The sequence below is a fragment of the Thalassobaculum fulvum genome (assembly GCF_014652915.1).
GTDB classification, from domain to species: Bacteria; Pseudomonadota; Alphaproteobacteria; order Thalassobaculales; family Thalassobaculaceae; genus Thalassobaculum_A; species Thalassobaculum_A fulvum.
In genome coordinates this window covers 54,278-166,555 of sequence record NZ_BMZS01000011.1, presented here as the reverse complement: position 1 = coordinate 166,555, position 112,278 = coordinate 54,278, and the positions used below count along the sequence as shown (strand labels likewise).

The 112,278-nt window shown below is 71.6% G+C and carries 107 protein-coding genes and 1 tRNA gene (2 of these 108 only partly in view); 59 read left to right on the top strand and 49 right to left on the bottom strand.

The genetic code is table 11. From position 1 onward, the window contains the following. The 3 genes in view from IE246_RS22215 to IE246_RS22205 are tightly spaced (at most 3 nt apart) and all read right to left on the bottom strand, a layout consistent with a single transcriptional unit that may run on beyond the window. Nucleotides 1–379: the 5' portion of a demethoxyubiquinone hydroxylase family protein gene (locus IE246_RS22215; RefSeq protein WP_189993788.1), read on the bottom strand. It extends 203 nt beyond the left edge of the window; only the first 379 of its 582 coding nucleotides appear in the window; the start codon lies at nt 377–379; its stop codon lies beyond the left edge, outside the window. Further along, complete coding sequence (locus IE246_RS22210) at nt 376–879, bottom strand: disulfide bond formation protein B (RefSeq protein WP_189993786.1); 504 nt, start codon at nt 877–879, stop codon at nt 376–378. Before IE246_RS22210 ends, IE246_RS22215 begins: the two co-directional genes overlap by 4 nt. 3 nt (nt 880–882) lie before the next feature. Next, nucleotides 883–1,464 (bottom strand): YqaA family protein, encoded by a 582-nt coding sequence (locus IE246_RS22205; protein WP_189993784.1) that lies wholly within the window; start codon nt 1,462–1,464, stop codon nt 883–885. Between the two features lie 117 nt (nt 1,465–1,581). Between IE246_RS22205 and IE246_RS22200 the strand changes: the two genes are divergently transcribed. The 3 genes from IE246_RS22200 (at nt 1,582) to IE246_RS22190 (ending at nt 5,530) form a co-directional block, all read left to right on the top strand. Beyond that, nucleotides 1,582–2,598 (top strand): 2OG-Fe(II) oxygenase, encoded by a 1,017-nt coding sequence (locus IE246_RS22200; protein ID WP_189993782.1) that lies wholly within the window; start codon nt 1,582–1,584, stop codon nt 2,596–2,598. 82 nt (nt 2,599–2,680) lie between these two features. Beyond that, nucleotides 2,681–2,767 (top strand) — tRNA-Leu (locus tag IE246_RS22195). Nucleotides 2,768–3,148: 381 nt separating this feature from the next. Next, nucleotides 3,149–5,530 carry a methyl-accepting chemotaxis protein gene (locus IE246_RS22190; protein ID WP_189993780.1) on the top strand — a complete coding sequence of 794 codons (2,382 nt, stop codon included), beginning with the start codon at nt 3,149–3,151 and terminating at the stop codon, nt 5,528–5,530. Between the two features lie 35 nt (nt 5,531–5,565). Here the strand turns inward: IE246_RS22190 and IE246_RS22185 are convergent, their stop codons facing one another. Beyond that, nucleotides 5,566–6,267, bottom strand: a complete 702-nt coding sequence (locus IE246_RS22185) for an RraA family protein (protein WP_189993778.1) — start codon at nt 6,265–6,267, stop codon at nt 5,566–5,568. Between the two features lie 156 nt (nt 6,268–6,423). Between IE246_RS22185 and IE246_RS22180 the strand changes: the two genes are divergently transcribed. Further along, complete coding sequence (locus IE246_RS22180; protein WP_189993776.1) at nt 6,424–6,714, top strand: hypothetical protein; 291 nt, start codon at nt 6,424–6,426, stop codon at nt 6,712–6,714. 6 nt (nt 6,715–6,720) lie between these two features. On the opposite strand, the gene IE246_RS22175 is transcribed toward IE246_RS22180, so the two are convergent. From IE246_RS22175 to IE246_RS22165, 3 genes are all read right to left on the bottom strand, one after another. Next, nucleotides 6,721–8,094 (bottom strand): multicopper oxidase family protein, encoded by a 1,374-nt coding sequence (locus tag IE246_RS22175; RefSeq protein ID WP_229837438.1) that lies wholly within the window; start codon nt 8,092–8,094, stop codon nt 6,721–6,723. Nucleotides 8,095–8,269: 175 nt separating this feature from the next. After that, nucleotides 8,270–8,581: a hypothetical protein gene (locus tag IE246_RS22170; RefSeq protein WP_189993774.1), complete on the bottom strand. Its 312-nt coding sequence runs from the start codon at nt 8,579–8,581 to the stop codon at nt 8,270–8,272. A 15-nt stretch (nt 8,582–8,596) separates the two neighbouring features. Then, nucleotides 8,597–9,700, bottom strand: coding sequence for a histone deacetylase-like amidohydrolase (locus IE246_RS22165; protein WP_189993773.1), 1,104 nt, complete (start codon nt 9,698–9,700; stop codon nt 8,597–8,599). A gap of 125 nt (nt 9,701–9,825) precedes the next feature. Here IE246_RS22165 and IE246_RS22160 point away from each other — a divergent pair, with 125 nt between their 5' ends. The 6 genes from IE246_RS22160 to IE246_RS22135 all read left to right on the top strand — a co-directional run bounded on the left by IE246_RS22160 (nt 9,826) and on the right by IE246_RS22135 (nt 16,359). After that, nucleotides 9,826–10,863, top strand: a complete 1,038-nt coding sequence (locus IE246_RS22160) for a GlxA family transcriptional regulator (RefSeq protein WP_189993772.1) — start codon at nt 9,826–9,828, stop codon at nt 10,861–10,863. Between the two features lie 188 nt (nt 10,864–11,051). Beyond that, a complete protein-coding gene (locus tag IE246_RS22155; protein ID WP_189993771.1) occupies nt 11,052–12,065 on the top strand; it encodes a methyltransferase in 1,014 nt (337 codons plus the stop codon). A gap of 125 nt (nt 12,066–12,190) precedes the next feature. After that, the gene (locus tag IE246_RS22150) at nt 12,191–12,760 is read left to right on the top strand and encodes a hypothetical protein (protein WP_189993770.1); all 570 of its coding nucleotides are present in this window, start codon (nt 12,191–12,193) and stop codon (nt 12,758–12,760) included. Between the two features lie 270 nt (nt 12,761–13,030). Then, the gene (locus IE246_RS22145; RefSeq protein WP_189993769.1) at nt 13,031–14,086 is read left to right on the top strand and encodes a serine hydrolase domain-containing protein; all 1,056 of its coding nucleotides are present in this window, start codon (nt 13,031–13,033) and stop codon (nt 14,084–14,086) included. 109 nt (nt 14,087–14,195) lie between these two features. After that, complete coding sequence (gene gloA, locus IE246_RS22140; protein WP_189994059.1) at nt 14,196–14,639, top strand: lactoylglutathione lyase; 444 nt, start codon at nt 14,196–14,198, stop codon at nt 14,637–14,639. 121 nt (nt 14,640–14,760) lie between these two features. Next, a complete protein-coding gene (locus IE246_RS22135; protein WP_189993768.1) occupies nt 14,761–16,359 on the top strand; it encodes an OpgD/OpgG family glucan biosynthesis protein in 1,599 nt (532 codons plus the stop codon). A 13-nt stretch (nt 16,360–16,372) separates the two neighbouring features. On the opposite strand, the gene IE246_RS22130 is transcribed toward IE246_RS22135, so the two are convergent. After that, nucleotides 16,373–16,999 (bottom strand): HD-GYP domain-containing protein, encoded by a 627-nt coding sequence (locus IE246_RS22130; RefSeq protein WP_189993767.1) that lies wholly within the window; start codon nt 16,997–16,999, stop codon nt 16,373–16,375. 135 nt (nt 17,000–17,134) lie between these two features. After that, nucleotides 17,135–17,965, bottom strand: a complete 831-nt coding sequence (cysE, locus tag IE246_RS22125) for a serine O-acetyltransferase (protein WP_189993765.1) — start codon at nt 17,963–17,965, stop codon at nt 17,135–17,137. A gap of 236 nt (nt 17,966–18,201) precedes the next feature. Between cysE and IE246_RS22120 the strand changes: the two genes are divergently transcribed. From IE246_RS22120 to IE246_RS22105, 4 genes are all read left to right on the top strand, one after another. After that, nucleotides 18,202–19,692: a sensor histidine kinase gene (locus IE246_RS22120; protein ID WP_189993763.1), complete on the top strand. Its 1,491-nt coding sequence runs from the start codon at nt 18,202–18,204 to the stop codon at nt 19,690–19,692. A 77-nt stretch (nt 19,693–19,769) separates the two neighbouring features. Continuing rightward, on the top strand, nt 19,770–20,255 hold the full coding sequence (locus IE246_RS22115; RefSeq protein ID WP_189993761.1) for a MarR family winged helix-turn-helix transcriptional regulator: 486 nt from the start codon (nt 19,770–19,772) through the stop codon (nt 20,253–20,255). Beyond that, the gene (locus IE246_RS22110; RefSeq protein WP_189993759.1) at nt 20,248–21,396 is read left to right on the top strand and encodes an HlyD family secretion protein; all 1,149 of its coding nucleotides are present in this window, start codon (nt 20,248–20,250) and stop codon (nt 21,394–21,396) included. Before IE246_RS22115 ends, IE246_RS22110 begins: the two co-directional genes overlap by 8 nt. Nucleotides 21,397–21,447: 51 nt before the next feature. Beyond that, nucleotides 21,448–21,894, top strand: coding sequence for a MarR family winged helix-turn-helix transcriptional regulator (locus IE246_RS22105; RefSeq protein WP_189993757.1), 447 nt, complete (start codon nt 21,448–21,450; stop codon nt 21,892–21,894). A 2-nt stretch (nt 21,895–21,896) separates the two neighbouring features. Here IE246_RS22105 and IE246_RS22100 read toward each other — a convergent pair whose 3' ends face one another. Continuing rightward, on the bottom strand, nt 21,897–23,120 hold the full coding sequence (locus IE246_RS22100) for a CaiB/BaiF CoA transferase family protein (protein WP_189993755.1): 1,224 nt from the start codon (nt 23,118–23,120) through the stop codon (nt 21,897–21,899). A 99-nt stretch (nt 23,121–23,219) separates the two neighbouring features. Between IE246_RS22100 and IE246_RS22095 the strand changes: the two genes are divergently transcribed. From IE246_RS22095 to IE246_RS22065, 7 genes are all read left to right on the top strand, one after another. Next, nucleotides 23,220–24,284 (top strand): hypothetical protein, encoded by a 1,065-nt coding sequence (locus tag IE246_RS22095; protein WP_189993754.1) that lies wholly within the window; start codon nt 23,220–23,222, stop codon nt 24,282–24,284. Nucleotides 24,285–24,370: 86 nt separating this feature from the next. Beyond that, nucleotides 24,371–25,840 carry a cobyric acid synthase gene (locus IE246_RS22090; protein ID WP_229837437.1) on the top strand — a complete coding sequence of 490 codons (1,470 nt, stop codon included), beginning with the start codon at nt 24,371–24,373 and terminating at the stop codon, nt 25,838–25,840. Beyond that, a complete protein-coding gene (locus tag IE246_RS22085) occupies nt 25,837–27,039 on the top strand; it encodes a GGDEF domain-containing protein (protein WP_189993752.1) in 1,203 nt (400 codons plus the stop codon). The genes IE246_RS22090 and IE246_RS22085 overlap by 4 nt, the downstream gene beginning before the upstream one ends. A 186-nt stretch (nt 27,040–27,225) precedes the next feature. Continuing rightward, a complete protein-coding gene (locus tag IE246_RS22080) occupies nt 27,226–28,050 on the top strand; it encodes a transporter substrate-binding domain-containing protein (protein ID WP_189993751.1) in 825 nt (274 codons plus the stop codon). A gap of 103 nt (nt 28,051–28,153) precedes the next feature. Beyond that, on the top strand, nt 28,154–28,879 hold the full coding sequence (locus IE246_RS22075; RefSeq protein WP_189994057.1) for an amino acid ABC transporter ATP-binding protein: 726 nt from the start codon (nt 28,154–28,156) through the stop codon (nt 28,877–28,879). A 10-nt stretch (nt 28,880–28,889) separates the two neighbouring features. Next, complete coding sequence (locus IE246_RS22070) at nt 28,890–29,564, top strand: amino acid ABC transporter permease (protein WP_189993750.1); 675 nt, start codon at nt 28,890–28,892, stop codon at nt 29,562–29,564. 13 nt (nt 29,565–29,577) lie between these two features. Further along, the gene (locus IE246_RS22065) at nt 29,578–30,243 is read left to right on the top strand and encodes an amino acid ABC transporter permease (protein ID WP_189993749.1); all 666 of its coding nucleotides are present in this window, start codon (nt 29,578–29,580) and stop codon (nt 30,241–30,243) included. A gap of 161 nt (nt 30,244–30,404) precedes the next feature. Here IE246_RS22065 and IE246_RS22060 read toward each other — a convergent pair whose 3' ends face one another. After that, nucleotides 30,405–32,012 (bottom strand): flavin-containing monooxygenase, encoded by a 1,608-nt coding sequence (locus IE246_RS22060; protein WP_189993748.1) that lies wholly within the window; start codon nt 32,010–32,012, stop codon nt 30,405–30,407. Nucleotides 32,013–32,173: 161 nt separating this feature from the next. On the opposite strand from IE246_RS22060, the gene IE246_RS22055 reads away from it, so the two are divergent. Then, on the top strand, nt 32,174–33,061 hold the full coding sequence (locus tag IE246_RS22055) for a TauD/TfdA dioxygenase family protein (RefSeq protein WP_189993747.1): 888 nt from the start codon (nt 32,174–32,176) through the stop codon (nt 33,059–33,061). 226 nt (nt 33,062–33,287) lie between these two features. Here the strand turns inward: IE246_RS22055 and IE246_RS22050 are convergent, their stop codons facing one another. Genes IE246_RS22050 through IE246_RS22040 form a run of 3 tightly spaced genes read right to left on the bottom strand, consistent with a single transcriptional unit; the run spans nt 33,288 to nt 35,575 of the window. Beyond that, complete coding sequence (locus tag IE246_RS22050; protein WP_189993745.1) at nt 33,288–33,983, bottom strand: DUF1194 domain-containing protein; 696 nt, start codon at nt 33,981–33,983, stop codon at nt 33,288–33,290. Between the two features lie 18 nt (nt 33,984–34,001). Further along, the gene (locus IE246_RS22045) at nt 34,002–34,802 is read right to left on the bottom strand and encodes a DUF1194 domain-containing protein (protein ID WP_189993743.1); all 801 of its coding nucleotides are present in this window, start codon (nt 34,800–34,802) and stop codon (nt 34,002–34,004) included. Then, nucleotides 34,799–35,575, bottom strand: a complete 777-nt coding sequence (locus IE246_RS22040) for a DUF1194 domain-containing protein (protein ID WP_189993741.1) — start codon at nt 35,573–35,575, stop codon at nt 34,799–34,801. Before IE246_RS22040 ends, IE246_RS22045 begins: the two co-directional genes overlap by 4 nt. Before the next feature lie 154 nt (nt 35,576–35,729). Between IE246_RS22040 and IE246_RS22035 the strand changes: the two genes are divergently transcribed. From IE246_RS22035 to IE246_RS22020, 4 genes are all read left to right on the top strand, one after another. Next, on the top strand, nt 35,730–36,581 hold the full coding sequence (locus IE246_RS22035; RefSeq protein WP_189993739.1) for an FAD binding domain-containing protein: 852 nt from the start codon (nt 35,730–35,732) through the stop codon (nt 36,579–36,581). Continuing rightward, a complete protein-coding gene (locus IE246_RS22030) occupies nt 36,578–39,346 on the top strand; it encodes a molybdopterin-dependent oxidoreductase (RefSeq protein ID WP_189993737.1) in 2,769 nt (922 codons plus the stop codon). The genes IE246_RS22035 and IE246_RS22030 overlap by 4 nt, the downstream gene beginning before the upstream one ends. Then, complete coding sequence (locus IE246_RS22025) at nt 39,343–40,821, top strand: 6-hydroxynicotinate reductase (RefSeq protein ID WP_189993735.1); 1,479 nt, start codon at nt 39,343–39,345, stop codon at nt 40,819–40,821. Before IE246_RS22030 ends, IE246_RS22025 begins: the two co-directional genes overlap by 4 nt. 156 nt (nt 40,822–40,977) lie before the next feature. Further along, on the top strand, nt 40,978–41,871 hold the full coding sequence (locus tag IE246_RS22020; protein WP_189993733.1) for a UPF0280 family protein: 894 nt from the start codon (nt 40,978–40,980) through the stop codon (nt 41,869–41,871). On the opposite strand, the gene IE246_RS22015 is transcribed toward IE246_RS22020, so the two are convergent. Next, complete coding sequence (locus IE246_RS22015) at nt 41,825–42,190, bottom strand: group I truncated hemoglobin (RefSeq protein WP_229837436.1); 366 nt, start codon at nt 42,188–42,190, stop codon at nt 41,825–41,827. The genes IE246_RS22020 and IE246_RS22015 overlap by 47 nt on opposite strands. A gap of 149 nt (nt 42,191–42,339) precedes the next feature. On the opposite strand from IE246_RS22015, the gene gpmI reads away from it, so the two are divergent. The 6 genes from gpmI (at nt 42,340) to IE246_RS21985 (ending at nt 49,898) form a co-directional block, all read left to right on the top strand. Beyond that, nucleotides 42,340–43,917: a 2,3-bisphosphoglycerate-independent phosphoglycerate mutase gene (gene gpmI / locus IE246_RS22010; RefSeq protein ID WP_189993729.1), complete on the top strand. Its 1,578-nt coding sequence runs from the start codon at nt 42,340–42,342 to the stop codon at nt 43,915–43,917. Continuing rightward, nucleotides 43,883–45,355, top strand: a complete 1,473-nt coding sequence (locus IE246_RS22005) for a murein hydrolase activator EnvC family protein (protein WP_189993727.1) — start codon at nt 43,883–43,885, stop codon at nt 45,353–45,355. Before gpmI ends, IE246_RS22005 begins: the two co-directional genes overlap by 35 nt. After that, a complete protein-coding gene (locus tag IE246_RS22000) occupies nt 45,352–46,728 on the top strand; it encodes a S41 family peptidase (RefSeq protein ID WP_189993724.1) in 1,377 nt (458 codons plus the stop codon). The genes IE246_RS22005 and IE246_RS22000 overlap by 4 nt, the downstream gene beginning before the upstream one ends. 16 nt (nt 46,729–46,744) lie before the next feature. Continuing rightward, complete coding sequence (locus IE246_RS21995) at nt 46,745–48,055, top strand: divergent polysaccharide deacetylase family protein (RefSeq protein WP_189993722.1); 1,311 nt, start codon at nt 46,745–46,747, stop codon at nt 48,053–48,055. Between the two features lie 9 nt (nt 48,056–48,064). Then, nucleotides 48,065–48,571 carry an RNA pyrophosphohydrolase gene (locus tag IE246_RS21990; RefSeq protein ID WP_189993721.1) on the top strand — a complete coding sequence of 169 codons (507 nt, stop codon included), beginning with the start codon at nt 48,065–48,067 and terminating at the stop codon, nt 48,569–48,571. Nucleotides 48,572–48,635: 64 nt separating this feature from the next. Beyond that, nucleotides 48,636–49,898, top strand: a complete 1,263-nt coding sequence (locus IE246_RS21985; RefSeq protein ID WP_189993720.1) for a hypothetical protein — start codon at nt 48,636–48,638, stop codon at nt 49,896–49,898. Nucleotides 49,899–49,917: 19 nt separating this feature from the next. Here IE246_RS21985 and IE246_RS21980 read toward each other — a convergent pair whose 3' ends face one another. The 9 genes from IE246_RS21980 to IE246_RS21940 all read right to left on the bottom strand — a co-directional run bounded on the left by IE246_RS21980 (nt 49,918) and on the right by IE246_RS21940 (nt 61,239). Further along, the gene (locus IE246_RS21980; protein ID WP_229837435.1) at nt 49,918–50,283 is read right to left on the bottom strand and encodes a YdbL family probable chaperone protein; all 366 of its coding nucleotides are present in this window, start codon (nt 50,281–50,283) and stop codon (nt 49,918–49,920) included. A gap of 10 nt (nt 50,284–50,293) precedes the next feature. Beyond that, nucleotides 50,294–50,491: a YnbE family lipoprotein gene (locus IE246_RS21975; RefSeq protein WP_189993718.1), complete on the bottom strand. Its 198-nt coding sequence runs from the start codon at nt 50,489–50,491 to the stop codon at nt 50,294–50,296. Next, nucleotides 50,481–53,690: an intermembrane phospholipid transport protein YdbH family protein gene (locus IE246_RS21970; protein ID WP_189993716.1), complete on the bottom strand. Its 3,210-nt coding sequence runs from the start codon at nt 53,688–53,690 to the stop codon at nt 50,481–50,483. Before IE246_RS21970 ends, IE246_RS21975 begins: the two co-directional genes overlap by 11 nt. A gap of 121 nt (nt 53,691–53,811) precedes the next feature. After that, nucleotides 53,812–54,222 (bottom strand): F0F1 ATP synthase subunit epsilon, encoded by a 411-nt coding sequence (locus IE246_RS21965; RefSeq protein ID WP_189993715.1) that lies wholly within the window; start codon nt 54,220–54,222, stop codon nt 53,812–53,814. A 45-nt stretch (nt 54,223–54,267) separates the two neighbouring features. Beyond that, nucleotides 54,268–55,692: a F0F1 ATP synthase subunit beta gene (gene atpD / locus IE246_RS21960; protein ID WP_189993713.1), complete on the bottom strand. Its 1,425-nt coding sequence runs from the start codon at nt 55,690–55,692 to the stop codon at nt 54,268–54,270. Nucleotides 55,693–55,736: 44 nt separating this feature from the next. Next, nucleotides 55,737–56,618 (bottom strand): F0F1 ATP synthase subunit gamma, encoded by an 882-nt coding sequence (locus tag IE246_RS21955; RefSeq protein WP_189993711.1) that lies wholly within the window; start codon nt 56,616–56,618, stop codon nt 55,737–55,739. Between the two features lie 83 nt (nt 56,619–56,701). Continuing rightward, complete coding sequence (atpA, locus tag IE246_RS21950; RefSeq protein WP_189993709.1) at nt 56,702–58,237, bottom strand: F0F1 ATP synthase subunit alpha; 1,536 nt, start codon at nt 58,235–58,237, stop codon at nt 56,702–56,704. After that, a complete protein-coding gene (locus IE246_RS21945; RefSeq protein ID WP_189993707.1) occupies nt 58,237–58,788 on the bottom strand; it encodes a F0F1 ATP synthase subunit delta in 552 nt (183 codons plus the stop codon). Before IE246_RS21945 ends, atpA begins: the two co-directional genes overlap by 1 nt. 249 nt (nt 58,789–59,037) lie before the next feature. After that, on the bottom strand, nt 59,038–61,239 hold the full coding sequence (locus tag IE246_RS21940) for a primosomal protein N' (RefSeq protein WP_229837434.1): 2,202 nt from the start codon (nt 61,237–61,239) through the stop codon (nt 59,038–59,040). Nucleotides 61,240–61,467: 228 nt separating this feature from the next. Between IE246_RS21940 and fsa the strand changes: the two genes are divergently transcribed. The 3 genes from fsa to IE246_RS21925 are packed head-to-tail and all read left to right on the top strand — an operon-like array spanning nt 61,468 to nt 63,871. Next, nucleotides 61,468–62,157, top strand: coding sequence for a fructose-6-phosphate aldolase (fsa, locus tag IE246_RS21935; protein ID WP_189993703.1), 690 nt, complete (start codon nt 61,468–61,470; stop codon nt 62,155–62,157). Beyond that, a complete protein-coding gene (locus IE246_RS21930) occupies nt 62,154–62,891 on the top strand; it encodes a DUF484 family protein (RefSeq protein WP_189993700.1) in 738 nt (245 codons plus the stop codon). Before fsa ends, IE246_RS21930 begins: the two co-directional genes overlap by 4 nt. After that, nucleotides 62,870–63,871: a tyrosine recombinase XerC gene (locus IE246_RS21925; protein WP_229837433.1), complete on the top strand. Its 1,002-nt coding sequence runs from the start codon at nt 62,870–62,872 to the stop codon at nt 63,869–63,871. The genes IE246_RS21930 and IE246_RS21925 overlap by 22 nt, the downstream gene beginning before the upstream one ends. Nucleotides 63,872–63,902: 31 nt before the next feature. Here the strand turns inward: IE246_RS21925 and IE246_RS21920 are convergent, their stop codons facing one another. The 9 genes from IE246_RS21920 to IE246_RS21880 all read right to left on the bottom strand — a co-directional run bounded on the left by IE246_RS21920 (nt 63,903) and on the right by IE246_RS21880 (nt 76,133). Beyond that, on the bottom strand, nt 63,903–64,274 hold the full coding sequence (locus IE246_RS21920; protein ID WP_189993698.1) for a hypothetical protein: 372 nt from the start codon (nt 64,272–64,274) through the stop codon (nt 63,903–63,905). 124 nt (nt 64,275–64,398) lie between these two features. Beyond that, nucleotides 64,399–65,808, bottom strand: a complete 1,410-nt coding sequence (gene lpdA / locus IE246_RS21915; RefSeq protein WP_189993696.1) for a dihydrolipoyl dehydrogenase — start codon at nt 65,806–65,808, stop codon at nt 64,399–64,401. 36 nt (nt 65,809–65,844) lie between these two features. Then, entirely contained in the window at nt 65,845–67,140 is a 1,296-nt protein-coding gene (gene odhB, locus IE246_RS21910; protein WP_189993695.1) for a 2-oxoglutarate dehydrogenase complex dihydrolipoyllysine-residue succinyltransferase, read from the bottom strand. Between the two features lie 77 nt (nt 67,141–67,217). After that, nucleotides 67,218–70,124, bottom strand: coding sequence for a 2-oxoglutarate dehydrogenase E1 component (locus IE246_RS21905; RefSeq protein WP_189993693.1), 2,907 nt, complete (start codon nt 70,122–70,124; stop codon nt 67,218–67,220). A gap of 187 nt (nt 70,125–70,311) precedes the next feature. After that, entirely contained in the window at nt 70,312–71,187 is an 876-nt protein-coding gene (sucD, locus tag IE246_RS21900; RefSeq protein ID WP_189993691.1) for a succinate--CoA ligase subunit alpha, read from the bottom strand. Beyond that, nucleotides 71,187–72,356 carry an ADP-forming succinate--CoA ligase subunit beta gene (gene sucC / locus IE246_RS21895; protein WP_189993689.1) on the bottom strand — a complete coding sequence of 390 codons (1,170 nt, stop codon included), beginning with the start codon at nt 72,354–72,356 and terminating at the stop codon, nt 71,187–71,189. The genes sucD and sucC overlap by 1 nt, the downstream gene beginning before the upstream one ends. A 212-nt stretch (nt 72,357–72,568) precedes the next feature. Continuing rightward, nucleotides 72,569–73,522, bottom strand: coding sequence for a malate dehydrogenase (gene mdh, locus IE246_RS21890; RefSeq protein WP_189993686.1), 954 nt, complete (start codon nt 73,520–73,522; stop codon nt 72,569–72,571). Nucleotides 73,523–73,895: 373 nt separating this feature from the next. Continuing rightward, nucleotides 73,896–74,966 carry a hypothetical protein gene (locus tag IE246_RS21885; RefSeq protein WP_189993684.1) on the bottom strand — a complete coding sequence of 357 codons (1,071 nt, stop codon included), beginning with the start codon at nt 74,964–74,966 and terminating at the stop codon, nt 73,896–73,898. Between the two features lie 87 nt (nt 74,967–75,053). Then, nucleotides 75,054–76,133, bottom strand: a complete 1,080-nt coding sequence (locus tag IE246_RS21880) for a hypothetical protein (RefSeq protein ID WP_189993682.1) — start codon at nt 76,131–76,133, stop codon at nt 75,054–75,056. Between the two features lie 207 nt (nt 76,134–76,340). Between IE246_RS21880 and IE246_RS21875 the strand changes: the two genes are divergently transcribed. The 11 genes from IE246_RS21875 to IE246_RS21825 all read left to right on the top strand — a co-directional run bounded on the left by IE246_RS21875 (nt 76,341) and on the right by IE246_RS21825 (nt 85,694). Next, nucleotides 76,341–77,717 carry an MFS transporter gene (locus tag IE246_RS21875; RefSeq protein WP_189993680.1) on the top strand — a complete coding sequence of 459 codons (1,377 nt, stop codon included), beginning with the start codon at nt 76,341–76,343 and terminating at the stop codon, nt 77,715–77,717. Nucleotides 77,718–77,875: 158 nt separating this feature from the next. Beyond that, a complete protein-coding gene (locus IE246_RS21870; protein WP_189993678.1) occupies nt 77,876–78,448 on the top strand; it encodes a DJ-1/PfpI family protein in 573 nt (190 codons plus the stop codon). Nucleotides 78,449–78,585: 137 nt separating this feature from the next. Next, nucleotides 78,586–78,897 (top strand): DUF1289 domain-containing protein, encoded by a 312-nt coding sequence (locus IE246_RS21865; protein ID WP_189993676.1) that lies wholly within the window; start codon nt 78,586–78,588, stop codon nt 78,895–78,897. Between the two features lie 16 nt (nt 78,898–78,913). Beyond that, nucleotides 78,914–79,948, top strand: coding sequence for a betaine--homocysteine S-methyltransferase (gene bmt / locus IE246_RS21860; protein WP_189993675.1), 1,035 nt, complete (start codon nt 78,914–78,916; stop codon nt 79,946–79,948). A 38-nt stretch (nt 79,949–79,986) separates the two neighbouring features. Beyond that, a complete protein-coding gene (locus IE246_RS21855) occupies nt 79,987–80,382 on the top strand; it encodes a RidA family protein (RefSeq protein WP_189993673.1) in 396 nt (131 codons plus the stop codon). A gap of 117 nt (nt 80,383–80,499) precedes the next feature. Continuing rightward, the gene (locus IE246_RS21850; protein WP_189993671.1) at nt 80,500–81,153 is read left to right on the top strand and encodes a peroxiredoxin-like family protein; all 654 of its coding nucleotides are present in this window, start codon (nt 80,500–80,502) and stop codon (nt 81,151–81,153) included. Between the two features lie 101 nt (nt 81,154–81,254). Next, nucleotides 81,255–81,908, top strand: a complete 654-nt coding sequence (locus IE246_RS21845; protein ID WP_189993669.1) for a PAS domain-containing protein — start codon at nt 81,255–81,257, stop codon at nt 81,906–81,908. 84 nt (nt 81,909–81,992) lie between these two features. Beyond that, nucleotides 81,993–82,670, top strand: coding sequence for a PAS domain-containing protein (locus tag IE246_RS21840; RefSeq protein WP_189993667.1), 678 nt, complete (start codon nt 81,993–81,995; stop codon nt 82,668–82,670). 60 nt (nt 82,671–82,730) lie between these two features. After that, nucleotides 82,731–83,732, top strand: coding sequence for an efflux RND transporter periplasmic adaptor subunit (locus tag IE246_RS21835; protein ID WP_189993665.1), 1,002 nt, complete (start codon nt 82,731–82,733; stop codon nt 83,730–83,732). Nucleotides 83,733–83,739: 7 nt separating this feature from the next. Next, nucleotides 83,740–84,981: an ABC transporter permease gene (locus tag IE246_RS21830; RefSeq protein WP_189993663.1), complete on the top strand. Its 1,242-nt coding sequence runs from the start codon at nt 83,740–83,742 to the stop codon at nt 84,979–84,981. Then, on the top strand, nt 84,978–85,694 hold the full coding sequence (locus IE246_RS21825) for an ABC transporter ATP-binding protein (protein ID WP_189993661.1): 717 nt from the start codon (nt 84,978–84,980) through the stop codon (nt 85,692–85,694). Before IE246_RS21830 ends, IE246_RS21825 begins: the two co-directional genes overlap by 4 nt. A 12-nt stretch (nt 85,695–85,706) precedes the next feature. On the opposite strand, the gene IE246_RS21820 is transcribed toward IE246_RS21825, so the two are convergent. Continuing rightward, on the bottom strand, nt 85,707–86,843 hold the full coding sequence (locus tag IE246_RS21820) for an extracellular catalytic domain type 2 short-chain-length polyhydroxyalkanoate depolymerase (RefSeq protein WP_189993659.1): 1,137 nt from the start codon (nt 86,841–86,843) through the stop codon (nt 85,707–85,709). A 220-nt stretch (nt 86,844–87,063) separates the two neighbouring features. Here IE246_RS21820 and IE246_RS21815 point away from each other — a divergent pair, with 220 nt between their 5' ends. Continuing rightward, nucleotides 87,064–88,617: a sensor histidine kinase gene (locus IE246_RS21815; RefSeq protein ID WP_189993657.1), complete on the top strand. Its 1,554-nt coding sequence runs from the start codon at nt 87,064–87,066 to the stop codon at nt 88,615–88,617. A gap of 10 nt (nt 88,618–88,627) precedes the next feature. Here the strand turns inward: IE246_RS21815 and IE246_RS21810 are convergent, their stop codons facing one another. Next, nucleotides 88,628–89,320 carry a glutathione S-transferase family protein gene (locus IE246_RS21810; RefSeq protein WP_189993655.1) on the bottom strand — a complete coding sequence of 231 codons (693 nt, stop codon included), beginning with the start codon at nt 89,318–89,320 and terminating at the stop codon, nt 88,628–88,630. A 150-nt stretch (nt 89,321–89,470) separates the two neighbouring features. Then, nucleotides 89,471–89,977, bottom strand: coding sequence for a cupin domain-containing protein (locus IE246_RS21805; RefSeq protein WP_189993653.1), 507 nt, complete (start codon nt 89,975–89,977; stop codon nt 89,471–89,473). A 227-nt stretch (nt 89,978–90,204) separates the two neighbouring features. Here IE246_RS21805 and serA point away from each other — a divergent pair, with 227 nt between their 5' ends. Next, nucleotides 90,205–91,449 (top strand): phosphoglycerate dehydrogenase, encoded by a 1,245-nt coding sequence (gene serA / locus IE246_RS21800; protein WP_189993651.1) that lies wholly within the window; start codon nt 90,205–90,207, stop codon nt 91,447–91,449. 28 nt (nt 91,450–91,477) lie between these two features. On the opposite strand, the gene IE246_RS21795 is transcribed toward serA, so the two are convergent. The 4 genes from IE246_RS21795 to IE246_RS21780 form a co-directional block, all read right to left on the bottom strand. Next, nucleotides 91,478–91,831 (bottom strand): Crp/Fnr family transcriptional regulator, encoded by a 354-nt coding sequence (locus IE246_RS21795; RefSeq protein ID WP_189993649.1) that lies wholly within the window; start codon nt 91,829–91,831, stop codon nt 91,478–91,480. A gap of 21 nt (nt 91,832–91,852) precedes the next feature. Beyond that, on the bottom strand, nt 91,853–92,473 hold the full coding sequence (locus IE246_RS21790; RefSeq protein ID WP_189993647.1) for a LysE family translocator: 621 nt from the start codon (nt 92,471–92,473) through the stop codon (nt 91,853–91,855). Nucleotides 92,474–92,612: 139 nt separating this feature from the next. Beyond that, complete coding sequence (locus IE246_RS21785) at nt 92,613–92,912, bottom strand: hypothetical protein (protein ID WP_189993645.1); 300 nt, start codon at nt 92,910–92,912, stop codon at nt 92,613–92,615. 126 nt (nt 92,913–93,038) lie between these two features. Continuing rightward, on the bottom strand, nt 93,039–93,812 hold the full coding sequence (locus tag IE246_RS21780) for a class I SAM-dependent methyltransferase (protein ID WP_189993643.1): 774 nt from the start codon (nt 93,810–93,812) through the stop codon (nt 93,039–93,041). A gap of 599 nt (nt 93,813–94,411) precedes the next feature. Between IE246_RS21780 and speD the strand changes: the two genes are divergently transcribed. Both speD and speE read left to right on the top strand, forming a co-directional pair. Continuing rightward, entirely contained in the window at nt 94,412–94,948 is a 537-nt protein-coding gene (gene speD, locus IE246_RS21775) for an adenosylmethionine decarboxylase (protein WP_189993641.1), read from the top strand. Then, nucleotides 94,945–95,793, top strand: a complete 849-nt coding sequence (gene speE / locus IE246_RS21770) for a polyamine aminopropyltransferase (RefSeq protein ID WP_189993640.1) — start codon at nt 94,945–94,947, stop codon at nt 95,791–95,793. The genes speD and speE overlap by 4 nt, the downstream gene beginning before the upstream one ends. Nucleotides 95,794–95,839: 46 nt before the next feature. On the opposite strand, the gene IE246_RS21765 is transcribed toward speE, so the two are convergent. Next, a complete protein-coding gene (locus IE246_RS21765) occupies nt 95,840–96,982 on the bottom strand; it encodes a succinylglutamate desuccinylase/aspartoacylase family protein (protein ID WP_189993639.1) in 1,143 nt (380 codons plus the stop codon). Between the two features lie 319 nt (nt 96,983–97,301). On the opposite strand from IE246_RS21765, the gene IE246_RS21760 reads away from it, so the two are divergent. Beyond that, complete coding sequence (locus IE246_RS21760; protein ID WP_189993638.1) at nt 97,302–99,230, top strand: glycosyltransferase; 1,929 nt, start codon at nt 97,302–97,304, stop codon at nt 99,228–99,230. A 49-nt stretch (nt 99,231–99,279) separates the two neighbouring features. On the opposite strand, the gene IE246_RS21755 is transcribed toward IE246_RS21760, so the two are convergent. Further along, nucleotides 99,280–100,233 carry a glycosyltransferase family 2 protein gene (locus IE246_RS21755; RefSeq protein WP_229837432.1) on the bottom strand — a complete coding sequence of 318 codons (954 nt, stop codon included), beginning with the start codon at nt 100,231–100,233 and terminating at the stop codon, nt 99,280–99,282. Nucleotides 100,234–100,547: 314 nt separating this feature from the next. Here IE246_RS21755 and rfbC point away from each other — a divergent pair, with 314 nt between their 5' ends. From rfbC to IE246_RS21720, 7 genes are all read left to right on the top strand, one after another. Continuing rightward, nucleotides 100,548–101,105, top strand: coding sequence for a dTDP-4-dehydrorhamnose 3,5-epimerase (rfbC, locus tag IE246_RS21750; RefSeq protein ID WP_189993637.1), 558 nt, complete (start codon nt 100,548–100,550; stop codon nt 101,103–101,105). A gap of 10 nt (nt 101,106–101,115) precedes the next feature. Further along, nucleotides 101,116–102,195, top strand: a complete 1,080-nt coding sequence (gene rfbB, locus IE246_RS21745; protein WP_189993636.1) for a dTDP-glucose 4,6-dehydratase — start codon at nt 101,116–101,118, stop codon at nt 102,193–102,195. A 3-nt stretch (nt 102,196–102,198) separates the two neighbouring features. Further along, nucleotides 102,199–103,101, top strand: coding sequence for a dTDP-4-dehydrorhamnose reductase (gene rfbD / locus IE246_RS21740; RefSeq protein WP_189993635.1), 903 nt, complete (start codon nt 102,199–102,201; stop codon nt 103,099–103,101). Beyond that, nucleotides 103,101–103,964, top strand: a complete 864-nt coding sequence (gene rfbA, locus IE246_RS21735; protein ID WP_189993634.1) for a glucose-1-phosphate thymidylyltransferase RfbA — start codon at nt 103,101–103,103, stop codon at nt 103,962–103,964. The genes rfbD and rfbA overlap by 1 nt, the downstream gene beginning before the upstream one ends. Before the next feature lie 4 nt (nt 103,965–103,968). Continuing rightward, nucleotides 103,969–105,177 (top strand): M23 family metallopeptidase, encoded by a 1,209-nt coding sequence (locus tag IE246_RS21730; RefSeq protein ID WP_189993633.1) that lies wholly within the window; start codon nt 103,969–103,971, stop codon nt 105,175–105,177. A 125-nt stretch (nt 105,178–105,302) separates the two neighbouring features. Next, nucleotides 105,303–107,075, top strand: coding sequence for an aspartate--tRNA ligase (gene aspS, locus IE246_RS21725; protein WP_189993632.1), 1,773 nt, complete (start codon nt 105,303–105,305; stop codon nt 107,073–107,075). Nucleotides 107,076–107,095: 20 nt separating this feature from the next. After that, entirely contained in the window at nt 107,096–107,515 is a 420-nt protein-coding gene (locus IE246_RS21720; protein WP_189993631.1) for a MarR family winged helix-turn-helix transcriptional regulator, read from the top strand. Between the two features lie 13 nt (nt 107,516–107,528). Here the strand turns inward: IE246_RS21720 and IE246_RS21715 are convergent, their stop codons facing one another. Both IE246_RS21715 and IE246_RS21710 read right to left on the bottom strand, forming a co-directional pair. After that, entirely contained in the window at nt 107,529–107,750 is a 222-nt protein-coding gene (locus tag IE246_RS21715; RefSeq protein ID WP_189993630.1) for a hypothetical protein, read from the bottom strand. A gap of 244 nt (nt 107,751–107,994) precedes the next feature. After that, nucleotides 107,995–108,324 carry an NIPSNAP family protein gene (locus IE246_RS21710; protein WP_189993629.1) on the bottom strand — a complete coding sequence of 110 codons (330 nt, stop codon included), beginning with the start codon at nt 108,322–108,324 and terminating at the stop codon, nt 107,995–107,997. Between the two features lie 97 nt (nt 108,325–108,421). Here IE246_RS21710 and IE246_RS21705 point away from each other — a divergent pair, with 97 nt between their 5' ends. Further along, the gene (locus IE246_RS21705) at nt 108,422–109,318 is read left to right on the top strand and encodes a LysR substrate-binding domain-containing protein (RefSeq protein WP_189993628.1); all 897 of its coding nucleotides are present in this window, start codon (nt 108,422–108,424) and stop codon (nt 109,316–109,318) included. Between the two features lie 155 nt (nt 109,319–109,473). Here IE246_RS21705 and IE246_RS21700 read toward each other — a convergent pair whose 3' ends face one another. The 5 genes from IE246_RS21700 to IE246_RS21680 form a co-directional block, all read right to left on the bottom strand. Then, complete coding sequence (locus tag IE246_RS21700) at nt 109,474–110,226, bottom strand: SDR family oxidoreductase (protein ID WP_189993627.1); 753 nt, start codon at nt 110,224–110,226, stop codon at nt 109,474–109,476. 105 nt (nt 110,227–110,331) lie between these two features. After that, nucleotides 110,332–110,790, bottom strand: coding sequence for a 23S rRNA (pseudouridine(1915)-N(3))-methyltransferase RlmH (gene rlmH, locus IE246_RS21695; protein ID WP_189993626.1), 459 nt, complete (start codon nt 110,788–110,790; stop codon nt 110,332–110,334). 7 nt (nt 110,791–110,797) lie between these two features. Then, nucleotides 110,798–111,160 carry a ribosome silencing factor gene (gene rsfS / locus IE246_RS21690; protein ID WP_189993625.1) on the bottom strand — a complete coding sequence of 121 codons (363 nt, stop codon included), beginning with the start codon at nt 111,158–111,160 and terminating at the stop codon, nt 110,798–110,800. Nucleotides 111,161–111,283: 123 nt separating this feature from the next. Beyond that, nucleotides 111,284–111,856, bottom strand: a complete 573-nt coding sequence (locus IE246_RS21685; RefSeq protein WP_268245290.1) for a nicotinate-nucleotide adenylyltransferase — start codon at nt 111,854–111,856, stop codon at nt 111,284–111,286. Between the two features lie 137 nt (nt 111,857–111,993). Next, nucleotides 111,994–112,278, bottom strand: partial view of a glutamate-5-semialdehyde dehydrogenase gene (locus IE246_RS21680; protein ID WP_189993621.1) — the 3' end only. The gene runs 1,011 nt beyond the window's last position; the window shows 285 of its 1,296 coding nt (coding positions 1,012–1,296); its start codon lies off the right edge, out of view; the stop codon is at nt 111,994–111,996.

Here is a 112,278-nt window from a genome sequence, read left to right as displayed (position 1 = left end):
CGTCGATCACCTCCTCGACGGCGATCGTGCAGGCCATCGCCGCCTTCTCGCCCATCAGCGCGGTGCCGGCGCCGAGCGCGAAGCCGGCGACGTGCCAGATCGGGTGCAGGATGGTCGGGCGCACCCGGCGCTGGCGGATCAGCGCCTCGAAGGCCGCCAGGTGGCGGTCCTCCTGCTCCTTCATGTGGCGGATGGTCTTGGCACTCGGCCGCTTGCCGAGCACCGCCAGCTGGCCCTCGTAGATGCGCTGGGCGCCGAACTCGCCGGCATGGTCGACCCGCACGATCCGGTCGATCAGCTGCGCGTGGGTCAGCTCGCCCGGCAGGCGGCGCCGGCCGCCGCCGGTGCCGGTCTTTGCGGTATCGCTCGTGTCGGTCATGCCGCGTCCTCCCTTGCCGGCCGGCGGTCCTCGAGCACGGCGCCGACGCCGAGCCCGGCCAGCCCGGCCGCCAGCAGCGCGTTCCATCCTGCCATGGAGATCCCGAACACCGCGAACGCCACCTCGTCGCAGCGCACGATCGGCTGGCTCAGAATCTGCGCCTTCAGCGCCGCCAGGTCGTTCGGCAGGGCGCCGGAGCCGCACTCCGCGGTGCCCTGCCACCAGCCCTGCTCGACCCCGACATGGAACACCGCGATGCCGCCGGTCGTCAGCTCGGCCGCCACCGCCAGCAGCAGCGCCGCGGTGGCCGCCGCCGGCCGGCCGCGCAGCACCCAGGCGGCCAGCCCGAGCACGATTGCGGCACCGTGCGGCCAGCGCTGCCAGACGCACAGCACGCAGGGCTGCAGGTCGAAGCCGTACTGGCCGACGAAGGCGAGCGCCAAGGCGGCGGCGGAGGCGGCGGCCAGGGCCAGCCCGGCGAAAGGTACGGTGCGCGTCATCGGTCAGACCGCATATTTGAGGGCGACGAAGCCGCCGATCAACAGCACGAAGAACACGACCGTCACCGGCCCCAGGTAGCGGTCCAGGAACCGGCGGATCGGCGGCCCGAACCACCACAGCAGGCCGGCGACCGCGTAGAACCGGATGCCGCGCGCCAGGACCGAGGCGACCACGAACACCAGGAGGTCGAGCCGGGTCACGCCGCTGGCGATGGTGATCACCTTGTACGGGAACGGCGTCAGCCCGGCCCCGAACACGATCCACGCGCCCCACTCGTTGTAGCGCCCGGCGAACGCCGCGAACTTGTCGGCATAGCCGTACAGGTCGAGGATCGGCTGGCCGAGCGCCTCGAAGAACAGGCTGCCGATGGCATAGCCGAACAGCCCGCCGATCACCGAGGCGATGGTGGCGACCGTCGCCACCCGCCACGCCCGGCGGCGGTCGGCCAGCACCATCGGGACGATCATCACGTCCGGCGGGATCGGGAACACCGAGCTCTCGACGAAAGCCACCAGCGCCAGCCAGCGATCGGCGCGCTTGTCGCCGGCGACCCGCAGGGTCCAGTCGTAGAACGGCCGCAGCATATGGGTACTCGGGTCCCGGCGGGTGGCTGACCGATCCCGGATAGCAGCGCCCGCCGCCCCCCGCAAGCCGATGCCGGCCGGTTGCCGTGCACCGCCGGCATCGGCCAAGATGCCGCCATGCAGAAGCCACCCCTCCACCCGTGGTTCGACATCGGCGACGTCGCCCCGGCCGTCGAGTTGCGCAACGGCGACGGCAAGACCAGGCCGATCACCCGCATGGCCGGACGCACCGCGGTCCTGCACGTCGCCGCCGGGTCGCAGGACCCGTTGCCCGTCGCATTGGCCCTGTCGTCCCGCGCCGCCGACTTCCGGGAAGCCGGCGCCGACCTCTACCTGGTGCGCCGCGGCGGACCGCAGACCGTGGCCGGGGACGCCGTCGACGGGGTCACGGCGCTGGCCGACCCGGCCGGGGCGCTGGCCCACAACTTCCACCTCGAACACCCGTCCACCATGGTGTTCGACCGCGCCTCGCGACTGGCCGCGGTGCTGCCGCTGGAGGGCGACCCGGACGCCCACGCCGGCGCCTGCCTGGGGCTGGTCCGCGACCGCCTGCCGCCGGACCGGTTCCGCGAGGGACCGTCGATCCAGGCGCCGGTCATGGTGATCCCGAACGTGCTGTCACCGCAGTGGTGCCGCTGGCTGATGCACGTGCACGACACCCAGGGCAACGAATCGTCGGGGTTCCTCGAGAAGGTCGGAAGCGAACTGGTCCTGCGGTCCGACGCCGAGGTCAAGGTGCGGCGCGACCACGTGGTGGCGGCCGGGTCGCCGCTGGAGGCCGAGATCCGCCACATCTTCCAGCGCCGGGTGATCCCGGAGATCGCCCGCGCCACCCACTCGCCGATCCAGCGCCACGAGCTGTTCAAGATCGTGCGCTACGACGGCGAAGAGCGCGGCCACTTCCGCCCGCACCGCGACAACGCCTCCGAGGCCGGCCGCACCCGCCGGTTCGCGGTGACCCTGAACCTGAACACCGGCGAGTACGACGGCGGCCACCTGGTGTTTCCGGAATACGGCGAGTTCGGCTATCGCCCGGCCGCCGGCGAGGCGGTGGCGTTCTCGTGCAACCTGCTGCACGAGGCCCGCCCGGTGACCCGCGGAAGCCGCTACGTGCTGCTCGCCTTCCTGCACTGAGCCCGGCGTCGCGTCGAGCCCGGCCGGCGCGCGAAATTTCTGGTCGAACCCGGAGCCCTGCCGTAGTAGGAATTCCGACGCTGCGGGCGTGGCGGAATTGGTAGACGCGCCGGACTCAAAATCCGGTTCTGGTGACAGAGTGTCGGTTCGAGTCCGACCGCCCGCACCATCCCCGAGCCCTGCTCCCGTTTCCCCCGGCTTCGACGCTCGCGCCCGGCACGCGTGGCGGGTCGCGCCGTGCCGAACCGCGTCCCGGACCGGCCGAGCGGTCGCGGTCGTCCCCGGCCGTGGCCCCGTCTGCCGGTTTCGGAATATACGGATGCCGTTCGCAAGCATCCCCATGGTAAAGTCCCTTCATCGACAGTACGGCACCCAGACGAGATCGCCCGAGCTCTTGAGGCGCTTCCCGTTTGGGAAGACAAGACCGTGCTGGCCCGGACTATTCGAGCATCCCCAGGACCGACGGCCGGCCGCGAGGCCGGCTGACGATGACGATTGAATCCCAGTCCACAGCATCGCCGCGGACGGATTCTGCACGAGGAGACGTTCCATGCGCGACAACGGCCCGATCACGGACCGGCAGGTTGATTTTGCCGAGAACGACGTACTGGTTTCCCGGACCGGTACCGGCGGCAAGATCGAGTTCGCCAACGAGGCCTTCGTGCGGATCAGCGGTTTCACCGAGCAGGAGTTGCTCGGCGAGCCGCACAACATCGTCCGGCACCCGCACATGCCGAAACAGGCATTCCGCGACCTGTGGGAGACGATCAAGGCGGGAAGCTGCTGGGAAGGCTTCGTCAAGAACCGCACCAAGACCGGCGACCACTACTGGGTCCGGGCCAACGTCACGCCGGTGATCGACGACGGCAAGGTCACCGGCTTCATCTCGATCCGCACGCGGCCGACCCGGGAAGAGACCGGCCACTACGACGCGCTGTACCGCCAGGTTCGCGAAGGCACGGCGAAGAACCTCGCGATCGTGGGCGGCGACGTCGTCTCGACGACCGCCGGCGCCCGCCTGTCGCGGTTCGCGTCCAGCCTGAAGGGACAGATCGTCATCGCCTTCTCGCTGGTGCTGTTGCTGATGGCCATCCTCTCGGGGGTCGGCCTCGTCGTTAGGTCTTCGGCATTCGACGCCTTCGAGACGCTCCGCAACGAGCCGCTGGCCGAGATGGCGGCCATGAAGACGGTGTCGGACGCCTACGCCGTCCAGATCGTCGACGCGTCGCACAAGCTCCGCGCCGGCACGTTCTCGTGGGACGAGGCGAAGGCCTCGGTCCAGGACGCCATCCGGACGGTCGAGCCGCTGTGGAAGGACCTGTCCACCGCCGAGCACCCGGCCGAAGAGAAGCGCATCATGGATGGCGCCAAGGCGGTCAAGGTTCGTACCGACCAGGCGGTCTCCCGCCTGCTGGCCATCATCGATGCCCGTTCCAAGGACGACCTGATCGTCTTCATCGAGCAGGAACTGTACCCGGCCGTCGATCCTTTCACCGACGCACTGTCGCAGTTCGTGGAGAAGCTGCAGTTGGCAGCGCTCGACATCTCCGGCAACGCCGAGAGCTTCCTCGACAGGGCCTTGGTCGGGATGGTCGGCGCCACCGCCCTGGCGATCGTTCTGGCCTTGCTGGCCGGCTATCGGATGCTGCACGCCCTGCGCAGCGCCCTGACGACCCTGGAGACCTCGTTCGTCGACATCGCCAGGGATCCGAAGACGGCGCGTGTCCGTCTGCCGAAGATGGCCGAGTTCCGGGCCGTCACCGTCCAGCTCCGGGCCCTGCAGGCGCGCATCGCCTACGCCGAGTTCGAGCGGGCCGCCAGCCAGGCGAAGGCCGACGAGATCCGGCGCAAGGCGATCCGCGAGATGGCCGACACCGTCGAGGCGGAGGCCCGCCGGGCGGTCGACGACGTCTCGAACCTGACACAGAGCATGGCCGGCGACGCCCGCTCGATGGCCGCTTCCGCCGAGCGGGTCTCCGAGAACTCCGGATCGGTGGCGGCGGCGGCCAACCAGAGCATGGCCAATGCCCAGGCGGTGGCCGCGGCGACCGAGGAACTGACCAGCTCGATCCGCGAGATCGCCAGCCAGGTGACCCGTGCGAGCGAAGTCACCGGCTCGGCGGTCGCGATCGGCAACCGAACGCAGGCCACCATCCAGTCGCTCGCCAACTCCGTCCAGCGCATCGGCGAGGTCTCGAACCTGATCCGCGGAATCGCCGAGCAGACCAACCTGCTGGCCCTGAACGCCACCATCGAGGCCGCCCGGGCCGGCGAGGCCGGCAAGGGTTTCGCCGTGGTCGCCTCGGAAGTGAAGGCGCTGGCCAACCAGACGGCGCAGGCGACCGAGGAAATCGGCCGGCAGATCAGCGAGGTCCAGACCGTCACGGGACAGGCGGTCCACGAGGTCTCGGAGATGAGCGAGGCGATCTCCGACATCGAGTCGATCTCGACCACGGTCGCGGCGGCGATGGAGGAGCAGGCATCGGCGACCGCGGAGATCAGCCGCAGCGTCTCGGACACCACCGAGGCGACCAACGAGGTCTCCCAGCGGATCTCCGACGTCTCGCAGGAAGCCACCGCGACCCTGGACATCACCAAGAGCGTGCAGAACGCCGCCATCGATGTCGAAGGCGCCATCCAGGAGCTGCGCTCCGTCATCGTCCGGGTGGTCCGAAGCGCGACCGACGACGCCGACCGGCGCACCAAGGGCCGGCCGGTGCTCGACCTGCCCGCCGAACTGCAGGTCGGCGACCGCTCGCTGCGCTGCGTGCTGCACAACCGGACCGACGGCATCGCCTTCCTGAGGGACCTCGATCCTTCGGGGTTCGAGGAAGGCAGCCGGGTCCGGCTGACCGTCCGTGGCGAGGCACCGGTCAGCGGTGTCGTCCTGAGCACCGCGCCGACCGGCATCCGCGTCCGGCTCGCCGCCTAGGACAATGCGGCCCCGCTGCTGGCGCGCCGGTTGCGTCAGGAGTGCGCCGGCCGGACGTGGTCGAAGCGCGGGTTGCGCTTGAACACCTCGGCCCGGCTGCCGCCGGCGCGCAGTCCCTCGCCGATGCGCGCCTCGATGCGGGCCAGCTCCTCGGCGTCCTCGACGATCGTGCGGGCCGCCGTCGCCGGCACCACCACGACCCCGTCGCCGTCGGCCAGGATGTAGTCGCCGGGCGCGATCGCGAGCGGCCGGCCCTCCTGCCCGGGCAGGGTGACCGGCACGCCGACCTCGATCCACCGCCAGCGCCGCGAGCCGTTGACCGGGGTGACGCCCCCGCAGACCACCGGCAGGCCGAGGCCGCGGATCTCGTCGGCGTCGCGCACCGGCCCGTCGGTGACGATCGCGACGCAGCCCTGGCGCTGCAGGCTGTAGGCGACGAATCCGCCGAGCAGGGCGCCGCGCGCGAAGCCGCCGCTGTCGATCACCAGCACGCCGCCCGGCCGCATCGCCGCCTCGAGCGCCGAGCCCGGCATCGCCGGCCGGGCATGCCGGCCCTCGACCGCCGTCTCGCCGCGGGCGCACACCGCCACCCCGGCGAAGCGCTGCCCGGCAGCCAGCGGCACCAGGGCCGAGGACAGCGCGTGGCCCGGCAACCCGGCCTCGTCGAGCACGTCGCTGACCTGCCCCGTCTCCAGCTTCGCCAGCCGCGCCAGCAGGTCATCCGCAGTTCCGGTCATTCCGCGTTCCCCTCTCCGATCGGGATCGTGTCGTTCGGCGCCGGGCCGGCGCCCGGCGTTGCCGCCGTCAGCTTGACCGGTGTCCGGCTCGGACCATAGTGTTTACTCGACGACAGCATCCCGGTCGCCGGTTCGCTCTCGAGAGGGAGAGGCGCGATGTTGCTTGTTTCGGCGCATATTCCGGGGCGGCGGGCCCCGCGATTCCCACGGATCAGCCGCGTTGCCGGGCTGCTGGCGGTGCTGCTGGCGGTCACCGCGACGCCGGCGACGGCGCAGCAGTCGAGCCAGGGTACCGTCCAGGCCCCTTCGACCGGCCCGGCCGCCGGCACGGCGCCCGGGTCCGGGGCAACCCCCGCGCCCGGCCCGCAGGGACGGTCCGGCGGCGGCCCGGGCATCGAGACGCCGGGCCGCGAGGGGCACTGCTCCAGCAAAGTCCCGATCAGCTGACGCCGGTCAGGTCCGGGTCGCGTCCGCCGCCACCCGGATGACGCCCGTCATCCCGGCCTCCTGGTGCTCCAGGATGTGGCAATGGAACATCCAGTCGCCCGGGTTGTCGGCGACGAAGGCGATTTCCGCCCGCTCGCGCGGCGCCAGCAGGACCGTGTCCTGCCATTCCCGGCGGCGGGTCGGCACGCCGTTCCGGGAGATCACCCGGAACGAATGCCCGTGCAGATGGATCGGGTGGTAGAACCCGGTGTCGTTGGCGAGCGCCAGCACGTGGGTGCGGTCCCGGGCCAGGGTCAGCATCGGCGCCGGGGTATGGCCGGTCTCGGCGCGGCCGTTGATCGTCCAGATGCCGCCGCCGTGCATGCCCGGCCCCATCATCCGGCCCATCATCCCGCGCCCGTTCATCCCGCCCATCATTCCCCCCATCATGCCGCCGCCGCCGAACGTCACGACGTGACGCTGCGCGCTGGCGAGGTCAGGCTCCGGAATCGGGTTCGCGGGCAGGCGCACCTCCGCCTCCGGCGGGCGGTCGCGCAGCACCTCGGCGGCGTAGGCGAGGTCCAGCAGCCGGTAGGCGGCACGCGGATAGAAATCGTCGACCACCCGGAAGCGCGCACCGGGCGCGCCGGTCATGTCCAGGATCACGTCGACCCGCATCGCCGGGCCCAGAACGACGCGCCCGTCGGCCGGAACGTGCGGGTCGACCGGCTGGCCGTCGAGCGCGACGACCACCGGCTCGTGCCCCTCGAACCGCAGCCCGAACACCCGGGCGTTGGCGGCGTTGACCAGCCGCAGGCGCAGCCGCTCGCCGGCGCGGACTGCGAAGCTGTCGCGGACCGCGCCGTTCACGGTGACCGAATTGCCGATCCGTCCGGCCATGGCGGCGTCGTGCAGGTTGCCGAAATCGGCGCTGATCGAGGCGTCGCCCAGCAGGCGCCAGTCGTCGAGCATCCAGGTCAGGTCGCGGTCGACCGCCGGCGGCTCGGCCTCCTCGATCACCAGCGGCCCCGAGAGCCCGCGGTCGACCTGCTCGGAGCTGCGCTGGTGAGGGTGGTACCAGAAGGTCCCGGCATCGACCGCGTCGAACTCGTAGACGAAGGTCTCGCCCGGCCCGATCGGCCGCTGGGTGAGGTGCGGCACCCCGTCCATGGCGTTCGGCAGGCGGATGCCGTGGCAGTGCACGGTGGTCGCTTCGGCCAGCCCGTTGTCGACCACGATCCGCAGCCGTTCGCCCTGGCGCACCCGGATCTCCGGCCCCGGCACGCTGCCGTTGTAGGCCCACACCGCGGTGTCCGGATGCGGCGCCGGCACCAGCCGCGCGGCCGCCGGCCCAGGCCGCAGCCGGAACTCGCGCGGCGCCGCCCGGGCGAGCCCGGGCATCCCGGTCGCGGCCAGGAGGGCGCCGGAACCCGCCAGGAAGGCACGGCGGGGGATCGAACGAGGTCTGCCGGTCGGCATCGCAGCACCACCATGACGGCTTAGCCGGGGGACAGCCGACAGTTTCGCACGGACGACGGCCGCGCGACACTCACGATCCGGTGCCCGCCGCCGGTCGCTACAGCACCCGGTGCACCGTCCAGCGCGGGGTACCCGAGACGATGTGCGGCTCCAGCTCCGCCGCCCAGGCGTCCTGACCCTCGGCGGCGGCCAGCCGGGCCCAGGCGGCGCCGAGGGCGGCGAGATCGGCGACCTCGACCTCGACGTCGATCGCCGACTCGCGCTCGCCGACCGCCCCGGTCAGGATCCGCACCTGCTCCGGCCGCCAGCCGATCTGCGGCGCGATCTCGCGCCACCACCGGCGCATCAGGTCGATGGCTGCCTGCTTGTGCCCGAACCGGGCCTGCACCTGCCAGCGCGCGATCATCATGGCCCGCCTCCCGGTTCAGGCCGCCGCGTCCAGCGGCAGGCCCCGGCGAGCCGCCGCGGCCTCCTGCAGGAACCCCTCCTGGTGCGGCTGCAGCGCCTGGCCGCCGAGCGCGCTGTACCAGCCGAGCATCGGGTCCTCGACCCCGCTACGCTGGCCCGACAGTTCCTCGAGCACGGCCATGCCGCAATACGGGACGTAGGTCGCCGAGTAGCCGCCCTCGTGGCACAGCACCAGCCGGCCGCCGCAGAGCTCGGCGGCGGCCCGCTTCACCAGCCGGGTCATCTCTCGAAACGTGCCGCTGTGGCACAGCATGCGGCCGAGCGGATCGCTGGCCGCCGCGTCGAAGCCGCAGGCCACCACGATCAGCTCCGGCCGGAACGCGCGGACCGCCGGCAGCACGTTGCGCTCCATCGCCGCCACATAGGCGCCGTGACCGGAGCCGGGCGGCAGCGGCAGGTTGAGGTTGTAGCCGCGCCCGTTCCCGATCCCGACCTCGTCGAGGCCGCCGCTGTCCACCGGATAGCAGCGGTCCTGGTGCAGCGACACCGTCAGTACCGTCGAGTCGGCGTAGAACGCGTCCTGGGTGCCGTTACCGTGGTGGACGTCCCAGTCGATGACCGCGATCCGCCGGACGCCTCGGTCGGCCTGGGCGTGGTGCACGGCGACCGCGACGTTGCCGAACACGCAGAAGCCGCGCCCGCGACCGGCCTCGGCATGGTGACCGCAGGGTCGGACCAGGGCGTAGGCGTTGTCGACCCAGCCGTCGAGCACCGCGTCGACCGCCGCGATGCAGCCGCCGGCGGCGAGGCTGGCGACCTCGAAGCCGCCCGGGCCGAAGCGGGCGCTTTCCCCCGCATCGCCGCCGTCGCCGGCGCTCAACTCCCTGATCCGCGCGATGTAGTCGACGGTGTGGAACCGCCGCAGTTCGGCCTCGGTCGCCGGGCGCGGCCGGATCGGCCGCAGCCGGTCCAGCATGCCGGAGGCGGCGAGCAGGCCGTAAAGCCGCCGCTTGGTCTCCGGCCGGTCGTGCGCCGGATACGGCTCGGCGAGCGGGTTCTGCGAAGCACGCCCGGCATCGTGCCAGGCGAAGGTCTCGTGCCAGACGAATCCGGTGGCCATCACAGTCCTCCTGGGTCGGCGCGGCACGGGCGTCGTGCCGCGATCGGCCGCACAATGCTGCGGGCCGGGCCGGAGCGTGAGACCCGGAACTGTCACTACCGGTCCGTTTGTGCCATAGCAGCGTCATGAGCACGCCGACCCGTCCGCTCCGCGTCTGCCTGGTGGCGATCCCCGATGCGGTGATCTCGACCCTCAGCGGGATCTACGACGCACTCGGCTGCTTCGCGATGCTCTCCGGGACCGACGACGACCTGCCGGAGCACCCGCCCTTCGTGGTCGAGATCGTCGCCGAGACCGCCGCGCCGGTCGCCTCGGCCAGCGGCCTGCCGGTGCAGCCGCACCGCGCCGTCGCGGAGATCGACGACGCCGACATCGTGATCGTGCCGTCGCTGGTGGTCGGCCCCGGCGGCTGGCGCCGCGGCCGCTACCCCGGGCTGGTCGCCTGGACGGCCCGGATGCATGCGCGCGGCGCCATCCTGTGCTCGGCCTGCTCCGGCATTTTCGTGCTGGCCGAGACCGGGCTGTTCGACAAGCGGGACGCTACCGTCCATTGGGGATACGCCGACCACCTGCGGCTGGCCTTTCCGGCAGTCCGCGCGGCTCCGGAACAGGTCCTGGTGGTGGCCGGCGAACGCTCCGAGCTGGTTTCGTCGGGCGCGTCGACGTCCTGGCACGACCTCGTGCTGTACCTGATCGATCGCCATGCCGGTCCCACCGCGGCGCAGGCCGTGGCCCGGTTCTTCGCCATGCAATGGCACCGCGAAGGCCTGGCGCCCTACATGGTGTTCCGGCCGCCGACCGGCCACGGCGACGCCGCGGTCGCCGAGGTTCAGGCGTGGCTTGCCGCGCACCACGCGGTGGCGGCGCCGGTCGAGGAGATGGTCCGGCGCTCCGGCCTCCCCGCCCGCAGCTTCAAGCGGCGGTTCGCCCGTGCCACCGGGCTGACGCCGATCGCCTACGTGCAGCGCCTGCGGATCGAGGAGGCGAAGCGGCGGCTGGAACGGACGGACGATCCGGTCGACGAGGTCGCCTGGCAGGTCGGCTACGAGGAGCCGGCGTTCTTCCGCCGGCTGTTCAAGCGCCTCGCCGGCATATCGCCCGGCGCCTACCGGCGGGGTTTCCGGGTGCCCGTCTACGACCACGGATCGACCGGACCGCGATAGCCGGCCGGCGCCGATACCGGCGCTGCGGAGCCTGGTGCACCGCAACATTCCGACCCGCCCCGGCGCCCCGCCATCGGCGGCGCGATCCGCAGCAAGTCCGGGTCCCGCCGGCCGGAATCCCTCCGATTTGGCAAATCACGTCGAAATCCGATAAGTTATGTCGTACATGAGACAAAGAGGGTAGACGAATGACGTTGCTGACGAAGGCCGAAGAGATTTCCGACGTCGCGTTCGGATTCATGGGCTCCAAGGCGCTCTTCGCGGCACTGCATCATGGGCTGTTCACGAGCCTGGCCGACGGGCCGATGACCGCCGAGGAGGCCGCCGAGGCCACCGGCCTTCACCCGGAGCGCGCGCGCACCCTGCTGACCGCGCTGGCGGCACTCGGGGTGGTCGCCGTCGAGGACGGCAGGTTCGCCAACTCGCCGGCCGCCGAGGCCTTCCTCGTGAAGGGCGCCAAGTACGATTTCGGCGACTACCTGCGCCTGCAGGTCGACCGCCAGATGTACAGCCTGCTCGACCAGATCGAGGACGCGATCGCCAACCGGCTGCCGGACGACGCCACCGGCTCCTACGCCGACTGGTTCTCCGACCCGGAAGAGGCCCGGCTGTACTCGCGCAGCCAGCACGCCGGCTCGCTCGGGCCGGCCCGCGGCCTGGCGCGCCGGGTCGACCTGTCGGGCGGCAAGCGCCTGCTCGACGTCGGCGGCGGCACCGGCGCCTTCGCCATTACCCTGTGCCAGGCCTTCCCGGACCTGCACGCCACCGTCGTCGACTTCCCGAACGTCGCGACCCTGGGCGAGGCCTACGTGGCCAAGGCCGGTCTCAAGGACCGGATCACCTACGTCCCGGGCGATGCCCTGCGGACCGAGTGGCCGAAGGAGCAGGACGCGATCCTGATGTCCTATCTGTTCTCCGGCGTGCCGGGCGACGAGCACGAGGGCCTGCTGACCCGGGCCTACGACCACCTGGTCCCGGGCGGCCGGCTGCTGATCCACGACTTCATCGTGTCGTCCGACCGCACCGGGCCGAAGCTGGCCGCGCTCTGGCAGCTCCAGCATACCGCGTTCACGCCCGAGGCCCGGTCGCTCGACGACGCCTGGCTGGCCGAGCAGCTGTCCGCCACCGGCTTCGAGGACGTGTCGGTCGAGCCGATGATCCCGGGCATGACCATGCTGGCCGAGGGCGTCAAGCCGGGCTGATTTCCGCCGGCCGGCCTTCCGTCTGGAGCACCCGGACCCGGTCTGCTACCATGTGGCGTATCGGGCCGGGTGGCCGGTGCCGGCCCGGAGGGATCACGATGGCTGCCTCGCGACAACAGCAGTGGATGACGGACCTCCTCGAGAGTCTGCCGTCGGTCGCCTTCCTGGCGCTGTGGCACGGCGAGGTGGTTCGGCTCGAGACCGCCGGCTGGATCGGCTGCGGCCTCGCGGCCGCCGTGCTGCTGGTGCTCCGGCTGCAGCGGGTGCCGTACAACCCGATCCTGCTCGGCATGAACCTGCATCTGCTCGTCGTCACGCCGCTGATCGTCGGGCTGTTCCGGCTCGGCCAGGCGGACCTGGCCGGACTGCTGGTCGACACCGCGCAGACCGGCGTGCTGGTCGCGATCCTGGCGGTCGGCATCGCCCTCACCCTGTTCGGGCCGCGCGGCTTCATCGGCATCGACGGCCTGCCGCCGGCCACCCGCCGTCGCTATTCGCTGCTGCTGCTGGCGTTGACGGCGGCGGCAGTGCCGTGGTCGCTGGCCCACGCCGACAGCACGCTGGTGTCGATCGGCGTGCCGCTGACCGTGCTGTTCGGGTGCCGGCGGTATCTGAGCGCCCGCTGGCACGACAAGGCCGATGGCGGCGGTGGCGGCGAGGCCCTGGCGATGATGGCGGCGCCGGCCGGCGACTGACCGGCCGAACGCGGGCCGGGACAGGCGGCGCGACCCTGGTCCGGCCCGCCCGCTCTATGCGACGATCGCGGTCATGAAACGATCCTCTGCACCACCCCCTGGCCGGCCCCGCCGGCCGGCCAATCAGGATGTCCGGCGGGGCCCGCGACCGGTCTCCCCTGACCGTCAGGATGGACGATGGCTCACTTCGATCGACGCGCGCTGCTTCTGCTGGCCGCCGGCGGTATCGCCGCGAGCGCCGGCCTCCGTCCGGACCGGGGGGAGGCGGCCATGACCGCGGCACGCCAAGCCGGCGAATGGCCGGTCGCCACACCGGCCGAGGCCGGCTTCGCCCCGGATCTGGAGGCGCGGATCGACGCCCTGGCCGCCGATCCGCGGTTCGGCAACCTGCATTCGGCCCTGGTCGTGCGCGACGGCGCCCTGGTCGCCGAGCGCTACTACGAAGGGCCCGACGAGGCCTGGGGACGTCCGCTCGGAACACGCAGGTTCGGCCCGGACGACCTGCACGACCTGCGGTCGGTCAGCAAGAGCGTGGTCGGCCTGCTGTACGGCATCGCGCTCGCCGAGGGCATCGTGGCGCCGCCCGACGCGCCACTGCTCGCGCAGTTCCCGGAGTATCCCGACCTGGCGGACGATCCGGTTCGCCGCCGGATGACGGTCGGGCATGCCCTGACCATGACGCTGGGAACCGCATGGGACGAAGGATTGTCCTATGCCGACCCGCGCAACAGCGAGCACGCCATGGAGCTCGCCGACGACCGCTACCGCTACGCCCTCGACCGCCCGTCGGTCGACGAGCCCGGCCGGAAATGGACGTACAACGGCGGCGCCACCGCCCTGATCGGCCGATTGATCGTCAAGGGAAGCGGGCAATCCCTGCACGAGTACGCCGAGAGCCGGCTGTTCGGCCCGCTCGGCATCCGGGCGTCGGAGTGGATCCGCGGCCGGGACGGCGACTGCATCGCCGCCTCCGGCCTACGCCTGCGGCCGCGCGACCTCGCCCGGATCGGGCGCCTGGCGCTCGACGGCGGGGTCTGGCAGGGCGAGCGGATCGTGCCGGCCGACTGGCTGGCGGCGTCGTTCCGGGCGCACGCGAGCGCCGGCGAGCTGGACTACGGTTACCAGTGGTGGCTCGGCCCGCCGGCGCCGGACGGCCGACCGGGCTGGGTCGCCGGCTTCGGCAACGGCGGCCAGCGGCTGTTTCTCGCGCCGCGGCTCGGGCTGGTGGTGGTGGTGATGGCCGGCAACTACAACCAGCCCGACGCCTGGAAGCTGCCGGTCGCGATCATCACCGAGGCGGTACTGCCGGCACTGACCCGTCGCTGAGAGCGGACACCGCCGCGTTCCGATCCCCCTCTATCGGCTCCGCCGCGCCCGCGCTATGTATCGGCCCTCACCTTGCCCACCCCGCCCAACGGAGGACGCCCCGATGCCCATGCAGTACCTGCACACCATGGTCCGGATCAGCGACGTCGACGCCAGCCTGCATTTCTACTGCGACCTGCTCGGCATGAAGGAGGTGCGGCGCTACGACAGCGAGAAGGGCCGCTTCACCAACATCTTCCTGGCCGCCCCGGCGGACGAGGCCGACGCCGCCTCCGACAAGAAGGCGCCGCTGCTCGAGCTGACCTACAACTGGGACCCGGAGGACTACAAGACCGGCCGGGCCTGGGGTCACCTGGCGTTCCGGGTCGACGACATCTACGCCACCTGCCAGAAGCTGCAGGACGGCGGCGTGACCATCAACCGGCCGCCGCGGGACGGCTACATGGCGTTCGTGAAGTCGCCGGACGGCATCTCGATCGAGCTGCTGCAGAACGGCGGCGCCAAGGACCCGGCCGAGCCCTGGGCGTCGATGGCGAACACCGGCAGCTGGTGACCGGCCCCGCCCTTCGCGGCTCCCGTGCGGGCCGCGAAGGGCGCAACCGCTCTCGGCACGGTGCGTTACCGGGGGACCGCCGGCCGCATTGCGACGGCACTCCCAAGCTTTCGGACCGACCATGGCCGCTTTCGACCGCCGTTCCCTCCTGCAGCTCCTGCTCGCCGCCGGCACCGCCCGACTGATCGGCACGGGCGGAGCCGCCGATGCCGCCGCGATCGGGGCCGCGACCGGCCTCGAGTTCGGCCCGCCCGAGGCGTTCTCCTACGACTGGCTGAAGCAGCACGCCCGGGCGATCGCGGCCAGGCCGTACGAGCCGCCGCCGCGGCCCGACCCGGCGACCGTCTCCAGGATCGACTACGACGCCCACGGCAAGCTGCGGTTCCGCAAGGAGTTCGCGCTGTACCGGGACGGCGCCTATCCGGTCACCTTCCAGCATGTCGGGATGTACTTCCCCAAGACCGTGCGCATGCACGCCGTCGAAGACGGGTCCGCGCGCGAGGTCGTGTACGACCCCGGCTACTTCACGATCGGCCCAGAGCACGTCGCCGCCGGCCTGCCGCACCAGCCGTCGGCGTTCGCCGGCTTCTGGGTGCACGACCCGGCCAGCAAGGGCCCGCTCGACAAGGTCGAGCCGTGGGCGACCTTCCTCGGCGCCTCGTACTTCCGCGGGGTCGGCGAGCTCGGCCAGGTCGGGCTGTCGGCGCGCGGCATCGCGCTGGCGCCGGGCGGCCCCGGTCCCGAGGAGTTCCCGGATTTCGTCGCCTACTGGTTCGAGCCGGCCGGCGACGCCGACCAGCCGGTCACCGTCTACGCCCTGCTGGACGGACCCTCGGTCGCCGGCGCCTACCGGTTCCTGCTGCGCCGGACTTCGGGCGTGGTGATGGACATCGAGGCCGCGATCCACCCGCGCCGCACCGTCGAGCGCCTGGGGCTGGCCCCGCTCACCTCGATGTACTGGTTCTCCGAGACCGCCAAGCCGACCATGGTCGACTGGCGGCCCGAGGTGCACGACTCCGACGGCCTGGCGATGTGGACCGGTGCCGGCGAGCGCATCTGGCGGCCGCTGAACAACCCGCCGCGGATTTCGATCTCCAGCTTCCTGGACGACAACCCGCGCGGCTTCGGCCTGTCCCAGCGCGACCGCAACTTCGACCACTACCTGGACGGCGTGAAGTACGAGAAGCGGCCGACCGCCTGGGTCGAGCCGCGCGGCGACTGGGGGCCGGGCGCCGTGCAGCTGGTCGAGATTCCGACCGACGACGAGATCCACGACAACATCTGCGCCATGTGGGTGCCACAGACGCCGCACGGCGCCGGCAGCCACATCGAGCTGGCCTACCGGCTGCACTGGCTGGCCGACGAGCCGTATCCGGGCGAGTTGGGCCGCTGCGTCGCCACCCGGCTCGGCAACGGCGGCCAGCCCGGCCAGCCGCGGCCGCAGGGCGTGCGCAAGTTCATGGTGGAGTTCCTCGGTGGGCCGCTGGCGCAGTTGCCGCACGGCCGGCTGCCCGAGGCCGACCTGTCGGCCTCGCGCGGGAGCTTCTCCTACGTGTTCACCGAGGCGGTGCCGGACGACGTGCCGGGCCACTGGCGGGCGCAGTTCGACCTGACGGTCGAGGGAAGCGAGCCGGTCGACCTGCGCTGCTACCTGCGCGACGGCGACACCGTGCTGACCGAGACCTGGCTGTACCAGTACCACCCGGCGCCGCTGGCGTAGGTCGACGAAGGGATCAACTCACCGGATCCCACAGCCGGCGGATCGCCTCGGCGTTGTCGCGGAAAGCCTGGAGCACCGCCGGGTCGAAGTGGCTCGGCTGGCAGCGCTCGTCGCCCTCGAGGATGATCCGGCAGGCGGTCTCGTGGTCCATGGCCGGCTTGTACGGCCGGGCCGCCCGCAACGCGTCGTACACGTCGGCGACCGCCACCAGCCGCGCCACGAGCGGAATCTTCTCGCCCTTCAGGCCGGCCGGATAGCCGGTCCCGTCGAACCGTTCGTGATGGTGCAGGGCACACTGGATGACGAGGCCGTCGGGATCGTAACCGGCGTCCTCGAGCAGCATGGCGCCGTGCCCGGTGTGCCGACGAACCTCGGTGACCTCCTCCGCGTTCAGCACGCCGTTCTTGCCGAACAGGGCATCCGACATGGCGCTGCGGCCGACGTCGTGCATGGTGCCGGCATAGGCGAAGGCCGCGGCTTCCGACTCGTCGTGGCCCATGGCGATCGCCAGCAGATGCGTGATCAGCCCGACCTTCGCCGCATGCTGGTGCAGCACCTCGCCGCTCGCCTGATGCATGGTCTGCAGCAGGGCGTCGGTCAGGCTTTCGGAGGTTTCCGACGTGCGGAGCTCTTCGGACATGGCGCAATTCCTCCATCCGCCGTCACGAACCGGCGACCTCCCAGTATCGGGCCGACGCCAGGCAAAGGCAAAGCCGGGTTGCGGGAACCGCGGAACGTACGGACCGGGCGGTGAGCCGGCCCGGCAGGGCGTATTTCAGACCCTCGGGTCCTCCCAGAACCGCTGGTCCATCGAGAGCGCCGGGTGATCGCAGCCGGCCGTGCCGACGACCTTGGCCGGAACCCCGGCGACGGTGGTGTTGGCCGGAACGTCGCGCAGAACCACGCTGCCGGCGCCGACCCGCGAGCACCGGCCGATCTCGATGTTGCCGAGGATCGTCGAGTTGGCGCCGATCAGCGCACCGCGCCGCACCTTGGGATGACGGTCCCCGGTCTCCTTGCCGGTACCGCCGAGGGTGACGCCGTGCAGCAGCGACACCTCGTCCTCGATCACCGCGGTCTCGCCCACCACCACGCTGGTCGCGTGGTCGATCATGATGCCGCGGCCGATCTTGGCCGCCGGGTGGATGTCGACCCCGTACACCTCGGAGGTGCGGGACTGCAGGTACAGCGCCATCGCCCGGCGGTTGTTGGCCCACAGCCAATGCGCCACCCGGTGCGCCTGCAGCGCCTGGAAGCCCTTGAAGTAGAGGAACGGTTCCAGATAGCTGGTGCAGGCCGGGTCGCGGTCGAACACCGCCGACAGGTCGGCCCGGACCTGCTGGCCGATGTCGGCCTCGCCATGAACCGCCTGATCGATGGTCTGGCGCAGCGACAGCCCGGTGATCGACTCCGAACCGAGCTTCTGCGACAGGTGATACGCCAGCGCGTGCTCGAGGGTGTCGTGCGCCAGCACCGTGGCGTGCAGGAAGCTCGCCAGCGCCGGCTCGTCGCGCGCCGTCGCTTCGGCGTCGATCCGCAGGCCGTCCCAGATCGGATCCAGCTGGGCCGCGACCTGGCGCGGCCATTGGGCTTCGGCTTCGGCCATCGAGTTTCCTCCTCGCCGCGCGGTCCTCGCACCGGGCCGCCACGAACGCGTGCCTCACAGCTTGTTCCGAAGTCTACCCGTTTCAAGCATCCGCCGTCACCGCCGGCGCGGAACGGGTGCCGTTCCAAGGGTTCACCCGGGCCATCCCGGACGATAGGGTTCGGGCAACCAGCTTAACGGGCGGTTAATCGATCTCGCGCAAGATCCCCCGACTGCCCCGCGACGCGAGGTTCGCCGTGACGACCGAAGCACCGCCGACGGCCGGACCTTCCGAGCCCGAGGACGGCCTCAGCGCTCCCGAGCGCACGCCGGCGATGGACATCGCCATGGTCCGGCTGAGCCTGCGCAGGCTCAGCTTCGCGACGATCGCCCTGGTGCTGCTGTCGATTCCCTCGCTGTTCGCGGCAGTCAGCGTCCGCGCCCTGCACGAGCACGTGGTGCTGGACGCGGCGGTGGTCGCCGAGCGCGTCGCCGAGCACGTGCTGTCGGCCGGCTCGCAATGGCGGCAGGCGGCCGACCTCGGGCAGGTGCTCGGCATCGCCCCATCGCGCGGCTTGCAGATCGAACGGACCCTGGTCGGACCGGAAGGCGGCCCGCTGATCGCCCCGCCGGACGCCGTGGCGCGCCCGGTCATGCGGGTGCGGGCCCCGGTCACGGCCAACGGCGCGCAGGTCGCCGAGGTCGTGGTTGCGGTCAGTCTCCGGTCGACCCTGATCGAGACGGCGCTGGTCCTGGCGTTCTCGGCCCTGCTGACGATCGGGCTGTACCTGGTCATCGACCGGGTCGCCCTGCGGGCGTTGCGCGATGCGCTCGACCACCTGCAGACCGCGCTTCGACAACGCGACCAGGCATTGCAGGAAACCTCCGAGACCCTGACGATGCTGGGCCGGCAGAACGCCCGCCTGAAGACCACCTCCGAGGAGCTGTCGCGCGCGCGCGACGCGGCGCTGTCGGCCGATCGCTCCAAATCGATGTTCCTGGCCGCCATGAGCCACGAGTTGCGGACCCCGCTGAATGCCATCATCGGGTTCTCGGAGGTCATGGCCAGGCAGTTGTACGGTCCGATCGGGCACGACAAGTACCGCGACTACGCCGCCGACATCCGGGCCAGCGGCGACCACCTGCTGGCCCTGATCGACGACGTCCTCGATCTCTCGCGGGTGGAGGCCGGCAAGCTGACCCTGCGCCGCGAACCGCTGGACGTCGCGGAACAGGTCGAGGCGTGCCACCGGCTGATCCAGGGCCGGGCCGCGGACGCCGGCATCGACCTGCAGCTGTCGCCGCGCCACGCCTACGACACGGTGATCCTCGGCGACCGGGTGAGGTTCCGGCAGATCCTGCTCAACCTGCTGACCAACGCGATCAAGTTCACCGAGCGGGGCGGTCGGGTGCGGATCGAGACCGACGCCGTGGCCGGCGGGAAGGTCACCGTTCGGATCGCCGACACCGGCGTCGGCATGTCCGAGATCGACCTCGAGCGGGTGTTCCGCCCGTTCGAACGGGTCGACGTCGGCACCTCCCGTCCGACCGAGGGAGCCGGGCTCGGGCTCGCGCTCTGCCGGGCCCTGGTCCGCGAGCACGACGGCAACCTCCACATCGCCAGCATGCCGGGCCAGGGCACGACCGTGACCCTCACCTTCCCGAGGCTGGCCGGCGATCCGACCGACCCGGGGCGCCAGATGTCCCTCGGGGACGCCCTGCGCGACGACCCGGCCGAAGCCGATTGATCTAGGCGCCGGGCGGTGCCACGCGGCGCCGCAACCTTCTTCTTGGCAACTATTGTCATGCCAACTAGCATCCTCGCATGGAACGGTCCGACCTCCACCGCAACTTCGGCTTCCTGATCCACGACGTGGCGCGGCTCATGCGCGTCGCCTTCGACCGGCGCGGGCGCGAGATCGGGCTGACCCGGTCGCAGTGGTGGGTCCTCACCGCCCTGTACGCCAAGGAAGGCGTGACCCAGTCCGAGCTCGCCGCCTTCATGGACCTGGAGAAGGCGACGCTCGGCCGGCTGCTCGACCGGCTCGAAGAGAAGGAGTGGATCGAGCGTCGTCCCGACCGCCAGGACCGTCGCATCAAGCGCGTCTACCTGACGGACCGGGTGCAGGGGCTGATGCGCTCGCTGCGCGCCATCGCCGCCGACATCCGGAACGACGCCAGCAAGGGCATCGAGCGTGACCGCTACGAGGCTTTCGTCGACACCTTGCTGCAGATAAAGGCCAACCTGCACGCCTTCGACGAATTGCGCGGCCCGGCATCCGAAAGCCAGCGCGAGGCGGCGGATGACTGACCGGGCCGAGGCGGCCCAGCAGTCCGTTCCGGCCGCCTCCATCGAGACCAAAGCGCGGCGCGGACGGGGCCGCCGCATCCGCCGTCTGATCCTGCTGGTGCTGCTGCCGCTGCTGATGATCGCGGCCGGCACGACGTGGTACGCCTTCACCGGCCGCTACGTGACCACCGAGAACGCCTACGTCAAAGCCCACGTGATCGCGATCTCGACCGACATCGACGGTCGCGTGGTTGAGGTGTTCGTGCGCAACGACAAGCGGGTCAAGGCCGGCGACCTGCTGTTCCGGCTCGACCCGGACCCGCACTGGCTGCACCTGCAGATCGCCGACGCCAAGATCGCGTCGGTCCGCAACGCCATCGACGGTATGCGGGCCGAATACCGGCAGATCGAGGCGGAGATCGCCGAGGGCAGCGAGTCGGTCCGCTACTTCCAGCGCGAGGCCGAACGCCAGCGGGCACTGGCGAAATCCGGCGCCGGCACGGCCGCCAAGCTGGACGAGGCCGAGTTCGAGCTGGCCGCCGCCCGCCAGAAGCTGCGCGGCCTGCGCGAGAAGATCCGCAAGGTCCTGGCCGAGCTCGGCGGCGACCCGGAGCGCGCGGCCGAACTGCATCCGCACTATCTGGAGGCGCTGGCCGAGCGCAACATGGCCGAGCTGCAGCTCGGCTACACCAACGTGCGGGCGCCGGCCGATGGCATCGCCACCCAGGTCCACCTGGAGCCGGGCGAGTGGCTGGAGGCCGGCGAGCCGGCGTTCGGCCTGATCGAGATCGACGAGACCTGGGTGGTCGCCAACCTGAAGGAGACCGAGCTGACCCACGTCCGCGAGGGCCAGCCGGTCGAGGTCGCCGTCGACGCCTATCCGGGCCTCGCCTGGAAGGCCCGCATCACCTCGATCGCGCCGGCCACCGGTGCCGAGTTCGCGGTGCTGCCGCCGCAGAACGCCTCGGGCAACTGGGTCAAGGTGGTACAGCGCGTGCCGGTCCGCATCGATCTCGAGCAGACCGCCGACCAGCCGCCGCTGCGGGCCGGAATGACCGCGTCGATCTCGATCGACACCGGCCGCGAGCGCCGGCTGCTGACGGCCGCGCGCGAGGCGATCGCCGCCTGGCGCGAGGACCGCTCGCAGGCCAAGGCGGAGTGACCGGCCCGCGCGCCGCCTTGACAGTTTAGTTGATATCAACACTATATGATCATGCCCGAGCCCGGCGAGCTGCCTTTCGACATCACCCTGAAGGTCCGTGACGCCTGCGTCTGCCTGCATGTGCAGCGGGCGGCGCGGGCCCTGGCGCGGCGCTACGACGAGGCGCTGCGGCCGGTCGGCCTCACCAACGGCCAGTTCTCGCTGATGATGTCGCTGAACCGGCCGGAGCCGCCGCGCATCGGCGAGGTCGCCGACCTGCTGGCCATGGACCGCACCACCCTGACCGCTAACCTGAAGCCGCTCGAGCGGCGGCGCCTGGTCACGGTCTCGGTCGACCAGAGCGACCGTCGCAGCCGCCGGCTGTCCCTGACCGACGACGGGCGTGCCCTGCTGGTGCAGGCCATGCCGATCTGGGACCGCACCCAGGCGGAGATCGAGGCGCTGGTCACCGGCTCCGACCCGGACACCCTGCGCGCCGACCTGCGGGCGCTTTCCTGAATTCAGGCGGCGGTCGCCTCGCGCACCGTCCCGGCGGCGACCAGGGCGTCGATCCCGGCGTCGTCGAACCCGGCCGCCCGCAGCACCGCCCGACTGTCCTGCCCGACCGCCGGAGCGGCGGCCAGGCCGGTCTCGGAAGCGTGCAACGCGCCCGGAGTGCGCGGGACCCGCACGGCGCCGACGCCGGCGGTCTCGACCTCGACCACCGCGCCGGTCTCGACCACGTGCGGCTCGCGCGCCCATTCACCGGGGTCGAGGATCCGCTCGGCGATGACGTCGCCGGCCAGCAGCCGCTCGAGCCACGCCGCCGTCGTGTCCCCCCGCAGCGCCTCGGCGATCTGCGGGACCAGCAGGTCGGCGACGTCGGCGCGGCGCGCGAAATCGGCGAAGCGCGGGTCCTCGGCCAGGTCCTGCCGGCCGATGACCCGGCACAGGCTGCGGTACTGCGCCTCGGTCACCAGCGTCACCATGATCCAGCCGTCGCCGGTCGGGTACACGCCGGCCGGCGCGTTCAGGGCCCGCGGGCTGCCGCCCTCCAGCACGTGCTCGGCCAGCTTGTGGCCCAGCAGCGCGGCGGTCGACTGGGTCAGGCTGACGTCGATCCAGCGGCCGCGGCCGACCGCGGCACGGGCGAACAGCGCGGTGGCGACCGCCTGGAACGCGTACAGCCCGGTCGACACGTCGGTGATGGTGGCGCCGACCCGGTGCGGGATGCCGTCGGCCCCGGCGTTGAGCGAAACCAGCCCGGAGAACGCCTGGCCGACCGAGTCCGAGCACGGCCGCGCGGCATACGGCCCGGTCTGCCCGAAGCCGCTGACCGAGACCATGATCAGCCCGGGGTTCTCGACCGACAGGCTGTCGTAGCCGAGCCCGAGCCGGGCGGCGACGCCGGGACGGAAGCCCTCGATCAGCACGTCGGCCCGCAGCGCGAGGTCGCGGGCGATCCGCCGCCCGGCCTCGTGCTTCAGGTCGAGGCAAAGGCTGCGCTTGCCGCGGTTGAACACCGCCGACAGCGCCGAGTGGCCGCCATAGGTGGTGCCGAGCCGCCGCGACCAGTCGCCTTCCGGCGGCTCCAGCTTGACGACCTCGGCACCGTAGACCGCAAGCAGCTGCCCGCAATACGGCGACGCCACGCCCTGCCCGAGGTCGAGCACCCGCAGCCCCCGGTACGGCGCGTCGTGCGTGGGCTGGAGTGCCGGCGACGGCGGTGCTGGCGGCTCGGTCATGGTCGTCGTCTCCGGATCGAGGGATCATCCGGGACCAGGATAGTCCCGTGCGCCTCGCCCGTCCGCACCGCTAGAGTGTCCCGCGAAGGAGAGGACGAGATGACCGGATCCGAGGCGCGCGACGACGTCGCCGGCTACGCCGCCGTCGAGGCGGTCTATCACGCCTACCTGACCGGGCTGATCCTGGCGCTCGTTACCCGGGCCGGCACCGGGCCGGCCGCCGAGGTGGTGTTCCGGACCTTCCGCCGCCAGCAGCTCGCCCGCTTCCTGCCGGGGCTGAAGAAGCTCGGGCTCGACGGCCTGCCGCATGCCGTCGCCTGCGCCCAGTACCACTACCTGTCCAACCGGGTCGGCGGCGTGAAGGTCGAGTACGTCCGCGCGACCGACCGCAAGGCCTGGGTCCGCTACCCGCCGCCGCGCTGGATCTGGTCCGGGACCGCGGTCTGCGGCATCCCGAGCGAGGTGTCGCGCGCGATGCTGCGCGGCTGGCACGCCAACAACGGCGTGGTGCTCGGCAATCCGCGGCTCGGTTTCGTTTGCACCGGGCAGACCGTCGACGGCCAGCCCGGCCTCGAGGGCTACTACTGGGAGGCCGACCGCGCGCTGACGCCGGACGAGCGGCTGCGGTTCTCAGCCGACGAGGAATGCCCGCCCTTCGACCCGGCGGCCGCCCCCCGGCTGCCGGCCGACGCTTGGCCGGAGCCCCGGCTGCGCAGGGTCCTGCGCAACTACGCCATGGAGTACGTGACCTCGATCCTGCCCGAGGCGGTGGCGGTGCTGGGGTCGGCCGAGGGCGGGCGGGTCGCCGGCATCGCGGCGCGCCAGATCGGCATGCACGTGCTCGACGAGACCGCCCGGCTGCTCGGCGGCACGGAACCCGGGGCCGCCGGATTCGCCGCCTGGCTCGCCCGGCTGTCGCGGGCCCAGGGCGACACCGCCGAGGTGTCGGGCAGCGGCGACGCCTGGACGGTGCGGCAGACCGGATGGCGGTTGATGGCGGAGCGGGGCGGGCTCTCCCCGGCGGTGTTCGACGCCTGGAACGAGCTGTGGGTCGGCGCCGCCCTGGCGCACGACCGCCAGCTGCGGGTCGAGGTCGCCGACCGGCGTGACGGCGACACCCCGGCCTGGGAATGGCGAATTACCAGACGGTCATGTCTCCTATAGATAGAATGTCTCCGGCCGCTTCCACGCGACCCGTTCCCTCCGACCCGGGACTGCGCTAATCCCCGTGCATGGCGGCGCGCGCGCTCATGTTCCAGGGGACCGGGTCCGATGTCGGCAAGTCGCTGATCGTCGCCGGCCTGTGCCGCCTGTTCGCCCGCCGCGGCCTGCGGGTCCGGCCGTTCAAGCCGCAGAACATGTCGAACAACGCCGCCGTCACCGTCGACGGCGGAGAGATCGGCCGCGCCCAGGCGTTGCAGGCCCGGGCCGCCGGAATCGACCCGACGGTCGACCTCAACCCGGTGCTGCTGAAGCCGGAGACCGACACCGGCGCCCAGGTCGTGGTGCACGGCCGGCGGGTCGGTCACGCCCGGGCGCGCGAGTACCAGGCGCTGAAGCCGACCCTGCTGGCCGCCGTGCTGGACAGCGCCGCGCGGCTGGCCGCCGGGTCCGACCTGCTGCTGGTCGAGGGGGCCGGCAGCCCGGCCGAGATCAACCTGCGGGCCGGCGACATCGCCAACATGGGCTTCGCCGCCGCCGCCGGCGTGCCGGTCGTGCTGGTCGGCGACATCGACCGCGGTGGCGTGATCGCCGCCCTGGTCGGCACCCACGCGGTGCTCGACCCGGCCGACCGCGACCGGGTTGCGGGCTACCTGATCAACCGGTTCCGCGGCGACCCGACGCTGTTCCACGATGGCCTCACGGCGATCGGCGAACGGACCGGCTGGCCCGGCTTCGGCGTGGTCCCGTGGTTCGCCGACGCCGCCCGGCTGCCGGCCGAGGACGCGGTCGCGCTGGAACGGCCGGCCGTGCAGGACCGGACCGGCACAACCCTGGTGGTCGCGGTTCCGAAGCTGTCGCGGATCGCCAATTTCGACGACCTCGATCCGCTGCGGGCCGAACCGTCGGTCGACCTGCGGGTCGTGCCACCGGGACAGGCCCTGCCCGGCGACGCCGACCTGGTGCTGCTGCCCGGTTCCAAGTCGACGATCGGCGACCTGCGGTTCCTGCGCGAGCAGGGCTGGGACGTCGACATCGCCGCCCATGTCCGGCGCGGCGGCCGGGTGCTCGGACTGTGCGGCGGCTACCAGATGCTCGGCCGCACGGTGCGCGACCCGGACGGCATCGAGGGTCCCCCGGGGGAAGCGCCCGGTCTCGGCCTGCTCGCGGTCGACACCGAGCTCACGCCGGAGAAGACCCTGACCCGGACCCGGGCCCGCCACCTCGCCACCGGCCAGCCGGTCGAGGGCTACGAGATCCATATCGGGCGCACCGACGGTCCGGACCGGGCCCGGCCGGTGCTCATGCTGGACGACGGACGGCCGGAGGGGGCGGCCTCGGCCGACGGCCGGATCGCCGGCTGCTACCTGCACGGGCTGTTCGCCGCCGACGGTTTCCGCCGCGCCTATCTGCGGAGCCTGGGCGCCGACGGTGCCGGCGGCCTGGCCTTCGACGCCTCGGTCGAGACCGCGCTGGACCGGCTCGCCGACCATCTGGAACGGCACCTCGATACGGACGCCCTGCTGGCGGCGGCGCGCCCGATGGCGGGGCGGCGATGATCGAGAGCCTGGACGTCCGGACCCTCGCCGTCGTCACGTCGCTGGTCCTGGTCTCGGTCACCGGCGTCCTGACGATCGTCTACTTCACGCAGCGGGTCTACGCCGGGTTCGCCCACTGGCTCGGCTGGCAGGCGGCGGTGACGCTCGGCGTGATCCTGTTCGCTCTGCGCGGCCCGGATCCGGCACCGGCGGTGCTGATGCTGAACCAGGTCCTGCTGCTGTTGTCGCCGGCCCTGCTGTTCGACGGGCTGACCCGGTTTCACGGCCTGTACCCGACCCGCACCCCCGCATTGATCAACTATGCGCTGGTCGGGGTGGCGCTGCTGCTGCAGGTCGAGTTCACCATCGTCGCCCCGGACCCCGATGCCCGGATCGCCGTGTACGCCGTCACCCGGGCGATCATCCAGCTGCGCTGTGCCGGCGAGCCGCTGCGACTCGCCAGCGCACGGCGCAGCCCGGCGTTCTGGCTGCTGGTCGGCATCCTGCTGCTGCTCAGCGCCACCGAGCTGAACCACGCCTGGCGGGCCCTGCAACCCGGGCCGATGACCGCCCTGCTGGACAGCGACAACGTCCGGGTGGCGCTGATCCTGGCGATCGTCGGCGACATCCTGGCGGCCTACGGCCTGGTGCTGCTGACCAACGAGCGGCTCGAGGGCGAGTTGCGCGCCGCCCGCCACGACATCGAGATGCTGGCCCGGACCGACAGCCTGACCGGGCTGTGGAACCGGCGGCATTTCGAGGACACCGTCGAGGCCGAGGTCGAGCGGGCGCGGCGCTACGGCACGCCGCTGTCGCTGCTGACCCTGGACGCCGACCACTTCAAGCGGATCAACGACAGCCACGGCCACCACGTCGGCGACGACGTGCTGCGCGAACTCGCCCGCCTGCTCGGCCAGCAGATCCGGCGCTCCGACCTGCTGTGCCGCTGGGGTGGCGAGGAGTTCATGGTGCTGGTCCCGGGCACCGACGGCGACCGCGCCGCCGCCATGGCCGAGAAGATCCGGCAGCGGGTCGCGGCCCATGTCTTCGACGGCGTCGGCCCGGTCACGGTGAGCATCGGCGTCGGTCAGGCCGGCCCCGACGAGACCGCGGACGCCTGGCTCCGGCGCGTCGACGCGGCGCTCTACGAGGCCAAGCAGCGAGGCCGCAATCGCGTGGTGGTCGCCACCGGGATCGTCCCCGCCGTGCCGGCGGCGTGACGCCGGCGCCCGGCCGGCGGCGCCGAGACCCTTGGACGCGCCGTGCGAATCGTGCCAGCCTTGAGATCCTCATGGGTCGGCGTCCGTCGGCCCGAGCGGTGCGTCCGCACCGTCCAGAACGCGATCGAACGCGTCGCCGAGCCACCCAGGGAGGTTTGCCGCACAACGTCTTGTGGGGGACCCATCATGAAGAGACTCGCCACCGCATTCGCCGTCCTTCTCCTGTCGACCGCCGCGCAGGCCGCGCCGCTCAAGACCGGGGTCGACGGCACCTTCGCACCGCATGCGATGCCGACCCTCAGCGGCGGCGTCGAAGGCTTCAACATCGATCTCGCCAACGAGATCGGCGATCGCACCAAGCGGGGCATCGTGATCGAAGCCACCCAGTTCTCGGGGCTTCTGCCGGGGCTGCAGGCCGGCACCTACGACTTCGTGGCCGCACCCACGACCGTCACCAAGGAACGGGCGACCAACCTGCTGTTCACCGAGGGCTACCTGAACACCGACTACCAGTTCGTGATCCTCAAGAACACGCCGGACATCAAGGATCTGGCCGAGCTGAAGGACAAGACCATCGCGGTCAACCGGGGTTCGGTCTACGAGAGCTGGGCACGCGGCCTGACCGACAAGATCGGCTGGAAGATCGAGAGCTTCGGCACCAACACCGACGCCGTGCAGGCGGTCATCGCCGGCCGCGCCTATGCCAACGTCGCCGGCAACACGGTGTCGGCCTGGGCGGTCAAGAAGAACCCGCGCATCAGGCTGTCCTACCTGCACTCCACCGGCCTGGTGTGGGCGGCGCCGGCCCGCAAGGACGACCCGGAGATGCGCAAGCTGATCGAGAACGCCATCGAGTGCATGAAGCTCGACGGCACCATGGCGGCCATGCACGAGAAGTGGTTCGGCACCAAGCCGGCGCCGGGCTCGGCGGCGGTCACGGTGTTCCCGGGCTACGGCGTTCCCGGCATGCCCGGCTACGACCCGACCGAGCACGAGCCGAGCTGCGGCTGACGGCCCGGTTTCCGACAAGCGATACCCGCGGGCGGCACCGGCGGTGCCGCCCGTCCGTTCCGCTCCCGATCGCTGGAGGAAAGCCGTGTCCGACCGCAACGCGATGCTCGACGTCGCCGGCCTGCGCAAGAGCTTCGGCTCGCTCGAGGTCCTGCGCGGCATCGACCTGTCGGTCGCCCCCCAGGAGCTGGTGTTCGTCATCGGGCCGTCCGGTTCCGGCAAGAGCACCCTGCTGCGCTGCTGCAACCGGCTGGAGGAGCCCGACGAGGGCTCGATCCGGGTCGACGGGGTCGAGCTGCTGGACCCGAAGACCGACATCAACGCCATGCGCCGGCGCATCGGCATGGTGTTCCAGTCGTTCAACCTGTACCCGCACATGACCGTGCTCTCGAACGTCACGCTGGCCCTGCGCAAGGCGCTCGGCAAGGGCCGGGCGGAGGCCCGCGAGATCGGCGAGGCGGCCCTGGCACGGGTCGGCCTGGCCGACAAGGTCGACGCCTACCCGGCGCAGCTCTCGGGCGGCCAGCAGCAGCGCGCGGCGATCGCCCGGGCGGTGGCGCTGGAGCCGAAGATCATGCTGTTCGACGAGCCGACCTCGGCCCTCGACCCGGAGCTGGTCGGCAGCGTGCTGGCGGTCATGCGCGAGCTGCGCGAGGCCGGCATGACCATGGTCGTGGTCAGCCACGAGATGCGGTTCGCCCGCGACGCCGCCGACCGGGTGGTGTTCATGGATCACGGCGCGATCGTCGAGCAGGGACCGCCGGAACAGGTGTTCGGGGCGCCCGAGCACGCCCGGACCCGCAGCTTCCTCGCCGACTTCGCAGCCTGAGGACCGGCCGATGGATCGCTTCGCCGACGCCTTCCTGAACCCGGCCGTCATCGAGAAGTACCTGCCCGACATCCTGCGCGGGATGCTGGTCACCATCGAAGTCGCCGCCGCCGTGGTGGTTACCGGCGTCCTGGCCGGGCTGCTGCTGGCGAGCGCCCGCAGCTTCCGGATCCGGCCCGTCAACGCGCTGATCGTGCTGTTCGTCGACGTGTTCCGGGCGCTGCCGCCCCTGGTGATCATCCTGATCGCGTATTTCGGGCTGCCGAACGTCGGAATCAGCCTGTCCGGCTTCACCGTGCTGTGGCTGGTGCTGTCGCTGGTCCTGGCGGCGTTCGCCGAGGAGATCTTCTGGTCCGGCATCCTGTCGATCCGCAAGGGCCAGTGGGAGGCGGCGCGCTCGACCGGGCTCGGCTTCCTGCAGACGCTGGCCTGGGTGATCCTGCCGCAGGCGGTGCGGATGACCGTGCCGCCGCTGACCAACCGGACCATCGCGATCACCAAGAACACCGCGCTGGGTGCGGTGATCGGCGTGCCCGAGATCCTGATGCAGGCGCAGACCGCCCAGAGCTTCTCCGGCAACGCCACGCCGCTGCTGATCGGCTCGCTCGCCTACGTTGCGCTGTTCGTTCCGGTGGTCGCGGTCGGGCGCTGGCTCGAGACCCGGTTCGCCTGGGGCCGGGCGTAGCGAGGCCGCGGCAATGGAAATCTTCGTCGACCAGTTCCTGAACCTCGAGATCATGGGCCAGGCGTTGCCGCTGCTGCTGCGCGGCCTCGGCATGACCCTGCTGCTGTGCCTGGCGGTGGTGCCGCTCGGCCTGATCGGCGGCCTGGCGGTCGCCCTGGTCTGCCGCAGCCCGTGGCGGGCGGTGCGCTGGCCGGCCTTCGCGCTGATCGACTTCTTCCGGGCGGTGCCGCCGCTGGTGCTGCTGATCTTCGTCTATGCCGGGCTGCCGTTCGTCGGAATCCGCCCCAGCCCGTTCGTGGCGGTGTGCGTTGCGTTCCTGCTGAACACCAGCGCCTACTACGGCGAGATCTACCGGGCCGGCATCGAGAGCATCGGCCGCGGCCAGTGGGAGGCGGCGCGCTCGACCGGGCTGAATGCGTGGCAGACCCTGGCCTACGTCGTTATCCCGCAGGCGGTGCGCAACGTGCTGCCGGACCTGGTCTCCAACACCGTCGAGGTGGTGAAGCTGACCTCGATCGCCAGCGTGGTGGCGATGCCGGAGCTGCTGTACTCGGCCGACATGGCGCGGTCGCTGACCTACAACCCGTCGCCGATCGTGCTGGCGGCGGCGATCTACCTGGCACTGCTGTGGCCGTGCGTGAGGCTGCTCAGCCGCATGGAGCACAAGGTCGCGCGGTAGGGCCAGTCGGCGGGCGGGTCCCGGATCCGTTCCGCCTGCGGCGGCCCGCTCCGGGATGACGTCGAGAGGGGGGCCGATGCCCGGCTCTCCCCCTGACGTCATCCCGGGCGACCCTCGACTTGATCGAGGGGAGACCCGGGACCCACCAAGCGACGGGCACCTCACGCCCCCACCGCGAACCCCTCGTAGCCGTTCGCCGCGACCTCGTCGCAGCGCGCGACATAGGCCGGGAAGCCGCCGATATAGGGCATGAACACCCGCGGCTTGCCGGGCACGTTGGCGCCGACGTACCAGGAGCTGCAGGTCGAGCGCAGGGTGGTGCCGGCGACCTCGGCGTTGTGGCCGACCCAGGCATCCTCGGCCGCGGCGCTGGCCTCGATGCGGTCCTGGCCGTGCTCGCGCAGCCAGCCGAAGCAGTCGGTGATCCACTCCACGTGCTGCTCGATGGTCGGCAGCATGTTGGTCAGCACCGACGGGCTGCCCGGCCCGGTCACCGTGAACAGGTTCGGGAACCCGGCGATCGCCAGCCCGAGATAGGAGCGCGGGCCCTCCTTCCACTTGTCGCGCAGGCGGAGGCCGCCCTTGCCGCGGATGTCGACCTTCAGCAGCGCCCCGGTCATGGCGTCGAACCCGGTGGCGTAGACGATGGCGTCGACCGCGTACTCGATTCCCCCGACCTTCACGCCGTTCGGCGTGATCGCCTCGATCGGCGAGCCGCTGATGTCGACCAGGGTGACGTTCGGCCGGTTGTAGGTGGCGTAGTAGCCGGTATCGACGCACAGCCGCTTGCAGCCGATCACGTTGGTCGGGCACAGCTTCTCGGCGGTCTCCGGGTCCTTGACGATCTCGCGGATCTTGCCGCGCACGAATTCGGCCGCGGTGGCGTTGGCCGCCTCGTCCAGCATCAGGTCGTTGAACGCGCCCATGAAGGTCAGGCCGCCCTCGGCCCAGCGTTTCTCGTACTCGCGCTTCAGCTCCTCGGGCGACGCCTCCTTGGCCGGGTGCACGTTGGGGTGGAACGCGATGCCGTTGACCATCCGCTTGCCCCAGGCCCGCAGCGCCGGGTAGTCGGCCTTCACCGCCCGCACCCGCTCCGGGTCGAGCGGCGCGTTGTGCGCCGGGATCGTGTAGTTCGGCGTGCGCTGGAACACCGTGAGATGCGCGGCCTGCTCGGCGATCAGCGGGATCGACTGGATCGCCGACGAGCCGGTGCCGATCACCGCCACCCGCTTGCCGGTGAAGTCGACGCCTTCGTGCGGCCAGTTGCCGGTGTGATAGGTCGCGCCCCGGAAGCTGTCGCGCCCCGGGAAATCCGGGGTGTTGGAGGACGAGAGGCAGCCGGTCGCCATCACGCAGAAGGTCGCGGTCACCCGGTCGCCGGCCTCGGTCTCCAGGGTCCAGCGGTGCCCGGCCTCGTCGTAGGTCGCCTTGCTGACCCGGGTGTCGAAGCGGATGTCGCGGCGCAGGTCGAAGCGGTCGGCGACGTGCTCGGCGTACGCCAGGATCTCCGGCTGGGTGGCGTAGCGCTCGCTCCACTCCCACTCCTGCTGCAGGGCGTCGTCGAACTGGTAGGAGTACTGGATGCTCTCGATGTCGCAGCGCGCGCCCGGGTAGCGGTTCCAGTACCAGGTGCCGCCGACCCCGCTGCCGGCCTCCAGGACCGTCGCCCGGAAGCCCATGCCGCGCAGCCGGTGCAGCATGTACAGGCCGGCGAACCCGGCGCCGACGATCACGACATCGAGATCGGTAGCGGGATCGGCCTGGAGCATTTTGAACCTCCGTTTCAAAATTCCGGGGCAAGCCTAACCCGGGCGACCGGGGCGCAGGCAAGCCCGAAGCGCCGGAGCCGCCCGACGGGCTGGCCTCCTCCGCGGCGGGCGCGCTATCGTCACCCAAAGCCTGTCGACAATATCTCAGAGGGTGAAACGCCATGGCCCTGACGATCCGGCCGATCAATCCCAGGCGCGACGACTTCGTGGCCGAGGTCACCGGCGTCGACATCGCCGCCGGCGTGTCGGCGGAGACCGCCGCGGAGATCGAGGACGCCATGGACCGTTACGCGGTCCTGGTGTTCCCGGACCAGCGCATCGACGACGACCAGCAGTACGCGTTCTCCCAGCACTTCGGGCCGATGGAGACCGCCACCGGCGACATCGCGAAGCTGGAGGACCGGCGGCTGTCGATGAACATCAACGACATCTCGAACCTGGACAAGGACGGCCAGGTGCTGGCGCGCGACGACCGGCGGCGGCTGTTCGGGCTCGGCAACATGCTCTGGCACTCCGACAGCTCGTTCAAGGCGACCCCGTCGAAGTACTCGCTGCTGTCGGCGCGGATCATCCCCGAGGAAGGCGGCAACACCGAGTTCGCCGACATGCGGGCGGCCTGGGACGACCTCGACCCGGCGACCCAGGCCGAGTGCCTGGACCAGGTGTGCGAGCACAGCCAGCTGTACTCGCGCGGCTCCCTCGGCTTCGACCAGTTCACCGAGGACGAGAAGATCAAGTGGGCGCCGGTGCCGCAGCGGCTGGTGCGCCGCCACCCGCGCACCGGCCGGCTGAACCTGTACCTGGCGTCGCATGCCGGCGCGATCCGCGGCTGGCCGGTGCCGGAGGCCCGCATGTTCCTGAGGGACCTGACCGAGCACGCCACCCAGCGCGAGTACACCTACTCGCACCGCTGGCGGCCGTACGACCTGGTGATGTGGGACAACCGCGTGGTCATGCACCGGGCCCGGCGCTACGACCGCACCAAGGTCCGCGACATGCACCGCACCACCGTCGCCGACAGCGCCCCGACCCTCGAGCAGCCGTTCTGAGCGAGCGGCTCGGGCGACGGAGCGGCGGGTGGATCCCGGATCCGTCCCGCCACCGGCGGTCCGGTCCGGGATGACGACAAAGAGGGGGAGCGCCGCGCGCTTCAGCCATGCGCGGCTGACGCGCACGACAATCCCCACTTTTCTGTCGTCATTCCGGACGACCGCGCCGCACTCGGCGCGGACGAGCCGGAACCCACCCGCCGCTTGGGGCGTCACGCCCCGCTGCTCACGACATCGGCGGCGCCTGGATCTCGCGCAGCAGCTTGCGGCGGATCTTGCCGAGATAGTCGCGGTAGCTGTCGGCGCGGATCACGAAGGCGCCGACCCCGCCGATCAGCTGGTCCTCGAAGTAGTCGCCGAGCCCGAGCACCTGGTTCTCGATCGCCAGGGCGTTGATCGTGATGCCCGAGGCCAGCACCGCGGCCCGGGCGGCCGCCAGCGCCTCGCCCTGGTTGTTGTAGCCGTCGCCGGACAGGTCGATGGTGCGGCGGGTTCCCTCGAAGCCGTTGTCGGCGAACAGCCGCTCGGCGAACCGGATCGCCGACGAGATCGAGGTGGCACCCGTCTGGATCTGGCGCGGCGATCGGTCGATGCGGTCGGCGAAGGCGGCGGCGTCGGCGGCGCTGGCGATCCGGGTCCACGGCAGCACGCGCTGCTGGCGGTCGGTGCTGGCCCATTCCATCAGGGTGACGGCGATCGCGCCGTACTGGCCGTTGCCGATCGCCGCGATCAGGTCGGGATCGCGGAAGGCGTAGGCCAGCCCCTCGAGCTGCAGGTTGAACTCGATGTAGTCGACGCTGGCCGAGGAATCGACCGCCAGCACCAGCTCCAGGTCGACCGGTTCGGCCCGGGCGCGGGTCCCCCAGCCGGCGACGACCACCAGAACCGGGGCGAGGACCAGGGCGAGGAGCAGCGTTCGCATGGCGGATCGACGGGCCGTTCAGCGGGCGGGCGGCGGGACTTCCGCCAGTCGAACCCGGCTTTCGGGCACGGGTAAGGCGCGATCCGGCCCGGACGCCCCCGGCCCGCCCTCGCTGACCGTCAGGCTGCGGATCTCGCGGATCAGCTTGCGCCGGATCGCCCCGACATACGCCCGGTAGTCGTCCGCGACCTCGACGAAGGCGCCGGCGCCGCCGATGACGTGGTCCTCGAAATAGAAGTTGAGGGTCGGGTGCTCGTTGAGGATCGCCAGGGCGTTGATGGTGACGCCCTGCGCCACCACGATGCGGCGGACCTCCTCGACCTTCCGGCCCTGGTTGTTGCGGCCGTCGCCCGACAGGTCGATGACCCGGCGCCCGGTCTCGAACGGGGCGGCGCGCAGCAGCGCGGTGCCGAACGACAATGCCCCGGCGATCGAGGTCGCGCCGGTCGGGATCGCCCGCTCCAGCGCGTCGATCCGGTCGGCCAGCGCCAACGCGCTGCCGGCGTCCTCGAGCAGGGTCCAGCCGACCACCTGCACCTGCTGGCTGGCGCCGGCCCATTCGATCACCGAGACCGCGATCCGCTTCGTCGGCCCGGCGGCGATCGCGTCGGCGACCTCGCGGTCGCGGAACGCCGCGGCCAGGCCGCCGCGTTGCTGGGCGTATTCCTCGGCATCGACGCTGGCGGAGGTGTCGAGCGCCAGCACCAGCGTCATGTCGACGGCAGCCCCCGACGCCCGGGCCGGTCCGGCGGCCGCACCGGCCGCCACGGCTGCGGCCAGAACCGCGGCCGGCCATCCCAGCCCCCGGCGGATCGTCATGGCGGCCCCGGCCTGGACCCGGCATCCGACGGCAGCCCGGCCAGTTGCCCCACCCCGCCCCCGAGCCGGCTGACCGGGGTCTCGCCGATCTCGCGCAGCAATTTGCGGCGGATCGCCTCCGGATAGTCCGGGTAGTCGTTCGCCGCCATCACGAAGGCCCCGAAGCCGCCGATCACCCGTTCGCCGAAATATTCCTCCAGGTCGGGCATCTCGTTGAGGATGACCAGCGCGTTGATGGTCACGTCGCGGGCCAGCACGGCCTCGCGGGCGAGGTCGATGCGGCGGCCCTGGTTCTGCACCCCGTCCGACGAGATGTCGATCACCTGCCGGGCCGCCACGAACCCGTTGTTGCCGAACTGGGCGGCCGCGAAATCCAGCGCCCCTGAGATCGAGGTCACGCCGGAGTCGAACGCCCGCCCCAGCCCGGCGATCTGGTCGGCGAAAGCGGCCGAAGCGGCGGCGCCGTCGAGCCGGGTCCAGGGGATCTGCACGAACTGCTGGTAGCGCCCGGACCACTCGACCACGGCGACGGCGATCGACCCGAGCGGTCCGCCGCCGATCGCCCGATGCACCGCCGGGTCGCGGAAGGCGTCGGCGAGCCCGCCGATCTGCAACGCGTACTCGGCGCCGTCGACGCTGTCGGAGGCGTCGATCGCCAGCACCAGCTCGAGATCGACCGGTACGTCGGCGATGACCGAGTCCGGGAGTAGCCCGCCGGCCAGGGCCAGCAAGACGGACCCTGCCAGCCAGCCGATGCCGGGACGTCCCTCCATGCTCACAGACTTGCATCGGGGGGCCGGCAAATCCAGTGTGGCGGCTTGACCGCTCACGCGCGTGTGTCCACACTCATATGCATACGAACGACCTGGACGCGCCCGACGCGAACCGGGCGGGGACCGGACAGGACAACGGCCGGAGACGGCGACCGTGGGTGCCTATACGCGACCGGAACGGCTGGAGGACGCGCTGACCGTCCTGCGCGCGCGCCCGCTGACGGTCCTGGCCGGCGGCACCGATCATTTCCCGGCGCGCGTCGCCCATACCCCGGACGAGGACCTGCTCGACGTCACCGCCCTGCCCGAGCTGCGCGGCATCCGGCGCGAAGCCGGCGGCGGCCTGGTGATCGGCGCCGCCACCACCTGGAGCCAGCTGATCGCGACCGACCTGCCGCCGGCCTGCGACGGGCTGAAGGCGGCGGCGCGCGAGGTCGGCGGCGTGCAGATCCAGAACCGCGGCACGGTCGGCGGCAATCTGTGCAACGCCTCGCCGGCGGCCGACGGGGTGCCGGCCCTGCTGTCGCTCGACGCCGAGGTCGAGCTGGCGTCGCTCGACGGCGTCCGCCGGCTGCCGCTGGACGGTTTCGTGCTCGGCAACCGCAAGACGGCCCGCCGGCCGGACGAGCTGCTGACCGCGATCCGGATCCCCGCCGCCGCGCTCGACGGCGCCGGGAGATTCCTGAAGCTGGGCGCCCGGCGCTACCTGGTGATCTCGATCGTCATGGTCGCCGGCACCATGACCAAGGCACCCGACGGCACCGTCGCCGGCGTCCGGCTGGCGGTCGGCGCCTGCTCGGCGACCGCCCTGCGCCTGCGCGAGCTGGAGGCGACCCTGATCGGCCGACCCGCCGCCCAAGCCGCAAGCCTGGTCGCCGACTCCCATCTGGCCGGGCTGCAGCCGATCGACGACGTGCGGGCCGACGCCGCCTACCGGCGCGAGACTGCCTGCGTGCTGGTCCGGCGCTGCCTCGCCGACCTCGCAGCCGACCGAGCGGTCCCATGACGACCGCGACGATCACCCTGACGGTGAACGGGGCGGAGCGGTGCGTCACGGTCGACCCGGCACGGCGGCTGTCGCGGGTGCTGCGCGACGATCTCGGCCTGACCGGCACCAAGGTCGGCTGCGACGCCGGCGACTGCGGCGCCTGCACGGTGCTGCTGGACGGCGCCCAGGTCTGCGCCTGCCTGACCCCGGCAGCCCAGGCCGCCGGCTCGACCGTGGTCACCGTCGAGGGGTTGGCCGAGCCGGACGGGCGGCTGTCGGCGCTGCAGCGCGCCTTCCAGCGCCACGGCGCCGCCCAGTGCGGCATCTGCACCCCCGGCATGCTGATGGCGGCGGCCGACCTGCTCGGGCGTACCGCACGGCCGACCCGCGACCAGGCGATGGACGCGCTCGGCGGGGTGCTGTGCCGCTGCACCGGCTACCAGAAGATCGTCGAGGCCGTCCTGGACGTCGGCTCGAACGCGCCGGACCCGGCGATGCCGGCGGCCGGTACCGCGGTCGGCGCCCGGGTCGCCCGACTGGACGGTGCCGGCAAGCTCGACGGCAGCGAGCTGTACGGCGACGACCAGTGCCCCGCCGGCGCACTCTGGCTCAAGGTGGTGCGCTCGCCGCACGCGCTCGCCGACTTCGCGCTCGGTGACCTCGACGCCTGGGCCGCCGCCACCCCCGGCGTGGTGTCCGTGCTGACCGCCGCCGACGTGCCCGGCCACAACAGCTTCGGGATCTACCCGACCCTCAAGGACCAGCCGGTGTTCGCCGAACGCTTCGTGCGCTACCGCGGCGAGTCGGTGGCCGCCGTAGTGGTCGACGGCCGGGCCGCGTTCGAGGCGCTCGACCTGTCCGGCTTCCCGATCGAGTGGTCGCCGCGCGCGGCGCTGGTCGGAATCGAGGCGGCGCAGGCCGAGGGCGCAGTTCAGCTGCACGAGGCCTCGCCGGGCAACGTGCTGATCCGCGGCCGGGTGGCGAGCGGCGACGTCGACGCCGCCTTCGCCCGGGCCGACGCGGTGGTCGAGGGCTCGTTCGAGACGCCGTTCGTCGAGCACGCCTACATCGAGCCGGAGGCCGGCTGGGCCCGGCCGGTGGAGGGGCCGGACGGCAGCCGGCGGATCGAGCTGCGGGTCACGACCCAGACCCCGTACATGGACCGCGACGAGGTCGCCCATGTGCTCGGCATCGCGCCTGACCGGGTGCGCATCGTGCCGTCGGCGGTCGGCGGCGGGTTCGGTGGCAAGCTCGACCAGTCGCTGCAGCTGCCGCTGGCGGTCGCGGTCTGGAAGCTCGGGCGGCCGGTCGCAGCGCTGTGGAACCGGCCGGAGAGCCTCGCCTCCTCGACCAAGCGCCATCCGGCGCGGATGCGCGCCGCGCTGGCCGCCGACCGGTCCGGGAAGATCCTCGGCTACCGGTTCCACGGCGACTTCGACACCGGCGCCTACGCCTCCTGGGGGCCGACGGTGGCCGGCCGGGTGCCGGTGCACGCGCCGGGGCCGTACCGGGTGCCGGCGGTGCTGGCGACCAGCGCCGCAGTCTACACCGACGGCCCGCCGGCCGGCGCGTTCCGCGGCTTCGGGGTGCCGCAGGCGGCGATCGCCGGCGAGGCGCTGCTCGACCGCATGGCCGACCGGCTCGGCATCGATCGCCTGGAGTTCCGGCTCGCCAATGCGCTCAGGGCCGGCGACCCGACCGCCACCGGCCAGCGCATCGAGGCCTCGGTCGGCCTCGCCGCCTGCCTGGAGGCGCTGCGCCCGCACTGGCGCGACTACCTGGCGCTGTGCGAGGCGGCGGAGGCCCGCGGCGGCAGCATGCGGCTCGGCGCCGGCATCGGCTGCATGTGGTACGGCTGCGGCAACACCTCGATGTCGAACCCGTCGATCATGCGGCTCGGCCTGAAGCCCGACGGGTCGCTGGTGCTGTACAACGGCGCCGTCGACATCGGCCAGGGCAGCTACACGATCATGGCGCAGATCGCCGCCGACGCGCTCGGCGCGCCGCTCGACCGGATCGCCCAGGTGTGCGGCGACACCGACCGCACCGCCGACGCCGGCAAGACCTCGGCCTCGCGCCAGACCTTCGTGTCCGGCAAGGCGTCCGAGCTGGCCGGGCTCGACCTGCGGGCCCAGCTGCTGCGGCTCGCCAACGCCGGCGACGACGCCGAGCTGAGCTTCGAGGACGGCCGGGTCCTGGTGCGCCACGACGGCCGGACCCGGGCGATCGAGCTGGCCGGCATGCCGGCCGACGCCGAGGGCGACGTGCTGGTCGGCAGCGGCACCTTCGACCCGCCGACCGAGCCGCTGGACGCCGACGGCCAGGGCACGCCCTACGCCACCTACGCCTTCGCCGCGCAGATCGCGCTGGTCGCGGTCGACCTCGAGCTCGGCACCACCAGGGTGCTGAAGATGGTGGCGGCGCACGACGTCGGCCGGGCGGTCAACCCGACCCTGGTCGAAGGCCAGATCCACGGCGGCATCGCCCAGGGCCTCGGCCTGGCCCTGATGGAGGAATACCTGCCCGGCCGCACCGAGAACCTGCACGACTACCTGATCCCGACGGTCGGCGACATGCCGGAGATCACCTGCATCCTGGTCGAGGACGCCGAGCCGCTCGGCCCGTACGGCGCCAAGGGCATCGGCGAGCCGGCGCTGGTGCCGACCGCGCCGGCGGTGCTGGGTGCGATCCGGCACGCCACCGGCATCGACATCACCCGCGTGCCCGCCCTGCCGCACCGGGTGCGGGCGGCCCTGCGCGCGCGACAGAGGGCCGCGGAATGAGCGAGGCCGCGATCGATCCGACCGGCGAGATCGTCCGCTGCGACGCCTGCCCGGTGCTGTGCCGTATCCGCAAGGGCAAGGCCGGTGCCTGCGACCGCTACGCCAACCACGACGGCGCGCTGGTCCGCCTCGACCCGCTGGTGGTGACCGAGCGCGTGCTCGCCCGCGACGGCGAGGTCGTGCCGTTCCTGGAAGCGGCACCGGAGTGGGACGGCAAGCTGGTGGCGGAACCGCCGGTTTTCGTGACCGGCATCGGCTCCGGCACCACCTACCCGGACTACAAGCCGGCGCCGTTCATCGTCGCCACCGAGTGGCAGGGCGTCGACACCGTCACCGTGGTGACCGAGGGGATCTTCAGCTACTGCGGCGTCAAGGTGAAGATCGACACCGACCGCCACCTCGGCCCCGAGCAGGCGGCGGTGCGGGTCGACGGCGAGCCGGTCGGCCACGTCACCACCGCCGAGTACGGCTCGCAGATGCTGTCGCTCGGCGGCGTGCGCCACCTGGTCGGCGGCTCCAAGCGCGAGGGCACCGTGACCTGCGCCGCCCTGCTGGCGCTGTGCAACGGCGAGGCGGTCGACCTGGCGATCGACGGCGGCTCGACCGTCACCGTTCAGGCCGGCAAACCGCCGGTGGTCGACGGCGAGCGCGAGGAGCGCATGCGGGTCGGCTGCGGCTCCGCCACTATCGGCATCTTCGCCCGGCAGTGGCTCGGCCACGCCGACGAGGTGATCGTGGTCGACGACCACATCACCGGGGTGCTGAGCGAGCACCAGGCCGGGCGCTTCCTCGACATGCGCCCCGGCGGCATCCGGGTGCGCGGCCGCAAGTCGACGCCGGGCCGCTACTTCCAGGTCGCCGAGCCGGGCTCCGGCTGGGGCGGCACCGACGTCACCGACCCGCTGGCGATCATCGAGAAGGTCGACCCGAAGACCGCGTGGCCGGGCGAGCGGGTGCTGATGGTGTCGACGACCGGCGAGGACTCGGCGTATTTCGAGCTCGACGAGAACCTGCGTTTCGTGCCGATGCAGATGCCGGAGCCGCTGCAGGTGGTGGTCGACCGGATCGGCGAGAACTGCGAGCCGGCGCTGTGCACCGTGCTGTTCATGGGCGGCGCCGGCGGCAGCCTGCGGGCCGGGGTCACCGAGAACCCGGTGCGGCTGACCCGCTCGGTGCAGAACCTGATCACCCGGGTCACGGTCGGCGGCGCCCCGGCCTATGTCTGGCCGGGCGGCGGCATCACCCTGATGGCCGACGTCACCCGGCTGCCGGCGAACGCCTTCGGCTACGTGCCGACCCCGGCCCTGGTGGCGCCGATCGAGTTCACCCTGCCGCTCGCCGCCTACGAGGAGCTGGGCGGCCACATGGGCGCGGTGCGGGCGCTCGACGACGTGCTGGCCGAGCACCCGGAGCTGCGCCGCGAGGCCGGCCGGCCAGACAACCCGTGGCCGTACGATCCCCTGGGAAAGCGGTGAGAGGAGAACGCCCCTCACCTTCCCACCTCATCCCGGACGCGCACAACGCGATCCGGGACCCAGGTCGCGCAGGCTGGGTCCCGGCTCCGCCTCGCCTGCGGCGAGCCGGTCCGGGATGAGGATCGAGAGGGGGACTCCGCGGCGGAAGACGCCGTCGTGACCGGCACCGCCGCCCGGCTGCCGGACGGCCGCCTGCACCTGCAGGAGGGGCCGATCGATCTGGTGATCGGCGCCGAGGGGGAGGGCGAAGCCATGCAGCAGGCCTACGGCGCCGCGACCAGCGCGTTCGACGGGTTGCTGGCCGGGCTGGCCGCCGAGCTGCCGTTGCTGCGCGCGCCCGCCGGCGAGACGCCGGCCGCCGTACAGGGCCCCGTCGCACGCCGGATGGTCGCGGCCGTGCAGCCGCACCGCGGCGTGTTCGTCACCCCGATGGCGGCAGTCGCCGGCGCGGTCGCCGACCACGTGCTGGCGGCGATGGTCGCGGCGGCGCCGGGACTGGCGAGGGCCTTCGTCAACGACGGCGGCGACGTCGCCTTTCACCTCACGCCCGGCGCCCGGTTCGAGCTCGGCCTGGTCCCCGACCTCGCGGCACCGGCGCTGGCCGGCAGCGCGGCGGTCGGCTTCGACGACCCGGTGCGCGGGGCCGCCACCAGCGGCCGCGGCGGACGGTCGTTCTCGCTCGGCATCGCCGACGCGGTGACGGTGCTCGCCCGCACCGCCGCCGAGGCCGACGTCGCGGCCACCCTGATCGCCAACGCCGTCGACCTGCCCGGCCATCCGGCGATCCGCCGCGGTCCGGCCAGCGCCGAAGACCCCGACAGCGACCTCGGCGACCGGCTCGTGGTGCTGGACGTGGGAGAATTGTCGGACCCGGAGATCGACGCCGCCCTGGCGGCTGGTGCCGCCGAGGCGGAGCGGATGCGGGCCGCCGGCCTGATCCACGCCGCCGCCCTCGCCCTGCGGGGACGGTGGCGGGTGGCGGCCGGCGACCTGCCGATGCGGATCAGCGCCCCAGCACCGCGTTCCGAAGGCCGGCGGCGGCGCCCATGATCTGCACGATCAGGTCGGCCGGCACGGTCAGGTCCTGGAGCGTCGACTGCAGGTGCCGGGCGACCGCGTCGAAATGCGCGTCGCCGATCCGGCCCTCGTCGACCAGCCGCTTGTGGGCGCTGCGCATGTAGCTCTGCACGCCCTCGGTCTGGCCCCTGAACAGGGTGCCGAAGAACGCCTTCTGCTTGCGGCGCTGGGAGTGCATGTCCATGGATGCGAAGAACGGCGCCAGCAGCGGATCCCTCAGCACCTTGTCGTAGAACCGGTCGACCGCCGCGTCGATGGCGGCCGCGCCGCCGATGGCTTCGTAGAGTGACATCGCAACCCCCATTGTCTGCCTGGCCCGGATCGGGACGGACGGGGGTTTACGCCGCAACGGTATCAGGTTGCCGTCACCGATTGTTTCAGTTGCTTCCGGCCGGCCGCGCCGGCGGTGACGCACCGGACCGGCTGCTGTATAACGCCGCCATGACCGAGACACCGAAGATCCCGCGCCCCGTCCTCCTGTGCGTCATGGACGGCTGGGGCGAGCGCGCCGACGCCGCGAACAACGCCGTGGCGCTGGCAAACACCCCGAACGTCGACGGCCTGCGCCGGCGCTGGCCGACCGGGCTGATGAACGCGTCCGAGGAGCATGTCGGCCTGCCGCACGGCCAGATGGGCAATTCCGAGGTCGGGCACATGAACCTCGGCGCCGGCCGCGTGGTGTTCCAGGACCTGCCGCGCATCGACAGGGCGATCGCCGAGGGCGAGCTGCAGCGCCGGCCGGCGATCGAGCGGATCGTCGAGGCGCTGAAGGCCAGCGGCGGGACCTGCCACCTGATGGGGCTGGTCTCGACCGGCGGCGTCCACAGCCACCAGCGCCACGTCGCGGCCCTGGCCCGCACCATCGCCGGACGCGGCGTGCCGGTGGTGGTCCACGCCTTCACCGACGGCCGCGACTGCCCGCCGAAGAGCGCGGCCGGCCAGCTCGCCGACTTCCTGAACGATCTCGGCGGCAGCGCCCGGATCGCCAGCGTCACCGGCCGGTTCTTCGCGATGGACCGCGACAAGCGCTGGGAACGGGTCGAGGCCGCCTGGAAGGCGGTGGCGCTGGCCGAGGCCGAGCACACCGCCGGCGACGCGGTGGCGGCGGTCGAGGCCGCCTACGCCCGCGGCGAGACCGACGAGTTCGTCAGCCCGACTGTGATCGGCGAGGGGGCCGCGATCCGGGACGGCGACGGCATCGTGATGGCCAACTTCCGGGCCGACCGGGCGCGCGAGATCCTGACCGCGCTGCTCGACCCGGGCTTCGACGGCTTCGCGCGGCCGCGGGTGCCGCAACTGGCGGTCGCCGCCGGCATGGTCGAGTACTCCTCGGCCCTGGCCGCCCGCATGGTCACGATCTTCCCGCCGATCGACCTGGTCGACACCCTGGGCGAGGTGGTCGCGAAGGCCGGCCTCCGGCAGCTCCGGATCGCCGAGACCGAGAAGTACCCGCACGTCACCTTCTTCCTGAACGGCGGCCGTGAGGAGGTGTTCGAGGGCGAGGACCGGATCATGGTGCCGTCCCCGAAGGTCAAGACCTACGACCTGCAGCCGGAGATGTCGGCCCCCGAGGTCTGCGACAGGCTGGTCGCCGCGATCCGGTCCGGCACCTACGACCTGATCGTCGCCAACTTCGCCAACCCCGACATGGTCGGCCACACCGGCAGCCTGGAGGCGGCGATCAGGGCGGTCGAGACCGTCGACACCTGCGTCGGCAAGGTCGCCGAGGCGGTCCTGGAGGCCGGCGGCGCCATGTTCCTGACCGCCGACCACGGCAACTGCGAGACCATGGTCGACCCGGAGACCGGCGGCCCGCATACCGCGCACACCACCAACCTGGTCCCGACCGTCCTGGTCGGGGCGCCGGCCGGCGTGGTGGGCCTGCGCACCGGCAAGCTGGCGGACGTGGCGCCGACCCTGCTGACGCTGATGGGCATCGCGCCGCCGGCGGCGATGACCGGCACGCCCATGCTGGTGACCGCCGATGCGGCGGCCCGCGAAATCCACGCCGCGCAGTAACCCCGCCGGCATCGCGGCGCCGGCACTGCTGCTGGCGTTCGCGGTCGGCCTGCTTTCCGGCAGCCCGCTTTCGGGGGGACTGTTTTCAGGGCCGCGTCCGGCGTCCGCCCAGGCGGCGGATCCGGCGGCGGATCCGGCGGCAAGTCCGGCGGCGGATGCCGACCCGGAGCGCGCGGCCCGCGAGCTCAGGCGCATCGAGGAGGACCTGGAGGGCGGCCGGTCCAGCAAGGCGCGGCTGGACCGCCTGGCGCGCGAGCTGGCGCGCGAGGTCGACCGCCTGCGGACCGACATGGCCGAGACCGCCACCCGCCAGCAGCGCACCGAGGAGACCGTCGGCGAGGTCGAGGCCACCCTGTCGGTGCTGCGCCACGAGGCCGGCGAGAAGCGCGGCGTCCTGGCGACCCGGCAGCTCGAGCTCGGCCAACTGGTCGGGGCCCTGCAGCGGCTGGCGCGACGGCCGCCGGAGGCGCTGCTGCTGATGGGGCGGCCGCCGCTGGAGACCGTGCGCACCGGCATCCTCCTGGAAGCCGCGATCCCGCAGATCAACGCCGAGGCGGAGCGGCTCAAGGCCCAGTTGGCCAGCCTCGCCGAGGTCGAGGCGAACATCCGCGAGCAGCGCGTCCGGCTCGACACGGCGACCGAGGAGCTGGCGCGGGAACGCCGTCGGCTGGCGGCCCTGGCCGACGAGAAGGCGAGGCTGCTGGCGACCACCGAGACCCGTGCCGCCGGCACCGCCGAACGCCTGCGGATGCTGTCGGAATCCGCCCGCTCGCTACGCGAGCTGCTGGCCGGGATCGAGGCCCAGCGCGCCAGGGAACGAGCCGAGGAACAGCGACTGGCTGCCCTGGTCCGCCCCCCGGAGCCGCCAGCACCGGCGACCGCGCCGGGTCCGCCGGCGCCGCCCCCCGCCGCGGCCGACACCGGCGCCGGCGTCCCGCTGCCGACCGCCCGGCCGGACCGATCCCGTGCCGAAGCCGCCGCGACGCCGCTGCTCGCCCTGCTGCCGGCCGCCCCGCCGATCACCACCGCCAAGGGCCGCCTGATCCGGCCGGTCGGCGGCACCCTGGCCAGGAGCTTCGGGCAGAGCGACCCGGAAGGGCTGCGGAATCGCGGCATCGTGATCGCCGCCCGCGACGACGCCACCGTGGTCGCGCCGTATGACGGCAGCGTGATCTATGCTGGAGAGTTCGCGGGGTTCGGCCGCATTTTGATCATTGAACACGGCGAGGGATATCTTACCCTGCTGGCAGGACTGGGCCGGATCGGACTGCAGGTCGGCCAGCGCGTGCTCGCCGGCGAGCCGGTCGGCACGATGCGGCCGCGGCAAGCCGCGGGGGGCGACGGACGTCCCGAGTTGTACGTGGAGCTTCGCCACAATGGCGACCCTATTGACCCGCTACCCTGGTTTTCGGGACTGACCGGAAAGGCCAAAGGATGACCACCCCAGAGACCCGCCTCCCGTTCCTGCGCCTCCCGTTCCTGCGCCGGCCGATCGTGCGGCGCCTGGGCGGTGCCGCCGCCGTCACCGTGCTGCTCGGCGGCCTGGCCGTGGCCGGATCCGGCCAGCTCGACGCCCAGACCAACTCCTCCGAGACCTACCGGCAACTCAACCTGTTCGGCGCGGTGTTCGAGCGGGTGCGCGCCAACTACGTCGAGGAGGTCAGCGAGGAGAAGCTGTTCGAGGCGGCGATCAACGGCATGCTGTCCTCGCTCGACCCGCATTCCTCGTTCCTGAACGCCAAGAACTACCGCGACATGCAGGTTCAGACCCGCGGCGAGTTCGGCGGCCTCGGCATCGAGGTCACCATGGAAGGCGGGCTGGTCAAGGTGGTGTCGCCGATCGACGACACGCCGGCGGCGCGGGCCGGGCTGCTGCCGGGCGATCTGATCAGCCACCTCGACGGCGAGCCGGTGCTCGGCCTGACCCTGTCGGAAGCGGTCGAGAGGATGCGCGGCAAGGTCGGGTCCGAGATCACCCTGACGGTGCGCCGCGGCGAGCAGGAGCCGTTCGACGTCACCCTCGAGCGGGCCACCATCACCATCCGTTCGGTGCGCCACCGCACCATCGGCGACATCGGCTACGTCCGGATCACCACCTTCAACGAGCAGTCCACGAGCGGCCTGCAGGAGGCCGTCGCCGCGATCCACCAGGAGCTCGGCGACCGGCTGCACGGCTACGTCATCGACCTGCGCAACAACCCCGGCGGCCTGCTCGACCAGGCGATCTCGGTGTCCGACGCCTTCCTCGAGCGCGGCGAGATCGTGTCGACCCGCGGCCGCGGCGAGGAGAACTCCAGCCGGGCCAACGCCACCCCGGGCGACATCACCGACGGCGCGCCGCTGGTGGTGCTGATCAACGGCGGCTCGGCCTCGGCCTCGGAGATCGTGGCCGGTGCGCTGCAGGACCAGCACCGGGCGATCATTCTCGGCACCCAGTCGTTCGGGAAGGGCTCGGTGCAGACCATCATCCCGCTCCAGGGCTACGGCGCGATGCGGCTGACCACGGCCCGCTACTACACGCCGTCGGGCCGCTCGATCCAGGCCAAGGGCATCACGCCCGACATCCTGGTGGAGCCGGCGAAGATCGAGAAGATCGCCACGCAACGCGGCCGCCGCGAGGCCGATCTGCGCGGCGCCCTGGTCAACCCGGACGGCACCGCTGCCCCCGGCAAGGCCGACGATCAGAAACCGGCAGACGCCCAGGAGAACGCCGATGCCGGCAAGGGCGGGGAGGTCGACGACTACCAGCTGGCCCGTGCGATCGACCTGCTGCGCGGCATCCACCTGTACCAGTCGCGCGTCGTGAATTGAGGCACCGAAGCCGACCGTGAAGCTGCCCTCGATCCGGCTTCCCTTCCCGAAACGGCGCCCGAAGACCGCCGACGCCGACGAGTTGGATCCGCTCGACGATCAGGCGGCGGAGGAACCGGAGGCCGGCGAGCCGGCGGCCCCGGCCGACCGGACCCGGCTGAAGCGCATTCTCACGGCGGTGGCGACCGTCGGGCTGGCGGTCCTGGTGATCGGCGGCACCGGCGCGCTGGTCGGCTGGATACTCGTCAATGCCGAGACCACGGAGGCCCGGCGGACGCTGGAGCGCCCGCAGCTCACCGTGCCGATCCTGGCCGACGGCGAGGCGCCGACGCCGAACAGCTCGGCCAACCGCACGACGCCGGCCGCCGGGGCCGGGCACGCCGGCACCGCCCCCGATGGCGGGCAGCACAGGGCCGCCGGCCACGGGACCGAGGCGGCACAGGAAGCCCCGGCACACGGAGCCCCGGCCGCCGGAACTTCGGAGGCCGGGGCGGAAGCCATGCCGGCGCCGGCCGACGGCGTCCGCCTCGCCGCCGTCGATCCGACCCTCCTGGAAATCAAGAACGACGCCAAGCTGCCGAAGATCGGGCCCGACGGGCGCGAGCCCTGGTCGACCTACGCGCGGCCGTTCAACGTCGACGATACCCGCCCGCGGGTGGCGATCGTGGTGGTCGGGCTCGGGCTCAGCCGCGAGCTGACCGAGCAGGCGATCTCCGGGCTCCCGAGCGCGGTCAGCCTGAGCTTCTCGCCGTACGCCCGCAACATCGGCCCGCTGCTCGAGCGCGCCAGGCAGGCCGGCCACGAGGTCCTGGTCGACCTGCCGATGGAGCCGCTGGACTTCCCGCGCGACGATCCGGGGCCGTCGACCCTGCTGACCTCGCTGTCGCTGGTCGACAACCTGAACCGCCTGGAATGGGTGCTCGGACGGGCGCCGGGCTATGTCGGCGTGACCACCTGGATGGGCTCGCAGTTCACGACCGTCGAGGACGCGCTCATGCCGGTGCTGCAGACCCTGAAGGAGCGCGGCCTGATGTTCGTCGACAGCCGCGCCACCTCGCGCAGCATCGCCACCGAGCTGGCCTCGTCGATCCAGTTGCCGCGCGCCTTCAACAACACCTTCGTCGACTCCACCCCGTCGCTCGACGCCATCGACCGGGCCCTGGCCGGGTTGGAGGCGATCGCCCGCCAGCAGCGTCATGCGGTCGGCATCGCCCGGGCCCTGCCGATCACCTTCGACCGGCTGGCGCGGTGGGCCGGGACGCTGGAGAGCAAGGGGATCACGCTTGCCCCGGTATCGGCGGTGGCCGACCGGCAGCGGCTGCGCTGAGAGGAAGCCATGGCCGGTCCGGATTCGCTGCCCTACCGTCCCTGCGTCGGCGTGATGCTGTTCGACAGCCGGGGCCAGGTGTTCGTCGGCCGGCGCATCGACACGCCGGACGCCTGGCAGATGCCCCAGGGCGGCATCGACAGGGGCGAGGCGCCGGAGACGGCGGCCCTGCGCGAGCTGGAGGAGGAGATCGGCACCGCCAACGCCGAGATCGTGGCCGGCACCGCCGAGTGGCTGGCCTACGACCTGCCGGAGCACCTGATCGGCAAGCTGTGGGGCGGGCGCTGGCGCGGCCAGCGGCAGAAGTGGTTCGCCTGCCGCTTCCTCGGCGACGACAGCGAGATCCGCCTCGACACCGCCCACCCGGAGTTCGACGCCTGGCGCTGGGTCGAACCGGAGCAGCTGACCGGCCTGATCGTGCCGTTCAAACGGGCGATCTATTCGGCGGTCGTCGCGGAACTGCTGCCGGCGGTTCGGGCGGCGTCGGCGACGACCCGAAAAGCCAAGCGTTCCTAATCCGATAATCCGAGCGTAAACTCGTCCCGCAGTCAGTGGGGCCCGCAGTCAGTGGGGAAGGCGCATGCGAGGCATCAACCTGCCTCAGACCTTCGAGCGAAGAGGGACCACGGTCCCGTTCCATCAGAAGGATCTGGCCCACGCCCGGGTGCGGGAATACTTCCACGGCGAGGACCGCCTGCTGGAGGCGGTGCTTCCGAACTATTCCGGCACGCGACGTGGCGAACTGGTGGTGGTTCCCTGGGAGCAGCTCGACCAGCTGGCCAGCATGGATCTGCGCGACCAGCGGGTGCACCAGCGGATACTCCAGACCACGACCACCCGCGAGCTCGATCCGATCGGCGTCCGCGAGATCTGCCTCGCCGCCGACGCCGCGTTCAGCGGGGACCCGTCGCTCCAGGCGGCCGCCCAGCAGATCGTCGAGCGGGACGCCCAGGACAAGGCCATGGTCCGGCTGTCGGTCATCGCCCAGCTGACCCGGGAATGCGGCATCGCCAAGGGCGACACGCTGATGGCCCGCACCAACACCCGGACCCTGATGGACCTGATGGGCGGCGACAGCGGCCGCACCCGCATCGACCTGGACCTGCTGATCGAGCGGGTCATGATCTTCGCCGCCGAACGGGGGAAGTGCACGGTCGTCGACGCCAAGGCCTATCTCGACCCGCTGGTCGGCATGATCACCCCGTTCGGCAACGTGACCGCCAAGGGCGAGGAAAAGCACAACGGCTTCCTGTTCGCCCAGCACACCCGGCTGCTGAACTTCCGCGCCGAGATCGCCGCGTACCGCAACCAGGTACGGGAGGAGCTCGAGATCCGGGTCGACCAGATCGTCGAGGCCGCCGACGAATGCATCGGCTACGTCAACGAGCGCCTGGCGCAGCTCAACGAACTGCTTGGCAAGCTCGCCGACCTGTTCGACCAGAACATGGGCGCCATCGACCAGCTCGACCGGCTGCGCCGCGACGTGGCGTTCGGGCTGGACGGCTGGGACGACATGATCTCCGTGTGGAGCGACGCCTACCGGGCGCGCGACGCCATCGGCGGCGACCGCGCGGTCGAGCGCGCGATCCAGCGGATCGCCGGCTTCGCGCCCCGGATTCCGGTCCGCGAGCTGTTCCCCGATCACGAGCAGGTCAAATCGGGCGCCCGCTACGAGCAGGCGCGGGTCAGGATGGTCAGCCAGATGCACAACTGGGAGAACGACCAGCTCGACTCCGAACTGCAGCATCGGGTCGAGGAAGGGCGCAAGCGGCGGCCGCACACCAGCATGGTCCGGATGAACGAGGACGACGACCGCCCGCCGCCGCCCAAGGCCGGCAAGTGAAGCGCCGCCGGCCGGGCGGCTACTTGCGGATCCAGCGGCCGGCGGCGTCCATGACGAAGGTGCCGGGCGCCGCCCGGGCGATCAGCTTCTGCCCCGCCAGGACCTCGACCTGCTCGCGCGGGACGCCGTTCTGACGGGCGACGCTCTCGTAGGCGGCACGGCGCTCGGCGTTGACCTGGTCGACCAGGGCCCGGGCCTCCGCCGGCGCACCCGCATCGACCAGCCCGACATAGCCGTCGCGACGCTCGCCGATCCAGCCCTGTGCCTTGGCGGCGTCGAGGTCGAGCGCCAGAGCCGGCCGCGGGCCGAGTGCGGCGGCCGTTGCCAGCCCGGCCAGCAGCGTCATCAGGGACCGTCGCCCGAGCACCTTCGAGCCGCGCCGCATCGCCCTCTCCTCAGAAGATCTTCTTGTCGGTCTTGAACAGCTCTTCGAGGTCGCGCTCCACCTTGATGCGGACCTCCTGCTCGATCTTGATGTTCAGGTTGATGGTGATCGGCTCCTTCGGCGCCTCCAGCGCCACCCGGGGCTCGCAGGCGGCCACCGCCAGCGCGACCCCGGCGATCGCCAGCAGGCGCTGCCCGCTAACCGCCACCCGTCGCCTCCAGGCGCCGGCGGATGACGTCGCTGAGTCCGAGGTTGCGCCGGATCTCGCCGAACAGCTGGTCGAGCGCCCCGCTGAGGGTGACGTTGAGAGCGATCGGATAGCCGTCGAAGAGATCGGGATTGGCACCGCGCAACCTGAGTCTGACGTCGAACGGCTCCCCCGGGCGGCCGTCGGCCTCGACCTCGAAGGACTCGTAGACGAAGTTTCGAATCGCCCGCAGCAGGAGGCTAACCTGCTCGCCGGAATCCTGCAACGCGGGGGCGTCGCCGGACGGCTGGTAGCGCAGCGAGCCACCGCCCACCCCGGCGGTCAGCCGGGCCTGCCGGACCGCCAGCCCGGTCTCGGGGTCCCACAGCAGCGGCAGCCAGCCGGACAGGGTGCCGGTCGCCGACAGCCCGTCGAGGTCGATGATCTCGGCCAGACGGGCCGCGTCGACCCGCTCGACCTTCAGGACCACGGGTACCGGCTGCCGGCCGCCCAACGGCACCGCCACGTCTTCGGCACTCACCCGGCCGTCGGCGAAGCGGGCCTCGACGCTCTCCAGCCGCAGCACCCGGTCCGGCTCCAGGCGGAAGCGGACGCGCGGGGCGACGATCGGGATCCCGACATCGGCGGCCGTCGCCGTCAACTCCTGGGCCGGGGCCGTGGCCGGCGGGTCGACGCGGGTGACAGCGACGGCGCCGGACAGCCCGGTGACGGTGCCGAGCGACCCGGAGAAGCCGAGGTCCTTCAGGGTCAGGGTCAGCGGGTCGTCGGGCGGAACCGCCTCGCCCGGCCAGCGCACCCGCCCGCCGAGCGACACCTCACCGGAGGCGTCGCGGAACAGCGCGGCCGCCGCCGGCGACAGGTCGGCCGGCTGCAGCCCGCCGGGCACGAAGCGGATCGGGAACAGCGTCAGCTCGGCCTCGCCACGCCCGCTCGACGGGACGTGATGGCCGTCGGCATCCAGCACGAACGCCCCGTCGGCCCCGCGCAGCGTCATGCGGAAGGCCAGTCGGTCCGGGCTGCGGGCGGTCGCGGCGCCGTGCGCCACCCCCTCGAGCGACAGCGGCGCGAACCGGGCCAGCCGGGCGTCCCGGTCGGCGACCCGGCGGGCAGTCACGTCGAGGCGGCGGAGACGCGCTGCGCCCGAGCCGCCATCGCCGGCCGCCAGGTCCAGGCGGAGGTCGGCGGCCAGCCCGTCCAAGGTCACCCCGGCCGGCGCGACCGCGGCCGACGCTCCGGTCAGCCGGACCCGCAGCCGGCCGTCGCCGGACGGTTCCAGCGAGGCGCTGACCGTCGCCCGCAGCGGCTCGAGGTCGATGCGCCAGGCGTCGGCCCGGGCCGACGCCACCGCGAGCGCCGGCAGCTCGACCGGCAGGTCGAGCAGGACCGGTCCCGGCTCCAGCGGCACGGTGAGCACCGCACGGTTGGTCGCCGCCACCCGGACCGCCAGCCGCTCGATCGGGGCGACCGGGGCGGCCGGGGCCAGCCGGTCGACCGTCAGGCGGGCCGGCGTCGACAGCAGGACGCGGACCCCGTCCTCGCCGGTCTCCACCCGCCCCCGGGCCGTGACGGCGGCCCCGACAACCCCGCGCTCGGGCGCGCTGGCGCGCAGGCTCAGCTCGAACTCGCCGGCCGGCCCCGACGGCCCGACGGTCAGGTCGGCGACGCCGGCGTCCAGGCGTTCCAGGTCGATTCCGGCATGGCGAATGCCGGCCGCCTGCACCGTCGCCCGCTCGACCCGGTCGAGCCGCCAGCCGGTCGCGCCGGGACGGAACACCGCCCGGCCCGCCACCGTGCCGTTGGCGCCGTCGGCCGCGACCGCCGCAACCGGTCCCTCGACCACGACCCGGGGATCGCCGAACAGGTCCTGCAGCAGCGCCCGCAGCGGGGTCGTGGCGGTCCCGGCGGTCACCGTCGCCGGGACCGCAAGGAACCCGGGCGCCGTGGCATCCGGCGGCGGCTCCGGCTGCACCCGGAGAGTGACGGGCCCGGCGGTCTCGACCGCTAGGCGCCCGGCCGCGAGCGCCGCCGCCAGCCGGGCCGTGCCCTGGAGCCGGCCCAGGGACGGCACGCTGCCGTCGGCCAGCGAGACCGACAGGCCGCCGGCCGCCACCGCGCTCGACCACACCGCCGCCGGCGCCGGATCGGCCAAGGAAAACGATCCCGCCGCCTCGGCCTGCGCCGTCCCGCGCAGGTTCAGCGGCTGCCGGCCGGTCCAGGCCGCCAGCAGCCCGTCGAGCCGGGCGAGGTCGGCGCTCAGCTCCAGCCGGACCGGGCGGCGACCGTCGGCGCCCGCCGCATCGGCGACCGCCGCCGCGATCGCCTCGGGATCGGCTTCGGGGCCCAGCCTCACGGTTCCCGACAACCCGGTCTCGTCATACCGCAACCGGGCCGCGGGCGCCGGAACCGCGGCGCCACCGGCCAGGACCCGGCCGGCGGAAAGTTCGGCGGCGACCACGACTCCGCCGGAAGCCGGCAGGCTGAGTGTGGCGGTCCCGCGCATCCCGACGACGTCCAAGGCCTCGCGTCGCAGCCGGCCGGCGGCGATCGACACGCCGGTCCGCGCGCCGGCGGCGTCGCGGTCCAGGGTCGCCCGGCCCTCGGCTTCCAGCGACAGGCCGGCCGCCAGCGGGCCGGGCGCCCCGGTCACGGCCGCGAGCCGCCATGCCAGGCCGGCCGCCAGGCCGCCGCCGGGCGTCGGCGCGGCCGTGCCCTCCAGACGCAGCCGGCCGCGGGCGGCACCGTCCAGCCGGATGGCGGCGTCGCGCAGCTCGATCCGCCGGACCGCCGGCCGGTCGGAAGCGGAGTCGGTTCGTCCGGCGGCGAGCGCCGCGACCAGGGGATCGAGGCTGCCGAGCCGGAGCGCGCCGTCGGGCGCGACCGTCGCGTCGAGCACCGCGCCGGTCGCGGTGACGGCGCGCAGGCGGCCGCCCAGCAGCTCGGCCGGGTCGAACGCGATCCGGATCCGCTCGGCCGTCAGAACGGCGTCCCGGTTCACCCGCAGGTCGACGAGTTCGACATGGTCCAGGGACAGCGCCTCGATCCGGAACGCCAGGTCGTCGAGCGCGTCGACGCCGGCCGCCTGATTGACGGCCCAGCGCACGATTCGCGGCGGGACGACGTCCCGGCCGACCCACAGGGCCGGCGCCAGCACGGCCACGACCGCCAGCAGGATGAGGACCGCGCGGCCCAGCCAACGCACGCTTGCGACTCCCTCCGATGCCGCCACGAATCGGGGAGAAGTATGACAACACGGAAAACGGCCGTCCAATGGACGGCCGTTCCGAAGTCGGTCCTGCGCGGGATGCGGCCCGCTCGGGGCGTTACGCCGCCTTGCGCTTGGCGTCGGCCAGCGCTTCGAGCATGCGGATCCGGTCCTGCAGCTTCTCGCGCTCGACCTCGTCCTTGGTGTCCTTCAGGACGTCGCGGTCGCCGGCCAGTTCCTTCTCGACGTCGGCCAGGGTGACCTCGCCGAGCGGGCGGGCCTCCTCGGCCAGCACCGTGCAACGGGTCTCGGTGACCTCGGCGAAGCCGCCGGCCACGAAGATCCGCTCGACCACCGAGCCGCCCTGGTAGATGTCGATCACGCCGGCCGACAGGGTCGAGATCATCGGCGCGTGCCGCGGCAGCACGCCGAAATACCCCTCGCTGCCGGGGACGACGACCATCTCGACGTCACGGGACAGCACCAGCCGTTCCGGCGACACGAGCTCGAACTGGGTGGTCTCAGCCATCGTTCCCTACCTCTTTGTCGACCGCTGCGGACGGGCGCGACCCGATCAGGCGGCCTCGGCCGCCATCTTGCGGGCCTTCTCGACCGCCTCGTCGATGCCGCCGACCATGTAGAACGCCGCTTCCGGCAGGTCGTCGTACTGGCCGTCGACGATCGCCTTGAAGCCCTTGATGGTGTCCTCGAGGGCCACGAGCTTGCCCGGGCTGCCGGTGAACACCTCGGCGACGTGGAACGGCTGCGACAGGAAGCGCTGGATCTTGCGGGCCCGCGCCACCGTCAGGCGGTCCTCTTCCGAGAGCTCGTCCATGCCCAGGATCGCGATGATGTCCTGCAGCGACTTGTACTGCTGCAGCACCTCCTGCACGCGACGGGCGACGTTGTAGTGCTCGTCGCCGATGACCCGCGGGTCGAGCATGCGCGAGGTCGAGTCGAGCGGGTCGACCGCCGGGTAGATGCCGAGCTCGGCGATCGAACGGTTGAGCACCGTGGTGGCGTCGAGGTGCGAGAACGACGTCGCCGGCGCCGGGTCGGTCAGGTCGTCGGCCGGCACGTAGATGGCCTGCACCGAGGTGATCGAGCCCTTCTTGGTGGTGGTGATCCGCTCCTGCAGGGCGCCCATGTCGGTCGCCAGGGTCGGCTGGTAACCCACCGCCGACGGGATACGGCCGAGCAGCGCCGACACCTCGGAACCCGCCTGGGTGAAGCGGAAGATGTTGTCGACGAAGAACAGCACGTCCTGGCCTTCCTCGTCACGGAAGTACTCGGCCAGTGTCAGGCCGGTCAGGCCGACGCGGGCACGGGCACCCGGCGGCTCGTTCATCTGGCCGTAGACCAGCGCCGCCTTCGAGCCCGGGCCGTCCTGCACGATGACCCCGGACTCCACCATCTCGTGGTAGAGGTCGTTGCCTTCACGGGTCCGCTCGCCCACGCCGGCGAACACCGAGTAGCCGCCATGCGCCTTCGCGACGTTGTTGATCAGCTCCATGATCAGCACCGTCTTGCCCACGCCGGCGCCGCCGAACAGGCCGATCTTGCCGCCCTTGGCGTACGGCGCCAGCAGGTCGATGACCTTGATGCCGGTGATCAGGATCTCGGCCTCGGTCGACTGGTCGATGTACTCCGGCGCCGGACGGTGGATCGGGAAGTGCATCTTGCTCTCGACCGGCGGCCGCTCGTCGGCCGGCTGGCCAATGACGTTCAGGATGCGGCCCAGGGTCTCGGGCCCGACCGGCACGGTGATCGGGGCGCCGGTGTCTTCCACCGACTGGCCGCGGACCGCGCCCTCGGTCGAGTCCATGGCGATCGTGCGCACGGTGTTCTCGCCGAGGTGCTGCGCCACTTCCAGCACCAGGAGGTTGTCGCCGATCTTGGTGTGCAGCGCGTTCAGGATCGGCGGCAGCTCGCCCTCGAACTTCACGTCGACGACGGCGCCAATGACCTGGGTAATCTTACCGGTAGCGTTGTTGGCCATGCTTTAGGCTCCTCGGTTGGGCGGGGAGGCGACGGTGCTGCGCCTCAGAGCGCCTCTGCGCCCGAAATGATCTCGATGAGTTCCTTGGTGATCACCGCCTGACGGGTCCGGTTGTAGGTCATCGTCAGTCGGTCGATCATGTCGCCGGCGTTGCGGGTGGCGCTGTCCATCGCCGTCATCCGCGCGCCGTGCTCGCTGGCCGCGTTCTCCAGCAGAGCCGCGTAGATCTGGGTGGCGACGTTGCGCGGCAGCAGCGCGGCGAGGATGCCCTCCTCGTCCGGCTCGTACTCGTACAGCGCCTTCAGCTCGTCGCCCTGTTCCTCCTCGGCCTCCGGGACGCTGGCCGGAATCAGCTGCTGGGCGGTGACGATCTGGCTCATCGCCGACTTGAAGCGGTTGAAGAAGATCGTGCAGACGTCGAACTCGCCGGCATCGAAGGCGTGGATCAGCTCGCGCGCGATGTTGTCGGCGGTCTCGAAGCCGACGACGGTGCGGGCGACGTTCTCCATCGACTTGACGATCTTCGCGCCGTGGGTGCGGCGCAGCTGGTCGCGCGCCTTGCGGCCGACCGTCATGATCTTGACGGTCTTGCCCTCGCGCTCGAGTTCGATGATCCGGCGCCGGGCGGCCCGCACGATCGACGAGTTGAAGCCGCCGCACAGGCCGCGGTCGGCGGTCGCCACCACGATCATGTGGACGTCGTCCTTGCCGGTGCCGGCGATCAGCCTGGGGCCGCCGCTGGAGCCGACCTTGGCGCCGAGCGACGCGATCATCCGCTCCATGCGCTGGGCATAGGGCCGCGCGGCTTCGGCCGCCTCCTGCGCCCGACGCAGCTTCGCGGCCGCGACCATTTTCATGGCCGACGTGATCTTCTGCGTCGACTTGACGCTCTTGATCCGGATCTTCAGGTCCTTGAGGTTGGCCATCGTACCGTCCGCTGCCCCACCGTTGGCGTTTCGCCGTCAACCGACCGGTCCGGGCGCGCCCGCGAGGGGCGCGCCCGCCGGCATCAGGCGAAGGTCTTGGCGAAGGAGTCCATGAACTCCTTCAGCTTGCCCTGGGTCTCGTCCGACAGCGCCTTCTCGGTCCGGATCGCCTCGAGGATGCCCGGGGCCTTCGCCCGGACGTCCGCCAGGAGCTGGCTCTCGAACCGGCCGATGTCGGCGATCGCGATGGAGTCGAGGTAGCCGCGGACGCCCGCGAAGATCGACACGACCTGCTCCTCGACCGGCATCGGGCTGAACTGCGCCTGCTTCAGCAGCTCGGTCAGGCGCGAGCCGCGGGCCAGCAGGCGCTGGGTGGCGGCGTCGAGGTCCGAGGCGAACTGCGCGAAGGCGGCCATCTCGCGATACTGCGCGAGCTCCAGCTTGATGGTGCCGGCGACCTGCTTCATGGCCTTGATCTGGGCGGCCGAGCCGACGCGGCTGACCGACAGGCCGACGTTCACCGCCGGGCGGATGCCGCGGTAGAACAGGTCGGTCTCCAGGAAGATCTGGCCATCCGTGATCGAGATCACGTTGGTCGGGATGTACGCCGACACGTCACCGGCCTGGGTCTCGATGACCGGCAGGGCGGTCAGCGAGCCGGCACCGTTGGCGTCGTTCATCTTCGCCGCGCGCTCGAGCAGCCGCGAGTGCAGGTAGAACACGTCGCCCGGGTAGGCCTCGCGCCCCGGCGGGCGACGCAGCAGCAGCGACATCTGGCGGTAGGCGACGGCCTGCTTGGACAGGTCGTCGTACACGATCACGGCATGCATGCCGTTGTCGCGGAAGAACTCGCCCATCGCGCAGCCGGTGTACGGCGCCAGGAACTGCAGCGGCGCCGGGTCGGACGCGGTGGCCGCGATCACGATCGAGTACTCGAGCGCGCCGTAGTCCTCCAGGGTCTTCACGATCTGGGCGACCGTGGAGCGCTTCTGGCCGACCGCGACGTAGATGCAGAACAGCTTCTTGCTGTCGTCGTCGCCGGCAGCGTCGTTGACCGACTTCTGGTTGATGAAGGTGTCGACCGCGATCGCGGTCTTGCCGGTCTGGCGGTCGCCGATGATCAGCTCCCGCTGGCCGCGGCCGACCGGGATCAGGCTGTCGATCGCCTTCAGGCCGGTCTGCATCGGCTCGTGCACCGACTTGCGCGGCATGATGCCCGGCGCCTTGACCTCGACGCGCTTGCGCTCGACGTCCTGCAGCGGGCCCTTGCCGTCGATCGGGTTGCCGAGGCCGTCGACCACCCGGCCGAGCAGGCCACGGCCGACCGGCACGTCCACGATGGCGCCGGTCCGCTTGACGGTGTCGCCTTCCTTGATGCTGCGGTCGTCGCCGAAGATCACGATACCGACGTTGTCGGTCTCGAGGTTCAGCGCCATGCCGCGGATGCCACCCGGGAACTCGACCATCTCGCCGGCCTGGACCTGGTCCAGCCCGTAGACGCGGGCGATGCCGTCACCGACGGACAGCACCTGGCCGACCTCGGCGACCTCCGCCTCGGCCCCGAAATTGGCGATCTGCTCCTTGAGGATGCCGGAAATTTCAGCGGCGCGGATGTCCATCAGCCAATCCCTTTCATGGCGAGCTGCAGACGCTGCAGCTTGGTACGGAGCGAACTGTCGATCATGCGCGAGCCGACGCGCACGATCAGGCCGCCGATCAGCGACGGATCGACGGTGAGATCAACGGTGACCTTCTGGCCGACCACCTTGCGCAGCGCCTCGGTGACCGAGGCGACCTGCTCCTCGGACAGCGTCACCGCCGAGGTGACCTGGGCGGCGACCTCGCCGCGGCGGCGGGCCAGCTCGGCCAAGTAGGCGTCGATCATCCGCGGCAGCGCGAACAGCCGCCGGTTGGCGGCCAGCACGCCGAGGAACTTGGCGGTCAGCGGGTGCGCGCCGGCCTTCTCGGCCACCGCCAGCACGCCCTTGCCCTGATCGTCGCGGGTCAGCACCGGCGAGCGGATCAGGCGGTCGAATTCCGGGCTGTCGCTCAGCAGCTGCCGCAGCGCGGACAGGTCCGAGGCGACGTCGTCCAGAACCTTGCCTTCGTCGGCCAGCTCGTAGAGCGCCAACGCGTATCGAGCGGCAAGCCCTTGGGTTTCCGATGCCACGAGGAAACGCCCCTTCGTCTCGATCGGTGCCGACTTATCCCGCCTCGGGGGCGGGACCACGCCGACGGCCGCGTGGATGGTGAAGCCGCCGCGCAAAGGCCTCCCGGAGAGAGGCCACCCCCCGCGGCGCGGCGCCTAACTAGCACACGGGTCTGGGGGGTGCAAGCGGCCACCGAACGGCAAGTTGCGGCGTCTCGATGGCGCTCCTAAACGACGGATTGCCGAGGCTTTTCCATCGCCGCGACCGCCCTAGAGGAAACTGTACGGATCGACGTCGATGGTCAGCCGGACGGCGTTCTCCAGCTTGATCGGCGACAGCCAGTCGCGCAGCACGCGCTGCAGGTTGACGTCCTTGCGGGCCTTGACCAGCAGCCGCCGGCGGTGGCGGCCGCGCAGCAGCGCGAGCGGCGCCGGCGCCGGCCCGAGCACCGCCACCCCGTCGATCCGCGGCGCCGCCCGGGCGATGGCGCGGGCCGCCAGATCCGCCCGCTCGGCGTCCGGCGCCGACACCACCAGCCCGGCCAGGCGCCCGAACGGCGGCATGCCGGCGGCCCGGCGCTGCTCGGTCTCGTACTCCAGGAACCGCTCGCGGTCGCCGGCCGCCAGCGCCGCCATCACCGGGTTCTCCGGCACATGGGTCTGCAGCAGCACCCGGCCCGGCCGCTCGGCCCGGCCGGCCCGCCCGGCCACCTGGTGCAGCATCTGGTAAGTGCGCTCGCCGGCCCTGAGGTCGCCGCCGGCCAGGCCGAGGTCGGCGTCGACCACGCCGACCAGGGTGAGCCACGGGAAGTGGTGGCCCTTGGCGACGATCTGGGTGCCGACGATCACGTCGATCTCGCGGGCGTTGACCGCGCGCACGAACTCGGCCGCCTGGTCGGGCCCGAGGATGGTATCGGACGAGGCGATCTGGAATCGGGCGTCGGGGAACCGGCTCAGCACCTCCTCGGCCAGCCGCTCGACGCCCGGGCCGCTGGCGACGAAGCTGTCCTCGGCCTCGCAGGACGGGCAGGCCTTCGGCATCCGGCCGGAATAGCCGCAATGATGGCACTGCAGCCGGCCCAGCAGCCGGTGCTCGACCAGCCAGGCCGTGCAGTTCGGGCACTCCAGGCGGTGGCCGCAGGCCCGGCACAGGGTCAGCGGGGCGTAGCCGCGGCGGTTCAGGAACAGCAGCGCCTGCTCGCCCTCGTCCAGGGTCTGCCGCATCGCCCGCACCAGGCCGGGCGCCAGGAACCGGCCGCGCTCCGGCCGGTCGCGGCGCATGTCGATCAGCTCGACCGTCGGCAGCACCGCGCTGCCCGGCCGGGCGTGCAGATGCAGCGCCCGGTAGCGGCCGCTGCGCACGTTCTCCAGGGTCTCCAGGCTGGGCGTGGCCGACACCAGGACGACCGGAACGCTCTCCAGATGGGCGCGCACCACCGCCATGTCGCGGGCCTGGTAGGCGACGCCGTCCTCCTGCTTGTAGGCGGGCTCGTGCTCCTCGTCGACGACGATCAGGCCGAGCTCCGCGAACGGCAGGAACAGGGCCGAGCGGGCCCCGACCAGCACCCGCGCCGTGCCCTCGGCGACGGCCCGCCAGGTGCGGCGGCGGACCCCCGGCTTGAGGTCGGAGTGCCAGACCGCCGGGGCGGTGCCGAAGCGCGCCTCGAACCGTTCCAGCCACTGCGCCGACAGCGCGATCTCCGGCAGCAGCACCAGCGCCTGCCGGCCGGCCGCCAGGGCGGCAGCGATCGCCTCGAAGTACACCTCGGTCTTGCCGGAGCCGGTGACCCCGTCGAGCGCGGTGACCGCAAACGCCCGGTCCGCGACCGCCTGCCGCAAGGCCTCGGCGGCCGCCGCCTGCTCGCCGGTCAGGTCGTGGCCCGCCCGGTCCGGGTCCGGTGCGGCGAACGGCGGCGGTGGCGCCAGGTCGTGACGCTCCAGCAGGCCGGCCTCCAGCATCGACTTGATCACCGCCGGCCCGATCCCGGCCTCGCGCGCCAGGTCGCGCGGCTCCAGCGCCGGGCCGTCGGCGAGCGCCGCCAGCGCCCGGCGGCGGGCCGGGGTCATCCGGACGTTCGGCGGCCACGCCGCCTCCGGCACCGCGGTCAGCACCTGGGTCGCCGGCGGCGGCTCGAGCGCGCCCGGCGAGCTGATCGCCATGCGCAGCACCGAGCCGCGGGCCGCCAGGGTCCAGCCGGCCACCCAGTCGACCAGGTCGAGCACCGTGCCGGGCAGAGGCGGCACGTCGAACGCCCGGATCACGCCGCGCAGCTTGTCCTCGGCGACGTCGTCGCCGCCCGGGCCGAGCACCACGCCGATCAGCCGCCGCCGGCCGAGCGGGACCTCGACCACGGCGCCGCGTTCCAGCCCCCAGGCCGGGTCGGCCTTGTAGTCGTACGCCCCGTCGAGCGGCAGCGGCAGCAGCACGCTGACCCGCTCGTAGGGCGCGTCCAGGGGGAACAGGTCGTCCACGCGGCGAAGCTCTCCGTCCATGCCGCCGGCTATGGCAGGCCGAGGCGGTGTTTCGGTGCCGGCATGCCGGCGGGGCGAGTGTGCCGCCCGGCCGCCGGCCGGACAACGCGGGCGTGCCGGGGCGCGCGAACCCGGCGGGCCGGCTGGCCGGTGGTCCGGCGATGGGGTAGACTCGGCCCGGCGATTCGCGTAGGCCTCCGGCCTTCCACGAGTGGAGACGAAGCGGCCATGAAGTTCTTCATCGACACCGCCGACGTGGCGGAGATTCGCGACCTCGCGGCCACCGGGCTGGTCGACGGCGTGACCACCAACCCGTCCCTGGTCGCCAAGTCCGGCCGGCCGATCGCCGACGTGATCGCCGAGATCTGCGACGTCGTGCCCGGCCCGGTTTCGGCCGAGGTCACCGCGACCGACCACGCGGGCATGCTGAAGGAGGCGCGGTTCCTGGCCTCGATCGCCAAGAACATCGCGATCAAGGTGCCGCTGACGGTCGACGGGCTGCGGACCTGCAAGGTGCTGTCGGACGGCGGCACCCCGGTCAACGTGACACTGTGCTTCTCGGCCGCCCAGGCGCTGCTGGCCGCCAAGGCCGGCGCCTCCTACGTCTCGCCGTTCGTCGGCCGGCTCGACGACATCGGCGCGGTCGGCATGGACCTGATCGCCGAGATCGTCGAGATCTATGCGGCCTACGACTTCAAGACCGCGGTGCTGGTCGCCTCGGTGCGCGGCCCGCAGCACGTGATCGAGGCCGCCAAGCTGGGGGCCGACGTCGCCACCATCCCGCCGGCGGTGCTGCGCCAGATGTACAAGCACCCGCTGACCGACAAGGGCCTGGAGGCGTTCCTGGCCGACTGGGCGAAGACCGGGCAGTCGATCCTCGGCCAGGCGAATCCGGGGTCGGAGAGCGACGCCGCATGACGGAGAAGGTCCCGGCCAAGAGTGCGAAAGGCAGCGGCCGCCCGCCGGGCGACCTGAAGGAGCTGACGGCCGACCGGATCGTCGACTACCTGAAGCGCCATCCGGACTTCCTGGTCGAGAACCCGGAGCTGCTGGAAGTCCTGACGCCGCCGCGGCGCGCGGCCGGCAACGTCATCGACTTCCAGCACGCCATGGTGCAGCGCCTGAAGGCCGAGAACGAGCGGCTGCAGGCGGCCCAGGACTACCTGGTGACCACGGCGCGGGCCAACCAGTCGATCCAGTCGCGGGTGCACGACGCGGTGCTGTCGATCCTGCGGGCGCCGTCGTTCGAGAGCATGATCCACACCGTCACCGGCGACCTCGCGGTCCAGCTCGACGTCGACGCCGTGACCATCGGCGTCGAGGCCGGCGACGTGCCGATCCCCAAGGCCTACGCCGCCGGCATCCGGGCGCTGCCCGAGGGCGCCGTCGACGGCATGCTGGGGCGCGGCCGCGACGTGCTGCTGGCCGGCAACATCAACGGCGACCCGCGGCTGTTCGGAGCCGCCGCCGGGCTGGTACGCAGTCAGGCGCTGACCCGGCTGCGGGCGTCGCAGCAGGCCCCGGTCGGGCTGCTGGCGCTCGGCTCGCGCCGTCCCGACGGCTTCGTCGCCGGCCAGGGCACCGAGCTGCTCGGCTTCCTGGCGCGGGCGCTTGAGATCATGATCCGGCAGTGGCTGCACCTGCCGAGCTGAGCCCCCCCCGCGCCCCGGCGCCCCTCGACCCCGCGCCGGTCGACGCCGCAGCTGCGCCGGTCGACGCCCGCCTGTCGGCCGCGATCGCCGACTGGCGGCAATGGCTGATATCCGAAAAGCGGGCCTCGCCGCATACCCTGGCCGCCTACGGCCGCGACCTCGGCGGCTTCCTCGGCTTCCTCGCCGGCCATCTCGGCGACAGCGTCTCGCTGGCCGCGCTGCGGGACCTGCAACCGGCCGACTTCCGGGCCTGGCTGGCACACCGCGCGCTCGACGGGCTGGAGAAGAGCTCGACCGCCCGGGCGCTGTCGACGGTGCGCGGCTTCTTCCGGTTCCTGGAGCGCCGCGGGCTGGCCGCCAACGCCGCCATCGGCGCGGTGCGCGGCCCGCGGGTGCCGAGATCGGTACCGAAGGCGCTGACCGTCGACGAGGCGATGGACGCGCTGGAAAGCGTCGGCGAGCTGTCGGACGAACCCTGGATCGCCGCCCGCGACGCCGCCGTGCTGGCGCTGCTGTACGGCTGCGGGCTGCGGGTCGGCGAGGCGCTCGGCCTGGATCGCCGGGCGGCGCCGTTGGGCGACACCGTGGCGATCACCGGCAAGGGCGGCAAGGCCCGGCTGGTGCCGGTGCTGCCGGTCGTCCGGCGCGCCGTCGAGGACTACCTGGAGCGCTGTCCGTACCGGCTCGGGCCGGACGACCCGCTGTTCGTCGGCGCCCGCGGCGGCCGGCTGGGGGCGCGCCGGGTGCAGCAGGCGGTGCAGACCCTGCGCGGCTGGCTCGGCCTGCCGGAGACCGCGACCCCGCACGCTCTCCGCCACTCCTTCGCCACCCACCTGCTGGCCGGCGGCGGCGACCTGCGGGCGATCCAGGAGCTGCTCGGCCACGCCTCGCTGTCGACGACCCAGCGCTATACCGAGGTCGACGCCGCCCGGCTGCTCGACGTGCACCGCGCGGCGCATCCGCGCGACCGGGGGCGGTAGCGATGGTCGCGGCCCGTCCTGCAAGGTCGGCCTAACGGATCTCCCCGATCCAGGCGATCGCGCTGTCGAGATCGTGGAAGCTCCGCAACACGCTCTTGTTCTCGGTCAGCTGCACATAGGTCGCGTACAGCCGCACGAGCGCTTCGTCGGAGCTGTCCTTGCTGAGGATCGCGATCCGCCTGCCGGGGACCGACAGCAGGTCGGCCGCGATCTCCCGCAGGTCCGCGGTCGACAGGTTCGACAGATCCGCATCCCGGCAATCGATGATCTGGGAGAACTCCCGGTCGAACGCCGGATCGGCCCGCAGGCTTCGGGCCAGCGCCTGCGCGTGCTCGAGCAGGTAGACGCCGGCGATCGTGATCTCGATGAGGCGCCGGGCGCGATCGATTCGGTACTTCACCATCGCTCAGCGGCCCGCCCTCACGGCTTTGCGCCGAAGCGGGCGACGGTCGTCCTTCCGGCGACGTCGGCCCGATTCGAGTGCAGCAGAGTACCGCAAACGGCGGAAGCGACTAAGGGGCCTCGCCTCAGATATGGATCGGCCGGCCGTCGACCGCCAGCGCGGCCTCCTTGACGGCCTCGGACGTGGTCGGGTGGCCGTGGCACATCCGCGCCACGTCCTCGGCCGAGCCGCCGAACGCCATCGCCATGCAGATCTCGTGGATCATCGTGCCGGCGTCCGGGCCCAGGATGTGGGCGCCGAGGATCCGGTCGGTCTTGGCGTCGGCCAGGATCTTCACCTGGCCCTCGCTGTCGAGGTTGGCGCGCGCCCGGCTGTTGGCCGAGAACGGGAACACGCCCTTCCTGTACTCGACCCCGGCCTCCTTGAGCTGCTCCTCGGTCTTGCCGACGGTCGCCAGCTCCGGCCAAGTGTAGACGATGCCCGGGACCAGGTTGTAGTCCACGTGGCCCGACTGCCCGGCCATGATCTCGGCGCAGGCGACCCCGTCCTCCTCGGCCTTGTGGGCCAGCATCGGGCCCGGAATGGCGTCGCCGATCGCGAAGATGCCCTTCACGCTGGTCTCGAAGTCCTCGTCGACCTGGATCACGCCGCGCTTGTCCATCGCGACCCCCAGCTCCTCGAGGCCGAGCCCGGCGGTGTACGGCCGGCGGCCGATCGCCACCAGCACGATGTCGGCGTCGATCTCCTGGGCGTCGCCGCCCTTGACCGGCTCGACCGTCAGCTTGACGCCGGACTTGGTGGTCTTGGCCGCGGTCACCTTGGACGACAGCTTGAACTCCAGGCCCTGCTTCTGCAGCACCCGCTGGAAGCGCTTGGCGGTGTCGGTGTCGGTGCCCGGCACGATACGGTCGAGGAATTCGACCACAGTGACCTTGGCACCGAGCCGCTTCCACACCGAACCCAGCTCCAGGCCGATCACGCCGGCGCCGACCACCACCAGGTGACCCGGCACCTTGCTCAGCTCCAGCGCGCCGGTCGAAGTGACGATCTTCTTCTCGTCGACCTCGACGCCCGGCAGCGGCGTGGATTCCGAGCCGGTGGCGATCAGGATCTTCTCGCAGGCGAGGGTCTGCTTGGCACCGCCGTCGGTCGGCGTGACCTCGACCTTGCCGGGGGCGAGGATCCTGCCGGCGCCCTTCAGCCAGTCGATCTTGTGCTTCTTGAACAGGAACGCGATGCCGTCGGTCAGGCCGGTGACGATGCCGGTCTTGGCCTGCATCAGCTTCTTCACGTCGACCTTCGGCTTGCCGACCTGGATGCCGAACTCGGCGAAGCCGTGCTCGGCGTCGTGCACCTTGTGGGACGCGTTCAGCAGGGCCTTCGACGGGATGCATCCGACGTTCAGGCAGGTACCGCCGAGCGCGCCGCGCTTCTCGACGACCGCCACCTTCATGCCGAGCTGGGCGGCGCGGATGGCGGCGACGTAGCCGCCCGGTCCGGCGCCGATCACCACGAGGTCGTAGTTGTCAGCCATCGTTTCCTCGGAGTCGAAATCGTTGCGGGGCGTCGCTCACAGGTCCAGCAGCAGGCGCCGCGGATCCTCGATCGCGTCCTTGATCCGCACCAGGAAGGTCACCGCCTCGCGGCCGTCGACGATCCGGTGGTCGTAGCTCAGCGCCAGATACATCATCGGCCGGATCTCGACCGCCTTGCCGACCGCCATCGGGCGCTGCTGGATCTTGTGCATGCCCAGGATGCCGGACTGCGGCGGGTTCAGGATCGGCGTCGACATCAGCGAGCCGTACACCCCGCCGTTCGAGATCGTGAAGGTGCCGCCCTGCATCTCGGCCAGGCTCAGCTTGCCGTCGCGGGCCTTGACGCCGAGCTCGTTGATGGCCTTCTCGACGCCGGCGAACGACAGCTGGTCGGCGTCGCGCACGATCGGCACCACCAGGCCCTGCGGCGTGCCGACCGCGACGCCGATGTCGTAGAAGTTCTTGTAGACGATCTCGTCGCCGTAGATCTCGGCGTTGACCGCCGGCAGTTCCTGCAGCGCGGCGATCGCGGCCTTCACGAAGAAGCTCATGAAGCCGAGCTTCACGCCGTGCTTCTTCTCGAACACGTCCTTGTACTCGGCCCTGAGTGCCATGACGTTGGTCATGTCCACCTCGTTGAAGGTGGTCAGCATGGCCGCGGTGTTCTGGGCGTCCTTCAGGCGCCGGGCGATGGCCTGGCGCAGCCGGGTCATCTTCACCCGCTCCTCGCGCGGGTCCTCCGGGCGCGGCGGCAGCGGGCCGGCCGGGGCGGGCGAAGCGCCGGCGGCCGGGGCCGCCGAGTAGGTGCGCTTGGCGGTGCCGGCCTCGATCGCCTTCTGCACGTCCTCCTTGACCAGCCGGCCGTCCTTGCCGGTCGGCTTGATCTTCGAGGGATCCAGGTCGTTGTCCTCGACCAGCTTGCGCACCGCCGGCGACAGCGTCTTGACGTCGTGGCTGCCGGCGGCAGCGGCCGGAGCGGGCGCCGGAGCCGCCGGCTTCGGGGCTTCCTTGGGGGCCTCGGCCGGGGCAGCCGCCTTCGGCGCCTCCTTGGGGGTTTCCTTGGGCGCCTCCGGTTTCTTGGCCGCGGCCTTGGCGGTCTCGTCGATGGTGCCGAGCAGGGCGCCGACCTCGACCTCGGCGCCTTCCTTGGCGGCGATCTCGATCAGCACGCCGGAGGCCGGGGCGTTGACCTCGAGGGTGACCTTGTCGGTCTCCAGCTCGACCAGCGGCTCGTCCGCCTGCACGGCGTCGCCGGCCGCCTTCATCCATTTCGCGACCGTCGCCTCGGACACGGATTCGCCAAGTGCCGGAACGGTGATCTGCGTCGCCATCGCCTATGCGCCTCTCGTCTGTCGTTCGGAAGCCGACGGGCGGCCGCGGCCGCCCGCCCCGAAGGTTGGTTTGCCGCCTACTCGGCGGCCATGCGGCCCTTGCGGACGGTCTCGCTGACGGTCAGCGCCTCGTCGACCAGCTTCTGCTGCTCGCGCACGTGGCGGCCGTGGTTGCCGGTCGCCGGCGACGCCGCCTCGGCCCGGCCGACATAGCGCGGACGGCGGCAGGCACCGTCCAGCTCGATCAGCACGTCCTCCAGCCGGCGGTCCAGGAAGGTCCAGGACCCCATGTTCTGGGGCTCCTCCTGGCACCACACGACCTCGGCCTGCGGGAACCGCGACAGCTCATGCAGCAGCGCCTTGCGCGGGAACGGATAGAGCTGCTCGAGGCGCAGGAAGAACACGTCCTTGATGCCGCGCTTCGCCCGCTCCTCGTACAGGTCGTAATAGACCTTGCCCGAGCACAGCACGACCCGCCGGACGTCCTTGTCGTCGCACAGCACCTCGTTGTCGTAGAGCACCCGGTGGAAGCTGGTCCCGGGGCCCATCTCCGCGAAGCTGGAAACGCACAGCTTGTGCCGCAGCAGCGACTTCGGCGTCATCACGATCAGCGGCTTGCGGAAGTCGCGGTTGAGCTGGCGGCGCAGGACGTGGAAGTAGTTCGCCGGCGTGGTGCAGTTCACCACCTGCATGTTGTCCTCGCCGCACAGCTGGAGATAGCGCTCCAGCCGCGCCGACGAATGCTCCGGCCCCTGGCCCTCGTAGCCGTGCGGCAGCAGCATCACCAGCCCCGACATGCGCAGCCACTTGGCCTCGCCGGACGACACGAACTGGTCGACGATCACCTGGGCGCCGTTGGCGAAGTCGCCGAACTGCGCCTCCCACATGACCAGCGCGTTCGGCTCGGCCTGGCTGTAGCCGTACTCGAAGCCGAGCACGCCGGCCTCCGACAGCGGGCTGTCGATCACCTCGTACTGCGCCTGGCCCTCCTGGATGTGGTTCAGGGGGACGTAGCGTTCCTCGGTGGCCTGGTCGATGTAGACCGAATGGCGCTGCGAGAAGGTACCGCGGCCGGAATCCTGGCCGGACAGCCGGACCGGGTCGCCCTCGACCAGCAGCGAGCCGAAGGCCAGCGCCTCGCCGAACGCCCAGTCGACGCCCTCGCCGCTCTCGATCGCCTTCCTGCGGCCGTCGATGAAGCGCTTGAGCTTGGGGTTCAGGTCGAAGTCCTTCGGGACCTCGCAGAGCCGGTTGGCGATGCGCTTGAGCTCGTCGACCTCGACCGCGGTCTCGCCGCGCCGGGCGTCGCCGGACGCCACCTTGATGCCCGACCACTTGCCCTCGAGCCAGTCGGCCTTGTTCGGCTTGTAGGACAGGCCGGCCTCGAACTCCTGCGACAGGTAGGCGTTCTGCTCCTCGACCAGCCGGTCGCCCTCGCCTTCGCCGATCACCCCCTCGCGGGTCAGCTGCTCGGCGTAGAGCTGCCGGGTCGACGGCTGATGGCCGATCTTGGCGTACATCAGCGGCTGGGTGAACCGCGGCTCGTCGCCCTCGTTGTGGCCGAAGCGGCGGTAGCAGATCAGGTCGACCACCACGTCGACCCCGAACTCCTGGCGGAACTCGGTGGCGATCCGCGCCACGTGCACCGCCGCCTCGGGGTCGTCGGCGTTCACGTGGAAGATCGGCGCCATCACCATCTTGGCGACGTCGGTCGGGTACGGCGACGAGCGCGAGTAGTGCGGGCTGGTGGTGAAGCCGATCTGGTTGTTCACGATGATGTGGATGGTGCCGCCGGTGCGGTAGCCGCGCAGGCCCGAAAAGTCGAAGGTCTCGGCCACCACGCCCTGGCCGGCGAACGCGGCATCGCCGTGCAGCAGGATGCCCATCACCTTCTTGCGGTCGCGGTCGCCGCGCTGCACCTGCTTGGCGCGGACGCGGCCGAGCACCACCGGGTTGACGATCTCCAGGTGCGACGGGTTGGCGTTCAGGGTCAGATGGACGTTGAGGCCGTCGAACTCGCGGTCGGCCGACACGCCCATGTGGTACTTCACGTCGCCGGAGCCGCCGGCGTCCTCCGGGTTGGCCGGGTTGCCCAGGAACTCCGAGATGATCGCCCGGAACGGCTTGCTCATGAAGTTGCAGAGCACGTTCAGGCGGCCGCGATGCGGCATGCCGAGCACGACTTCCTCGAGCCCGAGCTGGCTGCCGCGCTTGAGGATCTGCTCGAGCGCCGGGATCAGGGTCTCGCCGCCGTCCAGGCCGAACCGCTTGGTGCCGACGTACTTCACCGCCAGGAAGCGCTCGAAGCACTCGGCGGCGGTCAGCCGGTCCAGGATCGCCTTCTTGCCGCGGTCGGTGAAGTCGGTCTGGTTGCGGATCTGCTCGATGCGCTCCTGGATCCAGGCCTTCTGGGCCGGATCCTGGATGTGCATGAACTCGACGCCGATCGACCCGCAGTAGGTCGCCTCCAGCAGCTCCATGATCTCGCGGAGCGTGGCGCTCTCGAGGCCGAGCACGTGGTTGATGAAGATCGGCCGGTCCCAGTCGGCGTCGGTGAAGCCGTAGGTCTCCGGGTCGAGCTCGGGATGCGGCGTCGGCTCGTCGAGGCCGAGCGGATCGAGCTTGGCCCTGAGGTGACCGCGGATCCGGTAGGCCCGGATCAGCATGATGGCGCGCAGCGAGTCGAGGGTGGCCGACCGTATGTCGGCGGCCGACAGCGCCTCGGCCCCGGCCGGGGCCTTCTTCGCCGGCGCCGCCGCCGCGGCCGGCTCGGCCGCCCCGATCACCTTGGTGCTGCGCGGCGCCCAGCTCGGGCCGCGCGCGTCGTTTGCCGCCGCCCCGGCCTCGTCGTGCAGCTGGTCGAAATAGCTCCGCCAGCTGGCGTCGACCGCGTTCGGGTCGCTCAGGTAGCGGGCATAGAGTTCCGCCATGAACGGCGCGTTGGCACCGTTCAGGAAGGTCAGGTCCACATAATCCGTCGACATGAGCGCTCACCGCCTCTCGTCAAGCCCGGACCGGTGCCGTCCCTCCCGGCCGATCCGGCAACCGGCACTGCCGGTGTCCCAACCACGGGTCGGTTATGCCCGACTCCGCCGTAAATGGTCGTCGCATCCGCCCGACGGATCAAGGGCGGGACCTCGTCCCGCCCTCTCCGTATCATCCCGTACCCGCTCAGCCCTGCATCGCGGCGAGCATCGTCTCGCCGAGACGGGCCGGCGAATCCGACACCTTGATGCCGGCCGAGCGCATGGCCTCCATCTTGTCGGCGGCGCCGCCCTTGCCGCCGGCGATGATCGCCCCGGCATGGCCCATCCGGCGCCCCGGAGGGGCGGTCACGCCGGCGATGAACCCCGCCACCGGCTTCTTGACCTTGGACCCCTTGAGGAACTCCGCGGCTTCTTCCTCGGCCGAGCCGCCGATCTCGCCGATCATGATGATGCCCTGGGTCTCGTCGTCGGCAAGGAACATCTCGAGCACGTCGATGAAGCTGGTGCCGTTGACCGGGTCGCCGCCGATGCCGACGCAGGTCGACTGGCCGAGCCCGGCCGCCGTGGTCTGCGCCACCGCCTCGTAGGTCAGGGTGCCGGACTTCGACACGATGCCGATCTTGCCGCGCTTGTGGATGTGGCCCGGCATGATGCCGATCTTGCAGGCGTCCGGGGTGATCACGCCCGGGCAGTTCGGGCCGATCAGCCGGGTCCTGGTGCCGCACAGCGCGCGCTTGACCTTCAGCATGTCGAGCACCGGGATGCCCTCGGTGATGCAGATCACCAGCGGGATCTCGGCGTCGACCGCTTCCAGGATCGAGTCGGCGGCGAACGGCGGCGGCACGTAGATCACGCTGGCGTTGGCGCCGGTCTTGGCGACCGCCTCGTGCACGGTGTTGAACACCGGCAGGTCGAGGTGGGTCTGACCGCCCTTGCCCGGAGTCACGCCGCCGACCATCCTGGTGCCGTACTTGATGGCCTGCTCGGAATGGAAGGTTCCCTGGCTGCCGGTGAAGCCCTGGCAGATGACCTTCGTGTTCTCGTCGACCAGGACCGCCATCAGGCCGCCTCCCTCACCGCTTTGACGATTTTCTCGGCGGCATCGCCGAGGTTGTCGGCCGACACGATCGGCAGGCCGGAATCCGCCAGGATCTGCTTGCCGAGCTCGACGTTGGTGCCTTCCAGCCGCACCACCAGCGGCACGTGCAGGCTGACCTCGCGGGCGGCGGCCACCACGCCCTCGGCGATCACGTCGCAGCGCATGATGCCGCCGAAGATGTTGACCAGGATGCCCTCGACGTTCTTGTCCGACAGGATGATCTTGAACGCCGCGGTGACCCGCTCCTTGGTGGCGCCGCCGCCGACGTCCAGGAAGTTGGCCGGCTCGCCGCCGACCAGCTTGATGATGTCCATGGTCGCCATCGCCAGCCCGGCGCCGTTGACCATGCACCCGATGTTGCCGTCGAGCTTCACGTAGTTCAGCTCGTACTTGCCGGCCTCGAGTTCCGCCGGATCCTCCTCGTCCTCGTCGCGCAGCTCGGCGATGTCGGGGTGGCGGAACAGGGCGTTGTCGTCGAAGTTCATCTTGGCGTCGAGCGCCATCACGTCGCCGGCGCCGGTGACCACCAGCGGGTTGATCTCCATCAGCGACGCGTCCAGGTCGACGAACGACTTGTACAGCGCGGTCAGGAACTTCACCGCCGCCGACACCTGCTTGCCCTCGAGGCCCAGGCCGAAGGCGATGCGTCGCGCGTAGTGACCGCTCATGCCGGTCACCGGGTCGATCGGCACGGTGAGGATCTTCTCCGGCGTGTGCGCGGCGACCTCCTCGATGTCCATGCCGCCCTCGGTCGAGGCGATCACGGTCACCCGGCCGGTGCCGCGGTCGACCAGCAGCGACAGGTACAGCTCGCGGGCGATGTCGCAGCCGTCCTCGACGTAGAGGCGCTTGACCTCCTTGCCCTCGGGCCCGGTCTGGTGGGTGACCAGGGTCATCCCGAGCATCCGCTCGGCCTCGGCCTTCACGGCGTCGAGCGACTTGACGACCTTCACGCCGCCGCCCTTGCCGCGACCGCCGGCGTGGATCTGCGCCTTCACGACCCAGACCGGCCCGCCGAGCTGCTCGGCGGCCTTGACCGCCTCGTCCGGGGTGAAGGCCACCCCGCCGCGCGGCACGGCCACGCCGAATTTGGCCAAGAGCGCCTTGGCCTGATACTCGTGGATGTTCATGGTTCCCCGCTCATCGTGTTGCAGGCGCCCGCCGCGGCGACCGCCCGGACGGCCGCGACGCCGGCCTCCTCCCTGCACTCTGCGTCGTCGGTTACGGGCGCGTCGGCCATGTCGCTTCCGGGTCGCATGAAGGGCGCTTTACTCTACGGTCCGGCCCAGTCCAGAGCAACCGGCGGCCGGGGCGACCGGCCGGACCGGAACCGACCGAGGGATCAGAGGCCGAGCTTGACCACGACCTCGTTCAGGGCGCGCACGGCCCCCACCGAATGGTCGAACATCGCCTTCTCGTCGGCGTTCAGCGAGATCTCGACGATCCGCTCGACGCCGCCGGCGCCGATCACCACCGGCACGCCGACATACAGCCCGTCGAGGCCGTAGGCGCCCTTGACGTAGGCGGCGCACGGCAGGACCCGCTTCTTGTCCTTCAGGTAGGACTCGGCCATGGCGATCGCCGAGCTGGCCGGGGCGTAGAACGCCGAGCCGGTCTTCAGCAGGCCGACGATCTCGGCGCCGCCGTCGCGGGTGCGCTGGACGATGGCGTCGATCTTCTCCTGCGAAGTCCAGCCCATCGCGATCAGGTCCGGGACCGGGATGCCGGCGACCGTCGAGTAGCGGGTCAGCGGCACCATGGTGTCGCCATGGCCGCCGAGCACGAACGCGGTGACGTCCTCGACGGAGACCCCGAACTCCTCGGCCAGGAACAGCCGGAAGCGGGCGCTGTCCAGCACGCCGGCCATGCCGACGACCTTCTCGTGCGGCAGCCCGCAGGCGTCGCGCAGCACGCCGACCATGACGTCCAGCGGGTTGGTGATGCAGATCACGAAGGCGTTCGGGCAGTTGTTCTTGATGCCCTCGCCGACGGCCTTCATGACCTTGGTGTTGGTGCCGATCAGGTCGTCGCGGCTCATGCCCGGCTTGCGCGGGATGCCGGCCGTCACGATCACGACGTCCGCACCGGCGAGCGCCGAATAGTCGCTCGAGCCGGTCACCGAGGCGTCGAAGCCCTCGACCGGCGAGGCCTGGGCGATGTCGAGGCCCTTGCCCTGCGGGACGCCGTCGACGATGTCGAACAGCACGATGTCGCCGAGTTCCTTGAGGCCGGCCAGCAGCGCCAGCGTGCCCCCGATGTTCCCGGCGCCGACCAGCGCGATCTTGTTGCGAGCCATGATCTCCCCTGTCGCAGCGTTGAGGCGTCCAAAAGCACCCGCGGCGACCGGCGGCGGAGAACGGCCGTCGGTGGCCGGAGGCATGCGGGGGGCGACATACTCCTATTTGCCGGACGGGGCAAGCGACCGCCGCTGCACTGCACCGTCCCGGGCCCGGTGCGGCCGGGTCGCGCGCACCGTGCGGTCGCCGCCCCGGCGCGAACCCGCCGGGGCGCGGTCACCGGTCGGCGCACGATCCGTATTGGATTCAAGACGCTGATGCTCCGCATCGAGCCACGGGCCACCGGGTCCGCCGCGCCGCCGGACAAAGGGGGTGCGCTGCAGCAGCCGGCCGCCCGGCCCGGGATGGCGCCGCCGTCACCGCGGCGCCGCCTCAGGCCGCCGCGCGTCCCTCGTCCGCCCGGTTCGGGACGCCGCGACGGGCGGCGTCGCTTTCGATCCGCCACAGCGTGTCAAGACCGGGCCTGAGATCGGAGATCACGAAGTCGGCCCGCTTCTCCGGGCTGCCGCCGCCGTTCGGGAATCGCTGCTCCCACTCGTGGATCTTCACGGTGAGCCCGCACAGCACGCGCGCCAGCGAATCCTGGTGCGTGGAGACCATCCGGCGGACGGCTTCGAACGAGTCGATCGTCACCGAACCCCAGTCCATCACCCTCTGGCGGTCGAAGTCGTTGAAGCGCCGGGTCACCGACGTGGTGATCAGGTTCAGCAGGCCCTCGACCCGCTGGAACGAGCGCTGCACGTTGGGATCGGTGCGCAGGAACGACTCGAGCCTGACCTCCCGGATCCAGCCGAGAATCCGCCCCACGACCGGCAGCGCGTGCATCAGGTAGCCGCGATAGTAGGACAGCGCCAGATAGGTGTCGCCGTAGTCCTCGATCAGGCCCGGCAGCGCATCCGGGCCGACCCGCAGCGCCGCCGCCATCGCCATGATCCGGCGACGCACCGCCGGCGTGGCCGGGTTCTCGATGGCCCGCGCGAACGCGTCGATGCCGTCGCCGGCGCGCCCGGCGGCACCGTACAGATGGGCCACCAGCGGCCGGGTGATACCGCTCATCAAGGGCCGCAGCTCGGCCCGCCTGGCCGGCGACAGCTGCAGGGCGTCGAGGTCGAGCACGTTCACGCCGGCCCGGCGGAGCCCGATGCGGAGCGTGTAGGGGTCGAAGGCCGGCAGCTCGCCGAGCCGGCGCAGCAACGCCAGGTCGCCGGCCAGGGCCGCGGCGTCGCCCGGGAAGAAGTCCGGCACCTCGTCGACGGCGATCTGGCCGGAGCCGCCGCCGGTCTCGCGGAACAGCTCGACCCGGGTTTCCAGGCGGTGGTTCCGGATCAACCGGGCGCGGGCGAGCGCATGGGTGCCGAGCGGCAGGACCGACAACGGCAGGATGTGGATCGAGTCCCGGTCGTAGTCGGCGATCGTCGATACGGGCTGGCTGGCGTCCGGCATCTCGTCCCTTCCCTGGCCCGCAGGGTCGGTTGAACGGAATATGCCGAAAATTTTAGGTTTCTTTTATTTATATCGCCATTCGTAGAACTACGCAGTGCCGCCGCTGCGGCGCTGACCGGGCGCGGCCAGGCCGGCCTCGAAACGCGGCGCCCGGCGCTCCAGCGCCCACAGCCCGTCGAGTCCCGGCCGCAGGTCGGTGGCCACGAACTCGGCCCGCTTGTCGGGGCTGCCGCCGCCGTTCGGGAACCGCTGCTCCCACTCGTAGATCTTCACGGTCAGCCCGCACAGGACGGCGGCGAGCGACTGCTGGTGCTGCGAGATCAGCTCGCGCACCTGGGCGAAGGTGCCGACCGTCACCCGGTCCCAGTTGACCACGGTATGCCGGTCGAAGCCCTCGAACCGGCGGGTCACCGAACCGGTGACGTGGGCCAGCACGTCCTCGACCTGCTGGAACGTCCGCTGGGCGTTGGCGTCGGTCCGCAGGAACGACTCGGTCCTGACCTCGCGCATCCACTCCAGGATCCGGCCGATCACCGGCAGCGCGTACTGGAAGTAGCTGCGGTAGTAGGACAGCGCCAGGTAGGTGTCGCCGTAGTCCTCCAGCATGTCCGGCAGGGCGTCGACGCTGATCTGCAGCGCCTCGGCCATCGACCGGATGCGGGCCCGGACCCTGGGGGTATCCGGGTATGCTATCAGTCGGATGATGCCGTCCAGGTCGTCGGCCGCCGCCCGGCCGTCGCCGTACAGGTGGACGATCAGCGGACGCGTGATGTTGCGCATCAGCGGCAGCAGCTCGGCCCGCTTGGCCGGCGAGAGCTGGAGGGCTTCCAGGCTCAGCACGTCGACCCCGGCCTGGCGCAGGCCGATCCGCAGGGTATACGGGTCGAGCGCCGGCAGCTGGCCGATTCGTCGCAGCAGCGCCATGTCGTCGTGCAGCGCCGCGACGTCGCCCGTGAAGAAGTCGGGAATCTCGTCGATGGCGATCTGGCCGGAGCCGATGCCGGTCTCGCGGAACAGCTCGACCCGGGTCTCCAGGCGGTGGTTCCGGATCAGCCGCGCGCGGCTGAGCGCGGCGTTCGAGACCGGCAGCACCGTCAACGGCAAGGTATGGATGGAATCGCGGTCGTAGTCGGCTATCACCGACCCTGGCCGCATCGCGTCCGGCATCGCTTTCCCCACTCCCGGACCACCGGTTTCGGGTCCGAGCCCCGCTTTTCGCGGTTCTTGATAAATCTTTTAGCAACATTTTACGCAAAGCACAAAGGGGCTCGGTACCGGGCGGGACCGGCCTGCCGGCCACGCCGCCCGCCAGGGGGGTTCCAGACGCCGGCCGGGCGCGGCACACTTCCGGCGATGGGGATCCGAGGCTGAACAATGATGAAGGTGGTTGCCCCGGTCGGGGCATTGCTGGCCAGCGTGGCCCTGCTGCTGATGGGCAACGGCCTGCAGGGAACGCTGCTGCCGTTGCGCGCCGAGATCGAGGCGTTCAGCCCGGTCTCGATCGGCGTGATGGGGTCGGCCTATTTCCTCGGCTTCGCGCTCGGCTGCCTGTACGGCCCCGTGGTGGTCGGCCGGGTCGGACACATCCGGACCTTCACGGCGGCGGCCGCCCTGGCGTCGACGGTGGCGCTGGCCCACGCCATGATCACCGAGCCCTGGGCATGGTGGCCGCTGCGCGCGCTGACCGGATTCGCCTTCGCGATCCTCTACATGGTCATCGAGAGCTGGCTGAACGAACGCGCCACCAACGAGACCCGCGGCACGGTCATGTCGATCTACACGGTCATCAACCTGACCGTGATCATGGCCGGCCAGATGCTGCTGACGCTGTACGACCCGGGCTCGTTCCCGCCGTTCGCGCTGGCATCGATCCTGGTCTCGCTGGCGGCCCTGCCGGTAGCGCTGACCACCGCCCTGGCGCCGGCGCCGCTGCAGAGCACGAAGGTCCGGTTCGCGCGGCTGTACCGGATCTCGCCGGTCGGCTTCATCGGCGCCTTCACCGTCGGACTCGGCAACGGCGCGTTCTGGTCGCTGGCGCCGCTGTTCGCCACCTCCGGCGGGCTCGACGTGAACGGCGTCGCCACCTTCATGAGCCTGGTGGTGCTCGGCGGCGCCATCGGGCAGTACCCGCTCGGCAAGCTGTCGGACCGCACCGACCGGCGCCGGGTGATCCTGCTGGCGGCCGGCGGGGTGGTGCTGACCGGTGCGCTCCTGCCGACGGTAGCCGGGCTGTTCGCCCCCGGCCTCTACGTCGGCGCGTTCCTGTTCGGGCTGACCGCCATGCCGGTCTATTCGCTGTCGGTCGCGCACATGAACGACTTCGTCGAGCCGGACGGGTTCGTGGAGGCGTCGTCCGGCATGCTGATGGTATACGCCCTCGGGGCGATCGCCGGCCCGGTGATCGCGTCCTGGGCGACCGGCGTGGCCGAGACCGACCTGCTGTTCCCGTACATATCCCTCGTCTATCTGGGTTTCTCGGGCTTCGTGGTGCTCCGAATGCGGGCGCGCGCGTCCCCCACCTCGGAGGAGAAGACCGACTTCGTCGCGACCCCTGGGACCTCGCCGGCGCTCGGCGCCCTGGACCCGCGGTCGGATGCCGAGGCAACGGACGGCCACGTCGGGGACACCGAGGGGTCGGTCGCCGGCGAATCGGCACCGGATGCTCCCGCCGCACCGGAGAGTGCCGGTTCCGGGGAGAGCGCCGACGCCGAGCGCGGCATGGTGTCGCGGCCTCCCCCCGATCGGACTTGAAATCCGGCACCGCAGGCGCTAAGTCAGGCGCCTTCGAGTTCCCGTCATACACGCGCCCCGCTGACCGGACCCCGGTCAGCCTGCGCGTTGCTCGCGCCTGAGAGCCGCTTTGGCTTCGTATTTCGGCGCGACGCCATAACATCGAGAGGAGGTTCTGTATGGCCGATAAGCCGCTCGCCGGACGCGTCATTGCCGTCATGCTTGCCAATGGTTTCGACGAGATCGAATTCACCGAGCCGCAGAAGAAGCTGATCGAAGCCGGTGCGGTCACCAAGGTGGTGTCGCGCGCCAACGGGCTGGTCAACGGCTGGTACGAGGGGTCCTGGGGGCACTTCTTCCCGGTCGACGTCGACCTGGCCGAGACCCTCGCGGTCGACTTCGACGGCCTGGTGGTCCCGGGCGGGTTCCGCGCGGTCGAGAAGCTGGCCGAGGATCCGCATGCCAAGCGCGTGCTGAAGGCGTTCATGCGCGCCTCGATGCCGGTCGCCGTGATCGGCGACGCCGGCAAGCTCCTGGTCGTGAACGAGGTCGCCAAGGGCCGCACCGTGACGTCCAGCGAGGACGTCCGGGCCGAGCTCGAGGCCGCCGGCGCCAGCTGGGAGGAGACCCCGGTCGTGGTCGAGGGCTCGCTGGTCACCGCCAACGGTGCCGAGGGTGTCCGCGAGGCGATGGACCGGTTCATCGAGGTGGTCGCCGCCTACGAGCGCGAGGCCGACGCCCAGGCTGCCTGATATCCGGGCCGCCTGACGGCCGGCAGCCGGCCCCAGCGGGCCGGCCCTGAAGAAACGATCGAAGCGACGCCGACGGAACCGTCGGCGTCGTTTTTCGTTGGAGAACTTCTCCCCGAATCCCCCTAGTGTCCTGGCTCATGACGACCCCGCCGCCCGCGCCATCCGCTCCCGCACCGTCGGCCGACGTCCCGCGCACCATCGCCAGCCCGTGCGTCGGGGTGTGCCAGATCGATCGCGAGACCAGGTTCTGCCTCGGGTGCTGGCGCACCATCGAGGAGATCGCGCACTGGGCGCGCTACGGCGATCCGCAGCGCCTCGAGGTGCTGGAGCGCCTGCGCGAGCGCCAGGGTGCCGCCGGCCAGGACCGCCGGCGGGTCACGCGGCGCCGGCAGGCCCGGCTGGACGCCGGCACCCTGGACGCCGGCACTACCGGGAGCCGCGATCCGTGAGCGAGGGAACCCGATCGTGACCGACTGCCTGACCGCCCTGCTGGCCGAGCGCGGCCACCTGATCGCCGACGGCGCGATGGGCACCAACCTGTTCGCCCTCGGCCTGGAGACCGGCGACTCCCCGGAACTCTGGAACGTCGAGCACCCGGACCGGGTGGCCGCGGTCCACCGCGGCTTCCTTGAGGCCGGCTCCGACATCGTGCTGACCAACAGCTTCGGCGGCTCCCGCCATCGCCTGAAGCTGCACCACGCCCAGGACCGGGTCGCCGAGCTGAACGCCGCCGCCGCCCGCATCGCCCGGGCCGAGGCCGACGCTTTCGCCGGGCGTGCCGGCCGGCGGGTCCTGGTGGCCGGCTCGATCGGACCGACCGGCGAGCTGTTCGTCCCGCTCGGCGCCCTCACCCCCGCGGAAGGTGTCGAGGCGTTCGCCGAGCAGGCCGCCGGCCTGGCCGAGGGCGGCGTCGACCTGCTGTGGATCGAGACCATGTCGGCCCCCGAGGAGGTGACGGCCGCGGTCGCCGGCGCCGCCCGCACCGGGCTGCCGTTGGTGGTCACCATGACGTTCGACACCAACGGCCGCACCATGATGGGGCTGACGCCGGACGGCTTCGCGGACTTCGCCCGGGGCCTGACCCCGCGGCCGGCCGCGATCGGCGCCAATTGCGGGGTCGGGCCGGCCGAGCTGATCGACACCGTCCTCGGCATCACCGCCGCCGATCCCGCTGCCGTGGTGATCGCCAAGGGCAACTGCGGCATCCCGCAATATGTCGACGGCCGGATCGTCTACGACGGCACCCCCGAAGCGATGGCCGCCTATGCGCGCCTCGCCCGCGATGCCGGCGCCCGGATCGTCGGCGGCTGCTGCGGTTCGACCGCGGTGCACGTCAAGGCGATCGCCGACGCGCTGGCCGGCTACGTCCCCGGCCTCCGGCCGGATGCGACCCGGCTGACCGAGATCCTGGGCACCCCGTGGGCGAAGCGCGGCCGGCTGGCCGACAGCGACCCACGGGAAGACGGTGAGCGGCGGCGCGGCCGGCGCCGGCGCGCTTAGCGTTCCGGGGCATAGGTTTCACAGGCGGAGTGCGAGAGATGTCGGGTCCGATCTTCCACATGCTGGCCGGGGCTCCGGCGCCGGTGGCGCCCTACAGCCACGCGGTCGAGGTCGACGGCTGGGTGCTGGTGACCGGTCAGCTGCCGACCGACCCGGACGACGACACGATCCCGTTACCGGACGGCATCGAGGCGCAGACCCACAAGACCATGGACAACTTGCGCCGGGTGCTGGCCGGCCTCGGCCTCGGCTTCGAGCACGTGCTGCAGGCGCGGGTGTTCCTGACCCATTTCGAGCGCGACTACGCCGCCATGAACGCCGTGTACGCCTCGTATTTCCCGGCCGACCGGCGCCCGGCGCGCACCTGCATCGGGGTCACCGGCCTGGCCCGCGGCGGTTTGGTCGAGATCGACTTCGTCGCCCGGCGTCCCTGACCCCCGGGCCGATTGACGCTCCGGCGGAACGGAACACCCGCCCGCCGGGCGGTTTTCGGTTACCGACCGCGCCCGTACGTCATTGACCATCGGTTGAGACGGGACGGAGCGAGAGCGATGGGCTTCCAGGACGAACTGGCCGGCATCAAGCGGATGGCGGTCGAGAAGCGCGGGCCGGCGGTGATCGCGGCCTATGAGCGCGGGGTCGACGAATTGCGCGCAACCGGCATCGCCGGGCGCGCCCTGGCGGTCGGCGACACCATGCCGGCGTTCGCGCTGCCGAACGCCGACGGCGCCACCGTGCGCTCGGGCGACCTGCTGGGGAACGGTCCGCTGATCGTGACGTTCTACCGCGGCGGCTGGTGCCCCTATTGCAACCTCGAGCTCCGCACCTACCAGGCGCAGCTCGACCGCCTGCGGGCGGCCGGCGCCTCGGTGGTGGCGATCTCGCCGGAACTGCCGGACCGGACGCGCGACACCGCCGGCCGCAACGCGGTGGCGTTCGAGGTGCTGAGCGACACCGGCAACGCCGTCGCCCGCGCGTTCGGGCTGGTGTTCCGCCTGAGCGACGAACTGGTCGAGATCTACCGCCGCAACGGCAACGACCTGGAGCGCCACAACGGCGACGGGTCCTGGGAACTGCCGATCCCGGGCACCTTCGTGATCGACCGCGACGGCCGGGTCGCGCTGGCCGACGTCGACCCGGACTACACCCGCCGGCTCGACCCCGAGCAGGTGGTCCGCGCGGTCGAGGCGCTGGCCGGCACCTGAGAGCGCGTTAACCTGCCGGAAACCTGCTTCGGGCAAAGTGACCGGACCGGCAGGCGCGACGTTGCCGGGAGCGGTGCCCCGAAATGCTGATCGGCTATGCAATGACACGCGAGGATGACGACGGCTGGATCGAGCCAACCGATCCGGCCATCGAGGAATCGGCTGACCGCATCCTGGCGTTCTCCGGCGCCGTCGATCCGCAGGCCCTCGCGGCGATCGACGAGCGCGTCCAGGCCGTCGCCTGGGTCGACCGTCCCGACCAGCTCGAGGACAGGAAGCTCGGCTTTCTGCTGGAGCACTGGCAGAAGCTGGCCCGGGCCTGCGGCGGCATCCCGGACCGGCAGGACATCGACGTGCTCGACCTGGTTCCGGCGATCGGCAACCTGATGGTTCTGGAGGCCGAGCGCGACGGCTTCGACGCGGTCTACCGGGTCTACGGCACCGGGGTCGCCGACCGCGCCGGCCGCGATTGGACCGGATACCGGGTGTCGGAAATGAACCGGATCACCCGCACCCCCGCCGCCCTGCTGTACCGGACCTGCTATCGTGCGGTGTTCCGACGGCCGGCGCCGCTTTACACCGAGCACGCCTCGCCGCAATGGGTCGGCGCCAATTCCTGGCGCCGGCTGATCCTGCCGCTGTCCGACGGCGGCATCCCGTGCGCCCGGTTCCTGGTCGGCAACCTGCCGGTCGGCCGGAAGCTGATGTCGCCGGCCGAGATCGCGGCTCAGCAGCAACGGATACGCGGTAGCTGAACGCTCCCGTGGCCTGGCGACGAGCGCCGGTGCCACGGACCGAGCCGCGAGCGCCATACCCCGCAATTCCATGACCGTCGCGCCATGAATCCCGAAGACGAGACCTGGGTCGATCCGAGCGACGCGGCCATCGAGGACGCGGCGGACCGGATTCTGGCCTTCTCCGACAAGGTCGATCCGGCGGTCGCCGCAGCGATCGACGGCTGCGTGCGGGAGATCGCCTGGATCGAGGAGCCCGCCGGGCTCGACGAGCCCAAGCTCGGCTTTCTGCTGAAGCACTGGCAGGCGCTGCCGGCCGGGTGCGACGGCATACCCGATCGCAGCAGCCTCGATGTCGCCGACCTGGTTCCGGCGCTCGGGAACCTTTTGATGCTGGAGGTCGAGCGCGACGGCTTCGATGCCATCTACCGCGTCTACGGCACCGCCGTTGCCGACCGTGCGGCGCGCGACTGGACCGGGTTCCGGGTCTCCGAGATGAACCGGACCACCCGGACTCCCGCGGCGCTTCTGTACCGATCCTGCTACCGTGCCGTGCTCCGCCGCCCGCGACCGCTGTACACCGAGCACCAGTCGCCGCCATATCTCAGCGTGTACGCCTGGCGCCGGCTGATTCTGCCGCTCGCCGACGGCGCCAGGCCCTGCGGCCGCTTCCTGGTATGCAACGTCGCCGTCGGTCGGCGGTCGCTGTCGAGCAGCGATCTCGAAGAGCTGCAGCGGCGGATCCAGCGCCCGGTCCCGCCGGCCTATCCGCACACCGGTTGACGTTCGCGGCCGGGCGGCCCAGCCTGCCCGCCGTCACCGCCACCGGAGCCTCGCCCGCCCGTGACCATCCTGCGCAGCGTGTTGGTGGCCGCGGTCCTGGCCGCGGCCGGAGCGGCCGGCTACTGGCTGTACCTGCGGCCGACGCCGGTCGACGCCGTCGCGGCCCGACGCGGCGACGCCGCCGAAATCGTCTACGCCACCGGCGTGGTCGAGCCGCGGACCTGGGCCAAGGTCACCGCGCTGATCCGCGAGCGCATCACCTGGCTGTGCAACTGCGAGGGCGAGACGGTCGTCAAGGGCGCCGAGCTCGCCCGGCTCGACGACCGCGAGGCCCAGGCCGCCCTGGCCGAGCTGAAGGCCCGCCTGCAGCTCGCGCACGACGAGCTGGAGCGCCAGTCGGTGCTGGCCGGCCGCAACGTGGCGAGCCAGCAGGCGCTCGACCGGGCGCGCAGCGAGGTCGCCCAGTACGAGGCGCTGGCGGCCGGGCAGGTCGCCCGCATCGAGAGCTACGTGCTGCGCGCACCCGGCACCGGCGTGGTGCTGCGCCAGGACGGCGAGGTCGGCGAGATCGCCGAGCCCGGCACCGTCCTGTTCTGGGTCGGCCGGCCGACGCCGCTGCTGGTGATCGCCGACGTCAACGAGGAGGACGTGCCGCGGGTCGAGGTCGGCCAGCGCGTGCTGCTGCGCTCGGACGCGTTTCCCGACCGCGAGCTCGCGGCCGTCGTCGACAGCGTGACCCCGAAGGGCGATCCGGTCACCAAGACCTTCCGGGTGCGGCTGCGGCTGCCGGACGACACGCCGCTGCGGATCGGCATGTCGGTCGACGTCAACATCGTCGTCCGGGTCTCGGAGAACACGATGCTGATCCCCGGCCTCGCGGTCGAGGGCGGCGCGGTGTTCGTGGTCGAGGACGGGACCGCCCGCCGCCGGACCGTGGATGTCGGGATCCGCGGGACCCGCGCCACCGAGATCCTGTCCGGCCTCGGCGAGGGCGAACGGGTGATCACGCCGTTCCCGGCCGAGCTGGCCGACGGCGCCCGCGTCGACGCCGGCGCCCGCTGAGACCGGCGTGCGGCTGATCCTCGACATCGCGGTCACCCATATCGTCGGGCGCGGCCGCCAGACCCTGGTCGCGATCCTGGGGGTGGCGGTCGGGGTCGGCTTCTCGGTCGCCATGGCGGCGCTGATGCAGGGCGGCCAGGACGACCTGATCGCCAAGCTGGTCGACACCATGCCGCACGTGCAGATCACCGACGACCGGCGGACGCCACCGGTGCAGCCGGCCGAGCTGGCGTTCGACGCCGCCGCGATCGCCGGCCTGCGCCCGCGCGAGGACCGGCGCGGCATCATCAATCCGACTGCGGCGTTCGCCTGGCTGAAGGAATGGGTGCCGGGCCGGGTCGCCGCCAGCCTGACCACCCAGGGCGTGGTGCGCTATCTCGGCCGCGACGTCGGCGCCACCGTCGTCGGCATCGAGCCGAAGGCCGAACGCGGCGTCTCGTCGCTGGTCGAGGACTTCGTTGACGGCAGCTTCGAGGCGCTCGACGTCGGCGGCAACAACGTGGTGATCGGCGACCGCATGGCCGGCCGGCTCGGCGCCGGGGTCGGCGACACCGTGACCCTGGTGTCGTCCTCCGGGTTGTCCCGCGGCTTCAAGATCGTCGGCCTGTACCACACCGGCATCACCGCGCGCGACGAGCACGAGGCCTACATCCTGCTGAAGAGCGCGCAGATCCTCGACGCCCGCATCAACGTCGTCAACGAGATCCGGATCAGGCTGGACGATCCGGCCGCCGCGCCGGCGGTCGCCCGCCGGGCGGAAGCCCGGCTCGGCTACAAGTCGATGTCGTGGCAGGAGGCCAACGAGCAGATCCTGGAGGCGCTCGTGGTGCGCAACGTCATCATGTACACGGTGGTGGCGGCGATCATGCTGGTGGCCGGGTTCGGGATCTTCAACATCATCTCGACGATCACCCACGAGAAGGCGCGCGACATCGCCATCATGAAGTCGCTCGGGTTCAGCCGGGGCGACATGCAGCGGCTGTTCGTGCTGGAGGGCCTGGCGATCGGCCTCGCCGGCTCGCTGCTCGGCTGGCTGCTCGGCTTCGCCCTGGTGTACGCGCTGGCCTCGGTGCATTTCGAGCTGAACGCCGGCGGCCGCGAGCTGACCCGGCTGCCGGTCGCCTGGGAGCCGCTGCACTACGCCATCGCCGCCGGCTTCGCGCTGGCCTCGGCGGCGGTCGCCGGCTACCTGCCGGCCCGCAAGGCGGCCCGCCAGCCGCCGGTCGACATCATCCGGGGCGCCACGTGAGCCCGCCGCCCGCGCTGATCGAGACCGAGGGGCTGACCCGGATCCTGCCGGAAGTGGTGCCGGTGACCCTGGTCGAGGACGTCACCCTGGCGATCGGCGAGCGCGAGTTCGTCGCCATCACCGGCCCGTCCGGTTCCGGCAAGTCGTCCCTGCTGTACCTGCTGGGCCTGCTCGACCGCCCGACCCGCGGGCGGCTGCGCCTGGCCGGCATCGACACCGATCCGATGGACGAGGCGGCCCGGGCCGCGCGGCGGCTCGCCATGCTCGGCTTCGTGTTCCAGTTCCACTTCCTGCTGCCGGAATTCAGCGCGCGCGAGAACGTCGAGATCCCGATGCGCAAGCTCGGCCGGCTGTCGCGCCCCGCGATCCGGGACCGGGCCGGCGAGCTGCTGGAATCCCTCGGGCTGGCCGGCCACGTCGACAAGCGGCCGGACCAGCTGTCCGGCGGCCAGCGCCAGCGGGTGGCGGTCGCCCGGGCACTCGCCAACGACCCGCCGCTGCTGCTGGCCGACGAGCCGACCGGCAGCCTGGACAGCCAGAGCTCGGAGCAGGTGTTCGCGATCCTGGCCGACCTGGTGCACGGCCGCGGCAAGACCGTGGTCGCCGTCACCCACGACCTTGAGCTGGCCGCCCGCATGGGCCGGCGCATCCACCTGGTGGACGGCCGCGTGGTCAGCGACGAGCGGATCTCGGCGGCCGGCCCCCCGGGTTAGCGACGGCGGCCGTCACTCGGCGCGCAGCCGGGCGATCATCGCCCGCACCGCCCACATCTGGGGACCGCTGCGCCGGGCATAGTCGGCCCCGCTGTAGCCCCACCAGTCCCAGCAGCCGGCCGGGTTGCCGGACCAGCCGAAAGCGTCCCAGGCCGGCGCCCAGGCCCGGCTCTGCGGATACAGCACGACGATGCGGTTGGCCTCGGCCCAGCGGTTGTAGCCGGCGTCCCACACGAAGTCGTCGCCGACGGCGTCGGTGTTCTGGCTGCAGCCGTGGAAGGCGACGTGCAGCCGGCAGCCCTCGCCGTCGGGCACACAGGCCTCCGGCAGGTAGAGGAAGCCGACCGTCGCCAGGCCCGTGCTCTCGTCCTCCGCGTCGAAGAACGCGCGCTGGTCGAAGCCGATCAGGCGATCGCGGCGCGGAACGCCGGGAGTGTCGGCGAACCCGTCCGGCAGCAGGTGCCGCAACAGCTCCCCGGCGACGTCGCGGTCGCAGTCCACGACGAACGGCGGCGCCTGATCGCCGCAACCCAGCTTCGGGAACCGGCTCTCGCCACGGAACTCGTCGACCGGCATGCCGTGCCCCGCCGGCACGTCGTCGACCAGCGTCAGGCGCTCGCCGGTCACCCCGAACCGGCGGTACAGCCCGGCCAGCGCCTGCACGGTCGCCGCCGGCACGATGGTGTCCCTGGTGCCGGAGAACAGCCAGGCCCGGTCGTCGGCCAGGTTGGCCGGATCGTCGATCGCCGCATCCGAACGGGCGACGTCGACGACCGCCAGGGCGTGCGCCACGGTCGGGGCGCCGGCCGGGGCGCCGAGCCAGCCGGACCACAGCTCGACCGTCGGGCGGCCGATGCGGGTGCAGACGCTGAGCGCGGTGATCGTGCGCCCGTAGGGATGTATCGACAGCCACCATGGAGTCGCCGGCGGCTCCGCGCAGCCGTACGGGCCGCCGGCGACCAGGCCGGCGCCGGCGATCACCCCGGAGTAGGCGACGTGCATCTGGTGGGCGAAGAAAGCGCCCGACGACAGGCCCGACACCGTCACCGGGCCGGGGTCCAGGCCCGGCAGTTCCGGCAGCCGGCCCGGCTGCGCTTCCGCGCGGGCCGCCATCAGCAACCCGAGCACCATCACCGGCAGCCAGCGCATGGACGCCTCCGTTCCCGACCCGCACCCTCGTCGGCGAGCGTGCCACAGCCCGGCCGGCGAGGGAACGCGTGCGGCCCGTCGCCGGCAACCGGAACGTCAGCCGGGCGGGTCCCGGGTCGACCGCGACGGGTGCCGCGGCACCCCGTCCCCGACACCTTCGGGGCCGCGGCGGCCCTGCGGCTTCATTGTTCCTTAAGGCAATCTGCCGGATACCGTTTCGATGCTCCGCCTCTACGACTGCATCGTCGAACAGCACGACACCGGGCTGGTGCTCCTGGCCGGTCTCGTCTGCGTGCTCGCCTGCTACACCGCGGTCAGCCTGATCGCGCGCACCCGCCGGCTGACGGGGCCGCCGCGGCTCGCCTGGCTCGGCTCGGCGGCCCTGGTGACCGGCGGCGGCATCTGGTCCACGCACTTCATCGCCATGCTGGCGTTCGCCGCCGCGGTGCCGGTCGGCTACGACCTGCCGCTGACGGTCGCCTCGGTGGCGATCGCCGTGGCGATGTCCGGTCTCGGCCTGCTGGCGGCGATCGTCGGCGGTGCGCCGGTGGTCGGCGGGGCCATCGTCGGCATCGGGATCGCGACCATGCACTATACCGGCATGGCGGCGCTCGAGGTGCCGGCGGTCAGGCACTGGGATCCGGCTTATGTGATCGGGTCGATCGCGGTCGGACTGCTCGGCGCCAGTGCCGCGATCGCCGGGCTGGTGCGCGGCCGGCTGGGGCGCCCGGGCGCCGCCGGCCTGCTCGCCATGGCGATCTGCGGCCTGCACTTCACCGGAATGGCGGCCTTCAGCCTGCAGGCCGACCCGCGGATCGCGCTGCCGGAGCGGGTCATGGCGCCGGACTGGCTGGCGGTGGCGGTCGCCGTGGTCACCGTCCTGATCGTCGGCTTCGCCCTGGTCGGGGCGATGGTGGACGAGCGTCTGGCGGAGCGCGCCGCGGCCGAGGCCGAGCGCCTGCGCCGCCACGTCGCCGAGCTCGAGGCGACCAAGCGCGACCTCGAGGCCACCACCGGGCAGCTGCAGGTCGCGCTCGAGGCCGCCGCCGCCGGCAACCAGGCGAAGTCGCAGTTCCTGGCGGTGATGAGCCACGAGCTGCGCACCCCGCTCAACGCCGTGATCGGCTTCTCCGAGATGATGCTCCGCGAGATCTACGGCCCGCTCGGCGACCGGCGATATGCCGGGTTCGCCGAGACCATTGCCAGCAGCGGCCAGCACCTGCTGGGCCTGATCGACGACGTGCTCGACTTCTCGGGCCTCGACGCCGGCCGGCTGCAGCTCCACGAGGACGAGGTCGACGTCGGCGCCCTGCTCGCCGGCTCGGTGCGGATGCTCGAACGCCAGGCCGAGACCGCCGGCGTCCGGGTCGAGGCCGATGTTCCCGGCGACCTTCCGGCCGTCCTGGCCGACCCGCAACGGCTCCGCCAGGTCGCGCTGAACCTGGTGTCCAATGCCATCAAGTTCACCCCGACGGGCGGCACGGTGACGGTTTCCGCGTCCCACGGCGCCGAGACCGGCATGACCATCACCATCGGGGACACCGGCATCGGCATCGCCGCCGAGGACATCCCGCGGGCGCTGGAGCAATTCGCCCAGGTCGACAACCGCTTCAGCCGCCGCTTCGAGGGCACCGGCCTGGGGCTGCCGCTGTCCAAGCGGCTGGTCGAGCTGCACGGTGGCGCGCTCTCGATCGAGAGCACGGTGGGTGCCGGGACCGTGGTCACGGTCACCCTGCCGCGCGAGCGTCTGCGCCCCCGCGCCACCGCGGCCTGACCGCTCGCGATCAGCCGGCGAGCCGCTCGTTCGACGGGAACATGTACTTGCGGGCCTCGGCGTCCATCTCGGTCTTGAAGGCGTGGCCGGCCTTGTCCTTCACGGCGATCGCCCGCGCCGCCGCCGGGCGGGCGTTGATCTCGTCCATCAGCCGCTTGAGGTTCGGGAACCTGTCGATCGCCCCCTCGTCGAGCACCAGGTGCGCCATCCGCACCCAGCCCCACACCGCCATGTCGACGATGGTGTAGGTGTCGCCGACCATGTAGCGGTGCTTGGCGAGGTGGTCGTCGAGGATCCGGTAGTGCCGCTCGGCCTCGAAGTCGTAGCGGTTGATGGCGTACGGGATCTTCTCCGGCGCCATCCGCTTGAAGTGCACCGACTGGCCGGAATACGGGCCGACGCCGGTCGCCACGAACATCAGCCAGGACAGCAGCTGGCCGCGGGTCTTCGGGTCGCCGGCCGGCATGAACTTGCCGGTCTTCTCGCCGAGGTACAGCAGGATCGCGTTGCTGTCGAACACCGTGACGTCGCCGTCGACCAGCGACGGCGCCTTGGCGTTCGGGTTGATCGCCAGGTACTCCGGCGTGAACTGCTCGCCCTTGCGGCTGTCGACCGGGATCGGCTCGTACTCGAGGCCGGCCTCCTCGAGGAACAGGGCGACCTTCATCGGGTTGGGACCGGTGTTGTAGTAGAACTTCAGCACGTCAGGCCTCCGGGTTCGGATGGTTGGCGGAGCGGCCCGGCCGGGCGCCCGCGGGGAAAGCTGCGGCGGAGTGTGCGTCGGGTCGCCGGCCGGCGCCGTTCACGATCCGATGAGCCGGGTTCGGCCCTCCCCGGAACCGCGCGCGGGCTCTCACGCCTCGCCGCGGTGCACCGGGTCGACCCACTTGACCGCCTCCGGCTTCTCGACCGGCTCGATGTCCAGGTTGACGACCACGTTCTCGTTGTCGCTGCGCACCAGCACGCAGTCGAGCGGCTCGTCTGTCGAGGCGTTGATCTCCTGGTGCGGCACGAACGGCGGCACGAAGATGAAGTCGCCCGGACCGGCCTCGGCGACGTATTCCAGGTTCTCGCCCCAGCGCATCCGGGCACGGCCGCTGACCACGTAGATCACGCTCTCCAGTTCGCCGTGGTGGTGGGCGCCGGTCTTGGCGTTCGGGTAGATCTTCACGGTGCCGGCCCACAGCTTCTTGGCGCCGGCGCGCGCGGTGTTGATGGCGGCGGCGCGGTTCATGCCCGGGGTCTGGGCGGTATTCGGGTCGAGCTGGTCGCCCGGGATCACCTTGATGCCGTGCTCCTTCCAGTCGACCGAACCCGCTGCCGGCGGGCCGTCATGGTGGTGATGGTGATGATCGCTCACGGCTGCCTCCTTCGGCGAATCGAACGAATGTTCCGTTAATCGAACATCTATCCCATTCGTCGGACAGGGCAAGCGTCCGCTGCGGAACGACTGCGTTCGCAGGTGCGGAATCAAGACGGTGGATCGCCGGCGCGATTCCTGCCAGTTTCCGCGCCCCCGGTATACGCGCCCCGTATACGCACCCCGGGCTTCAGCGCCCGCGGGACGGAGCCATCGCGGAGACGAGCATGAACAAGGGCCTGTCGCGTCCGAAGAACCAGATCCGATTCCTGCTGCTGGAAGGCATCTCGGCCTCCGCCGTCGAGGTGCTGCACAGCAACGGCTACGACAACGTCGAGGTGCTGCCCAAGGCGCTGGAGCAGGACGCGCTGATCGCGGCGCTCAAGGACGTGCAGATGCTCGGCATCCGCTCGCGCACCCAGCTCACCGACGCGGTCCTCAAGGCCGCGCCCTCGGTGGTGGCGGTCGGCTGCTTCTCGGTCGGCACCAACCAGGTCGACCTGGACGCCGCCCGGCGACGCGGCGTGCCGGTGTTCAACGCCCCGTTCTCCAACACCCGCAGCGTCGCCGAGCTGACCATCGCCGAGATCGTGATGCTGGCGCGCGGCATCTTCGCGAAGTCGACCGCCGCCCATCGCGGCGGGTGGATCAAGAGCGCCGCCGGCAGCCGCGAGGTGCGCGGCAAGACGCTGGGCATCGTCGGCTACGGCAACATCGGGACCCAGCTGGCGGTGCTGGCCGAGGCCATGGGCATGCGGGTGGTCTACTTCGACCGCACCGACAAGCTGCGGCACGGCAACGTCGAGCCGACCGACACTCTGGGCGAGCTGCTGGCGCGGGCCGACGTGGTGTCGCTGCACCTGCCCGAGACGCCGGAGACCCGCGGCATGTTCGGCGCCGCCGAGATCCGCGCCATGAAGCCGGGCAGCTTCCTGATCAACAACGCCCGCGGCAGCCTCGTCGACATCGACGCGCTGGCCGCCGCGCTGAAGGACGGGCATCTGGCCGGTGCGGCGGTCGACGTCTTTCCCGCGGAGCCGAAGTCGAACGCCGACGCCTTCGAGAGCCCATTGCGCGGCCTCGACAACGTGATCCTGACGCCGCATGTCGGCGGCTCGACCGAGGAGGCGCAGGAGCGCATCGGTGACGAGGTGGCGCGCAAGCTGGTGGAGTACTCCGACGTCGGCTCGACCCTGGGCGCCGTGAACTTTCCGCAGGTCCAGCTGCCCAAGGGCGGCTCGGTCACCCGCTTCATCCAGGTCCAGCGCAACCTGCCGGGCGAGCTCGGCAAGCTGAACGACCTGTTCGCCAGCCACCGCCTGAACATCTCGGCCCAGCACTACCAGACCGACGGCGAGATCGGCTACGTGGTGCTCGACGCCGAGGGCGAGGTGCCGGACGCCTTCGAGATCCTGACCGAGATCCGGGCGCTGCCCGGCACCATCCGGGCGCGCCTGCTGAACCGGGTGTAGCGGACGTCCGGCGACCGGCCGCGCGGGGCTACCGCCCGAACGCCACGTCGGTGGTCTTGCGCAGCTTGCGGACCACGCGGTTGAGGAACAGCCGGACGATCGCCGGCGTGTGCTCCATCAGCTCCTCGTACTGCTCGCGCGAGATCAGCAGGCAGTCGGTGTCCTCCAGCGCCCGCACGTAGCGGGCGTGCGGCACGTGGTCGACCAGCGCCATCTCGCCGAACACTTCGCCCTTGCCGAGCAGCGCCACGACGACCTTGCGGCCGCCGGACATGCGGTAGACCTCGACCCTGCCGGCCTCGATGAGGAACGCCCCCTGGCACGGCTGGTCCGGCTTGAGGATGACCTCGTCGTGGTCGAAGGAAACCTGCTTGAGCTTCATGGCGTCCCCCCGGTCGCGTCGTCAGGCCCGCCGCATGGCGGCGGTCAGCAGGCCGGCGCCGATCAGGCAGCCGCCGCCGACCCGGTTGATCGCCCGCAGCACCGACCGGCTGCGCAGCCGGGCCCGGATGCCGCCGGCCAGCACGGCGTAGCCGCCGTTGGTCAGCGCCGCCATGCCGACGAAGGTCGGCGCCAGGACGGCGAGCTGCGGCAGCACCGCGCCGTCGGCGGTCATGAACTGCGGCAGGAAGGCGACGAAGAACGCCAGGCTCTTGGGGTTCAGCGCGGTCACCACGAAGCCGTGGATCGCCCGGCGGTGGCCATGCGCCGACGCGGCCCGCTCGACGGCCTGGGGGTCGATCGGCGCCCGCCACACCTTGACGCCGAGCCAGACCAGATAGGCCGCCCCCGCCCACTTGAACACCGTGAACACCTCGGCCGAGGCCGCCAGCAGCGCCCCGAGCCCGAGCGCCGACACGCTGATCGCCAGCAGGTCGCCCAGCAGCACGCCGGCGACCGTGCCGAGCGCCGCCCGCCGGCCCTCGCCGAGCGCATAGCCGACCACCAGCATCACGGTCGGCCCGGGGATCGCCAGGACAGCGAACGAGGCGGCGGCGAAGGCGAGCCAGGTCTCCAAGGTCATCGGTCCCTCCCAGGATGGCCATCCGCCGGCGCAGCCCGGCGGCGGCTCAACGGCCGCAGCTCAACGGCGGCCGCCTGCCTGGAGCAATCCCGTTCCCGCCGCCGCGGTCAACCCCCGACGCGCCGCGCCGGCCGGATCGTCATGGCGGATCGTCGCGGGCGCCGTGCCGCCTCACCCACTCCTGGTACCCGGGCTGTCCGCGGACCGGCGGCGGCGCGGGCTGGACATGGCAGCCGCGCCGCCCGCAGCACCGGCAGCGCGCCTTGCGGGCCAGCATCACCAACGGCACCCGCGGGCCGTACCGGGCCGTCAGCGCCGCGATCGGGACCGTGTCGCGGTTCAGGCAGTTCGGCGTGACGCACCAGAACTGCAGATGCGTCGCCCCCTGCCGGACGAACGTCCCGAGCGCGTCGTCCGAATAGACCCAGCCGTTCCGCATGACTGGAACATACCAGGAACATTCGGATGACGACCAGCAACCCAGGGCTGCGGTGCACGGACTCCGGCGCCCGTTCGCGGACGGTCCGCACACCTGCCCGGGCGATCCCCGGGCCGGGGTCGAGCCTCAGACGATCCTGGTGAAGAACCGCCGGTCTTCCCGCTTGTCGGAGCCTTCCGGCGCGAACATCGACTGCCGCACGCGGCGCGGGTCGTCGACCTCGACCGCCCACGGGGTCACCTGCAAGACCCGGTCGAGCAACCGGTGCGCATCGCCGTTGGCGCCCGCCCGGCCGGCAAACAGCTTCGGCGGTCGCTTGGAGCTCTTGTACTCGTCGGTGATGAACAGAATTTCCCAGCCGAACATGTCGCAGAAATCGTTGGCCGCCAGGATGTTCCCAAGCGCCTTGGTCTGCGGAAGCGGCTTCCGAATCGTCATCTTCGCCGGCGAATACATGATATCGTAGTAGTCGTCGACCGCGATGATGCCCGATTTCTTCATCTTCTTGGCATACGCACTCAAATCAGCAAACTGATCGTCGTAGTTGTCCATCGTGTCGACATAAATGAAATCGAAATAGCCGTCCGGAAACTCCCGGGCCGCCGAAACCGCATAGTCCCGCGTGACCGTAACCTTGCCCTCGGCCTCTTCAGAGGCGGCCCACTCGAGCGTCTGCCGGTAGTACTCGTCGAACTCCGCGCGGACCTCGCGCGCCGCGGGGTCCGGGTCGTTCGGATCGACGTCCATGGCCCAGGGGTCGATGAGGTGCATCGCCGTGGGCTTCATGGTGCCGAACATCCGTCGCGCATTGAAACCGCGCTTGACGCCCAGTTCCGCCATCGTTCCGTGCTTCGGGACGAGGCCGAGAATATCCTGGAAGTCCATGCCGACGATGTACATGCCGAGATCCCGGTGGTTATTGGCGCAAACGGAGTCTCTTCGGTCACAGGGTGATCGAGGAGGCTGGATTGTTACCCAACATGGCACACCGGGAGAAGTCCGAATATCCGGCCCGCCAGCAGAGGTTGCGGAAATCCGGAGCACGGGCCGGGACGGTGGCGCGGGCGGCTTTCTCGCGCACCGAGCGCATCGACGGCGGGCAGCGCGCCGCCCCGTTTCCGCCACCGCCGACGGCGAGCGACCGCGGCCCGACGGCCATGCGGAAGCCGCGGGCCGGGCATGCGCGAATTCCGCGCGAATTTGCCCTTGACCCCCGGCCCCCCTATCCCCATTCTCCGCTGCATCAACGGCCGGGCAGCGGCGGGGAAGTTCCCCACGTTTCCTGGCCGAAGTTTTTAGGGCGGCATCCCGCCCGTTCGGAGGTGCTCGACGCACATACTGCACGGTAATCGCTTGGCGAAATCCCGTGTCAGCCCGCCCTCTCGGGGGTGGGTTTTCTTGTCTGCCCATTCCGCTCGTCCCGTAGGGCCCGCCGTGGTCCATGGGGGTGGAGGGTCTAAGGGTAGCTGGGTCAATCTTCTGGTTAGGAGGAGTGAGTGATGGATCAAAAGCTCGCCGCCAAATTGGGGATGGACTCGGCCACTCAGCCGAGCGAATTCCATGCAGCTCCCCAGGGGGCCGATACCCTCGAAGCCCGCGACACCGGGCACGAGGACAACGTCATCCGCCTGCCGTCGGCCGGGGTCACCACCTCGGACGAGCGGCTCGACCACTTCGTCAAGCGCGACGGCCTGACCTTCGCGGGTACCCACCTGATCATCGATCTGTGGGGTGCGAAGCGGCTTGACGAGCTCGAGCACATCGAGGAAGCCCTGAAGGAGTGCGTCACCGCCGCCGGCGCGACCCTCCTGCACTGCCACCTGCACCACTTCTCGCCGAACGGCGGGGTGTCCGGCGTGGCGGTGCTGGCCGAGTCCCACATCTCGATCCACACCTGGCCCGAGTGCGACTACGCCGCCCTCGACGTGTTCATGTGCGGCGACGCCAAGCCGCATGCCGCGATCGAGGTGCTGAAGCGCGCCTTCGAGCCGGCGACCGTCAACCTCGGCGAGCACAAGCGGGGCATGGTGGTATGACCGAGTGGTTCACGGAGACGCTGCACCCCTGGCTGGCGCAGCGTCTCCGGGTCGACCGGGTCCTGTACCGCGACAAGACCGAGCACCAGGACCTGATCATCTTCGAGAACGAGCGCTTCGGCCGGGTGCTCACGCTGGACGGCGTGGTGCAGACCACCGAGGGCGACGAGTTCGTCTATCACGAGATGATGGCGCACGTGCCGATCGTGGCGCACGGTGCCGCCCGCCGGGTGCTGGTCATCGGCGGCGGCGACGGCGGCATGGCCCGCGAGGTGCTGAAGCACCGGGCGGTCGAGCGGGTCACCATGGTCGAGATCGACCGCGGCGTGGTCGACATGAGCGTCGAGCACCTGCCGTCGCTGTCGGCCGGCGCCTTCGACGACCCGCGCCTGGACCTGGTGATCACCGACGGCGCCAGGTACGTGGCCGAGACGCACGAACGCTTCGACGTGATCATCGTCGACTCGACCGACCCGATCGGCCCGGGTGAAGTGCTGTTCACCGCCGAGTTCTACGCGGACTGCAAGCGCTGCCTGACCGAGGGCGGGATCGTCGTGACCCAGAACGGCGTCCCGGCCGTGCAGGGCTCGGAGGTCACCAACTCGTGGAACCGGCTCGGCAAGTCGTTCGCGGACGTGTGGTTCTACGTGGCGGCGATCCCGACCTACCAGGGCGGGTTCATGGCCATGGGCTGGGCCAGCGACGACCCGGCCAAGCGCCGGCACGACGTCGCCGCCATCGAGGCCCGCTGGGCGCCGCTCGGGATCGAGACCCGGTACTACACCCCGGCGATCCACCGGGCCTGCTTCGCCCTGCCGAAGTTCGTCCTCGACCTGATGCGCTGAACCAGCGCCCGAGGTGCCCTCCGCTTTGCGGCGGGGCTTCCAAAGCTCAGTCCGTCAGCAGCTTGCCGATCCGCCCGGTCAGCACCTGGCCGCCGGCGATCTTGGCGACGGTCTCGCCCGGCCACACGAAGCGGTGGCTCTTGCGGGCGAACAGCAGGCCGTCGGTGCCGGCGGTGATCTCGATGCGGCCCTCGGCCGGGTCGTCGGCGGTCGGGTCGATCAGGTCGGCGATCGGCTGGCCGGCCGTCACCTCGGCGCCGAGCGGCACCCGGTAGCTGACGATCCCCGGCAGCGGCGCCTTGACGATCTCCATGCCGGCCAGCGGCATCGCCGGCCGCAGCAGCTCCGGCACCGGCCCGGGGTCGCCGCCGATCACGCCGCGGTGCTGCAGGAACCGGTACAGCCGGTCGGCGTCCTCCTCGGCCAATGCGTCGCCGACATCGGCCATGCCGCGCAGCTCGACGGTCGAGGACAGGCAGGCCGACGGTACCGGCGCGCGCTGCCCGAACCGGTCGCGCAGGTCGAGCCAGGGCCTGCTGAGCGACTCGTCGAACGGGTTGCCGCCGGATTCGTCGGCCAGCATGGTCGCCGGGCACTCCAGGAACGCCGGCAGGTCGGCGGCGTCCGGCCACAGGTGCTCGGGCAGGTAGACGTGGACCGTCGCGTCGTCGTCGCAGTGCAGGTCGAGGGCGATGTCGGCGTCGCAGGCCAGCCGCATCAGGGTCAGCCGCAGATAGGCCGCCTCGCCCTCGGCACGGGCCGCCCGCTCGGCCAGGATCTCGCCGAAGGCGTCGCGGATCAGCGCCACGTTGGTCGCCGCGTCGGCCCCCAGCCGGCCGTCCACCATGTCGCCGATGGCGCGCGACAGCTCCGGGTACTCGCGGTTGAAGTTGGTGCCGTCGGCCAGGCTGAAGCGCCCGGTCATGTGGCCGCGCAGCACCTGGGACTGGCCGATCGGATTGGCCACCGGCACCACCACGACCTGCCCGAGAAGCGGGTCCTCGCCGGCGTCCAGGCGGCGGATCAGATGGTGCAGTACCAGCAGCCCCGGCAACTCGCCGGCGTGCAGCCCGGCCTGCAGATAGGCCTTCGGCCGGGCGTCCGGGTCGCCGTAGGCGTGCACGGTCAGGTGCCGCTCGGTGCCGAGGCTCATCGGCGGCAGCGGAAAGCGCGAGACGATGCGGGTCATGGTCGGAACCTCGGCACGAGTAACGCGGGAAGCGGCATTCGGCTGAGCTGGGCGGACTCTGTCAAGGACGGCGTCGGTCGGTGCGCGGTGGGAACCGGAGGCGGCGGATGGGTTCCGGCTCGCCCGCGCCGGGGCGGCGCGTTCGTCCGGAATGACGTCTGGAGTGGGAGAGCGACGACCTTCTCTTTCTAGTCGTCATTCCGGACCGGACCGCCAGCGGCGGGACGGAGCCGGAACCCACGAAGCGACCGGCGTCGGCATGGCACCGCACGCCGCCGCCCCGTGCTATGGTCGCGGCCGCCCCGAAACGCCGACGCCCATGACCGAACCGACCGCTTCTCCCGATCCAGTCCCGGCCGTCTCGGTCCTGATCGTCGCCTGGCAGTCCGGCGGCCACCTGTCGCGTTGCCTGGACGCGCTGGAGCGCCAGAGCTTCCGGGACTTCGAAGTGGTGCTGCTGGACAACGGCTCGACCGACGGCGCGGTCGACCGGGCGGCACCGCGGCCGTGGCTGCGGATCGAGCGCTCAGCCGACAACCTCGGCTTCGCCGCCGGCAACAACCGGGCGGCAGCACTGGCCCGCGGCCGCTGGCTGGTGACGCTGAACCCCGACGCGTTCGCCGAGCCCGGCTGGCTGGCGGCGCTGGTCGCCGCCGCCGAACGCCACCCCGAGGCCGGGTCGGTCGGCTCGGTCCAGCTCCTGGACTCCGACCCGACCCTGTTCGACGGCGTCGGCGACCCGCTGCACGCGGTCGGCGCCGCGTGGCGCGGCGGCCGCCTGCGGCCGGCCCAGCCGGTCGCCGAGAGCGCGGTGTTCGGGGTGTGCGCGGCGGCCGCGCTGTACCGGCGCGACGCCTTCGACGCCGCCGGCGGGTTCTGCGAGCGGTTCTTCTGCTTCTACGAGGACGTCGACCTGGCGGTCCGGCTGCGACTGGCCGGCTGGACCGCGGTGGTGACGCCGGACGCGGTGGTCCGGCACGTCGGCTCGGCCTCGGCGCCCTCGGCCTTCGTGCTGCGCTACGCCACCCGCAACCGGGTCTGGACCTGGCTGCGCGGCATGCCCGGCCCGCTGCTGGCGGTGACGGTTCCGGCGTCGATCCTGCTTGGCCTCGCCGGCGTGCTCGCCGACCTGCTGCGCGGGCGCGGCGCGGCACGGGCGGCGGCCTTCGCCGAAGCGCTTTCGGCTCTCGGCGAGACCCTGGCCGAGCGCCGCACCATCCAGGCCGCCCGCCGGGTCGGCACCGACGGCTTCGCCCGGGCGCTGACCTGGTCGCCGGTCCGCTACCTGCGCCGGGCGGTCGACCTGCGGTCGATCCCGGACCTGCCGGCGCGGGTGGCCGAGCCGCCGGCCGACGGCGCCCGCGTGGTCGCGGTGATCGTCAGCTACCGGCCCGACGAGACGCTCGACCGGGTGCTGGACGCCGCCCTCGCCCAGGCCGCGGCGGTGGTGCTGGTCGACAACGGCTCGGACGCGGCGACGCAGGCCCGTCTCGCGGCAAGGGCCCGGGACGAGGATCGGCTGACGCTGATCGCCAACGCCGACAACGTCGGCCTGGCGGCCGCGCAGAACCAGGGGCTCGAGGCCGCGCTCGCCGGCGGTGCCGACTGGGTGCTGCTGCTGGACGACGACAGCGTGCCCGGCGACGGCATGGTCGCCGCCATGCTGGCGACCTGGCGAGGGCTGGCCGAGCGCCGGCGGGTCGGGCTGCTGACGCCGCGGCTGACCGACGCCGAGGGCACCGTGCGGCCGCAGCTGCTGACCGCCCGTGGCCGCTTCGACCTGGCCCGCACGCCGCTCGGCCCGGGCACCGTGGTACGCGACGGGGTGTTCGCGATCGCCTCGGGCAGCCTGATCCGGGCCCGGGTCCTGGAGGTCGCCGGCCGCATGGACGCCCGGTTCTTCATCGACTACGTCGACGTCGAGTTCAGCCTGCGGCTGCGGCGCGCCGGCTTCGAGATCGTCGGGGTCGGCGACGCGGTGCTGACCCACCGCCTCGGCGAGGTCCGCACCGCCCGCCTGCTGGGGCGGGAGAAGACGCTCAGCACCCACGACGCCTGGCGCCGGCGGATGATCCACCGCAACCGGGTGCGGGTGTGGCGGCGGCACGGCACGGTCAGCCTCGGCTGGCTCGCCTTCGACATGGCGGCGGCGGCGTACGACGTGCTGAAGGCGGTGCTGTACGAGGACGCCAAGGCCGCCAAGCTGGCGGCGATCGCCAAGGGTCAGATCGAGGGCTGGCGGGACTGAGGGCTGGCGGGACTGAGCGCCGCCCGGGACTGAGCGCCGCCGGCGTCCGTCAGTCCTCGCGGGCCACCCGCAGGCCGAGGCGTTCCAGCACCCAGTTCAGGGTCAGCGGCACCGCGCGCACGGCGAGCCGCAGGAAGATCGCCATGCTGATCAGCCGCAGCGCCAGGTCCGGGTACTGCGGCCGGAAATGCTTGCCGAAGTACTTCGCGACGCTGACCGACTTGTGCCACTCGACCACCAGCGGGAACACCCGGCTGGTGCCCTTGACGTGGGTCACCGCGGCGTCCGGCACGTACAGGATCGCGCCGCCGGCCTCCTGGATGCGCAGGCACAGGTCGACGTCCTCGACGTGCAGGAAGTAGTCCTCGTCCATGCCGCCGACCCGGTCGTACATGGCCCGCGGGATCAGCATGAACGCGCCCGAGATGCACTGCACCGGGGTGATCTCGGTCAGCGGCTCGGTCTCGTTCAGGTTCAGCCGCTGGAAATGCGGGTGGTTCGGCATCAGCCGGTCGAGCCGGAACTGCTCGACCAGGCAGGTCCAGGGGGTCATCAGGTTGCGCCGGCCGCCGCGCTGCTCGGTACCGTCGGTGTTCTCGATCCGCACCGTCAGGGCGCCGGCGCTCGGGTTGTCGGCCAGCACCTGCAGGCCGCGCTGCACCACGCCCGGCCGCAGCATGCAGTCCGGGTTGAGCAGCAGCAGGTGGCTGCCGGTCGCGGCCCTGGCCCCGAGGTTGCAGCCGCGGGCGAAGCCGACATTGCCGTGGCCGCGGATGATGCGCAGCCGCTTGTCGGCCTCGGCCAGGGTATCGACCGCCCGGCGTGTCTCGGCGGAATTGCCGTTGTCCACCAGGATGACGGCGTCGACCGCTTCCTGCTCCAACGCCGCGCGCAGACTGTCGATCAGGACCGGGCCGGTCTGGTAGGAGACCATGACGACCGAGCAGGTGCCGAGCGCATCGGACTGCGTCCGGTTCCGGATGTCCTCGGCCGAGACAGCCACTTTCGGCCGATAGGGGACCACTTGTGAGTGCTCGGTGTTGGGCAGCGGTTGGATATTCAAGATCACGCCGATCGTTTTCGGGCCGTCGCCGGCCAGCCAATCACGAGGGTTTTCGTCAAACCGTTCCGAGCTCGCGCACAGGATTAGAAGACATTAACACAGCCTCCCTTATGCAGGAAACGCGCAAGCAGGCCGAGTTTATCCCTCCGGGCGGCCGATTTTTGCAGAACCGCCGCCGAGCGGCGCTGCTTGTCCCGGCTTCGAGGCACATGCTATAGGCCCCGGCGTTCCGAGCCCGTTCCGGAGGCAGTGGCGTGCAGGTCGAGTCGCTCGCGATCCCCGATGTGAAGATCATTACGCCGAGAAAGTTCGGCGATCACCGCGGCTTCTTTTCCGAGACCTACAGCAAGCCGGCCTTCGAAGCCGCCGGCCTGCACCTCGACTTCGTGCAGGACAACCACTCCATGTCGGCGCCGGTCGGCGTGCTGCGCGGCCTGCACTTCCAGGTCCCGCCCTACGCCCAGGACAAGCTGGTGCGCGTGGTCCGCGGCCGGATCTTCGACGTCGCGGTCGACATCCGCCACGGCTCGCCGACCTTCGGCAAGTGGGTCGGCGCCGAGATCTCGGCCGAGGCCTGGAACCAGATCCTGGTGCCGGTCGGCTTCGCCCACGGCTTCGTCACCCTCGAGCCGGACACCGAGGTGATCTACAAGGTCACCGCTCCGTACGCGCCGGAGCACGACCGCGGGATCGCCTGGGACGATCCCGACGTCGCGGTGTCCTGGCCGCTGAACGGCATCCGGCCGACCCTGTCCGACAAGGACACCCGCCATCCCCGGCTGGCCGAGCTGCCCGCCCATTTCACCCTCTGAGGACATCCCCATGCCGCAGCCGCAGACCATCCTGGTGACCGGCGGGGCCGGCTTCATCGGCTCGGCCGTGGTCCGGCTGCTGATCGCCGAGACCGGGGCGCGCGTGGTCAACCTCGACGCCATGACCTACGCCGCCAGCGGTACCGCGCTCGCCGCGGTCGAGGGCAACCCGCGCTATGCCTTCGAGCAGGCCGACATCCGCGACGGCGACCGGCTGGCCGAGGTGTTCGCCCGGCACCGGCCGGATGCGGTCATGCACCTGGCGGCGGAGTCCCACGTCGACCGCTCGATCGACGGCCCCGAGGACTTCATCCAGACCAACGTGGTCGGCACCTTCCGGCTGCTGCAGGCGGCGCGCTCGCACTGGGAGACCCTGGAGGGCGCCGCCCGCGACGGCTTCCGGTTCCACCACATCTCGACCGACGAGGTGTTCGGCTCGCTCGGTGCCGACGGCTACTTCACCGAGGACACCGCCTACGACCCGCGCTCGCCCTACTCGGCGTCGAAGGCGGCGTCCGACCACCTGGTGCGGGCCTGGGGCGAGACCTACGGGCTGCCGGTGGTGCTGTCGAACTGCTCGAACAACTACGGCCCCTACCACTTCCCCGAGAAGCTGATCCCGCTGATGATCCTCAAGGGGCTGCGGGGCGAGAAGCTGCCGGTCTACGGCGACGGCTCCAACGTCCGCGACTGGCTGTACGTCGAGGACCATGCCCGCGCGCTCTGGACCGTGCTGAGCCAGGGCGTTCCCGGCCAGAGCTACAACGTCGGCGGCCACAACGAGAAGACCAACCTCGAGGTGGTCGAGACCATCTGCGACCTGCTGGACAAGCATGCGCCGCGCGGCGACGGGGTGTCGCGCCGCACCCAGATCGGCTTCGTGACCGACCGCCCGGGCCACGACCACCGCTACGCCATCGACCCGGGCAAGATCGGCCGCGAGCTCGGCTGGACGCCGCGAGAGACCTTCGAGACCGGCATCGAGAAGACGGTCCGCTGGTACCTCGACAACGAAGCCTGGTGGCGGCCGATCATCCAGCGCCAGGACGCGCTCGGCCGGATCGGCACCAAAGCGCGCAAGGCGGGCTGAGCCGTGCGGGTCCTGGTCACCGGGGTCACCGGGCAGGTCGGCGGCGCACTGGTCGCGCGGGCGGCGCCGGACGGCATCGAGTGGCTCGCCGCCGGCCGCGACCGGCTCGACCTGTCGGTGCCGGATGCGATCGCCGCCGCGGTCGACGCGCTGGCCCCGGATGCGGTGGTCAACCCGGCCGCCTACACCGCGGTCGACGCCGCCGAGACCGACGGCGAGACCGCCTTCCGGGTCAACCGCGACGGCCCGGCCGCCCTGGCCGCCGCCTGCGCCGCCCGCGGCGTCCCGCTGATCCACCTGTCGACCGACTACGTGTTCGACGGCACCGGCACCCGGCCCTACCGGCCGGACGACCCGGTGGCGCCGCTCGGCGTGTACGGCGCCTCCAAGGAGGCCGGCGAGCGGGCGATCCGCGCCGTGCTGGACGACCACGTGATCCTGCGCACCGCCTGGGTGTACGCGGCCGACGGCAGGAACTTCGTGAACACCATGCTGCGGGTCGGCGCCGAGCGCGACGAGCTGCGGGTGGTCGCCGACCAGCACGGCACCCCGACCCCGGCCGGCGACATCGCCGACGCGGTCGCGACCCTGCTGGCGGCCCGGCGTGCCGGCGCCGCGGTGCGCGGCACCTTCCACTACACGGCGGCCGGCGAGACTACGTGGCACGGCTTCGCCGAGGCGATCTTCCGGCGCGCCGAGAAGCACTGGGGCCGCCGCCCGTCCGTTCACCCGATCGCCACCGCCGACTACCCGACCCCGGCAAAGCGGCCGGCCTATTCGGTGCTCGACAACAGCGCGCTCGACGCCGCGCTCGCCGGCGTCGCGACGGTTCCGCGCCGGCCCTGGGAGACGGCGCTGAACGCCGTCCTGGACACGCGGCTCGGGCCGCTGACGGAGACGAAGTGATGAAGGGCATCGTGCTCGCCGGCGGGTCCGGCACCCGGCTGTACCCGCTGACCATCGTGGCCAGCAAGCAGCTGCTGCCGGTCTACGACAAGCCGATGATCTACTACCCGCTGACCACCCTGATGCTGGCCGGGATCCGCGAGATCCTGATCATCACCACGCCGCAGGACCAGCCGGCGTTCCGGCACCTGCTGGGCGACGGCACGCAGTGGGGCCTGCAGCTCGACTACGCGGTGCAGGAGGCGCCGAACGGCCTCGCCGAGGCGTTCATCATCGGCCGCGACTTCGTCGGCTCCGACCCGGCCGCCCTGGTGCTCGGCGACAACATCTTCTACGGCCACGGCCTGACCGAGGTGCTGCAGCAGGCGGCGACCCGCACCAGCGGCGCCACCGTGTTCGGCTACTACGTCAGCGACCCCGAGCGCTACGGCGTGGTCAGCTTCGACGCCGGCGGCACGGCCACCGAGATCGTCGAGAAGCCGAAGGACCCGAAGTCGAACTGGGCGGTCACCGGCCTGTACTTCTACGACAACGACGTGCTGGAGATCGCCCGCACGATCGCGCCGTCGCCGCGCGGCGAGCTGGAGATCACCGACGTCAACCGGGTCTACCTGGAGCGCGGCGACCTGGCGGTCGAGAAGCTCGGCCGCGGCTATGCCTGGCTCGACACCGGCACCCACGACTCGCTGCTGCAGGCCTCGGAGTTCGTGCGCACGGTCGAGGCCCGCCAGGGCCTCAAGGTGGCCTGCGTCGAAGAGATCGCCTACTACATGGGCTATATCGACGCCGAGCAGGTCTTGCGCCTCGCCGACCCGCTCGCCAAGTCGGGCTATGGGGAATACCTGAGACGTCTCGTGAGGTGACCGCATGCGCGCGCTGATCGCCACCCTCGTTCTGGCGGCCGGCGCGTCGTTCGGCACCGCGTTCTGGATGGTGTTCCAGGACGACGGGCTGGCCGGCCCCGACATCGTCGCCGAGGCACCCGCAACCGGGCCCGAAGTGGCGGCTCCCGAAGTGGCGGCGGCCGGGACCGCACGGCCGGAGCCGGCCGCGCGGGTCGTGCTGGCGAGTGCCGACACGCCGCCGGCATCGGCCCGGTCGGACGCCGCTCGGCCGGATCCGCTGGCCGCGCTGGCCGAGCGACGGTCGCCGTTCCCGCTGGCCCTCCCGGTCGACTGCAGGCCCGGCAAGGACTGCTGGGTGATCAACCACGTCGACCTGGATCCCGGCCCCGGCCGCCGCGACTACCGCTGCGGCGCCATGAGCTACGACGGCCACAAGGGCACCGACATCGCATTGCGCAACCTGGCGCGGCTGAACGACGACGTGGCGGTCATGGCGGCCGCCCCCGGCAAGGTGGTCGGCACCCGGGACGGCATGGCCGACGTCAGCATCGCGGCGGCCGGCAAGGAGTCCGTCAAGAACCGCGAATGCGGCAACGGCGTGCGCATCCAGCATGCCGACGGCTGGACGACCCAGTACTGCCACATGAAGCGCGGCAGCATCGCCGTGCAGACCGGCCAGACGGTCGCGACCGGACAGCGGCTCGGCGCCGTCGGCCTGTCGGGCATGACCGAGTTCCCGCACGTCCACATCACGGTCGAGAAGGACGGCAAGGTGGTCGACCCGTTCCGCGGTGTCGACGGCGGTCCGGAATGCGGCCGCGGCAGCGCGCCGCTGTGGGACGCCGAGGCCCGCCGCACGCTGGTGGACGCGGCGCCGATCCTGGTGGACGCCGGGTTCGCGGCCGGACCGGTCGAGCGCACGGACGCCGAGGCCGGCACCGCCGCGCTCGCCGAGGCCGGAACCGACGCACCGGCCCTGGTGGTGTGGTCGCGCGCCGCCGGGCTCGAGCCCGGCGACACCCTCGCGACCACCATCGCCGGCCCGGACGGCAGCACCCTGTTCAGCGACCGCTGGACCGCCGACAAGACCCGGATCATGCAGTTCCGCTACGTCGGCAAGAAGCGCCCGGCCGGCGGCTGGCCGGCCGGCACCTATACCGGCCGCGTGGTGCTGGAGCGCCCGGGCCGCAAGCCGCGCGAGCAGACGCTGGCGATCCGGATCGGCGGGTAGTCGGGCGGGCCTCCCCCTCTTCCCTTGACGCGCGCCCGCCCGCGTGTCACTTGGCTGCGCCCCGTGGCGTCGCCGCATCCCGCGGCCGCCGGGCGCGACCGCCGCCTCGATCGAGCGACCGAACCATGCACCGCTACCGCACCCACACCTGTTCCGACCTGCGCCAGTCCCATGTCGGCGAGACCGTCCGGATCTCCGGCTGGATCCACCGCCGCCGCGACCACGGCCAGCTGGTGTTCATCGACCTGCGCGACCACTACGGGATCACCCAGTGCGTCACCGACGTCGAGGACCCGGCGTTCCAGGAAGTCGAGAAGGTCCGCCTGGAGTCGGTGGTGTGCATCACCGGCCGGGTCGTGAAGCGCTCGGACGAAACCATCAACCCGAAGCTGCCGACCGGCGAGGTCGAGGTCCGGATCGACAGCTTCGAGGTGCTGTCGGCCGCCGAGCAGGTGCCGCTGCAGGTCAACTCCGAGGAGGACGCCGGCGAGGAGACCCGCCTGCGCTACCGCTACCTGGACCTGCGCCGCGAGAAGGTCCACCGCAACATCATGCTGCGCTCGGCGATCATCGCCTCGATCCGCCGCCGCATGATCGAGCAGGGCTTCTTCGAGTTCCAGACGCCGATCCTGACGGCGTCGTCGCCGGAGGGCGCGCGCGACTTCCTGGTGCCGTCGCGCCTACACCCGGGCAAGTTCTACGCGCTGCCCCAGGCGCCGCAGCAGTTCAAGCAGCTGATCATGGTGTCCGGCTTCGACCGCTACTTCCAGATCGCGCCCTGCTTCCGCGACGAGGACAGCCGCGCCGACCGCAGCCCGGGCGAGTTCTACCAGCTCGACCTGGAGATGAGCTTCGTCGAGCAGGAGGACGTGTTCGCCGCCGTCGAGCCGGTGCTGGCCGGCGTGTTCAAGGAGTTCTCGGAGTGGCAGGTGCCGGGGCCGTTCCCGCGCATCCCGTACCGCGAGGCGATGCTGAAGTACGGCTCCGACAAGCCGGACCTGCGCATCCCGATCGAGATCGCCGACGTCTCCAGACTGTTCGAAGGCTCCGACTTCGCGATCTTCGCCAAGATCGTCGCCGGCGGCGGCGTGGTGCGGGCGATCCCCGGGCCGAAGTGCGGCAGCCGGGCGATCTGCGACCGCATGAACTCCTGGGCCCAGGGCCAGGGCGCGCCCGGCCTCGGCTACATGATCTTCGCCGAGGGCGAGGCCCGCGGCCCGATCGCCAGCCGGCTGCCGGCCGAGGCGATCGCCGCGATCAAGCAGGCCACCGGGATGGGCGACGGCGACGCCGTGTTCTTCTCGGCCGGCAAGGAGCTGGAGGCCGCCAAGCTGGCCGGCCAGGCCCGCATCAAGCTCGGCCACGACCTCGACATCGTCGAGAAGGACGTCTACCGGCTGTGCTGGATCGTCGACTTCCCGATGTACGAGCTCGACGAGAAGACCGGCAAGATCGAGTTCAGCCACAACCCGTTCTCGATGCCGCAGGGCGGCCTCGAGGCACTGGAGTCCATGGATCCGCTGGACATCCTGGCCTTCCAGTACGACGTGGTCTGCAACGGCGTCGAGCTGTCCTCGGGCGCCATCCGGAACCACCGCCCGGACATCATGTACAAGGCCTTCGCGGTCGCCGGCTACGGGCCGGAGGTGGTGGACGACAAGTTCGCCGGCATGATCAACGCCTTCAAGTTCGGGGCCCCGCCGCACGGCGGCATCGCGCCGGGCATCGACCGCATCGTCATGCTTCTGGCCGACGTCCAGAACCTGCGCGAGGTCATCCTGTTCCCGATGAACCAGCGGGCCGAGGACCTGATGATGAACGCGCCGAACGAGGTGCGTCCGGAACAGCTGCGCGAGCTGCACATCAAGCTCGCCCTGCCGCCGAAAGCGGCCGGCTGAGCCGCGCGGACAGGATCGGCATGCCCCGGCGCTACGTCCTCGAGGATCAGGTCGGGCATCTCCTGCGCCGGGCGCACCAGCGGGCGACGCAAATCTTCCTGGAGACCTTCGACGCGGCCGGGCTGACGCCCACCCAATGGGCGGCGCTGGCCCGGCTCGGCGAGGAAGGAGCGGCCAGCCAGAACCATCTCGGCCGGCTCACCGCCATGGACCCGGCGACCGTGCAGGGCGTGATCCAGCGCCTGGAGAAACGCGGCCTGATCGACCGCGAGCCCGACCCCGACGACCGCCGCCGGACCCGCCTCAAGCTGTCCGCCGAGGGCGCCGAACTGGTCGCCCGCCACACCGCCGACGCGGCCAAGGTCTCGGCGCTCACCCTGGCACCGCTGACCGCCGAGGAGGCCGAGAGCTTCCTGGCACTGCTGAAGAAGCTGGCTTAGGCCGTTCGCCCGGTCAGTGCCGGAACACCCATTGCAGCGGCAGCGGCATCGGGCGGCGGTGCGGTTCGGCCTCGTGCTCCCGGTGGACGTGGTCCTTCGGGTATTCCAGCCAGTGGTGACCGCACGCCCGGCAGGTCTTGCGGAGATGATCATGCCGCTCGTCGTACAGCACGTCGACGTCAGGGCTGCCGCACTTCTCGCACTCCCGGTCCGCTTTGAATTCAAGGACGGTCATGATGACCCACCACGATCATGCGGATCGCAAGACCGGCGGAGGGCGTCAGCCTCCACCCACCTGCAGCCAATTCTCGATCGCCGTCCCCCCAATCGATCGGGCCTAGGACCGCATCTTGCGATATACCCACATATGGTTGATTAGCTGTATCTAGCTTCTATCATAACCATATTCCGGGAACACACTTGACCGTCAAGAGTGTCGATTTGTCTCACCCTGCGCCCGCAATCGTCCCGAGGCGCCGTCACGGCCCCGGCAAGTGATCCACCGGCACCAGCACCCGGTCCTCGATCTCCCCGACCAGCGGGCCGCCGGCGGCAGCCCCGGTCTCACGCTTGATGCGAGACCACTCCGCGTCCGCCATGAACGCATCCCAGCGCGCCCGCAGGGTCGCCTCGTCGGGCCAGGCCAGCAGGTAGACGAACTCGCGGCGGGTGTCGGTCCGGGCCTCCCACATGGCGCGGATGTCGAAACCGTGCTGCCGCATCAGCCGGGCCGCGTGGTCGCGGAACCGGTCGTGGAACGCGGCCCGGGTATCCTCGAAGATCTGGTAGATCCGCAGTTGGTGAATCATCCGGCGCTCCCGTCTCGGTGATTGACTGGAAGCTGGCGCCGCGGCGGCGATCCGTCCAATATTAACGGATCGAGCAATTGATACTCCAGGGATATCGATGGTCGACCTGCGCCTGCTCCGGCAGTTCGTGGCGGTGGCCGAGGAGCTGCACTTCCGCCGTGCCGCCGAGCGCCTGCACATGGCGCAGCCGCCGCTGAGCGCGGCGATCCGGCGCCTGGAGGCGGAGATCGGCACGCCGCTGCTGGTGCGGTCCAGCCGGCAGGTCGCGCTGACCACCGCCGGGACCGTGCTGCTGGAGGAGGCGCGACGCGTGCTCGCCGTCCTGGAGACCGGCATCACCCGCACCCGGCTGGCGGCCTCCGGCCGGGTCGGGACCCTGGACCTGACCTTCCTGTCGAACTGCGCGATCCTGCCGGCGGTGCTGCGGGCCTTTCGCGCCGCCTGCCCGGCGGTCGATCTCAGGCTGTTCGAGGCCTCGACCGCCGACCAGGTCGACCGGCTGCTGGACGGCAGCGCCGATGTCGGCCTGCTGCGCCCGCCCGGCACCCCGGCGCCCGAGCTGGCCTACGAGCGCGTGCTGCGCCAGAAGCTGCGCCTCGCCCTGCCGGCCGACCATCGGCTGGCCGATGCCGAGACGGTGGCGCTGGAGGCGTTCGCGGAGGCCGATTTCGTGGCGACGCCACGCGACAAGGGCGTCGGATTCCACGACCGCGTGCTCGACATCTGCCGGCGCGCCGGCTTCAGCCCACGGATCGTCCAGCGCGCCCGGCAGATGCACACGGTGAAGGCGCTGGTGGCCAGCGGCATCGGCGTCGCCCTGGTGCCGGAGAACGGGCTGGAGCAGGGGCCGCCGGGCGTCGTGCTGAAGCCGGTCACCGTCGCCGGCTCGGCCGAGGGCCTGGCGGTCGACCTGCTGATGGCCTGGAACCCGCGGCGCGACTCGCCGGCCCGCGACCGGTTCCTGGAGGTGGTGCGGGCGGTGACGGCGGATTGACGCGACGGCGCGGCTGGTGGGTCCCGGCTCTCCGCGGCGATGCCGCTACGGCCGGGATGAGGGAGTGGGGGACGGCTTTCTCCTCCCCTCATCCCGGACGGCGCGCAGCGACGAGCCGGAACCCACGAAGAACCGGCCCTCCCCGCCGGCGTGCGTCAGCCGCGGCCGACGAACGGCATCTTGGTGGCCATCACGGTCATGAACTGGACGTTGGCGTCGAGCGGCAGGCTGGCCATGTGGACGACGGCGTTCGCCACGTGCTGGACGTCCATCAGCGGCTCGACCGCGATCTCGCCGTTGGCCTGCATGACGCCCTTGGCCATGCGCGCCGCCATCTCGGTCTCGGCGTTGCCGATGTCGAGCTGGCAGACCGCGATGTCGTACTTGCGGCCGTCCAGCGAGCCCGACTTGGTCAGGCCGGTGATGGCGTGCTTGGTGGCGGTGTAGGGGATCGAGTTCGGGCGCGGCGCGTGCGCCGAGATCGAGCCGTTGTTGATGATCCGGCCGCCGCGCGGGGTCTGGTCCTTCATCACCCGGAACGCCTCGGCCAGGCACAGGAACGAGCCGGTCAGGTTGACGTCGACGACGGCCTTCCACTGCTCGACCGAGAGTTCCTCGAGCGGGATGCCCGGGGCGTTCATGCCGGCGTTGTTGAACACCATGTCGACCCGGCCGAAGGCGCCCTTCACGGCGTCGAACAGCGCCTTGACCGAGGCCGGGTCGGCGACGTCGGTCGGCACCGGCAGGGCCTTGCCCGCGGTGCTCCCGGCTTTCGCGACGGTCTCCTCGAGCGCGTCCTTGCGGCGGCCCGCCAGGCCGACGTTCCAGCCGGCCTTCAGCAGGGCGATGGCGGAGGCCCGGCCGATGCCCGAGCCCGCTCCGGTGACGATGGCGACCTTCCCGGTCATCGTGTGTCCTCCCTCCACAGTGCGTGATCGCGTCCGGCCGGACGGCCGGGAAAGGGAGATTAGCGGGAGTCCGTGCGTCGCGCGACGGTCACGCCGGAACGATTTTCATTCCCGGTGATAGGGGTGGCCGGCCAGGATCCGTTCGGCCCGGTAGACCTGCTCCAGCAGCATCGCCCGCACCATCATGTGCGGCCAGGTCTGCGGCCCGAACGCCAGCACCAGGTCGGCGCGGTCCCGCAACCGCGGATCGAGCCCGTCGGCACCGCCGATCAGGAAGCAGACCGCTTGCCGGCCGTCGTCACGCCAGCGCCGGAACGCCTCGGCGAAGTCCGGGCTGGACAGCGCCCGGCCGCGCTCGTCGAGCGCCACCAGCACCGCGCCGTCGGGAATTCGGGCCGCCAGCAGCTCGGCCTCGTGCGCCTTCAGGGCGTCGCCCGACAGCCGCTTCTTCGGCTCGACCTCGAGGATCTCGACAGTCCAGGGCAGCCGGCCGGCGTAGTCCCGGCACAACTCCTCGACCGGGCCGCGCCGCGCGCGGCCCACCGCGACCAGGGTGACCCTCAACCGGCGCTCAGCCGTGCACGAGCGCGAGCTCGGTGCGCGATTCCTCGCCGAGCCGGACCGTGCGGGTCGGCGGCGGCTGGGCGCCCCACATCTTCTCCAGCCCGTAGAAGTCCCGGACCTCCGGGCGGAACAGGTGGACGATCACGTCGCCGGTGTCGATCAGGACCCAGTCGCCCTGGTTCGCACCCTCGACGGACACGTTCTTCAGTCCCCTGTCCTTGAGCTTGGAAACGAGATGGTCGGCCATGGCCGAGACCTGCCGCGCCGAGCGGCCGGTGGCGATCACCATGTGGTCGCCGATGGAGGACTTGTTCGCCAGGTCGATGCTGACGATGTCCTCGGCCTTGTCGTCGTCCAGTGACTTGGTCACCAGCTCGAGAAGGCCATCTCCCTCCGGGGGAGTGGTGTGGTGAGTTATGATGCGGCTCCTTCGCTTCTGACATGACGACCGTGCCCTCTCCGTGGCCACGGCTTCCGGTCGACGGATTGTTCCTCAACTGCCGTTCCGGGCGGCTTCCCTGATCCGGGTCGCCGAGGCCGGATGCCGGCGGGTGTGCAGGAACACCCACGCCGGGGGACGCCTTCGTGCCAGGGTCCGGGACGCCCTGGAGGGGACCCGGAACCGGGCGAACCGGTGCGCCGCCCGACTCGCCAACGCCCCTAAAGAATAGGAAGGGCGGTCGAATACCGCAACGGCGCAGGCATGAAAGATCAGTGACCACCGGTCCCAGCGATGGAAGCCGGCCAGGTTGTCGGCCCCCATGATCCACACGAACCGCATGGTCGGGCAGCGGCGGCGCAGCGCGACCAGGGTGTCGGCGGTGAACCGGGTGCCGAGCCGCGCCTCGATGTCGCGCGCCCGGATCCGGGGATGGCGCGCCGCCCGCCGGGCCGATTCCAGCCGGTCCTCGAAGGCCGCCATGCCGGCGGCCGGCTTCAGCGGGTTCTGCGGGCTGACCAGCCACCACACCTCGTCGAGCCCGAGCCGGCGGAAGGCGAGCTCGGCGACGTGCCGGTGGCCTTCGTGGGCCGGGTTGAACGAGCCGCCCATCAGCCCGACCGCGATCCGCCGCCGGTCGGCGCCGTTGGCCGGGACCGCCGCGACGCCGCTCGCCGGCACGCGCAGGCTGTGCGGCCGGACGCGCGCCACGCGACGGGGCTGGATGGGGGTGCGGGGTGTCAACGGTCGGTCCTGGGGTTCAGCTACGGCCGGGTTTGGCCGTCCCCGCGCACCACGTACTTGAAGCTGGTCAGCTGCTCGGCCCCGACCGGCCCGCGGGCGTGCATGCGGCCGGTCGAGATGCCGATCTCCGCCCCCATGCCGAACTCGCCGCCATCGGCGAACTGGGTCGAGGCGTTGTGCAGCACGATGGCGCTGTCGACCTCGTTCAGGAACCGCTCGGCCGCCGCCGGGTCCTCGGTGACGATCGAATCGGTGTGGTGCGAGCCCCAGCGGTTGATGTGCGCGACCGCGCCGCCGACGCCGTC

Excerpts from the sequence above, each read along its gene's own strand:
- IE246_RS22210 (WP_189993786.1), bottom strand. The coding sequence starts at position 879 with ATGACGCGCACCGTACCTTTCGCCGGGCTGGCCCTGGCCGCCGCCTCC.
- IE246_RS22205 (WP_189993784.1), bottom strand. The coding sequence starts at position 1,464 with ATGCTGCGGCCGTTCTACGACTGGACCCTGCGGGTCGCCGGCGACAAG.
- IE246_RS22200 (WP_189993782.1), top strand. The coding sequence starts at position 1,582 with ATGCAGAAGCCACCCCTCCACCCGTGGTTCGACATCGGCGACGTCGCC.
- IE246_RS22190 (WP_189993780.1), top strand. The coding sequence starts at position 3,149 with ATGCGCGACAACGGCCCGATCACGGACCGGCAGGTTGATTTTGCCGAG.
- IE246_RS22185 (WP_189993778.1), bottom strand. The coding sequence starts at position 6,267 with ATGACCGGAACTGCGGATGACCTGCTGGCGCGGCTGGCGAAGCTGGAG.
- IE246_RS22180 (WP_189993776.1), top strand. The coding sequence starts at position 6,424 with ATGTTGCTTGTTTCGGCGCATATTCCGGGGCGGCGGGCCCCGCGATTC.
- IE246_RS22175 (WP_229837438.1), bottom strand. The coding sequence starts at position 8,094 with ATGCCCGGGCTCGCCCGGGCGGCGCCGCGCGAGTTCCGGCTGCGGCCT.
- IE246_RS22170 (WP_189993774.1), bottom strand. The coding sequence starts at position 8,581 with ATGATGATCGCGCGCTGGCAGGTGCAGGCCCGGTTCGGGCACAAGCAG.
- IE246_RS22165 (WP_189993773.1), bottom strand. The coding sequence starts at position 9,700 with ATGGCCACCGGATTCGTCTGGCACGAGACCTTCGCCTGGCACGATGCC.
- IE246_RS22160 (WP_189993772.1), top strand. The coding sequence starts at position 9,826 with ATGAGCACGCCGACCCGTCCGCTCCGCGTCTGCCTGGTGGCGATCCCC.
- IE246_RS22155 (WP_189993771.1), top strand. The coding sequence starts at position 11,052 with ATGACGTTGCTGACGAAGGCCGAAGAGATTTCCGACGTCGCGTTCGGA.
- IE246_RS22150 (WP_189993770.1), top strand. The coding sequence starts at position 12,191 with ATGACGGACCTCCTCGAGAGTCTGCCGTCGGTCGCCTTCCTGGCGCTG.
- IE246_RS22145 (WP_189993769.1), top strand. The coding sequence starts at position 13,031 with ATGACCGCGGCACGCCAAGCCGGCGAATGGCCGGTCGCCACACCGGCC.
- gloA (WP_189994059.1), top strand. The coding sequence starts at position 14,196 with ATGCAGTACCTGCACACCATGGTCCGGATCAGCGACGTCGACGCCAGC.
- IE246_RS22135 (WP_189993768.1), top strand. The coding sequence starts at position 14,761 with ATGGCCGCTTTCGACCGCCGTTCCCTCCTGCAGCTCCTGCTCGCCGCC.
- IE246_RS22130 (WP_189993767.1), bottom strand. The coding sequence starts at position 16,999 with ATGTCCGAAGAGCTCCGCACGTCGGAAACCTCCGAAAGCCTGACCGAC.
- cysE (WP_189993765.1), bottom strand. The coding sequence starts at position 17,965 with ATGGCCGAAGCCGAAGCCCAATGGCCGCGCCAGGTCGCGGCCCAGCTG.
- IE246_RS22115 (WP_189993761.1), top strand. The coding sequence starts at position 19,770 with ATGGAACGGTCCGACCTCCACCGCAACTTCGGCTTCCTGATCCACGAC.
- IE246_RS22110 (WP_189993759.1), top strand. The coding sequence starts at position 20,248 with ATGACTGACCGGGCCGAGGCGGCCCAGCAGTCCGTTCCGGCCGCCTCC.
- IE246_RS22105 (WP_189993757.1), top strand. The coding sequence starts at position 21,448 with ATGCCCGAGCCCGGCGAGCTGCCTTTCGACATCACCCTGAAGGTCCGT.
- IE246_RS22100 (WP_189993755.1), bottom strand. The coding sequence starts at position 23,120 with ATGACCGAGCCGCCAGCACCGCCGTCGCCGGCACTCCAGCCCACGCAC.
- IE246_RS22095 (WP_189993754.1), top strand. The coding sequence starts at position 23,220 with ATGACCGGATCCGAGGCGCGCGACGACGTCGCCGGCTACGCCGCCGTC.
- IE246_RS22090 (WP_229837437.1), top strand. The coding sequence starts at position 24,371 with ATGTTCCAGGGGACCGGGTCCGATGTCGGCAAGTCGCTGATCGTCGCC.
- IE246_RS22085 (WP_189993752.1), top strand. The coding sequence starts at position 25,837 with ATGATCGAGAGCCTGGACGTCCGGACCCTCGCCGTCGTCACGTCGCTG.
- IE246_RS22080 (WP_189993751.1), top strand. The coding sequence starts at position 27,226 with ATGAAGAGACTCGCCACCGCATTCGCCGTCCTTCTCCTGTCGACCGCC.
- IE246_RS22075 (WP_189994057.1), top strand. The coding sequence starts at position 28,154 with ATGCTCGACGTCGCCGGCCTGCGCAAGAGCTTCGGCTCGCTCGAGGTC.
- IE246_RS22070 (WP_189993750.1), top strand. The coding sequence starts at position 28,890 with ATGGATCGCTTCGCCGACGCCTTCCTGAACCCGGCCGTCATCGAGAAG.
- IE246_RS22065 (WP_189993749.1), top strand. The coding sequence starts at position 29,578 with ATGGAAATCTTCGTCGACCAGTTCCTGAACCTCGAGATCATGGGCCAG.
- IE246_RS22060 (WP_189993748.1), bottom strand. The coding sequence starts at position 32,012 with ATGCTCCAGGCCGATCCCGCTACCGATCTCGATGTCGTGATCGTCGGC.
- IE246_RS22055 (WP_189993747.1), top strand. The coding sequence starts at position 32,174 with ATGGCCCTGACGATCCGGCCGATCAATCCCAGGCGCGACGACTTCGTG.
- IE246_RS22050 (WP_189993745.1), bottom strand. The coding sequence starts at position 33,983 with ATGCGAACGCTGCTCCTCGCCCTGGTCCTCGCCCCGGTTCTGGTGGTC.
- IE246_RS22045 (WP_189993743.1), bottom strand. The coding sequence starts at position 34,802 with ATGACGATCCGCCGGGGGCTGGGATGGCCGGCCGCGGTTCTGGCCGCA.
- IE246_RS22040 (WP_189993741.1), bottom strand. The coding sequence starts at position 35,575 with ATGGAGGGACGTCCCGGCATCGGCTGGCTGGCAGGGTCCGTCTTGCTG.
- IE246_RS22030 (WP_189993737.1), top strand. The coding sequence starts at position 36,578 with ATGACGACCGCGACGATCACCCTGACGGTGAACGGGGCGGAGCGGTGC.
- IE246_RS22025 (WP_189993735.1), top strand. The coding sequence starts at position 39,343 with ATGAGCGAGGCCGCGATCGATCCGACCGGCGAGATCGTCCGCTGCGAC.
- IE246_RS22015 (WP_229837436.1), bottom strand. The coding sequence starts at position 42,190 with ATGTCACTCTACGAAGCCATCGGCGGCGCGGCCGCCATCGACGCGGCG.
- gpmI (WP_189993729.1), top strand. The coding sequence starts at position 42,340 with ATGACCGAGACACCGAAGATCCCGCGCCCCGTCCTCCTGTGCGTCATG.
- IE246_RS22005 (WP_189993727.1), top strand. The coding sequence starts at position 43,883 with ATGCGGCGGCCCGCGAAATCCACGCCGCGCAGTAACCCCGCCGGCATC.
- IE246_RS22000 (WP_189993724.1), top strand. The coding sequence starts at position 45,352 with ATGACCACCCCAGAGACCCGCCTCCCGTTCCTGCGCCTCCCGTTCCTG.
- IE246_RS21990 (WP_189993721.1), top strand. The coding sequence starts at position 48,065 with ATGGCCGGTCCGGATTCGCTGCCCTACCGTCCCTGCGTCGGCGTGATG.
- IE246_RS21985 (WP_189993720.1), top strand. The coding sequence starts at position 48,636 with ATGCGAGGCATCAACCTGCCTCAGACCTTCGAGCGAAGAGGGACCACG.
- IE246_RS21980 (WP_229837435.1), bottom strand. The coding sequence starts at position 50,283 with ATGCGGCGCGGCTCGAAGGTGCTCGGGCGACGGTCCCTGATGACGCTG.
- IE246_RS21965 (WP_189993715.1), bottom strand. The coding sequence starts at position 54,222 with ATGGCTGAGACCACCCAGTTCGAGCTCGTGTCGCCGGAACGGCTGGTG.
- atpD (WP_189993713.1), bottom strand. The coding sequence starts at position 55,692 with ATGGCCAACAACGCTACCGGTAAGATTACCCAGGTCATTGGCGCCGTC.
- IE246_RS21955 (WP_189993711.1), bottom strand. The coding sequence starts at position 56,618 with ATGGCCAACCTCAAGGACCTGAAGATCCGGATCAAGAGCGTCAAGTCG.
- atpA (WP_189993709.1), bottom strand. The coding sequence starts at position 58,237 with ATGGACATCCGCGCCGCTGAAATTTCCGGCATCCTCAAGGAGCAGATC.
- fsa (WP_189993703.1), top strand. The coding sequence starts at position 61,468 with ATGAAGTTCTTCATCGACACCGCCGACGTGGCGGAGATTCGCGACCTC.
- IE246_RS21930 (WP_189993700.1), top strand. The coding sequence starts at position 62,154 with ATGACGGAGAAGGTCCCGGCCAAGAGTGCGAAAGGCAGCGGCCGCCCG.
- IE246_RS21920 (WP_189993698.1), bottom strand. The coding sequence starts at position 64,274 with ATGGTGAAGTACCGAATCGATCGCGCCCGGCGCCTCATCGAGATCACG.
- lpdA (WP_189993696.1), bottom strand. The coding sequence starts at position 65,808 with ATGGCTGACAACTACGACCTCGTGGTGATCGGCGCCGGACCGGGCGGC.
- odhB (WP_189993695.1), bottom strand. The coding sequence starts at position 67,140 with ATGGCGACGCAGATCACCGTTCCGGCACTTGGCGAATCCGTGTCCGAG.
- IE246_RS21905 (WP_189993693.1), bottom strand. The coding sequence starts at position 70,124 with ATGTCGACGGATTATGTGGACCTGACCTTCCTGAACGGTGCCAACGCG.
- sucD (WP_189993691.1), bottom strand. The coding sequence starts at position 71,187 with ATGGCGGTCCTGGTCGACGAGAACACGAAGGTCATCTGCCAGGGCTTC.
- sucC (WP_189993689.1), bottom strand. The coding sequence starts at position 72,356 with ATGAACATCCACGAGTATCAGGCCAAGGCGCTCTTGGCCAAATTCGGC.
- mdh (WP_189993686.1), bottom strand. The coding sequence starts at position 73,522 with ATGGCTCGCAACAAGATCGCGCTGGTCGGCGCCGGGAACATCGGGGGC.
- IE246_RS21885 (WP_189993684.1), bottom strand. The coding sequence starts at position 74,966 with ATGCCGGACGCCAGCCAGCCCGTATCGACGATCGCCGACTACGACCGG.
- IE246_RS21880 (WP_189993682.1), bottom strand. The coding sequence starts at position 76,133 with ATGCCGGACGCGATGCGGCCAGGGTCGGTGATAGCCGACTACGACCGC.
- IE246_RS21875 (WP_189993680.1), top strand. The coding sequence starts at position 76,341 with ATGATGAAGGTGGTTGCCCCGGTCGGGGCATTGCTGGCCAGCGTGGCC.
- IE246_RS21870 (WP_189993678.1), top strand. The coding sequence starts at position 77,876 with ATGGCCGATAAGCCGCTCGCCGGACGCGTCATTGCCGTCATGCTTGCC.
- IE246_RS21865 (WP_189993676.1), top strand. The coding sequence starts at position 78,586 with ATGACGACCCCGCCGCCCGCGCCATCCGCTCCCGCACCGTCGGCCGAC.
- IE246_RS21855 (WP_189993673.1), top strand. The coding sequence starts at position 79,987 with ATGTCGGGTCCGATCTTCCACATGCTGGCCGGGGCTCCGGCGCCGGTG.
- IE246_RS21850 (WP_189993671.1), top strand. The coding sequence starts at position 80,500 with ATGGGCTTCCAGGACGAACTGGCCGGCATCAAGCGGATGGCGGTCGAG.
- IE246_RS21845 (WP_189993669.1), top strand. The coding sequence starts at position 81,255 with ATGACACGCGAGGATGACGACGGCTGGATCGAGCCAACCGATCCGGCC.
- IE246_RS21840 (WP_189993667.1), top strand. The coding sequence starts at position 81,993 with ATGAATCCCGAAGACGAGACCTGGGTCGATCCGAGCGACGCGGCCATC.
- IE246_RS21820 (WP_189993659.1), bottom strand. The coding sequence starts at position 86,843 with ATGCGCTGGCTGCCGGTGATGGTGCTCGGGTTGCTGATGGCGGCCCGC.
- IE246_RS21815 (WP_189993657.1), top strand. The coding sequence starts at position 87,064 with ATGCTCCGCCTCTACGACTGCATCGTCGAACAGCACGACACCGGGCTG.
- serA (WP_189993651.1), top strand. The coding sequence starts at position 90,205 with ATGAACAAGGGCCTGTCGCGTCCGAAGAACCAGATCCGATTCCTGCTG.
- IE246_RS21795 (WP_189993649.1), bottom strand. The coding sequence starts at position 91,831 with ATGAAGCTCAAGCAGGTTTCCTTCGACCACGACGAGGTCATCCTCAAG.
- IE246_RS21790 (WP_189993647.1), bottom strand. The coding sequence starts at position 92,473 with ATGACCTTGGAGACCTGGCTCGCCTTCGCCGCCGCCTCGTTCGCTGTC.
- IE246_RS21785 (WP_189993645.1), bottom strand. The coding sequence starts at position 92,912 with ATGCGGAACGGCTGGGTCTATTCGGACGACGCGCTCGGGACGTTCGTC.
- IE246_RS21780 (WP_189993643.1), bottom strand. The coding sequence starts at position 93,812 with ATGTACATCGTCGGCATGGACTTCCAGGATATTCTCGGCCTCGTCCCG.
- speD (WP_189993641.1), top strand. The coding sequence starts at position 94,412 with ATGGATCAAAAGCTCGCCGCCAAATTGGGGATGGACTCGGCCACTCAG.
- speE (WP_189993640.1), top strand. The coding sequence starts at position 94,945 with ATGACCGAGTGGTTCACGGAGACGCTGCACCCCTGGCTGGCGCAGCGT.
- IE246_RS21765 (WP_189993639.1), bottom strand. The coding sequence starts at position 96,982 with ATGACCCGCATCGTCTCGCGCTTTCCGCTGCCGCCGATGAGCCTCGGC.
- IE246_RS21760 (WP_189993638.1), top strand. The coding sequence starts at position 97,302 with ATGACCGAACCGACCGCTTCTCCCGATCCAGTCCCGGCCGTCTCGGTC.
- rfbB (WP_189993636.1), top strand. The coding sequence starts at position 101,116 with ATGCCGCAGCCGCAGACCATCCTGGTGACCGGCGGGGCCGGCTTCATC.
- rfbA (WP_189993634.1), top strand. The coding sequence starts at position 103,101 with ATGAAGGGCATCGTGCTCGCCGGCGGGTCCGGCACCCGGCTGTACCCG.
- IE246_RS21730 (WP_189993633.1), top strand. The coding sequence starts at position 103,969 with ATGCGCGCGCTGATCGCCACCCTCGTTCTGGCGGCCGGCGCGTCGTTC.
- aspS (WP_189993632.1), top strand. The coding sequence starts at position 105,303 with ATGCACCGCTACCGCACCCACACCTGTTCCGACCTGCGCCAGTCCCAT.
- IE246_RS21720 (WP_189993631.1), top strand. The coding sequence starts at position 107,096 with ATGCCCCGGCGCTACGTCCTCGAGGATCAGGTCGGGCATCTCCTGCGC.
- IE246_RS21715 (WP_189993630.1), bottom strand. The coding sequence starts at position 107,750 with ATGACCGTCCTTGAATTCAAAGCGGACCGGGAGTGCGAGAAGTGCGGC.
- IE246_RS21710 (WP_189993629.1), bottom strand. The coding sequence starts at position 108,324 with ATGATTCACCAACTGCGGATCTACCAGATCTTCGAGGATACCCGGGCC.
- IE246_RS21705 (WP_189993628.1), top strand. The coding sequence starts at position 108,422 with ATGGTCGACCTGCGCCTGCTCCGGCAGTTCGTGGCGGTGGCCGAGGAG.
- IE246_RS21700 (WP_189993627.1), bottom strand. The coding sequence starts at position 110,226 with ATGACCGGGAAGGTCGCCATCGTCACCGGAGCGGGCTCGGGCATCGGC.